Annotated in this window: 97 protein-coding genes and 4 pseudogenes (2 of these 101 running past the window's edge); 71 read left to right on the forward strand and 30 right to left on the reverse strand. The window is 61.6% G+C overall.

Going from position 1 to position 115,343, the window contains the following annotated elements; all coding sequences use genetic code 11:
• Positions 1–1,042, reverse strand: partial view of a GTP pyrophosphokinase gene (locus tag M5C98_RS10760; protein ID WP_272552697.1) — the 5' portion only. Its footprint begins 26 nt before the window's first position; only the first 1,042 of its 1,068 coding nucleotides appear in the window; it begins with the start codon at positions 1,040–1,042; its stop codon lies beyond the left edge, outside the window.
• Positions 1,043–1,174: 132 nt separating this feature from the next.
• The gene (dusA, locus tag M5C98_RS10765; RefSeq protein WP_272552698.1) at positions 1,175–2,152 is read right to left on the reverse strand and encodes a tRNA dihydrouridine(20/20a) synthase DusA; all 978 of its coding nucleotides are present in this window, start codon (positions 2,150–2,152) and stop codon (positions 1,175–1,177) included.
• Positions 2,153–2,358: 206 nt separating this feature from the next.
• Here dusA and M5C98_RS10770 point away from each other — a divergent pair, with 206 nt between their 5' ends.
• Complete coding sequence (locus M5C98_RS10770; protein ID WP_272552700.1) at positions 2,359–2,865, forward strand: hypothetical protein; 507 nt, start codon at positions 2,359–2,361, stop codon at positions 2,863–2,865.
• Positions 2,866–3,055: 190 nt separating this feature from the next.
• Here M5C98_RS10770 and M5C98_RS10775 read toward each other — a convergent pair whose 3' ends face one another.
• Positions 3,056–4,018 (reverse strand): LysR family transcriptional regulator, encoded by a 963-nt coding sequence (locus tag M5C98_RS10775; protein WP_272552701.1) that lies wholly within the window; start codon positions 4,016–4,018, stop codon positions 3,056–3,058.
• A 104-nt stretch (positions 4,019–4,122) separates the two neighbouring features.
• On the opposite strand from M5C98_RS10775, the gene M5C98_RS10780 reads away from it, so the two are divergent.
• From M5C98_RS10780 to M5C98_RS10790, 3 genes are all read left to right on the forward strand, one after another.
• A complete protein-coding gene (locus M5C98_RS10780) occupies positions 4,123–5,226 on the forward strand; it encodes an alkene reductase (protein WP_272553248.1) in 1,104 nt (367 codons plus the stop codon).
• 70 nt (positions 5,227–5,296) lie between these two features.
• Positions 5,297–5,794, forward strand: a complete 498-nt coding sequence (locus M5C98_RS10785; protein ID WP_272552702.1) for a nuclear transport factor 2 family protein — start codon at positions 5,297–5,299, stop codon at positions 5,792–5,794.
• A gap of 404 nt (positions 5,795–6,198) precedes the next feature.
• Complete coding sequence (locus M5C98_RS10790) at positions 6,199–7,218, forward strand: alpha/beta hydrolase (protein ID WP_272552703.1); 1,020 nt, start codon at positions 6,199–6,201, stop codon at positions 7,216–7,218.
• A 66-nt stretch (positions 7,219–7,284) separates the two neighbouring features.
• Here the strand turns inward: M5C98_RS10790 and M5C98_RS10795 are convergent.
• Positions 7,285–7,589, reverse strand: a pseudogene (locus tag M5C98_RS10795) (PIN domain-containing protein); the annotation flags it as partial.
• A 166-nt stretch (positions 7,590–7,755) separates the two neighbouring features.
• On the reverse strand, positions 7,756–8,208 hold the full coding sequence (locus M5C98_RS10800; RefSeq protein ID WP_272552705.1) for an Lrp/AsnC family transcriptional regulator: 453 nt from the start codon (positions 8,206–8,208) through the stop codon (positions 7,756–7,758).
• 156 nt (positions 8,209–8,364) lie between these two features.
• Between M5C98_RS10800 and M5C98_RS10805 the strand changes: the two genes are divergently transcribed.
• Together M5C98_RS10805 and xopAP are read left to right on the forward strand one after the other, a co-directional pair.
• Positions 8,365–9,486, forward strand: a complete 1,122-nt coding sequence (locus M5C98_RS10805) for a saccharopine dehydrogenase family protein (RefSeq protein ID WP_272552707.1) — start codon at positions 8,365–8,367, stop codon at positions 9,484–9,486.
• A 190-nt stretch (positions 9,487–9,676) separates the two neighbouring features.
• Positions 9,677–10,894 carry a XopAP family type III secretion system effector gene (gene xopAP, locus M5C98_RS10810; RefSeq protein ID WP_272552709.1) on the forward strand — a complete coding sequence of 406 codons (1,218 nt, stop codon included), beginning with the start codon at positions 9,677–9,679 and terminating at the stop codon, positions 10,892–10,894.
• A gap of 95 nt (positions 10,895–10,989) precedes the next feature.
• Here the strand turns inward: xopAP and M5C98_RS10815 are convergent, their stop codons facing one another.
• Positions 10,990–13,071, reverse strand: a complete 2,082-nt coding sequence (locus M5C98_RS10815; protein WP_272552710.1) for a sensor domain-containing diguanylate cyclase — start codon at positions 13,069–13,071, stop codon at positions 10,990–10,992.
• A 198-nt stretch (positions 13,072–13,269) separates the two neighbouring features.
• A complete protein-coding gene (locus M5C98_RS10820; protein WP_272552711.1) occupies positions 13,270–13,905 on the reverse strand; it encodes a GntR family transcriptional regulator in 636 nt (211 codons plus the stop codon).
• A 123-nt stretch (positions 13,906–14,028) separates the two neighbouring features.
• On the opposite strand from M5C98_RS10820, the gene scpA reads away from it, so the two are divergent.
• The 8 genes from scpA to bioB all read left to right on the forward strand — a co-directional run bounded on the left by scpA (position 14,029) and on the right by bioB (position 24,189).
• Entirely contained in the window at positions 14,029–16,194 is a 2,166-nt protein-coding gene (gene scpA / locus M5C98_RS10825) for a methylmalonyl-CoA mutase (RefSeq protein ID WP_272552712.1), read from the forward strand.
• 61 nt (positions 16,195–16,255) lie between these two features.
• Positions 16,256–16,720 (forward strand): GNAT family N-acetyltransferase, encoded by a 465-nt coding sequence (locus M5C98_RS10830; protein ID WP_336298498.1) that lies wholly within the window; start codon positions 16,256–16,258, stop codon positions 16,718–16,720.
• A gap of 116 nt (positions 16,721–16,836) precedes the next feature.
• Positions 16,837–17,877: a methylmalonyl Co-A mutase-associated GTPase MeaB gene (gene meaB / locus M5C98_RS10835; RefSeq protein WP_272553250.1), complete on the forward strand. Its 1,041-nt coding sequence runs from the start codon at positions 16,837–16,839 to the stop codon at positions 17,875–17,877.
• A 32-nt stretch (positions 17,878–17,909) separates the two neighbouring features.
• Positions 17,910–19,442 (forward strand): acyl-CoA carboxylase subunit beta, encoded by a 1,533-nt coding sequence (locus tag M5C98_RS10840; RefSeq protein WP_272552714.1) that lies wholly within the window; start codon positions 17,910–17,912, stop codon positions 19,440–19,442.
• On the forward strand, positions 19,412–19,996 hold the full coding sequence (locus M5C98_RS10845) for an NYN domain-containing protein (protein WP_272552715.1): 585 nt from the start codon (positions 19,412–19,414) through the stop codon (positions 19,994–19,996). The genes M5C98_RS10840 and M5C98_RS10845 overlap by 31 nt, the downstream gene beginning before the upstream one ends.
• 74 nt (positions 19,997–20,070) lie before the next feature.
• A complete protein-coding gene (locus M5C98_RS10850; RefSeq protein WP_272552716.1) occupies positions 20,071–22,119 on the forward strand; it encodes an acetyl-CoA carboxylase biotin carboxylase subunit in 2,049 nt (682 codons plus the stop codon).
• A 191-nt stretch (positions 22,120–22,310) separates the two neighbouring features.
• A complete protein-coding gene (locus tag M5C98_RS10855; protein WP_272552717.1) occupies positions 22,311–22,787 on the forward strand; it encodes a VOC family protein in 477 nt (158 codons plus the stop codon).
• 343 nt (positions 22,788–23,130) lie between these two features.
• Positions 23,131–24,189, forward strand: a complete 1,059-nt coding sequence (gene bioB, locus M5C98_RS10860) for a biotin synthase BioB (RefSeq protein ID WP_272552718.1) — start codon at positions 23,131–23,133, stop codon at positions 24,187–24,189.
• A 35-nt stretch (positions 24,190–24,224) separates the two neighbouring features.
• Here bioB and ligD read toward each other — a convergent pair whose 3' ends face one another.
• A complete protein-coding gene (gene ligD, locus M5C98_RS10865; protein ID WP_272552719.1) occupies positions 24,225–26,780 on the reverse strand; it encodes a DNA ligase D in 2,556 nt (851 codons plus the stop codon).
• Positions 26,781–27,183: 403 nt separating this feature from the next.
• Between ligD and M5C98_RS10870 the strand changes: the two genes are divergently transcribed.
• The 4 genes from M5C98_RS10870 (at position 27,184) to M5C98_RS10885 (ending at position 35,449) form a co-directional block, all read left to right on the forward strand.
• On the forward strand, positions 27,184–29,706 hold the full coding sequence (locus M5C98_RS10870; RefSeq protein WP_272552720.1) for a type VI secretion system Vgr family protein: 2,523 nt from the start codon (positions 27,184–27,186) through the stop codon (positions 29,704–29,706).
• A gap of 35 nt (positions 29,707–29,741) precedes the next feature.
• Positions 29,742–30,173 (forward strand): DUF1795 domain-containing protein, encoded by a 432-nt coding sequence (locus tag M5C98_RS10875; RefSeq protein ID WP_272552721.1) that lies wholly within the window; start codon positions 29,742–29,744, stop codon positions 30,171–30,173.
• Positions 30,174–30,238: 65 nt separating this feature from the next.
• Positions 30,239–35,023, forward strand: coding sequence for an RHS repeat-associated core domain-containing protein (locus tag M5C98_RS10880; RefSeq protein ID WP_442867261.1), 4,785 nt, complete (start codon positions 30,239–30,241; stop codon positions 35,021–35,023).
• On the forward strand, positions 35,024–35,449 hold the full coding sequence (locus M5C98_RS10885; RefSeq protein WP_272552723.1) for a VOC family protein: 426 nt from the start codon (positions 35,024–35,026) through the stop codon (positions 35,447–35,449).
• 13 nt (positions 35,450–35,462) lie between these two features.
• Here the strand turns inward: M5C98_RS10885 and M5C98_RS10890 are convergent, their stop codons facing one another.
• The 5 genes from M5C98_RS10890 to M5C98_RS10910 form a co-directional block, all read right to left on the reverse strand.
• Positions 35,463–36,476: a Bug family tripartite tricarboxylate transporter substrate binding protein gene (locus M5C98_RS10890; RefSeq protein ID WP_272552725.1), complete on the reverse strand. Its 1,014-nt coding sequence runs from the start codon at positions 36,474–36,476 to the stop codon at positions 35,463–35,465.
• Between the two features lie 315 nt (positions 36,477–36,791).
• Complete coding sequence (locus tag M5C98_RS10895) at positions 36,792–37,256, reverse strand: nuclear transport factor 2 family protein (protein WP_272552727.1); 465 nt, start codon at positions 37,254–37,256, stop codon at positions 36,792–36,794.
• Between the two features lie 121 nt (positions 37,257–37,377).
• The gene (locus tag M5C98_RS10900) at positions 37,378–37,785 is read right to left on the reverse strand and encodes a sensor histidine kinase (RefSeq protein WP_272552728.1); all 408 of its coding nucleotides are present in this window, start codon (positions 37,783–37,785) and stop codon (positions 37,378–37,380) included.
• Between the two features lie 392 nt (positions 37,786–38,177).
• Positions 38,178–39,527: an IS5 family transposase gene (locus M5C98_RS10905; protein WP_272547823.1), complete on the reverse strand. Its 1,350-nt coding sequence runs from the start codon at positions 39,525–39,527 to the stop codon at positions 38,178–38,180.
• A gap of 186 nt (positions 39,528–39,713) precedes the next feature.
• Positions 39,714–40,166, reverse strand: coding sequence for an HAD domain-containing protein (locus tag M5C98_RS10910; RefSeq protein ID WP_272552729.1), 453 nt, complete (start codon positions 40,164–40,166; stop codon positions 39,714–39,716).
• Positions 40,167–40,269: 103 nt separating this feature from the next.
• Between M5C98_RS10910 and M5C98_RS10915 the strand changes: the two genes are divergently transcribed.
• The gene (locus M5C98_RS10915) at positions 40,270–40,590 is read left to right on the forward strand and encodes a helix-turn-helix domain-containing protein (protein ID WP_272552730.1); all 321 of its coding nucleotides are present in this window, start codon (positions 40,270–40,272) and stop codon (positions 40,588–40,590) included.
• On the opposite strand, the gene M5C98_RS10920 is transcribed toward M5C98_RS10915, so the two are convergent.
• Positions 40,587–40,958 (reverse strand): hypothetical protein, encoded by a 372-nt coding sequence (locus tag M5C98_RS10920; RefSeq protein ID WP_272552731.1) that lies wholly within the window; start codon positions 40,956–40,958, stop codon positions 40,587–40,589. The two genes, M5C98_RS10915 and M5C98_RS10920, sit on opposite strands and share 4 nt — an antisense overlap.
• A 1,005-nt stretch (positions 40,959–41,963) precedes the next feature.
• Between M5C98_RS10920 and M5C98_RS10925 the strand changes: the two are divergent.
• Positions 41,964–42,554: pseudogene (locus M5C98_RS10925) on the forward strand (HAD domain-containing protein).
• Positions 42,555–43,138: 584 nt separating this feature from the next.
• On the opposite strand, the gene M5C98_RS10930 reads toward M5C98_RS10925, so the two are convergent.
• Complete coding sequence (locus M5C98_RS10930) at positions 43,139–44,122, reverse strand: IS5 family transposase (protein WP_272547916.1); 984 nt, start codon at positions 44,120–44,122, stop codon at positions 43,139–43,141.
• Between the two features lie 221 nt (positions 44,123–44,343).
• Between M5C98_RS10930 and M5C98_RS10935 the strand changes: the two genes are divergently transcribed.
• The 10 genes and pseudogenes from M5C98_RS10935 (at position 44,344) to M5C98_RS10970 (ending at position 56,949) form a co-directional block, all read left to right on the forward strand.
• Positions 44,344–44,982 carry a DUF1705 domain-containing protein gene (locus M5C98_RS10935; protein WP_272552732.1) on the forward strand — a complete coding sequence of 213 codons (639 nt, stop codon included), beginning with the start codon at positions 44,344–44,346 and terminating at the stop codon, positions 44,980–44,982.
• Positions 44,948–45,172: pseudogene (locus M5C98_RS24790) on the forward strand (sulfatase-like hydrolase/transferase); the annotation flags it as partial. The gene M5C98_RS10935 and the pseudogene M5C98_RS24790, both read left to right, overlap by 35 nt.
• A gap of 138 nt (positions 45,173–45,310) precedes the next feature.
• A complete protein-coding gene (locus tag M5C98_RS10940) occupies positions 45,311–46,294 on the forward strand; it encodes an IS5 family transposase (RefSeq protein ID WP_272547916.1) in 984 nt (327 codons plus the stop codon).
• Between the two features lie 191 nt (positions 46,295–46,485).
• Positions 46,486–47,172: a phosphoethanolamine transferase gene (locus M5C98_RS10945; RefSeq protein ID WP_272552733.1), complete on the forward strand. Its 687-nt coding sequence runs from the start codon at positions 46,486–46,488 to the stop codon at positions 47,170–47,172.
• Between the two features lie 220 nt (positions 47,173–47,392).
• On the forward strand, positions 47,393–48,184 hold the full coding sequence (locus tag M5C98_RS10950) for a MipA/OmpV family protein (RefSeq protein ID WP_272552734.1): 792 nt from the start codon (positions 47,393–47,395) through the stop codon (positions 48,182–48,184).
• 124 nt (positions 48,185–48,308) lie between these two features.
• Positions 48,309–49,787 (forward strand): efflux transporter outer membrane subunit, encoded by a 1,479-nt coding sequence (locus tag M5C98_RS10955; RefSeq protein WP_272552735.1) that lies wholly within the window; start codon positions 48,309–48,311, stop codon positions 49,785–49,787.
• The gene (locus M5C98_RS10960; RefSeq protein WP_272552736.1) at positions 49,780–50,985 is read left to right on the forward strand and encodes an efflux RND transporter periplasmic adaptor subunit; all 1,206 of its coding nucleotides are present in this window, start codon (positions 49,780–49,782) and stop codon (positions 50,983–50,985) included. The genes M5C98_RS10955 and M5C98_RS10960 overlap by 8 nt, the downstream gene beginning before the upstream one ends.
• Positions 50,982–54,068, forward strand: a complete 3,087-nt coding sequence (locus M5C98_RS10965; RefSeq protein WP_272552737.1) for an efflux RND transporter permease subunit — start codon at positions 50,982–50,984, stop codon at positions 54,066–54,068. Before M5C98_RS10960 ends, M5C98_RS10965 begins: the two co-directional genes overlap by 4 nt.
• Positions 54,069–54,153: 85 nt before the next feature.
• Complete coding sequence (locus tag M5C98_RS24795; protein WP_442867262.1) at positions 54,154–54,756, forward strand: TetR family transcriptional regulator; 603 nt, start codon at positions 54,154–54,156, stop codon at positions 54,754–54,756.
• A gap of 111 nt (positions 54,757–54,867) precedes the next feature.
• Entirely contained in the window at positions 54,868–56,949 is a 2,082-nt protein-coding gene (locus tag M5C98_RS10970) for a DUF4238 domain-containing protein (protein ID WP_272552738.1), read from the forward strand.
• A gap of 112 nt (positions 56,950–57,061) precedes the next feature.
• Here M5C98_RS10970 and M5C98_RS10975 read toward each other — a convergent pair whose 3' ends face one another.
• Positions 57,062–57,220, reverse strand: coding sequence for a hypothetical protein (locus M5C98_RS10975; RefSeq protein WP_272552739.1), 159 nt, complete (start codon positions 57,218–57,220; stop codon positions 57,062–57,064).
• Positions 57,221–57,403: 183 nt separating this feature from the next.
• Here M5C98_RS10975 and M5C98_RS10980 point away from each other — a divergent pair, with 183 nt between their 5' ends.
• The 5 genes from M5C98_RS10980 to M5C98_RS11000 all read left to right on the forward strand — a co-directional run bounded on the left by M5C98_RS10980 (position 57,404) and on the right by M5C98_RS11000 (position 62,168).
• The gene (locus tag M5C98_RS10980; protein ID WP_272552741.1) at positions 57,404–57,916 is read left to right on the forward strand and encodes a TetR/AcrR family transcriptional regulator; all 513 of its coding nucleotides are present in this window, start codon (positions 57,404–57,406) and stop codon (positions 57,914–57,916) included.
• 291 nt (positions 57,917–58,207) lie between these two features.
• Positions 58,208–58,999, forward strand: a complete 792-nt coding sequence (locus M5C98_RS10985) for a MipA/OmpV family protein (RefSeq protein ID WP_272552734.1) — start codon at positions 58,208–58,210, stop codon at positions 58,997–58,999.
• A gap of 55 nt (positions 59,000–59,054) precedes the next feature.
• Entirely contained in the window at positions 59,055–60,026 is a 972-nt protein-coding gene (locus M5C98_RS10990; protein WP_272552742.1) for an aspartyl/asparaginyl beta-hydroxylase domain-containing protein, read from the forward strand.
• A 46-nt stretch (positions 60,027–60,072) separates the two neighbouring features.
• A complete protein-coding gene (locus tag M5C98_RS10995) occupies positions 60,073–60,786 on the forward strand; it encodes a response regulator transcription factor (protein ID WP_272552743.1) in 714 nt (237 codons plus the stop codon).
• Entirely contained in the window at positions 60,783–62,168 is a 1,386-nt protein-coding gene (locus tag M5C98_RS11000) for a sensor histidine kinase (RefSeq protein ID WP_272552745.1), read from the forward strand. Before M5C98_RS10995 ends, M5C98_RS11000 begins: the two co-directional genes overlap by 4 nt.
• Positions 62,169–62,869: 701 nt before the next feature.
• Here the strand turns inward: M5C98_RS11000 and M5C98_RS11005 are convergent.
• Both M5C98_RS11005 and M5C98_RS11010 read right to left on the reverse strand, forming a co-directional pair.
• Positions 62,870–63,598: a nitroreductase family protein gene (locus M5C98_RS11005; protein WP_272552746.1), complete on the reverse strand. Its 729-nt coding sequence runs from the start codon at positions 63,596–63,598 to the stop codon at positions 62,870–62,872.
• 88 nt (positions 63,599–63,686) lie between these two features.
• Positions 63,687–65,180 carry an FAD-dependent oxidoreductase gene (locus tag M5C98_RS11010; protein ID WP_272552747.1) on the reverse strand — a complete coding sequence of 498 codons (1,494 nt, stop codon included), beginning with the start codon at positions 65,178–65,180 and terminating at the stop codon, positions 63,687–63,689.
• A gap of 52 nt (positions 65,181–65,232) precedes the next feature.
• Between M5C98_RS11010 and M5C98_RS11015 the strand changes: the two genes are divergently transcribed.
• From M5C98_RS11015 to M5C98_RS11025, 4 genes are all read left to right on the forward strand, one after another.
• Positions 65,233–65,730, forward strand: a complete 498-nt coding sequence (locus tag M5C98_RS11015) for a MarR family winged helix-turn-helix transcriptional regulator (protein ID WP_272552748.1) — start codon at positions 65,233–65,235, stop codon at positions 65,728–65,730.
• Positions 65,731–66,655: 925 nt separating this feature from the next.
• Positions 66,656–67,081 carry a phosphatase PAP2 family protein gene (locus tag M5C98_RS24800; protein ID WP_442867281.1) on the forward strand — a complete coding sequence of 142 codons (426 nt, stop codon included), beginning with the start codon at positions 66,656–66,658 and terminating at the stop codon, positions 67,079–67,081.
• 967 nt (positions 67,082–68,048) lie between these two features.
• Positions 68,049–68,453, forward strand: a complete 405-nt coding sequence (locus tag M5C98_RS11020; protein ID WP_272552750.1) for a hypothetical protein — start codon at positions 68,049–68,051, stop codon at positions 68,451–68,453.
• A gap of 420 nt (positions 68,454–68,873) precedes the next feature.
• Positions 68,874–70,976 carry a hypothetical protein gene (locus M5C98_RS11025; protein ID WP_272552751.1) on the forward strand — a complete coding sequence of 701 codons (2,103 nt, stop codon included), beginning with the start codon at positions 68,874–68,876 and terminating at the stop codon, positions 70,974–70,976.
• A gap of 366 nt (positions 70,977–71,342) precedes the next feature.
• Here the strand turns inward: M5C98_RS11025 and M5C98_RS11030 are convergent, their stop codons facing one another.
• The 4 genes from M5C98_RS11030 to M5C98_RS11045 form a co-directional block, all read right to left on the reverse strand.
• Positions 71,343–71,981, reverse strand: coding sequence for a DUF2026 family protein (locus M5C98_RS11030; RefSeq protein ID WP_272552753.1), 639 nt, complete (start codon positions 71,979–71,981; stop codon positions 71,343–71,345).
• A 163-nt stretch (positions 71,982–72,144) separates the two neighbouring features.
• Complete coding sequence (locus tag M5C98_RS11035) at positions 72,145–73,896, reverse strand: UvrD-helicase domain-containing protein (protein ID WP_272552754.1); 1,752 nt, start codon at positions 73,894–73,896, stop codon at positions 72,145–72,147.
• Positions 73,893–75,938: an ATP-dependent nuclease gene (locus tag M5C98_RS11040; RefSeq protein WP_272552756.1), complete on the reverse strand. Its 2,046-nt coding sequence runs from the start codon at positions 75,936–75,938 to the stop codon at positions 73,893–73,895. Before M5C98_RS11040 ends, M5C98_RS11035 begins: the two co-directional genes overlap by 4 nt.
• A gap of 559 nt (positions 75,939–76,497) precedes the next feature.
• Positions 76,498–77,553, reverse strand: coding sequence for a site-specific integrase (locus tag M5C98_RS11045; protein ID WP_272552757.1), 1,056 nt, complete (start codon positions 77,551–77,553; stop codon positions 76,498–76,500).
• Positions 77,554–77,711: 158 nt separating this feature from the next.
• On the opposite strand from M5C98_RS11045, the gene M5C98_RS11050 reads away from it, so the two are divergent.
• Positions 77,712–78,668 carry a DNA-binding protein gene (locus M5C98_RS11050; protein WP_272552758.1) on the forward strand — a complete coding sequence of 319 codons (957 nt, stop codon included), beginning with the start codon at positions 77,712–77,714 and terminating at the stop codon, positions 78,666–78,668.
• Positions 78,669–78,700: 32 nt separating this feature from the next.
• Here M5C98_RS11050 and yjjJ read toward each other — a convergent pair whose 3' ends face one another.
• Positions 78,701–80,071: a type II toxin-antitoxin system HipA family toxin YjjJ gene (yjjJ, locus tag M5C98_RS11055; RefSeq protein WP_272552759.1), complete on the reverse strand. Its 1,371-nt coding sequence runs from the start codon at positions 80,069–80,071 to the stop codon at positions 78,701–78,703.
• A gap of 207 nt (positions 80,072–80,278) precedes the next feature.
• On the opposite strand from yjjJ, the gene M5C98_RS11060 reads away from it, so the two are divergent.
• Both M5C98_RS11060 and M5C98_RS11065 read left to right on the forward strand, forming a co-directional pair.
• Positions 80,279–81,262: an IS5 family transposase gene (locus M5C98_RS11060; RefSeq protein WP_272547916.1), complete on the forward strand. Its 984-nt coding sequence runs from the start codon at positions 80,279–80,281 to the stop codon at positions 81,260–81,262.
• A 502-nt stretch (positions 81,263–81,764) separates the two neighbouring features.
• Complete coding sequence (locus tag M5C98_RS11065; protein WP_272552761.1) at positions 81,765–83,036, forward strand: hypothetical protein; 1,272 nt, start codon at positions 81,765–81,767, stop codon at positions 83,034–83,036.
• A gap of 432 nt (positions 83,037–83,468) precedes the next feature.
• Here the strand turns inward: M5C98_RS11065 and mobH are convergent, their stop codons facing one another.
• Positions 83,469–86,060, reverse strand: a complete 2,592-nt coding sequence (gene mobH / locus M5C98_RS11070) for a MobH family relaxase (protein WP_272552762.1) — start codon at positions 86,058–86,060, stop codon at positions 83,469–83,471.
• A gap of 68 nt (positions 86,061–86,128) precedes the next feature.
• Entirely contained in the window at positions 86,129–86,569 is a 441-nt protein-coding gene (locus M5C98_RS11075; protein WP_272552764.1) for a hypothetical protein, read from the reverse strand.
• A 284-nt stretch (positions 86,570–86,853) separates the two neighbouring features.
• Here M5C98_RS11075 and M5C98_RS11080 point away from each other — a divergent pair, with 284 nt between their 5' ends.
• From M5C98_RS11080 to M5C98_RS11210, 27 genes and pseudogenes are all read left to right on the forward strand, one after another.
• Positions 86,854–87,282, forward strand: coding sequence for an XRE family transcriptional regulator (locus M5C98_RS11080; protein WP_272552766.1), 429 nt, complete (start codon positions 86,854–86,856; stop codon positions 87,280–87,282).
• Between the two features lie 37 nt (positions 87,283–87,319).
• Positions 87,320–87,586 (forward strand): hypothetical protein, encoded by a 267-nt coding sequence (locus tag M5C98_RS11085; RefSeq protein ID WP_272552768.1) that lies wholly within the window; start codon positions 87,320–87,322, stop codon positions 87,584–87,586.
• 65 nt (positions 87,587–87,651) lie between these two features.
• Entirely contained in the window at positions 87,652–87,825 is a 174-nt protein-coding gene (locus M5C98_RS11090; RefSeq protein WP_272552769.1) for a hypothetical protein, read from the forward strand.
• A gap of 143 nt (positions 87,826–87,968) precedes the next feature.
• Positions 87,969–88,249, forward strand: a pseudogene (locus tag M5C98_RS11095) (hypothetical protein).
• A gap of 30 nt (positions 88,250–88,279) precedes the next feature.
• Positions 88,280–88,513, forward strand: coding sequence for a hypothetical protein (locus tag M5C98_RS11100; RefSeq protein WP_272552770.1), 234 nt, complete (start codon positions 88,280–88,282; stop codon positions 88,511–88,513).
• An 850-nt stretch (positions 88,514–89,363) separates the two neighbouring features.
• A complete protein-coding gene (gene pilL2 / locus M5C98_RS11105; RefSeq protein WP_272552771.1) occupies positions 89,364–89,906 on the forward strand; it encodes a PFGI-1 class ICE element type IV pilus protein PilL2 in 543 nt (180 codons plus the stop codon).
• Positions 89,890–90,921: a hypothetical protein gene (locus M5C98_RS11110; protein ID WP_272552773.1), complete on the forward strand. Its 1,032-nt coding sequence runs from the start codon at positions 89,890–89,892 to the stop codon at positions 90,919–90,921. Before pilL2 ends, M5C98_RS11110 begins: the two co-directional genes overlap by 17 nt.
• A 20-nt stretch (positions 90,922–90,941) precedes the next feature.
• Positions 90,942–91,490 carry a hypothetical protein gene (locus M5C98_RS11115; RefSeq protein WP_272552775.1) on the forward strand — a complete coding sequence of 183 codons (549 nt, stop codon included), beginning with the start codon at positions 90,942–90,944 and terminating at the stop codon, positions 91,488–91,490.
• Positions 91,490–92,248 carry a transglycosylase SLT domain-containing protein gene (locus M5C98_RS11120; RefSeq protein WP_272552776.1) on the forward strand — a complete coding sequence of 253 codons (759 nt, stop codon included), beginning with the start codon at positions 91,490–91,492 and terminating at the stop codon, positions 92,246–92,248. Before M5C98_RS11115 ends, M5C98_RS11120 begins: the two co-directional genes overlap by 1 nt.
• Positions 92,249–92,273: 25 nt before the next feature.
• Positions 92,274–92,801, forward strand: coding sequence for a PFL_4695 family integrating conjugative element protein (locus tag M5C98_RS11125; RefSeq protein WP_272552778.1), 528 nt, complete (start codon positions 92,274–92,276; stop codon positions 92,799–92,801).
• Complete coding sequence (gene traD / locus M5C98_RS11130; protein WP_272552779.1) at positions 92,798–95,074, forward strand: type IV conjugative transfer system coupling protein TraD; 2,277 nt, start codon at positions 92,798–92,800, stop codon at positions 95,072–95,074. The genes M5C98_RS11125 and traD overlap by 4 nt, the downstream gene beginning before the upstream one ends.
• The gene (locus tag M5C98_RS11135; protein WP_272552781.1) at positions 95,071–95,847 is read left to right on the forward strand and encodes a TIGR03747 family integrating conjugative element membrane protein; all 777 of its coding nucleotides are present in this window, start codon (positions 95,071–95,073) and stop codon (positions 95,845–95,847) included. The genes traD and M5C98_RS11135 overlap by 4 nt, the downstream gene beginning before the upstream one ends.
• 19 nt (positions 95,848–95,866) lie before the next feature.
• Complete coding sequence (locus tag M5C98_RS11140) at positions 95,867–96,205, forward strand: integrative conjugative element protein, RAQPRD family (protein ID WP_272552782.1); 339 nt, start codon at positions 95,867–95,869, stop codon at positions 96,203–96,205.
• Between the two features lie 37 nt (positions 96,206–96,242).
• Positions 96,243–96,473 carry a DUF3262 family protein gene (locus tag M5C98_RS11145; RefSeq protein ID WP_272552784.1) on the forward strand — a complete coding sequence of 77 codons (231 nt, stop codon included), beginning with the start codon at positions 96,243–96,245 and terminating at the stop codon, positions 96,471–96,473.
• A 44-nt stretch (positions 96,474–96,517) separates the two neighbouring features.
• On the forward strand, positions 96,518–96,934 hold the full coding sequence (locus M5C98_RS11150) for a TIGR03745 family integrating conjugative element membrane protein (protein WP_272552785.1): 417 nt from the start codon (positions 96,518–96,520) through the stop codon (positions 96,932–96,934).
• A 21-nt stretch (positions 96,935–96,955) separates the two neighbouring features.
• On the forward strand, positions 96,956–97,453 hold the full coding sequence (locus M5C98_RS11155) for a TIGR03750 family conjugal transfer protein (RefSeq protein WP_272552787.1): 498 nt from the start codon (positions 96,956–96,958) through the stop codon (positions 97,451–97,453).
• Between the two features lie 33 nt (positions 97,454–97,486).
• A complete protein-coding gene (locus tag M5C98_RS11160) occupies positions 97,487–98,323 on the forward strand; it encodes a PFL_4703 family integrating conjugative element protein (protein ID WP_272552788.1) in 837 nt (278 codons plus the stop codon).
• A complete protein-coding gene (locus M5C98_RS11165) occupies positions 98,320–99,402 on the forward strand; it encodes a TIGR03749 family integrating conjugative element protein (RefSeq protein ID WP_272552789.1) in 1,083 nt (360 codons plus the stop codon). Before M5C98_RS11160 ends, M5C98_RS11165 begins: the two co-directional genes overlap by 4 nt.
• Positions 99,403–99,417: 15 nt before the next feature.
• Positions 99,418–100,983, forward strand: coding sequence for a TIGR03752 family integrating conjugative element protein (locus M5C98_RS11170; protein ID WP_272552790.1), 1,566 nt, complete (start codon positions 99,418–99,420; stop codon positions 100,981–100,983).
• A 25-nt stretch (positions 100,984–101,008) separates the two neighbouring features.
• Complete coding sequence (locus M5C98_RS11175; protein ID WP_272552791.1) at positions 101,009–101,482, forward strand: TIGR03751 family conjugal transfer lipoprotein; 474 nt, start codon at positions 101,009–101,011, stop codon at positions 101,480–101,482.
• 33 nt (positions 101,483–101,515) lie between these two features.
• A complete protein-coding gene (locus tag M5C98_RS11180) occupies positions 101,516–104,404 on the forward strand; it encodes a conjugative transfer ATPase (RefSeq protein ID WP_272552792.1) in 2,889 nt (962 codons plus the stop codon).
• On the forward strand, positions 104,401–104,895 hold the full coding sequence (locus M5C98_RS11185; RefSeq protein ID WP_272552793.1) for a TIGR03757 family integrating conjugative element protein: 495 nt from the start codon (positions 104,401–104,403) through the stop codon (positions 104,893–104,895). Before M5C98_RS11180 ends, M5C98_RS11185 begins: the two co-directional genes overlap by 4 nt.
• Before the next feature lie 89 nt (positions 104,896–104,984).
• The gene (locus M5C98_RS11190; RefSeq protein ID WP_272552795.1) at positions 104,985–106,277 is read left to right on the forward strand and encodes a TraU family protein; all 1,293 of its coding nucleotides are present in this window, start codon (positions 104,985–104,987) and stop codon (positions 106,275–106,277) included.
• A 40-nt stretch (positions 106,278–106,317) separates the two neighbouring features.
• Entirely contained in the window at positions 106,318–107,712 is a 1,395-nt protein-coding gene (locus tag M5C98_RS11195; RefSeq protein ID WP_272552797.1) for an integrating conjugative element protein, read from the forward strand.
• On the forward strand, positions 107,709–108,125 hold the full coding sequence (locus M5C98_RS11200) for a hypothetical protein (protein WP_272552799.1): 417 nt from the start codon (positions 107,709–107,711) through the stop codon (positions 108,123–108,125). Before M5C98_RS11195 ends, M5C98_RS11200 begins: the two co-directional genes overlap by 4 nt.
• Before the next feature lie 275 nt (positions 108,126–108,400).
• Positions 108,401–108,649, forward strand: a complete 249-nt coding sequence (locus M5C98_RS11205; RefSeq protein WP_272552801.1) for a hypothetical protein — start codon at positions 108,401–108,403, stop codon at positions 108,647–108,649.
• A 24-nt stretch (positions 108,650–108,673) separates the two neighbouring features.
• Positions 108,674–110,326 carry a conjugal transfer protein TraG N-terminal domain-containing protein gene (locus tag M5C98_RS11210; protein ID WP_272552803.1) on the forward strand — a complete coding sequence of 551 codons (1,653 nt, stop codon included), beginning with the start codon at positions 108,674–108,676 and terminating at the stop codon, positions 110,324–110,326.
• A 2-nt stretch (positions 110,327–110,328) separates the two neighbouring features.
• Here M5C98_RS11210 and M5C98_RS11215 read toward each other — a convergent pair whose 3' ends face one another.
• Entirely contained in the window at positions 110,329–110,739 is a 411-nt protein-coding gene (locus tag M5C98_RS11215; protein ID WP_272552805.1) for a hypothetical protein, read from the reverse strand.
• Positions 110,740–110,861: 122 nt separating this feature from the next.
• Positions 110,862–111,119: a hypothetical protein gene (locus M5C98_RS11220; protein WP_272552807.1), complete on the reverse strand. Its 258-nt coding sequence runs from the start codon at positions 111,117–111,119 to the stop codon at positions 110,862–110,864.
• Positions 111,120–111,200: 81 nt separating this feature from the next.
• On the opposite strand from M5C98_RS11220, the gene M5C98_RS11225 reads away from it, so the two are divergent.
• Entirely contained in the window at positions 111,201–111,980 is a 780-nt protein-coding gene (locus tag M5C98_RS11225; RefSeq protein ID WP_272552808.1) for a SprT-like domain-containing protein, read from the forward strand.
• A gap of 54 nt (positions 111,981–112,034) precedes the next feature.
• Here M5C98_RS11225 and M5C98_RS11230 read toward each other — a convergent pair.
• The 3 genes from M5C98_RS11230 to M5C98_RS11240 form a co-directional block, all read right to left on the reverse strand.
• A protein-coding gene (locus M5C98_RS11230; RefSeq protein ID WP_272552809.1) for an IS5 family transposase occupies positions 112,035–112,837 on the reverse strand; the annotation gives its coding sequence in 2 pieces (ribosomal slippage) (positions 112,035–112,510 and positions 112,510–112,837; 804 coding nt in all).
• 55 nt (positions 112,838–112,892) lie between these two features.
• Positions 112,893–114,266 carry a hypothetical protein gene (locus tag M5C98_RS11235; RefSeq protein WP_272552810.1) on the reverse strand — a complete coding sequence of 458 codons (1,374 nt, stop codon included), beginning with the start codon at positions 114,264–114,266 and terminating at the stop codon, positions 112,893–112,895.
• A gap of 574 nt (positions 114,267–114,840) precedes the next feature.
• Positions 114,841–115,275, reverse strand: a complete 435-nt coding sequence (locus M5C98_RS11240) for a hypothetical protein (RefSeq protein WP_272552812.1) — start codon at positions 115,273–115,275, stop codon at positions 114,841–114,843.
• Positions 115,276–115,325: 50 nt separating this feature from the next.
• On the opposite strand from M5C98_RS11240, the gene M5C98_RS11245 reads away from it, so the two are divergent.
• Positions 115,326–115,343 carry the 5' end (the start) of an IS5 family transposase gene (locus tag M5C98_RS11245; protein ID WP_272552814.1) on the forward strand. The gene runs 1,338 nt beyond the window's last position, so only the first 18 of its 1,356 coding nucleotides appear in the window; the start codon lies at positions 115,326–115,328; its stop codon lies beyond the right edge, outside the window.

The following is a 115,343-nucleotide window of genomic DNA, read 5'->3' on the forward strand; positions in this document are numbered from 1 at the left end:
CGAAGGCCTCGCGCGAACTGTTGCGCAAAGCCCGACGGAAAGTCGCGCGGTCGCCAAGGTAAAGGCAATGGCGGATCACGGTGTAGGCGTTGAAGCTGCCCTGCGGGTTGTGGTCTTCGAAGTGCTGCTTGTAGCGTTTGACGGTGCCGATGGTGGCGCGCATCAAGGTGTTGAAGCGTGCGCGTGTGATCGTCGGCGACCATGCGCGGATGTCGTCCACGAACAAGTCCACCTTGTGCGGCTCGAACTCCTGGTCCTTGAAGAAATGGTTCGCGATCTTGAGGAAGGTGAATGCATTGAGTTCGCTGCCGGGGGCCTGCGCCTGCTCGGCCGGCGTGGATTCCAGGTCGCTCTCTTCGGCTTCGGCGGTTTCGTCGGGTGCCTGCAGCAACTCGGCCTCGGTGGCGTCGCGGATCTGCAGGAACTCGCGGTCGGCCAGCTCGAACAGGGCCGACAGCACGTTGATGCGGCGCTTGAGCTGCCCGGGGATCGATTTCTTGTACTTGATCTTGTGGTCCAGCACGCTCCAGGAGTCCTGGATGATCGTTCGCACCTGCAACTCGAACGGCTGGTTGGCATAGGCCGCGTGTTCGGCCAGGGCCGCCTGCGTCGGCGTCAGCCGCAGGTCGAGGTGCAGGCCCTTGTAGCCGAAGGAATCCTCGGTGCTCTCCACCGCCGTCACCTTGTCGGTCACGTCGATCACCTCGAAATGCGAGCGCACGGCCTGCGCGACTTTTTCCAGTTCGTCTTCGTACAGGCACACCACCCGCACACCGATCAGGTCGGTGATGTAGTGGCGGATCTCGTAAGGGGTGTTGCTTTCTTCCAGCGCCGCGCGGTACTTGCGCGAGAACTTGTTCACGCATTCGCGGCGGTCCTTCACGCGCCCCTCGACCTTGGTGATGTCCAGGTGGGGCGTGCGCGAGAGGATGGCCTGCAGCAGCGCCATATAGGACGCGCAGGCGTACTGCAGCGCAGGCAGTTCCTGGGCGTAGATGGCTTCGAAGGTTTTTTCTTCCTGGGAGAAATCGAGCGAGGGCATGGCAAAAAACGGTGCTGAGGTGCGATGGCCTCCAGGGCGGGCCATCGGCAAGCGCCATCGTAGTCCAACTGCATTGCCATGGCGAAGGCAAGCGGACTGGCCCGGTCAACTTCGCGTGGGTGCCGACGGGACTTACCGTGCGGGCGCCAAATCAGCCGAGGCGGCCATCGGCTCGCCGCGCTGCGGCGCCTGCGCCAGGGCCATGACCTCATGCGCGGGCAGGCCCTTCAAGCGGTGGTCGCTCCACACCTGCCGCCAGCGCCGGGCGCCGGGCAGGCCATGGCGCAGCCCGAGCATGTGCCGAGCGATCGAGTACCAATGCGTGCCGTGCAGTGCCGCCTCGCGGGCCATGTAATCCACCATGGCGGCCTCGATCCCTTCGCGCGTGAGGGCATTGTCGGCAGTGCCGAAGTAAAGCGCATCCCAGCGCGCAAGCCACCAGGGGTTGTGGTACGCCTCGCGCCCCACCATGGCGCCATCGACCCGGCCCAGGGCATCGGCCACGGCCTCGTCGGTGGCGAGGCCACCGTTCAAGGCGATGGTGAGGTGCGGAAAGTCGGCCTTGAGGCGCTGCACCACGTCGTAGCGCAGCGGCGGGACCTCGCGGTTCTCCTTGGGCGACAACCCTTTGAGCCAGGCGTTGCGCGCATGGACGATGAACACGCGGCAGCCCGCATCCGCCACGGTGCCGACGAAGTCGCGCACGAAGCCGTAGTCCTCGCTCTGGTCGATTCCGATGCGGTGCTTGACCGTGACCGGCACGTCCACCACATCGACCATGGCCTTCACGCCATCGGCCACCAGTTGCGGCTCGTTCATCAGGCAGGCGCCGAAGGCACCGCGCTGCACCCGCTCGCTGGGGCAGCCGCAGTTGAGGTTGATCTCGCCATAGCCCCATTGCGCCCCCAGCCGCGCGGCCTGGGCCAGATCGGCCGGCTCGCTGCCGCCCAGTTGCAGGGCCACCGGGTGCTCTTCGGCGTTGAAGCGCAGGTGCCGCTCGACGTCGCCATGGATCAGCGCGCCGGTGGTCACCATCTCGGTGTAGAGCAGCGCGTGGCGGCTCAGCAGGCGGTGCAGGTAGCGGCAGTGGCGATCGGTCCAGTCCATCATGGGAGCCACACTTAACCGCCAAGGTGAAAATTTCGAGCTAAGTTTTTGATTTACTTCAGTTCTCATGCATTCCTTGCTCCCTGCCGTAGTTGCATTCCGGGGCGTTTTTTGGGGGGTTCCAGCTCCCCAAGGTCAACTCTTCGGTGCAACTCACGGGCAAAGTTGCACCACACAAATTCATCCAGTTGCACCGGAGATCACACCCTATGCCATCCATCCAAAAACGCGGCGACAAGTTCCTGGCGCAGGTGCGCATCAAGCAAGGCGGAGTCGTGATTTTCTCAGAGTCGAAGGTCTTCGAAAAAGAAGTGATGGCCAAGACCTGGGGTGACAGGCCCGAAGCGAAAGTGAAGAAGGAAGGCCCCGCCAAGCACGCTGCGAGCAAGATCACGGTCGGCGAGCTGGTGGACAGGCATCTGGCGGCGCAGATCAAGTACCGGCCCCTGCTCGGCCGTTCGACGATCCACAACCACCAGAAGATCGCCGACGCGTTCCGCAAGGTGAAGGTCAGCGACCTGACGAAGGAGTTCGCCCGTCGAAACCAGCACCACCAAACCAGCATCGACATGATCCCCATCTACAGCTTCGCTTTGGCCTGCCCTCGGCGTCTGGGTGAGCTCGGGAAGATGGGGTGGAAGGATATTGATACCAAGCGTCGCACCATCCTTCTTCGTCAGGTCAAGCATCCGAAGAAAAAGGAGTACCACGACTAAGTCATTCCACTGCTGGAGCCAGTGTGGAATCTTCTGGAGACCATCCCAAAACTGGACGCAAGACTGTTCCCGCACAACATGGATAACTGTGCCGCGAGACGACGGTCACTGTGAAATGGCTGCGTCAGGGTCAGGGGGTGTTATGTCTGAAATAGGGGGTTTGCAACAAATCCTCACCAAATCATAACGATTACGCTTTATTGGCATTGAGCATGAAATCAACGAATGCGCGAAGCTTTCCTGGCATGTGCTTGCGATGGGGGTAATACAGATGGAATGCGTCGTCCATAGCGCTGTGCTGCTTGAGAATCTGCCGCAACTCGCCGCTGGCCATCTCTTGCTTTGCGAACTCCTCGATCACGAAGCCGATGCCGAGACCTTGTACCGCCGCGTCCACCACAGACCGCATCTCGTCGAATAGAAGGCGCCCCTGCACGTCGATTTGCACCATTTGGCCATGTGCATCGAACCTCCATTCGTACCACCGGCCTCCCACGGAATAGCGTTGCCGAATGCAGTCGTGCTTCAACAGATCATTGAGGGACCTGGGTTCCTTGCGGTGTTGAAAGTAGTTCGGGGCGGCCACCAGAATTCTTTTCTGCACCGATCCCAGCTGCATGGCAACCATGTCGTTCTGCACCTTCTTGCCCATGCGTATGCCCATGTCAAAGCCGGCGCTCACGATATCGCCGAGCAGGTTGTCCAGGGATATCTCGACATGGATCAGCGGGAAACTCGCTAGAAATGCCTCCAGATGCGGCTCGATCAATATGCGGTACGCAACGTATGACGTGTTGACCCGCACCGTGCCGGACGGCTGATCAGTCGCAAGCAAAGTCTCCGCCAAGGAGTTCTTGATGAGTGCGAGCGCGGGTGCCAATTTTGAATGCAGTGATGCACCCGCTTCGGTCAGGCTGACGCTGCGCGTGGTTCGGTTGAAAAGCCGCACATTCAATTGCGCTTCTACCGCCTTGATGGTGCGGGACACCGCTGTCGGCGTAACGCCCAGTTCGGCCGCCGCCCGGGCAAAGTTCAAATGCCGGGCCGCCGCCTCAAACGTCAAAAGCCCCGGAAGGTGCACCGGTGGCGAGGCGGCTGCCACGCCCTCAAGGCCGGCCTGCATTGCATCTTCAATTGTGAGCTTTTTGTTCATAATCTATCTCTGCTTGTGACTATTTACGTCATTATTGCCGGCCTCCATACTTCCTGCATCACATGAATTCACCACGCAACGTGGTTGCTCAAAAGGAACAAAAAATGGCGTCTGGCAACTCTTGCAGCGATCTTTTCTCGCCCGTGGCGATGGGTGCCCTGGCGCTTGCAAACCGCATCGTCATGGCGCCGCTCACCCGCAGCCGCATGGGTCGCGACGGCGTGCCCAACGAAATGCATGCCCGCTACTACGCACAGCGCGCCAGTGCGGGCCTGATCATCAGCGAAGCCACCAACATCTCTGCCCAGGGGCGCGGCTATGCACTGACGCCTGGCTTCTGGACGGACGATCAGGTTGCCGGCTGGAAGGAGGTGACCGACGCGGTGCACGCAGCCGGGGGCCTGATCGTCTGCCAACTGTGGCATGTGGGCCGCTTCTCGCATGTGGACCTGCAGCCGGACGGGGCCGCGCCGGTGGCACCGTCAGCGGTTCGGGCACAAGGGCAGACCTACACCGAAAAGGGCATGCTGGATGTGTCGATGCCACGGGCACTGGAAACGTCCGAAATTCCCGGCGTCATCGCGCAATACCGGCACGCCGCGGAGTGTGCAAAGCGCGCCGGCTTCGACGGTGTGGAAGTGCATTCCGCCAACAGCTATCTGCTGGATCAGTTCTTGCGCGATTCGACCAACCATCGCAGCGACGCCTACGGCGGCTCTATCGAGAATCGCAGCCGGCTCACCTTGGAAGTCACTGCAGCGGTGGTTGAGGTCTGGGGCCACGACCGCGTTGGCATTCGGCTCTCTCCAGTGACACCGGACGCAGGCAACACGCCTCTGGACAGCCAGGTCATGCAGACGTACGGCTACGTGATCGAGCAGTTGAATCGCTTCCAGCTGGCATACATGCACTTTGTCGAGGGCGCTACGGCCACCTCGCGGACTGTGCCCGAAGGCATAGACCTCGACGCATTGCGCGCACGGTTCAAAGGCCCCTACATCGGCAACAACAACTACGACCTCGCGCTGGCGGTGGATCGCCGCTCTAAAGGCAAGGTCGATGCCGTCGCCTTCGGCCGTCCTTTCATTGCCAATCCCGATCTGGTGCATCGACTGAAGACGGGCGCTGGCCTCGTTGTTGCCCCTCGGGAAACCTACTACGGAAACGGCGCCAAGGGCTACACGGACTGGCCTGCACTGGCGGAATGAGCAGGTGTGTGCAGACCCATCACCCGATGTGAAGCGAAGAGTCATTGCGACTCTCATCAGGAGTAATCGAATGAAAGCGACCTTTCTCAAGACTTTGATTTTCGCGGCGATCGCTGTCGGCATGGGCGCTACCGCCCACGCCGCAGACGCGCCAACCCGACCCCAAGCCAACCAAGGAAAAACCATGAGCAAGCCAACGTACGTGCAGGATTACCAAGCCATATCCGAAGTGCTGAACAAGTACATCGAAGGATGCAAGCAGGCCAAGAGCAGCATCATGAAGTCCGCCTTCAGCCCACAGGCGACGATGTACAGCGTCGGCCCCGATGGCAAGCTGACCGGGGGCGCGATCCCGATCCTGTTCGAGGGTATCGACAAGGACTTCCGCCCGTCCCCTGACGCTGCTGCCGCGATCACCCGCATAGAGATCGTCGGTACGGCGGCCAGCGCCCGCATCGACGCCAACGACATGTCGGGCATCTCGTTCACCGACTTTTTCCATCTGTTGAAGGTCGATGGCCAGTGGACGGTAGTCAGCAAGATATTCCAAGCCCACGCGGCGCCTTGACCAGCTATCTGCACAGCGAATCCGAGGCCCACGACCAAGTCGGCCTGCCGGTTAACTCAGTCCAGTGGGCATGGCGCCCAGGTATCGCCGATCATGGTTCGCACCACGTCGCCGGGCGCCGCTAGAGATCGCCCACGACTGCATGGGATCTGCCCGAAGGACAAGCCGCACAAAGCCCGCTTTCAGCAAGGCAATCATGTTCGGCGTTGGCGCCGAGGCAGGTCTTCAGGCGAGCCGAGCAGAAGCTACTCGGCGGTGTGAGCACAGATTCCTGTCCGTCGCGTGAAGCTCAAAGTGCCATGGTCCGCACCGAGGTCGTCGGCGCCACTGCAAGCACCGCCCACATCGACACCGCCGACATCTCCGGCTAGCGCTTTTCACTTGCTCACTAACCAGAAAATTTCATGAACACCCTCAACTCCGCTCTCGCCGCTTCCGCCCTGACCGTTGCGGTTGGTAGCGTTTCTGCAGCCGACAGGCCCGGCGTCGAACGCAACACTGCAAAATTTCTGCAGTCCCTTGAAGGCGGCAAGACGCTCGACACCATGACGCCGGCCGATGCGCGCGCCGCGCTGGTGGGTGCCCAGGCCGCACCTCTCGTGGCTTTGCCGGTGGCTGACGTCAGCGAGAAGACGATTCACGTCGATGGCAGCGACCTGAAGCTGACCATCGTGCGCCCGGCTGGCAGCAAACAGAAGACCCTGCCCGCGTTCATGTACTTCCATGGCGGTGGCTGGGTGCTGGGCGACTTCGGGACCCACGAGCGGCTGGTGCGTGACCTGGTGACCGGCTCGGGCGCGGTAGCGGTCTTTGTCAACTACACCCTGTCGCCTGAGGCAGGACATGGAGTCGCCATCGAGCAAGCCTATGCCGCGACCAAATGGGTCGCCGAGCATGGCAAGGAGATCAAGGTCGACGGCACGCGCCTCGCCGTGGCTGGCAACAGCGCAGGCGGAAATTTGGCCGCCGTGGTTGCCTTGATGGCGAACGAGAAGGGCGCACCGGCACTGCGTTCGCAAGTATTGCTGTGTCCTGTGACGGATGCCAACTTCGACACGCCATCGTATAAGGAGTTTGCCGACGGCTACTTCCTGACAAAGGACTTGATGGTGTGGTTCTGGGACCATTACACGACCGACGCCGAGGCGCGCAAGCGAATCTACGCTTCGCCGCTGCAGGCGACGACCGAGCAACTCAAGGGCTTGCCGCCGGCGCTGATCCAGACTGCCGAATTCGATGTCCTGCGCGACGAAGCCGAAGCTTACGGACGCAAGCTCGACGCTGCGGGTGTGCATGTCAAGTCGGTACGCTACAACGGCATGATTCACGATTTTGGCCTGTCGAACGGGTTCAGCCATCTGCCGGCGCCCCGCAGCGCGATAGCGCAGGCATCGCAGGAACTCAAGGCCAACTTGAGCAGGTAATTTCAAAGGCCGCGATACTCGTGCGCCGCGAGCAACTCGGAAAGGCCGCGAGGATCCTGCGTCCATGGCCGCGGCGATGGCCGCGATGTAGCCATCGGCCGTGGCAACGGCCAAGCCAGCGCCGCGGGCCTTGGCCATCAGCGCCGCATAGGCCTGGGTGCAGGCCAGGTCAAAAGGCAGCACGCTGCCGGCGAACAAGGGCAACACACGCTTTTCCAAGTTCTCTTGCCGGCCGGCAGTAGCGCGACACCCGCCCGCAATTCCGCCTCCGTGATAGCGGAAAGGAACAAGGTCTCCATCGCCTGGGCGTCGATCCACTCCATCATGGGCGCGACGGACAGGCGCCAGGGGCCGTGGGGTGCGGTGGACATGGGCACGGGGTAGAGAAAAGCGGCGGACGGAAGGGAGAAGAACAGGGGGAAAGCAGGGCTGCGTTATCCCATCGGGCCCTGGAAGACGGATTCGAATGGAAATGCGCCCATGCCGGCGGATTGATTGCCTACGTTGCTATGCAATCAGGAGCAAGCTGCAGGGCCTTCAACCGCCTGCCCCCCGCCGGTCGATCTTGCGGCTGAGCACGATGCTGGTCTGCGTCTGGTGCACGCCTTCCAACTGGCCGATGCGATCGAGCAGCGCATCGAGCTGCTCATGGCTGGTGCAGCGCAGGAACACCAAGTAGTCGAACGCGCCGCTCACGGCCGAGACTTCCTCCACCTCCGGCACCGAGCCGAGCATGCGCAGCACCGCCGGCGAGGCCTTGGGCAGCACGCTCAAGCTGCACCAGGCGCGCACGGCCTGGGCCTCCAGCGGCGCGCCCAGGCGAACGCCGTATCCGGCCACGATGCCCTCGCGCTCCAGCCGGGCGATGCGCGCCACGACCGTGGTGCGGGCCAAGCCCAGGCGGCGCGCCAGCAGCGCGGTGCTTTCGCGCGCGTTGGCCTGCAGCAGGCTGAGCAGGCGGCGATCGGTGGAGTCCATCTCGGTGGCCATGGCGGTCCTCGTTAGCAGTTCGGATCGATGCGTCGGATATTTTCGCCGTATCGACGAACGATGGACGCAAATACGACGTTTTGCACGCTACACATCGACGCAGACCACCCATAGCATGGCTTCATCCTTTCGTAGTCAAACCCTCAGGAGACCGCCATGCCTTCCACCCCCATTTCCCACCGCATCGCCATCCTGGGCGCGGGCCACATCGGCTTCGCCATGGCCGTGCTGCTCCAAGAAGCTGGCGGCTACGAGGTGACCGTGGCCGACCGGGACCCCGAGGCGCTGGCCCGCGCGGGCGCGCTGGGCGTCGGCACCGCGCTGCTGCAGGACGATGGCGCCCTGGAGGCGGCCGTTACCGGCCAATTCGCCGTGTTGAACGCACTGCCGTTCCACCGCGCGGTGCCGGTCGCCACGGCGTGCGTTCGCCAGGGGGTGCACTATTTCGACCTGACGGAGGACGTGCGCAGCACGCAGGCGATCCGCGCCCTGGCGCAGGGCGCCCGCAGCGTGCTGATGCCGCAGTGCGGGCTGGCGCCGGGCTTCATCGGCGTGGTGGGCAACGATCTGGCGCAGCGCTTCGACACGCTGAACGACCTGCGCATGCGTGTCGGGGCATTGCCGCGTTACCCGCTGGGCGCGCTGCGCTACAACCTGACGTGGAGCACCGAAGGCCTCATCAACGAATACTGCAACCCCTGCGAGGCCATCGTGGACGGCCAGCCGACCACCGTGGCGGCGCTGGACGGGCTGGAGACCTTTGCGCTGGACGGGGTGGAATACGAAGCCTTCAACACCTCCGGCGGGCTGGGCACGCTGCCCGAAACCTGGGCCGGCCGCGCCCGCCGCATGGACTACCAGTCGATCCGCTACCCGGGGCACTGCGCCATCCTGAAGCTGCTGCTGAACGACCTGCGCCTGCGCGACCGGCGCGATCTGCTGAAAGACATTTTCGAGGCCGCGATTCCCGCGACCGAGCAGGATGTGATCGTGGTCTTCGCCAGCGCTTCGGGCCTGCGCGGCGGGCGGCTGGTGCAGGACGCCTATTCGGCGCGCATCGTCGGCGCCAAGGTGGGCGGGCATGCGCTGAACGCCATCCAGCTGACCACGGCGGCCAGCATCTGCGCGGCGCTGGATCTGGTGGTGCAGGGCCGGCTGCCGCAGTCGGGCTTCATCCGGCAGGAGCAGATCGCGCTGGCGGATTTCCTGGGCAACCGCTTTGGGCGGGCGTACCGCGATCACGCGCTGGTACAAGCCGAGGGCGCGGCAGCGGCCTGAGCAGGAACCGGGGCGGACCCGCGGAGGAAACCCGAAAGGAGCGCGATGTGTTTCGCGGGCAAGCAGCCTTGTTCGCCCACGGCGAATTCGGACCTTGGTGCGCGCTGTGCAATAGCGGCCTCGTTTCCCATCCCCAACCCATGCGTCGGTGCCTGGGCCTGCTGGCCCAGCATCCGCGTACCGCTGATTGATGAAGACCGCCTTTTTTCGACCTGCCATTCCAGCGACGGCACTGCCGCAATCCGTGGGCCTGCCCGCCCGGCAAGGCCACCCGGCCAACACCCCCGTGCGAATCCCGGTGCGGCACAGCACGGCGGGGCCTTTGCACGGGCTGTCCGCAGCCCGGCCGGTGCGCCCCTCCTTGGGCTCCGAGCCGATGAGGACGCGCCTGGCGGCGCCCCTGGGCGTCGACATGGCCTCGGTCGATATCGCCGATGCCCTTTGTGCGGTCGATCTGCCGCCCGCCGGCGGTGCCTGCGGTGTGCCGGCTAGAACCATGCAGGCGTTGCAGCGGGCCGTTCTGGAGGGCATGCGGGACTTCGCGGGGCAGGCGTACACCGTGGCTTTCGATGAGATCACTGGCCGGGGCGGGATGCGCTTCGCCGCCGACCAATCCAGCGCGGCGACCAAGTGCTGGGAAAACCTGGAGCATCCGCAGGTCCTCGCGATCGTGCTGGGGTTTGCCGGCACGCGCATGGAAGACCCCGACGATCTGATGTGCGATCTCAAGTCCCAGATTCCGCGGCCCCATGCCAACCCGTTGGCCTCGGGCCTGCCCGACCTGGGACGGGTGGGCGGTGGATGGCAGGAGCGGTGGCACGCCGAAGCGCTGGCGCCCCGGGCCGACGGGCTGGATATGGCTGCCTTGCTGATGCGCTACGCCCAGATGGCAGCGGACGGCGGAAAAACGCTTTCTGTCTCGGTGGTGGGCCACAGCCTCGGCGCGGCGGTGGCCACGCTGGCCAGCTTCGACATCGCGCATTTCCTAGACGCCAACGGTGCGCGCGGCAAGGTCAGCACCTATGCCTTCAATCCCCCGCGGTTGGGAATGGAGGCCGTCGCGCGGCGCTACACCGCGCCGAAGGCCGGAGGGGGCATGGCCTTTGCGCTGCGCCAGTTCACGCGGGCCCTGGACCCGATCCAGTCCATGCCGATGCTCATGCACCACCCGGGCTGGGCGGCGTCGCCGCAGCCCGGCAGCTACTGTGCAGCGGGTAATCCCCGGATCGTCACCTACCAGGACCGTTGGGCCGACCGGGTGAACCTGTCCGCCAACCATGAGTTGCCCCGGTGGCAGCCCGTCATCGCAGACGCCATGCATGCCAGTGACCTGGATCGTATTTTCGGCACCCCGGGTCGCGAAAGCGGAGCCTCTCCGGCGGGAAGGCCTGCGCCTTCCGGCACCTAGGGCACCTCTGCACGAACCGGGCGGTATTGGCACCGACGCAGGCGGCCCGAGGCGGCCTGAGGCGTGCGACGCGGTGATTCGTGCAGGTTTCCTGTCTATCGGCCAGACGCTTGCATCGGCATGGATGCAACGGCCAGTGGTGCCTGCACCATCGGCTCGGAGCCAGCGAACCGGCGGCAGTGGTTCTTGCCGTTCTGCTTGGCCTCGTACATGGCGTGGTCGGCCTGGCGCAGCAGCAGATCGGGCGTGTCTCCATCCAGGGGATAGATGCTCAGGCCGATGCTGGCCGAGACGAAGCCCTGGCCGCGCGGCAGCGGCACGGGCTGGTGCACGGCCTGCAGCACGCGCTCGAGCAGGGGCGCGCAGTCGGCGGGAGACTGCAGCCCGCCGAGCAGCAGCACCATCTCGTCTCCGCCCAGGCGCGCCAGCGTGTCCTCGGCACGCAGGTGCGACTGGATGCGGCGCCCCACCTCGATGAGCAGCTGGTCGCCCGCTGCATGGCCATGCTGGTCGTTCACTCGCTTGAAGCCATCGAGATCGAGGTAGCACACTGCCAGCAGTTCGCTATGCCGCTGCGCATGGGCGATGGTCTGCACCAGCCGGTCGGCCAGCAGGCGCCGGTTGGGCAGGCCGGTGAGGCTGTCGTACAGCGCGATGTGTTCCAGCTCCTGCTCGTGCGCCTTGATCTGGGTGATGTCGCTGATGACCACGATGTAGTGGTGCGGATAGCCTTCGTTGCCCAATACCGCCGCGATGGAAACCCGTTGCGGCACGCCACCCTGCGGACTGCGCCCGAGCAGCTCGCCCTGCCAGTAGCCCTGCGCCTGCACGGCATGCCACACGCCGGGAAAGTCGGGGTGGGGCGCGGCGTTGTAGAGCGTTTGCACATGGCGCCCCAGGACCTGCTGTCGCGCCTCGCCGGTCATGCGCTCGAAGGCCGGATTGGCGTCCACGATGAGGCGCTCGGCATCCAGGATGAGTACGGCCTCGTAGCTGTGCGCGAACACGCTGGCGGCGATGCCCAGCCGCATCTCGGCCTCCTTCACGCCGCGCAGGTCGGTGACGAACCCCACGAACATTGGCCCCCCGGGCGCGTCGGCTCGGCCGATGGCCAGCCGCAGCGGAAAGGTGCTGCCGTCGCGGTGCAGCCCCAGCACCTCGCGGCCCGTGCCGATGATGCGCGCCTCGCCGGTGTCCAGGTAGCGTCGCAGGTAGCCATCGTGGGCGGCGCTGTCCGGCTGCGGCATGAGCATGCGGATGTTGCGGCCCAGCACGTCGGCGGCGGCCCAGCCGAAAATGCGCTCGGCCGACCGGTTGTAGTTTTGCACCGTGCCTTCATGGTCGATGGTGATGATGCCGTCCACCGCCGTGTCCACCAGGGCGCGCAGGCGCGATTCGCTGCGGCGCACCTTTCGATACATGTCGCGGTAGCGGATCAGGCCATTGGCGACCCCCGCGAAAATTCCCACGCCGGCGGTCACCAGCGCCACCGTCACTGCGAGCGTCTGCGTCCAGGCGTGGCTGTCGGGCATTTCCGGGTCGGGCTGCCCGACGAAGCGTGCGGCCGCCATGGCGGTGTAGTGCATGCCCGAGATCGCCATGCCCATGATGCTGCCCGACAGCAGGTTGGCCTGCCAGTTGGACATGCGGGTGCGTTGGTGCAGCGTGAAGCGCACCCACAGCGCCAGCACCGCCAGAACGACCGCCACCACGATCGACGCGAGAAACCAGGCCGGGTCGTAGCGCAGGTCCGGCGCCATGCGCAGGGCCTCCATGCCGGCGTAGTGCATGGCGCCGATGCCCGCTCCCACCAGCACGCCGCCCGTGGCCAATTGCCGCCGGGTGACATGCTGGCGTGCCAGCACGGTGAGGGCCACCCACGAGGCGGCCAGGCCCGGTAGCATCGACAGCAGGGTGATGCCCACGTCGTAGTGCACGGCCACGCACAGGGTGAAAGCGAGCATGCCGATGAAGTGCATGGCCCAGATGCCGGCCCCCAGCGCGATGCCGGAGGTGGCCAGCGCCAGGGTGCGGTGCACCGGTTCGTGCGTGAGGCGGGCTTGCCCCGCCAGGTGCAGGGCCAGGGTCGAAGTGGCCGCGGCCACCGCGACCGACAGCAGCACCAGCCACGGATCGTGCTGTGCCACCAGCAGATCGGCAGGGGAATCTCCTGACAAGAAAAACCGCTCCAGCATGCAAGCTCCTCCCGTGTGTCACCGGCCGTGGCCGTGAAGGGATGGCTACCGCTGTCTGGGGCGCCATCGTCTATGGATGGGTGCATCATGAAGGCGATGCCCCGCGGCGGCAAGCACCCGGGGCCGGCAAGGGGTGCGCGGCGGGCTTGGCGCAGCCCAGGCTACGGAGCCGCCAGCCGGTCAGGCGGCGGCTTGCAGCCCGTTGGAGAAGTGTTCGCGCATGGCCGACGCGGCAGCCTGCGCATCGCGCGCCTGCAGGGCGGCCAGCACCTGCCCGTGCTCGCGCAGCGATTCTTCGATGCGGCCTTGCTTGAGCAGCGAGTTGTGGCGGTTGAGCTTCATGACCTTGCGCAGATCGGCCACCATCTGGTTGCGCCAGCGGTTGTCGGCCAACTCCAGCACGCGCATGTGAAAGCGCTCGTTCACCGCGAAGAAGCGCTCGCGGTCGGCCACGCTGGCGGCCAGTTCGCGGTGCAGGCACTCCAACTCGCGCAGTTGCTCCGCCGTGGCACTGGCGGCGACCACGCCGGCCGCGTCGCTCTCCAGCAGCGCCAGCAGGTGATAGACGTCGCGCAGGTCTTTGTCGGACACCTCGGTCACGTAGGCGCCGCGCCGCACCTTCATCGTCACCAGCCCTTCGGCGGCCAACACCTTCAAGGCCTCGCGCAGGGGCGTGCGGCTGATGCCGAACTCCTCGGCGATGCGCAGCTCGTCGATCCAGCTGCCTGGCTCCAGTTCTCGCCGAAAGATGCGCTGGCGCAACTGCTCCGCCACCTCTTCATAGAGGGCGCGGGGGGTGAGTGTGGCGGCTGACATGGCCGGAATGTACCGCAGAAAAACTATAAATTAATAATTACAGAGCGGTTAGAATCGCCTCACTTTGCCAATCCGTTGCAGCGCCGCCGCGCTTTTCTCGCCACCCGTGAAGCCCTTCCAGATATGAGCAGCAACACCCCATCGCCTTCTTTCGCTCCCGCCGACCTCGCCGCCTGGACCCGGGCCGCCGCCAAGTCGGCCCCCGGTGGCGATGTGGCGGCGTTGAACTGGGTGACGCCCGACGGCATCACGGTCAAGCCGCTCTACACGGCCGAGGACACGGCGAACCTGCCTTACGCCAACACGCTGCCGGGTTTCGAGCCCTACCTGCGCGGCCCGCAGGCCACGATGTACGCCGTGCGGCCCTGGACGATCCGCCAATACGCGGGGTTTTCGACCGCGGAAGAATCCAATGCCTTCTACCGAAAGGCGCTGGCCGCCGGCGGGCAGGGGGTGAGCGTGGCGTTCGACCTGGCCACGCACCGTGGCTATGACAGCGACCACCCGCGCGTCACGGGCGACGTGGGCAAGGCGGGCGTGGCGATCGATTCGGTGGAGGACATGAAGATCCTCTTCGACCAGATTCCGCTGGACAAGGTGAGCGTCTCCATGACGATGAACGGCGCCGTGCTGCCGGTGCTGGCCGGCTACGTGGTGGCCGCCGAAGAGCAGGGCGTGCGGCAGGACCAGCTGTCGGGAACCATTCAGAACGATATTCTGAAAGAGTTCATGGTGCGCAACACCTACATCTACCCGCCCAAGCCTTCGATGCGCATCATCGGCGACATCATCGGCTACACCGCGCGGAACATGCCGAAGTTCAATTCCATCTCCATCAGCGGCTACCACATGCAGGAAGCCGGCGCCAACCAGGCGCTGGAGCTGGCCTTCACCCTGGCCGACGGCAAGGAATACGTGAAGACGGCCATCGCCTCGGGGCTGGACGTGGACGAGTTCGCCGGGCGCCTGTCGTTCTTCTGGGCGATCGGCATGAACTTCTACCTGGAAGTGGCCAAGATGCGCGCCGCCCGCCTGCTGTGGTGCCGCATCATGAAGGCCACCGGCGCCAAGAACCCCAAGAGCCTGATGCTGCGCACCCACTGCCAGACCAGCGGCTGGAGCCTGACCGAGCAGGACCCCTACAACAACGTGGTGCGCACCACCATCGAGGCCATGGCGGCGGTGTTCGGCGGTACGCAGAGCCTGCACACCAACGCCCTGGACGAGGCCATCGCGCTGCCCACCGAGTTCTCGGCCCGCATCGCCCGCAACACGCAGCTCATCATCCAGGAAGAGACCCACATCACCAATGTGATCGACCCCTGGGCCGGCAGCTACATGATGGAGAAGCTCACGCAGGACATGGCCGATGCCGCGTGGACCATCATCGAAGAGGTCGAGGCCATGGGCGGCATGACCCAGGCGGTGGACAGCGGCTGGGCCAAGCTCAAGATCGAGGCGGCCGCCGCCGAGAAGCAGGCGCGCATCGACTCGGGCAAGGACGTGATCGTGGGCGTCAACAAGTACAAGCTGCACAAGGAAGACCCGGTCGACATCCTGCAGATCGACAACGTGAAGGTGCGCGACGGGCAGATCGCGCGCCTGAAAGCCATTCGCGACAAGCGCGATGCAGGGCAGGTGCAGCAGGCGCTGGATGCCCTCACGGCCGCGGCGGAAAGCGGCGAAGGCAACCTGCTGGACCTGGCCATCCAGGCCATGCGCCTGCGCGCCACGGTGGGCGAAGTGTCCGATGCGCTGGAAAAAATCTACGGCCGCCACCGTGCCGACACGCAGAAGGTGACGGGCGTGTATGCCGCCGCCTACGACTCGGCCGAGGGCTGGGAGCAGCTCAAGGCCGAGATCAACGATTTCGCCGAAGCCGAAGGCCGCCGCCCCCGCGTGATGATCGCCAAGCTCGGCCAGGACGGCCATGACCGAGGCGCCAAGGTGGTGGCCACGGCCTTCGCCGACCTGGGGTTCGACGTGGACATGGGCCCGCTCTTCCAGACCCCCGAGGAATGCGCGCGCCAGGCCATCGAGAACGACGTGCATGCCGTGGGCGTCTCCACCCTGGCGGCGGGGCACAAGACGCTGGTGCCGGCCATCATCCAGTCGCTCAAGGACCAGGGCGCGGACGACATCATCGTCTTCGTGGGCGGCGTGATCCCGGTGCAGGACTACGACTTCCTCTACGAGGCGGGCGTGAAGGGCGTGTACGGCCCCGGCACGCCGATTCCGGCCAGCGCCAAGGACGTGCTGGAGCAGATCCGCAAGGCCTTTGCCGCATGAAGACCGCGACCGTCGGCCGGGCGACCGTGCGCGCGCCATGGCGCCGCCTGGAGGTGCCGCATTGACCTCTCCTGCGTTCACCTGGCATCCGGTGGCTGAAGCGGACTTCGAGCCCATGCTGGCGCTGCGCACCGCGGCCATGCGCGAAAGCCTGGAGCGCGTGGGCCGCTACACGCCCGAGCGTTCGCGCGAGCGGCTGCGCGCGGCTTTCACCCCCGAACACATGCGGCACCTGGTCGCACCCGACGGGCGGCGCATGGGCTTCGTCACCGTGCTGTCCGAGGGCGACCGGACGCTGCGGCTGCAGCACCTGTACCTGCACCCCGACTGGCAGGGCGCCGGCGTGGGTGCGGCCGTGCTGGCCCAGGTGCAGGACCGGGCGCGCCGCGAAGGGGCCGTGCTGCGCGTGACCGCGCTGCAGCGCAGCGATGCCAACCGCTTCTACCAGCGCCACGGCTTCGTGCAGACCGGCGAGGAAGACGTGGACGTGCACTACGAGTGGCGGCCCGAAGGGCGGGCCGAATGAGCGTGCCGGTGCCTTCGTCCGCTTCTTCGCCGGTGCCTTCGCCCCATCGGCAACCTTCTGCCGGCGGCTGGCTCGACGGCATCCTGCACGGCGCCGAGGCCGTCCAGCGCCGGGCCATGTCCAAGGCGATCACGCTGCTTGAATCGACCCGTGCCGACCACCGTGCGCAGGGCGACGAGCTGCTCACCGCCTTGCTGCCGCACACCGGCCAGTCGTTTCGCCTCGGCATCAGCGGCGTGCCGGGCGTGGGCAAATCCACCTTCATCGAAGTGCTGGGCCTGCACCTGATCGGCCTGGGCCACCGCGTGGCCGTGCTCACCATCGACCCGTCCTCCACCGTGTCGGGCGGCTCCATCCTGGGCGACAAGACCCGCATGGAACACCTGTCCATGCACGAGAAGGCCTATATCCGACCCAGCCCGTCCAGCGGCACCCTGGGCGGCGTGGCCGAGAAGACGCGCGAGGCGATGCTGGTGTGCGAAGCAGCAGGCTACGACATCGTCATGGTCGAAACCGTCGGCGTGGGCCAGAGCGAGATCGCCGTGGCCGGCATGACCGACATGTTCGTGCTGCTGCAGCTGCCCAACGCGGGCGACGACCTGCAGGCCATCAAGAAAGGCGTGATGGAGATCGCCGATCTGGTCGTCATCAACAAGGCCGACATCGACCCGCACGCCGCCACCCGCGCCGAGGCGCAGATCACTTCCAGCCTGCGGCTGCTGAGCCAGCACGGCAACCCCGAGCGCTCGCTGGGCCACCCGCGCCACGCGCCGGCAGCGGGCCACGGCGAAGCGCAGGTTGAAAGTCCAGCCGAACCACTGGCTCCGCCCGACACCGCCCCCTGGCAGCCGAAGGTGCTGCAGATCAGCGCGCTGCAAGGCAAAGGCATCGACGCCTTCTGGGCCGCCGTCAGCCAGTTCCGCCGCCTGCAGACCGCCAACGGCCGGCTTGCCCGCCGCCGCGAAAAGCAATCGCTGGCCTGGATGTGGGAGCGCATCGAGGCGGGCCTTCGGCACGCGTTTCGCCAGCACCCCGAGGTGCGGGCGCTGCTGCCCACGCTGCAGGCGGATGTGGCGGCGGGGCGCATTGCCGCATCCACTGCAGCACGAAATCTGCTCGCAGCACAAGAAAAATCCCGGCATGCTGCTATTAAATAAATAGCAAAAAATCACCACCGAAAGAGCGACCCATGCAAGACATCCTCGAACAACTGGAGCAAAAGCGCCAACTCGCCCGCCAGGGCGGCGGACAAAAGCGCATCGACGCGCAGCACAAGAAGGGCAAGCTCACCGCGCGCGAGCGCATCGAACTGCTGCTGGACGACGGCACGTTCGAGGAATGGGACATGTTCGTGGAGCACCGCTGCACCGACTTCGGCATGGAAGGCCAGAAGATCCCCGGCGACGGCGTGGTGACCGGCTACGGCATGATCAACGGCCGCCTGGTCTTTGTCTTCAGCCAGGACTTCACCGTGTTCGGCGGCGCGCTGTCGGAAACGCATGCCGAGAAGATCTGCAAGGTCATGGACCAGGCCATGAAGGTGGGCGCGCCCGTCATCGGACTCAACGATTCGGGCGGCGCGCGCATCCAGGAGGGCGTGGCATCGCTCGGCGGCTATGCCGACGTGTTCCAGAAGAACGTGCTGGCCAGCGGCGTCATTCCGCAGATCAGCATGATCATGGGCCCCTGCGCCGGCGGCGCCGTGTACTCGCCCGCCATGACCGACTTCATCTTCATGGTCAAGGACAGCAGCTACATGTTCGTGACCGGCCCCGAGGTGGTCAAGACCGTCACGCACGAGGAAGTCACGGCCGAGGAGCTGGGCGGCGCCGGCACCCACACCACCCGCAGCGGCGTGGCCGACATGGCGTTCGAGAACGACGTCGAAGCGCTGATGATGCTGCGCCGCCTGTACAACTACCTGCCGCTCAACAACCGCGAAAAGCCGCCCGTGCGCCCGAGCAACGATCCGGCCGACCGCATGGACATGAGCCTGGACACCCTCGTGCCCGAGAACCCCAACAAGCCCTACGACATGAAGGAGCTGATCGCCAAGGTGGTGGACGACGGCGACTTCTTCGAGCTGCAGCCCGACTATGCGAAGAACATCGTCATCGGCCTGGCGCGCATGGAAGGGCAGACCGTGGGCATCGTCGCCAACCAGCCGCTGGTGCTGGCCGGCTGCCTGGACATCAAGAGCAGCATCAAGGCCGCGCGCTTCGTGCGGTTCTGCGACGCGTTCAACATTCCCGTGGTCACCTTCGTGGACGTGCCCGGCTTCATGCCCGGCACGGCCCAGGAGTACGGCGGCATCATCAAGCACGGCGCCAAGCTGCTGTATGCGTATGCCGAGTGCACCGTGCCCAAGATCACCGTCATCACCCGCAAAGCGTATGGCGGCGCGTATGACGTGATGAGCTCCAAGCACCTGCGCGGCGACGTCAACCTCGCCTGGCCCCACGCCGAGATCGCCGTGATGGGCGCCAAGGGCGCGGTGGAGATCATCTTCCGCGAAGACAAGAACGACCCCGCCAAGCTCGCCGCCCGCGAGGCCGAGTACAAAAAACGTTTTGCCAACCCGTTCGTCGCCAGCGCCCGCGGCTTCATCGACGACGTGATCCTGCCGCACGAGACGCGCAAGCGCATCTGCCGCAGCCTGGTGATGCTGCAGGGCAAGAAACTGGAGAACCCGTGGCGCAAGCACGGGAACATTCCGCTGTGAGCGACGGCAAGCCGATGAAAACCGTCTGGATCGTCGATGGCGCGTACCTGTTCAACTATGGCAAGGGCCGACCCTTCGACTACCTCAAGCTCAAGAACGAGATCACCCGGTTGAACGGCGGGCCGATCCACGAGAGCTACTACCTGAACTCGGCGACCGACCCATCGACGGACGCCCAGAACGCGTTCCACTCCTGGATCAAGACCGCACCGCCCATCGGGCCGAAATTCCGCGTGCAGCTCTACAAGCTAAAGAAGATGCACATGAACTGCCCCAACTGCGGCCATTCGTTCGACCGCTGGGTGCAAAAGGGCGTGGACGTGGGCATTGCCACGCTGATCATCAAGCTGGCGGCGCAGAACGTGTACGACCGGCTGATTCTTTCGGCTGGCGACGGAGATTTCGAAGACGCCATTTCGTATGTGAAGTCCGAGCTGCACAAAGAGGTGTGGGTGTCGGGCTCCACGGCCAACCTGTCGCCCGACCTGCAGTCGTACTCCGACAACGTGCTGTGGATGGAAGACATGAGCCCGGCCATCGATCGCAATTCCTGAGCGCTGAGCCCTGTGCCCTGTGCCGCAGAAGACGCCAGACAACGCCTGTTAGAACACATCCAACCGCCAACACCATGTTCACCAAAATCCTGATCGCCAACCGGGGCGAAATCGCGTGCCGGGTCATCGCCACCGCCAAGAAGATGGGCATCGCCACCGTGGCGGTGTATTCCGATGCCGACAAGGAAGCGCGCCACGTCAAGCTGGCCGACGAGGCCGTGCACATCGGGGCGGCGCCCAGCCGCGAGAGCTACCTGCAGGCCGACCGCATCATCGCGGCCTGCAAGCAGACCGGCGCGCAGGCCGTGCACCCGGGCTACGGTTTTCTGTCGGAGAACGAAGCCTTCGCCAAGCGCGTGGAGGAGGAGGGCATCGTCTTCATCGGCCCCAAGCACCATTCCATCGCGGCCATGGGCGACAAGATCGCCTCCAAGAAACTGGCGAACGAGGCGAAGGTCAGCACTATTCCCGGCTGGAACGACGCCATCGAGTCGGCCGAGCGCGCGGTGGAGATCGCCCGGGACATCGGCTATCCCGTGATGATCAAGGCGTCCGCCGGTGGCGGCGGCAAGGGCCTGCGCGTGGCGTACAACGACAAGGAGGCCCTGGAGGGCTTCACCTCATGCCGCAACGAGGCGCGCAACAGCTTCGGCGACGACCGCATCTTCATCGAGAAGTTCGTGCAGGAGCCGCGCCACATCGAGATCCAGGTGCTGGGCGACAGCCAGGGCAACGTGATCTACCTGAACGAGCGCGAATGCTCCATCCAGCGCCGCCACCAGAAGGTGATCGAGGAGGCGCCATCGCCCTTCATCTCCGACGCGACGCGCAAGGCGATGGGCGAGCAGGCCGTGGCCCTGGCCAAGGCGGTGAACTATCAGAGCGCCGGCACGGTGGAGTTCGTGGTCGGCAAGGACCAGGACTTCTATTTCCTGGAGATGAACACGCGCCTGCAGGTGGAGCATCCGGTGACGGAATGCATCACCGGCCTGGACCTGGTCGAGCTGATGATCCGCGTGGCTGCGGGCGAGCCGTTGCCGCTCACGCAAGCGGATGTCAAACGCGATGGCTGGGCCATCGAGTGCCGCATCAACGCCGAAGACCCGTTCCGCAACTTTCTGCCCTCCACCGGCCGCCTGGTGCGCTTTCAGCCGCCGGAGGAGTCGATGTTCCAGGCCGACACCACGAAAAAGCTGGGCGTTCGGGTGGACACGGGCGTGTACGAGGGCGGCGAGATCCCGATGTACTACGACTCGATGATCGCCAAGCTCATCGTGCACGGCCAGGACCGGGACGATGCCATCCACAAGATGCGTGCGGCGCTCAACGGGTTCGTGATCCGCGGCGTGGGCAGCAACATCCCGTTCCAGGCCGCGCTGCTGGCCCACCCGCGTTTCGTGGCGGGCGATTTCAACACCGGCTTCATCGCCGAGAACTACAGCCAGGGCTTTGCCGCGCAGGACGTGCCGCACGACGATCCGCTCTTTCTCGTGGCGCTGGCGGCCTACATGAACCGGCGCTATCGCGCGCGCGCCTCGGGCATCAGCGGGCAACTGGCCGGCCACCACGTGAAGGTGGGCGAGCAGTTCGTCGTGGTGGTGATGGGCCACGAAGGCCGCAACGAGCACCATGCGGTGTCGGTGACGGACTTTCAAGACAAATCGGGCTCCAGCGCCGTATCGGTGGGCGGCAACAGCTATCAGATCAGTAGCGCCGCCACCCTGGGACAGATCCGCGTGCAGGGACAGTGCAACGGCGCGGGCTTCACCGCACAGGTCGAGCGCGGCACGCCGCGCAGTCCGCTGGCGCTGCGCATCGCGCACAACGGCACGCAGATCGATGCGATCGTGCTGTCCCCGCTGGGCGCGCGCCTGCACCAGTTGATGCCCTACAAGGCGCCGCCGGACCTGAGCAAGTTCCTGCTGTCGCCCATGCCCGGGCTGCTGGTCGATGTGGCGGTGCAACCCGGTCAGGCGGTGCAGGCTGGCGAGAAGCTCGCGGTGATCGAGGCCATGAAGATGGAGAACATCCTGTTCGCCACCCAGGACGGCATCGTGGGCAAGGTGGTCGCCGGCAAGGGCGAATCGCTGGCGGTGGACCAGGTGATCCTGGAATTCCAATGAGCGCCGCGCGCGGTGTCGCGGGCAGGGCGGGCAGGGCGGGCAGGGCGGGCAGGGCCCGACCCGGCCGGCACCGCGTGGCGCATGCCTGGGTGGTGGCGCGCGTTGCAGATCAGGCCATTTTTGGCCTGCGGCGCATATTCCACTAGGGCACACTGCTATAAAAATCATAGTAAACCATTTTTGGAGCCCGCATGGCAAACCCCATCACCGCACGCCCGTTCAAGGTCCTCGGCATCCAGCAAGTCGCCATCGGCGGCACCGACAAGGAGCGCATGAAGGCGCTGTGGGTGGACATGCTGGGCCTGGAGCAAACCGGCACCTTCCGCAGCGAGCGCGAGAACGTCGATGAAGACATCCTGGCCATGGGCCGGGGCGCGCATGCGGTGGAGGTGGACCTGATGCAGCCGCTGGACGAGGACAAGAAGCCAGCCGTGCACACCACGCCGCTCAACCACATCGGCCTGTGGATCGACGATCTGCCCCGGGCGGTGGAATGGCTCGCGGCGCAGGGCGTGCGCTTCGCACCGGGCGGCATTCGCAAGGGCGCGGCGGGGCACGACATCACCTTCCTGCACCCCAAATCCAGCGCGGAGTTTCCGATTGCGGGAGAAGGCGTGCTCATCGAGCTGGTTCAGGCCCCCGCGGACGTGATTGCGGCGCTGGGTTGACGCGTCAAGCCCTTGCCTCGCGGCCGCATTGGCGTTAATTGCACGCAACTCCGGACCTCGCAGACCGGCCCGATGAGGTGTTTTCGGAAAGATAGGCGCTGCTTCGCGACAGAAGGCGACATGGGTTTGGCGGGTGTGAGATCGTGCTGACAACGTCTTGAAACCTCGCTTAAAAATCCCTAACGGTGCTTGGCCGTTGGCTGCAGATAACGGCGCTCCATTCCGGTCGGGTTTGTGGGCCTTTGATCTGGATTTGCATGGCCGGCTCCGCCAGAATCTGCGCCTGCCACGACCGGCCTATTTGCCGGATTGCCGAAACCAGACAAGAAAGGGCCCGCCCACCATGCCGACCACTGCCATTCCTACACCCTCCGCCGCGGCACAGGCCGTGCAACTGCATCGCCGCCCGCCTGCCGCGATCCAGCCCGCAGGCCCCTGGTCCGTCGAGGCCATCCAGGCGCTGCTGGACAAGCCTTTCATGGACCTGATGTTCCAGGCCCAGAGCGTGCACCGCGAGCACTGGCCCGCCGGTGACATCGAGTTGGCCACGCTGCTGTCGGTGAAGACGGGCGGCTGCCCTGAAAACTGCGGCTACTGCCCGCAGTCTGCCGAGTTCGACACGGGGGTGAAAGCCGAAAAGCTGATGAGCGTGCAAGAGGTGACCGCTGCCGCCCAGGCCGCCAAGGATGCCGGTGCCACCCGCTTTTGCATGGGCGCCGCCTGGCGCTCGCCCAAGGACCGCGATATCGAAAAAGTGAGCGAGCTGATCGGTGCCGTCAAAGGGCTGGGCATGCAGACCTGCGCCACGCTGGGCATGCTCGAATCGCACCAGGCGCAGGCGTTGAAAGACGCCGGGCTCGACTACTACAACCACAACCTGGACACCGCGCCCGAGTACTACACCGACGTGGTCAGCACCCGCGCCTACCAGGACCGGCTGGACACCCTGCAGCACGTGCGCGGCGCCGGCATCAGCGTGTGCTGCGGCGGCATCGTGGGCATGGGCGAGGCGCCGGTGCACCGCGCCGGCCTGATCGCGCAACTGGCCAACCTGAATCCCTACCCCGAGTCAGTGCCCATCAACAGCCTGGTGCGCGTGCCCGGCACCCCGCTGGCCGACAGCGAGCCGGTGGACCCGCTCGACTTCGTGCGGGTGATCGCCGTGGCGCGCATCACCATGCCCAAGGCCCGCGTGCGCCTGTCGGCTGGCCGCCAGCAGATGGGCGATGCCGTGCAGGCGCTGTGCTTCATGGCGGGCGCCAATTCGATCTTCTACGGCGACAAGCTGCTGGTGACGGGCAATCCGGAAGGCGAGGCCGATGTGAAACTGCTGGCCAAGCTGGGACTGAAGGGGCACCGCACGAGCCGCGCCGAGGCGGACGAACTGTCATTGCAGGCTTGAACTAACTGCGCCTGCTGCGGCCCCGCGGCCGCTGCTCACGCCTTTGGCGTGTATTGCAGCAGGCGCATGGCGCCCGCGATCGACACCGCAGCGCCCGAATAGTTCTCCCACGGGGTGTTGCCGATGCGCAGCCGCTCGTCCACGTTACGCACCGTCCATTGCGCACTGCTGGCGAGCGCTTCCAGCTCCTTCCAGGCCAGTGGCACCGAAATGCCCAGGCCCGGCCGCGAGCGGGCCGACCAGGCGCTGACCGTGGTGGCGCTCAGCCCGTTGCGCAAATAGTCCACGAACACTTTTCCCACGCGGTTGCGTGGGCCGCTCTTGGCCACGAACAGCGCCGGAATGGTGCGGGCCATGTGCTGCACGATGGCCTGCGAAAACCCCTTGACCGTGTTCCAGTCGTGCCGCCGCTGAATGGGCACCACCACATGCAGGCCCTTGCCGCCGCTGGTCTTGAGGAATGACGGAAGGCCCAGTTCGGTCAGCATCACGCGCATCAGGGTGGCGGCCTCCTGCATGCGTTCCCAATCGAGACCCTCGCCGGGGTCCAGGTCGAACGTCATGCGGTCGGGCCGGTCGATGCGGTCCTTGCGGGCATTCCAGGTGTGGAACTCCACCGTGTTCATCTGCGCGGCGGCCAGCAGGCCTTCGGGCGCCACCACCTCCAATAGCGGCGGGTGATCGGGGTACAGCGATGCCTTGAGCGGCTGCACGCCCTGAAGGTTGCCTTGCTCCTGGTGGCGCTGGAAGAACAGCTCGCCACCGACGCCGGCCGGCGCCCGCACCAGCGAGACGGGCCGCTGGTGCAGGTGCTCCATCATCAGCGGCGCCACCAGCGCGTAATAGCGCACGAGGTCGATCTTGGTGGTGCCCGATTCCGGGTCGATGACCCGGTCGGCATGGGTCACGCGCAGGGTGTCCGCTCGCGCGGTCGATGGCTTGGCGCGGGTGGCGGCCTTGGCCCGTGCCTTGGCGGGAAGAGGGTGCTCGTGCACGATGTCCTTGGCGGGCTTGTCGTCCCGCAGGCCGCGGAACACGGCGTGGCGGATGCGTTCGCTGTGCGTCCAGCTGGCGAAGGCCACCTCCGCCAGCAATAGCGGCCGCACCCAATGCACCTTGGCCGCGCCCCGCGCCGCGTTGGCGAACGGGCTCTTGGAGATCGTCAGTGCCCCCAGGCGCTCGCGCAACTGCGCCAGGCTGCGTTCGTTGAACCCGGTGCCGACATTGCCCACGTAGCGCATGCTCCCGTCATCGTCCTGCACGCCCAGCAACAGCGCGCCGATGCCGGTGCGCGTGCCCCTGGGCTCGGTGTAGCCGCCGATCACGAACTCCTGGCGCTGGCCGCATTTGAGCTTGATCCAGTCCGCCGTGCGGTGCGATACGTAAGGTGCACTCTTGCGTTTGCCGATCACGCCTTCGAACCCGAGCCGGCAGGCCGAGGCGATGAGTTGTCCGGGTGCGGCATCGAAGGCTTCGCTGAAGCGCACCCTCTGCCCCTCGCCATCGGGCACGATGGCGCGAAGGGCCTCGCGGCGGTCCGTGACAGGCAGTGCGCGCAGGTCGGCCCCGTTCAGGAAAGGCAGGTCGAACGCGTAGAACACCAGCCCTGCGGCGGCGCCGGTCTCGAACGCGTTCTGCAGCGCCTGGAAGTCGGGCATACCCCGGCGGTCCATCGCCACGATTTCGCCGTCGATCCATCCGCTGTCGATGGGGAGTTTTTTCAGAGCCTCGGCGAGCTGCGGCATCTTGTGCACCCAGTCGTTGCCGTTGCGGGTGAACAGCTGCACCTGGCCTTGGTCGATGCGTGCAAGCAGGCGGTAGCCGTCGAATTTGAGTTCGAACAACCAGTCTGCAAGGTCGGGTGGCGGGCCCTGAACCAGCGTGGCGAGTTGCGGGCTGAGCTTGGCGGGCAATTCGGATTTGACTGGTTTGGCACGCTGGGGGGCCTTCGGCGCGCGGGCTTTCCGAGGAGCCGGTTTTTCCGACAAGGGCGCCTGGCCAGGTACACCCGGTGGATCGGGCAGGGAGCTCACGCTGTCGGGCATTTCCTCCACCACGTTGAACTCGGCTGCCGGGCGCTCCAGACCGTCATGCTCTTTGATCAGCAGCCACGGCGGCTGCCGCTCTTCCTTTTGGCCGCGTCGGTGCATGCGCACCAGGGTCCAGCGCCCCTGCAGCTTGTGGCCGTGGATCTCGAACTTGAGTTTGCCCGCCTGGTAGCCCTTCACGGGGTCTTCCAGCGGCACCCAATAGCCCTTGTCCCAGATGATGACTTTGCCTGCACCGTATTGCCGCGCCGGAATCTGCCCCTCGAACTGGTTGTAGGCAATGGGGTGGTCCTCGACTTGCACGGCCATGCGCTTGTCGGCCGGATCGAAGCTGGGCCCCTTGGGCACGGCCCAGCTTTTCATGGTGCCCTCCATCTCCAGGCGCAGGTCGTAGTGCAGCCGGGTGGCCCAGTGCTTTTGGATCACGAACCGCAGCGCATCGGCGCGCGCCTCGGAGCCGCCTCGCGGCTCGGGGGTGATCGAGAAGTCGCGCTTTTGTTCGTACAGCGTAAGGGCGGCGGGGGTGGTGGGGGTGCGGGCCATGGCGTTTGGGGATGGGTGGAAACAGGATGGCCATGCGAATCATCTCGCAGAGTCTTGGTCGGTCGGCAAGGTAGCAGTGGCGAAAGGATCTGGGGTGTAGGAAACGAGCGCAACGCGTGTGGCTCGGGCTCGAATAATCATTTCTTCATCCTTTGTCACTGCATTCAATAATCCGTCGATATATTCCTACGTCTGATTAAAGAGAGGAAGATTGTTAAAAATTAACCAATCTAATTAAGGGAAATCGAGTAAGTGATTTCACCTATTGATTTAAATTGATAAATTGCTATTCGAGCGGTTCTAATTACATTTAGAGTCAAATATGGATTAACGATATAAGACGTAAGGGATATCATCAGCCACACCATTCCCGTTACAAATCCGGCATGGCCGGCCACCCTCCATGACACGCCGAGTCACCATCCAGACGCCCCTGGGCGAGCAGTTGCAGTTTCGCCAGCTGCAGGGCAAAGAAGCGCTGAGCGAGCTGTTTTCTTTGGACGTGGACCTGCTGAGCGAGAGCAAATCCATCGACCCCAAGGCCCTGCTGGGTAAGAGCGCCACCATCGTGGTGGAGACCGAAGGGGGCGGCACGCGCTATCTGGACGGCATCGTCACGCGCTTCGGGCTGCAGGGCCAGGACCACCGCTTCTACACCTACAAGGCCCGCCTGAGCCCCTGGCTGTGGCTGGCCACGCGGCAAAGCGACTTCAAGATCTTCCAGAACAAGACCGTGCCCGACATCATCGAAGAGGTGCTGGGCAAATACGGCTACCCGCTGCAGCGCAAGCTCACCCAGAGCTACCGCACCTGGGACTACTGCGTGCAGTACAACGAGACCGACTGCGCCTTCGTCTCGCGCCTCATGGAGCACGAGGGCATCTACTACTTCCACGAGCACAGCGCCGGCCAGCACGTGCTCACCCTGGCCGACGACATCGTCGCCTCGCACAGCCCGCTCGCTGGCGCTGCCGTCATCCCGTTCTACCCGCCCGAGAAGGCCGCCGTCGCCGACAAGGAAAACATCCACGCCTGGCAACTGGCGCAGGAGATCAAGCCCGGGCGGCACTACAACGACGACTACGACTTCAAGAAACCCAAGGCCGACCTGTCCAACATGCGCCAGACCCCGCCGGGGCATGCGCACGACAGCCACGAGATCTACGAATGGCCGGGCGGGTACACCGAGTTCGGCGACGGCGAGGCCTACGCGCGCTCGCGGCTGCAGTCGAGCCTGACCGGGCACAGCACCGTGCGGGGCGAATCGCGCCACCGGGCGCTCGCCCCCGGCTACACCTTCACGCTGGAGAACCACCCTCGCGAGGACCAGAACCAGCAATACCTGCTGACCGGGCTGGAATACCACTTCAAGGAAAACCCCCAGGTCAGCGCCGTGGCGCCCGGCCCCAAGGGCACGCCGCAGGAAGAGGGCTCGTTCCAGAAGTTCACCCTGCAGGCCCAGCCCACCAGCCTGCCCTACACGCCGGCGCGCACCACCCCCAAACCCAAGACCACCGGGCCGCAGACCGCGGTGGTGGTGGGCCCGCCGGGCGAGGAGATCTGGACCGACCAGTACGGGCGGGTGAAGGTGCAGTTCCACTGGGACCGCATCGGGGCGATGGACGAGAACTCCAGCTGCTGGGTGCGGGTGTCGCACCCGTGGGCGGGGCTGAACTACGGCAGCATCCACATCCCGCGCATCGGGCAGGAAGTCATCGTGGACTTTCTGAACGGCGATCCGGACTACCCCATCATCACCGGGCGGGTGTACAACGGCATCCAGATGCCGCCGTGGAAGCTGCCGGACAACAAGACGCAGTCGGGCACGCTCACCAACTGGAGCAAGGGCGGGGGCGGGGCGAGCATGCTGCGCTTTGAGGACAAGAAGGGCATCGAGCACCTGGAGCTGTCCAACACCTACGGCAACACGTACCTGAACATGGGGTACCTGATGCACCAGGGCAGCGGCTCGCAGCGCGGGTACGGGTTCGAGCTGCGCACGGACCTGTGGGGGTCGATCCGGGCGGACAAGGGGCTGCTGATCACCACGTACCCGCAGGACTTCACCTCCAAGGTGGCGAGCAACAATCCGGATGGGTTCGATCAGCTAGGGGCGACGCTTGCCAACACCTCTTCGCTCATGCAGGAGGCCGGGCAGGCCGTGTCGTCGGTGAACGCCACGATCGGCGCATTGGCGGATGTCAAATCTTCGCAGATCGCCAGCATGGGGGCGGGCATCGCGGCCATGACGGGGGGCGCGGCGGGCGGGCTGGCTTCGCTGGCCAAAATGGCAAGTTCGGGCTCGGGTGGCGATGGAGGAGGGGGCGCGGAAACGGCCATGCCCACCAATACCGACCCTGCCATGCCGGATGCGCGTGGCCTGATGGATTTGTCCAAGGACATCACCAAGCCGATCGTGTCCATCGTGAGCCCGGAAGGGCAAAGCATGATCAGTCCCAAGCCCATCGTCGTCAGCTCGGGCCAGAGCACGTCGGTGCACGCCCAGCAGCACGTGACCATCTCCAGTGGCGCGCAACTCACGCAGTTGGCCAAGGCCGGCATGCTCACGCATGTGACTTCGGGCGGGCAAAGCAACATGGTCTCGGGCGGGGACGTGGCCTCCGTGGCCCAAACCGGCAACATGAATCTGGTGGCGGAGCAGAACATATCGCTGTCCTCCACCAGCCTGAACGCCAACGTGCTGGCCAAGGAAAACGTGGTGGTGAACGCGCAGAGCGACACGGTGTTCGTGAACGCTGGCAAGAACATCACGCAAGTGGCAGGAGAGAGCGTGACCCTGGTTTGCGGCGCCGCTTCCATCACTTTGAAGGCCGATGGCACGATCGTGCTCAATGGCGTGAAAGGCGTCTTCAACTTCCAGGACGACCTCGACCAGTTCGGGAAAAAGATCAACCTCAATTGCTGAGGCCTTCCGCCTGCGGCCTCATCCATAAGAAAACCATGCTTTATCACTTCCAAGAAGGCCACATCACGGCACCGCCCCATGTGACGGACCGCACCATGCACCTGTTGGCGCCCGAGCCCGGCTCCGGCGGCATGACCATCGCGATCTCGAAGGACCCGCTGGAGGCGGACGAAACGCCTCCGGAGTTCTTGAAGCGCCAGTTGAACGATCTTTCCCGGCAAGTGAGCAAATTCACCCGCAGCGAGATCGAGCCCGCCTTTTTGGGCGCGGGCCAACAGATCGGCGGATCGAAGTTCTCGGTGAGCTACAAGCAGCAGGGCAAGACCGTGTACCACGTGCAGTCGCTGTTCTTGCTGCCGGACACGCGCCAGGTGCTCAGCCTGACGTTTTCGCTGCCGGTCCCTTTCACCGATGAGCACCACAAGATGGTGAGCGATGTCTTGGGGAGTTTCGTCTTGCGTGAATGACGACGGGGCGACGTCCCGACCGCACGTGCCTGAAGGCACGGCTTGAAAAAAGATGGAGACAAAACATGGGCGGACAGGCGGCGGCGAGGCTGGGAGACGACATAGGGCACGTGTCAGTGTGGTCGAGGCTGGCGCGGGTGGGGTTGAGGCTGGCGTCGGGGATGGTGGAGACGTTGCTGGTGGCGGGAGCGGTGGCGCTGCTGGCGGGGGTGTCGGTGGCGACGATGGGGTGCGGGGCGATCCTGGCGTGCGGGTTGCTGGCCGGGTTCATCGGAGGGGCGACGGGCTGGAGCAGCTACAAGGAAAAGAAGATCCAGGAGATGACCGAGGACATCGGGGAGCTGGAGATCACGGGCAAGCTGGGTGCGCAGGGTGCGGGCACCGTGCTGATTGAAAACCGCCTGGCCATGCGGGCCGTCGCTGACTTCACTGCCTGCACCAAGCACCCCTCGCCCAACCCCAACTTCATCGCCGAGGGCACCGACAGCGTCTTCATCGAAACCTTTCCCGCTGCGCGCAAGGGCGACAAACTCGTGTGCGCCGCGCAGATCGCCACCGGGGCAGACACCGTCTTCTTTGGCGGCAACAAGACCGCCTACCTCAACGTCGCCGACGACAAGCTGTGGTGGGAGACCGCGCTGGAGATCGGCGTCGGCCTGGCCATGGGGCGCGGCAACTTCCTGGGGCGGGTGGGGTGCCTGGCCATGGGCGCCGTCGTCGGCATGGCCGGCGAGTGGCTCGGGCGCGGGTTCCGCTCCCTGATCGGCTACCCCGTGCACCCGGCCACCGGCGGCAAGGTCCTGGACGGCAGCCGCGACACCGACTTCATGCTGCCCGGGCCGCTGCCCATCGAATGGCGGCGCTTTTACAGCAACCACGACCACCGCCGGGACACCGTGCACGGCGAAGGCTGGAGCGTGCCCTACGACATCGAACTGCACGTCGTGCGGCCCGCGCCCGGCAGCGGCGAGGGCGGGCGCCTCATCTACGTCAACCCGCAGGGGCGGCACATCGAACTGCCTCTGGTCGAGCCGGGCAACGCCCTGTACAACACCGGAGAAGGCTTCATCGTCGGGTGCAGCGCCGGAGGGCACTTCGAAGTCAGCGGCCTGGACCACATCCACCAGCAATTCGGCCCCGCGCCCGAGGCGAGCGGCACCCATGTCCTCAAGCTGCTGCGCCTGCGCGACCGCTTCGGGCACTGGATCGCGCTGCGCTACGACCGCGCGCGGCGCCTGGCGGGCCTCACCGACCACCTGGGGCGCGTGCTGCGCCTGGACTACGCCGGCGAGGCCCGCCAGGTGCGCGCCATCCACCTCGTGCAGGCCGCGCCTGGCGAGCAGCTCGGCCTGCTGGCCAGCTACCGCTACGGGCCGGCCGACCCCGCGCCCGGCCAGCTCACCGAAGTGCTGGACCGCACGCGCACGCCCATCCGGCGCTTCGCCTACGCCGAGCGCCTCATGGTCCTGCAGGCCGATGCCGGCGGCTTGGAATGCCACTACGCCTGGGAGGGCGCCGAGCAGGCCAGCGGCCCCGAGCGCCAGGACGGCGCGCTCGGCCCCGACGGGCGGCGCCTGCGCGACCGGCGCGTCGTGCGCCACTGGACGGGCGACGGCGAGGCCTACGACATCGCCTACGCCCTCGCGCCAGATGGCCAAGGAGAGACCCTCGCCACCGACCACCTGGGCCGCCGCCAGCGCTGGCACTGGGACCGCCAGCACAACCTCACCCGTTATCAAAACCCCCTGGGCCACACCTGGCAGCTGCAATGGAGCGAGCGGCGCGAACTGCTCGCCTGCACCCGGCCCAGTGGCGCCACCACCACGTTCCAGTACGACGAGAACGCCCTGCAAAGCGGCATCGTCGATCCGCTGGGGCGCCTCACGCGCACCCTGTGGGACAGCCGCTGGTTCGTGCCCCTGCGCGTGAGCGGCCCGGACGGCGCCACCTGGCGCTGGGAATACGACGACCGGGGCCTGCCCACCACCGAAACCGCCCCGGACGGCCACACCACCGAAACCGCCTGGGACGCCAGCGGCCAGCCCGTGCAGATCACCGACGCCCGCGGTGGGCGCAGCACCCTCGTGTGGAACGAACGCGCGCTGCTCACGCGCCACACCGACTGCTCCGGGCAAAGCACCCACTACGCCTATGACGGCCAGGGCCAGCTGCAAAGCGTCACCGACGCGCTCGGGCAGGTCACCCGCAGCACCTTCGATGCGCGCGGGCGCCTGGTGTCCGTGGCGCTTCCCGACGGCAGCAGCCAGACCTTCGGGCACGACAGCGCCGGGCGCCTCGTGCAGCAATCCGATGCCCTGTCGCGCCTCACGCGCTACGGCTACAACGCGCGGGGCCAGCGGCTGTGGCGCGTGGACGCCGAAGGGCGGCAAAGCGGCGTGCGCTACGACGCGGCGCACCGCATGGCCGAGTTCACGACAGAAAACGGCGCCAGCTACCGCTTCGGCTACGACGCGGGCGACCGGCTCATCGCGGAAGAGCGGCTGGACGGCACGCGCATCGCGCTCGAATACGACGCGGACGGCCAGGTCACCGCCATCACCCACCACGCGGGCGGGGGCGACGACGTGTTAGGGGAGTTGGAAACCCAGGCCGCCGAAGGCACCCTGGCGCAGGGCGGCAAGGCGCGGCGCGCTATGGCGCCGCGGCGCACCGAACTCGTGCGCGACGCCCTGGGGCGCCTCACGGAAAAGCGCTGCAACGGCCAGATCCTGCGCTACCGGCACGACGTGGCGGGGCGGGTCGTGGAGGCCGTGCGCCTGCGCGTGGACGGGACGCTGCAGGAACAACGGCTGCACACCGTGCGCTTCGAATACGACGCCGTGGGCCACCTCATCGCAGAGCATTCCACGGATGCGCTCACCGGGCACACCCACCGCCTGAGGCACACGCACGACGCGCTCGGGCACCGCACGCGCACCGAACTGCCCGCCGTGGCCCGGCCCGGGGGGCGGGTGCTGCAGCGCAGCCTGAACTACCTGCACTACGGCTCGGGGCACCTGCACCGCATCGGGCTGGGCCTGCGCGAATCGGCTGGGGCCGAGGGAGCTGCCGAAGAAACAGACCGCGACGCCGCACCGCAAGCCAGCGAAGCGCACCGGCTGATCGCCGACTTCGAGCGAGACGCGCTGCACCGGGAGGTGCACCGCAGCCAGGGCAGCCTGGGCACGCGCTACTTGCTCGATCCGCTGGGGCGGCGCGTGGGCAGCTGGACGCGCTCGGATGCGGGCCTGCAGACGGCAGGCTGGGAGCGCGAATGGCACCAGCAGCAGGTGGAGCTGGCCGAGCACGGCCCCAGCCACGCCAGCGGCCTGCTCAAGCAATACCGCTACGACGCGGCGGGCGAGCTGCGCGACAGCGTGCACAGCCACAAGGGGCGCAGCAGCTTCCAGTACGACGGCACCGGGCGGGTGCTGCAGGCCGTGCGCCTGGGGCCGGGGGCGGGGCAGGGCGTGCCGAATGCATCGGGCGCATCGGGCGCCGAGCGGATGCAGGAGCGCTTCGACTACGACCCCGCGGGCAACCTGCTCGATCCGCTGGCGGGCAGCGCTTCGGGGGCGGGCGGCGGCGGCCCGGCCGGCGCTCGCTCGCAGGGCTACCTGCGCGACAACCTCGTGCGCGTGTACGAGGACAAGCGCTACGCCTACGACGGCCTGGGCCGCCTGGTCCAGAAAAAGAGCGGGCGGCACACGCTGCAGCACTTCGAGTGGGATGCGGAGGACCAGCTGGTGGCCGTGACCACGGTGCGGCGCCCGGGCACGCCGCAGGAAACCCGCCAGGCCACGCGCTACCGCTACGACGCGCTGGGGCGGCGGGTGGCGAGCGAGGACGCGTTCGGGGTGACGGAGTTCGTGTGGGAGGGGATGCGGCTGATCGAGGAGCGCCGCGGGGCGCGGGTGACGAGCTACGTGTACGAGCCGGGCGGGTACGTGCCGCTGGCGCGCATCGATGCGCAAGGGGGTGGGGCCGCCGAAGCCGTGCAGACGGCGGTGCCAGCCACGGGGCGGGCCAGGGAACAGGCCGTGTCACGGGGGGAGGAGCCGGGCGGCGCGCAGATCTACTACTTCCATGCCGACCCGTCTGGCGTGCCGGAGGAGCTGACCGACCCCGAGGGCCAGGTGCGCTGGCGCGCCAGCTACCGCACCTGGGGCGGGGCGCTCCAGGAGCAGTGGGAGGCGGTGCGCATCGACGGCAGCGCCATCCCCCAGGCGCAGGCGCATGGCCGGGGCGAGGCGATGGAGCAGAACCTGCGGCTGCAGGGCCAGTATCTGGACCGGGACACGGGGCTGCACTACAACACGTTCCGCTTCTACGACCCGGACATCGGGCGCTTCATCAGCGCCGATCCCATCGGGCTGGCGGGCGGCAGCCATCTGCATCTTTATGCGGCCAATCCTCTGCGATGGATCGACCCTTGGGGCCTTGATAAGTACGTCATCATCGGCGAGGGGCAGGGCGCAGTGGAAGCCTATGCAAAGACGATGAGAGAAAACCCCCGACTGGCGGGCCATGAGTTCAGGACAATCAAAAAAGACTGGGCTGGAATTATTCGTTCGAGTGGCGCTTCCACGGAAACCATGAGTTCCTATGAATGGGAGCGCAAGGCGGTGCAGGGCAATATCGACTGGGTCAACGACCGCCATGCAGAGGGTTATAAATTCATCGATATCGGAGCCGATGGGGCAGAAAACCGAAGCTCTTTTTATCTTGCGGAGAAACAGGCCTTGACGGATCTTGGCGTCAAACCGGCACGAGGCAATGCGGCGGCCATTGCTGCCGCGAGAGCGGCCGCCCCTGTCAGTGGTCGGCCGAAATCCAAACTGGGATGTTGAATGAATTCTTCTTTTGCTAACGACCACATCGCCACATGGATTCATGTACCGATACCCCGCCATGGCGAGGCGGTGGCGCGGGAGTTCTATGAGAAAAAAATAGGACTCAAAAGGAGCTACAGCGAGTTTTGGTTGGCAGAAAACGGCTTGGTGCGCCTGCAACTCAAGTTTGTCGAACACGTCGAAAAAATCAACGCGCTCCAGCCGTCGTCTTTGTGCAGCATTTTTCTGGAAGGCGACTTTCTCTCGGTTTGCGAGCGCTGGGTGCAAAAGGGCGTGTCCATCGAATTGCTGCAACTCGATCCTGGCGGTTTCACCGCCGTGGTGCTGGACCCCTTTTTAAATCGCCTTGAGTTTCGTGGCGATGAGGAATCCAGCGATTTATCGATCGACACCAGCGCATGGTCTTTTTTCCGGCGCTTATAGCCCTCTCAAATATTCAACCCATTCCTTCGGGCTTGATTTGTGCGCGTGCAATGACAGGTTTCCACCGCGCCTGCTCTGACTTGATGAAGGCGTCGAACTCCACACTGGTGTTGCCGACCGCCAAGGCCGTTTCTTGAGACAGCTTCTCCTTCACCAAGGCGCTTCTGGCCGCCTTGACCGCCTCGGCTTCCAACTTGGCAAGATGGTCTTTGGACCACTTGCTGGGTGCCAGCAACCCATACCACTGTGTCATTTCAAAGCCCTTGAACCCCTGCTCGGCCACCGTCGGCACATCCGGCAACTGTGGAAGCCGCTGCGCCGTGCCGGTAGCGATGCAACGCAATTTGCCTGCCTTGATGAAAGGCAGCAGGGCAGGGGCACCGACCGAGGCAGCCTGCAGGCGTCCCGCCATCAAGTCGGTGAGCATGGGCCCCGTCCCGCGATAAGGAACATGCAGCATGAACGTGTCCGTCACCATCTTCAAATATTCGAACGCCAGATGTCCGGCGCTGCCATTTCCTGCCGAGCCGTAATTCAGTTGGCCAGGCCGTGCTTTGGCGTAAGCAATGAACTCCGCCAGGCTTTTGATAGGCAAATCCGGATGAACCACGTACAAGCTTGGCACCTTGGACACCAGCGTGATGGGAGCGAAGTCGCGGTTGGCGTCGTATGCCAGCTTGGGAAAGATGTAGGGATTGACTGCCAGCGTACCGATGTGGCCCAGGATCAAAGTGTGTTCATCGGTGCTGTTGGCGACTTCCTGCATGGCGATGTTTCCCGCAGCGCCTGGTTTGTTGTCTACGAACACGTTCTGACCGATGGTCTTGGCCATTTCCGCGGCGACTGCCCGTGCCACGATTTCAGAACTGCCGCCGGGCGCGAATGGAACGACCAATCGAAGCGGTTTGGTCGGCCACGTAGTCTGCGCACTGGCGCTGCGGAATGGCAAACTGGCTACAGCGGCCAAAGAGCCCGAGAGAATCAGGCTGCGGCGGCTGAACATTGCCGTGGGTGAAACGCGTTGCATGGCTTGTCTCCAATTTGTTTTGGGTCGAGCGAACGAGTGGGGGGCACCTTTACAGAAGACCTGTGTCCAGCTTAATGCAAGGCCAGCGGGATGCAATGGCAGTTAAAACGGAGCTGTCCGACTTTTGGGTAACCCTGTATCGTTTAGTTGGCTTGTTTTGCCCCGCCGCTGATGCTTAAGGCGACTCGTTTTACGGGAGTGTCCGGAGATCCCATGGGCGCACCGCGGCGAGGTAGTCTTCCGCTAAGCGGGGCGGCCAATAGGCAGGCATATCGAACAGCGCTTCTTGACCTTCCCGGCCCGGCTGGTCCGGCGTCAGAACATGCCGTTGCCGTGAGCCATCTTATCGGGCACAGGCTGCATCACGTCCCAGTGCTCGACGATCTTGCCATTCTCAACCCGGAAGATGTCCATGATCGCGGTGCCGAGCTCACCCGGCTCGGGCAGCGAATGGACGTGTAGCACCACCAAATCGTCCTGCACGATGACGCGCTTGACGGTCGCCTTGAGGTTGGGGTTCTTCTGCTTGAGGTAGCCGCCGATGAACCCCTTCAGGCCCTCGACACCGTCGGCTGCGCGCGGATTGTGCTGGATGTACTTGGGGCCGATATAGGCGACGGCGGCTTCCACGTCTTTGCGGTTGATGGCGGCCTCGTAGAACGACAGCACGACGTCCTTGTTTGCCTGTTCCTGCGGCGTGAGTGAGGCCTGCGCGGCGGCGCTGCAGAGCGCAACCGCTACGCCCAAGGCAAATGAACGAAGAAGGCGGATCGAAGTCATGAAGAGCTCCTTGTGTTGGTGGAAAAGGAGTTGATTGTTAGGCGCTAATTTGTCGGGCATTTAGCCAATTTGTGTCGTAGCCGACACACGCCGTACGACGAGAGTCGCGTGTGCTGCGCGCTCAGCTGCGCGGCACGACTAGCTCCGCTCGCAGTCCTCCATCAGAGCGGTTGGCCAGCGTGACGCTGGCGCCTTGCCGATGCGCTAGTTCGCGTGCGATGTACAGGCCCAGACCGGCGCCGCCGGTGTTGCGGTTGCGCGAACCCTCTACACGGTAAAACGGCTCGAAAACGGCCTCCAGCTGCGCCGGGTCTATCCCCGGGCCTCGGTCTTCGACCGCGATGCGAATCTCCCTGCGGGTGGCATGCACGGAGACCTGGGCCGCGCCAGCGTAGCGCAGGGCGTTGCTCAGCAAGTTGTCGATGACCCGCCGGAGCGCGTCGGGCTGGGCTCGAACGCGCGCCTGCATCGCATCGCCCTCGGCAACAAGCACCTCGACCGGCTGGCTCTGCTCGACTTGGTCATCCACAAGGGACTGGACTAGCGCTCCTATAGTGTCTTGGCCAACAACTCGCGGACTTTGGGGTCCTGGCAGGGTTTCTTAACTCGCGGAGTTGATGCGCCTTGGAAAGCACAGCGATCCGGTAGCTGTCCGACAAAATAGACCTCGAATCCGCCAAACATTAAATCCTTTAAAAACAATCACTTAGCTAAATATCCAACTCGAAAGATAGGAGTTTCATGACGCAATCTGCGTCACGATTGTCCTCTCGAAATAGGCAGCGTCACAACATGGCTTGCTAACCGCAATCGCCGTCTAATGGCTTTCCATTTGTCGGCGTCACAGGTGCTTGCCACACGGATGCACCGCATCCGAGCCATCTCGTACTTAGTCCGCCCTGAACAATTCTGCTTTCAGCATCAGACGGGTCGGCGGTCATCAGGTGCTGCGACCAGTGCAGAGATGACTGCCTGCATGGACAGCCCGAATCGGACGCAATAAAGCCGCAGCGCGGCCAGGATCAGGCGCAGGTTGTGCCCGGCGCCGCACATCACCGCATGCAGCGCATCGCCCAGCGCACCCTTGAGCGGATTGCGACCCAGCCTGCCGTCCATCTTCATGTGGCCTATCGCTGGCTCGATGGCGCTTCTTCGCTTGATCATGGCCTTGAGCGTCCTCGTGATGCCCCGCTTCTGGCCCGAGCGCAGGATGCGCACGCCTTCGATCTCCACACCCCGGTAGCCCTTGTCCACGATGGCCGTGGCGGGCGGCCTGTCCGTGCCTGTGAGGATGCCCACCTGCTCCAGCGTCTGGGCCAACGTGTGGCCGTCGTAGGGGTTGCCCGGCATGGAGCGCATGCCCACCACCAGGCCTTCCTTGAGCGTGGTGGCGATGCTGACCTTCACGCCGAACTCGTAGGGTGTCCTGGCTTTGCCCTTGCTGATGCACTCCACCTCGGGCGCGTGCAGGGCGTACAGCTTGCTCTTGTCCTTGGGTGCCTGGGTCAGGATGCGACCTGTGCGCTGCAGCAGGTCCAGGACCTTGGCTTTGGCCGCTTCGGGCAGCACGTGCAGTTGGCGCTGCACCTCGCGGTGCACCCGCCCGACACGAGTGCGCAGCGTGCGCACGGCCTTCTTCATGCGCTTGAATTGCCTGGCGTGCGCGTAGCGCCCGATCTGCACGGCCAACCGAGGGGCCACCCGGTTGTAGTTCTGGCGCAGCCGCAGTCCGTTGTCCTCGGCCGCCTTGACCAAGTGCTGGCGACTCTTGTCCAGCAAGCGGCTGTCGGTGGGGTGCGCAATGGCCTTGGGCATCACCGTGGTGTCCACGATCACCTGCTGCGTACTGGCCTTCTGGATCACGCCGCCCTGGCGGGCAGCGTCGATGCTGGCGGCCAGCAGCGTCTCCACGCCTTCTTCGCCGATGCGCTTTCTCCAGCGCGTCAGGCTCGACGGATCGATGGGCGCCTCGGTCTGCAGGTAGGTCTCGCCGCAGAAGAACTGCCAGTACGGGTTCTCCACCCACGTATTGACCACGGCTTCGTCGGAGGCGTCGAACGTGTGCTGCAGGTACAGCAGGCCGGCGACCAAGCGCGGCGGCAAGGCCGGCCGGCCACGCACAGAAGTGAACGACACCGCGAACGTGCGCTCGATCTCGGCCCAGTCGATCAGCGCCGCCAGTCGGACCAGCGGGTGCTGCATGTTGATCAACTCGTCGAGCCGGGAGATGAACAACTCGCCGCTCTGCGGCTGTGAAGGCTTCGGACCCATCGAACTCCTCGGGGCGATTTGCAAGAAAACAGGTACTGGAACAACCATACCTTGCAAATCCTGCGTCCATCAAACCGAAGAACTGCAAGCCAGATCAACAGCTTGGGAATTGTTCAGGACGGACTACTTATGTTGTCGCACCAGTTGCTGACGGCAGACGAGGGTCCGACAAAGAGTTGGTGCGGATTAGATAAGTTGTCGCAGTCGCTTGACCAACTGGGCACCGCTGACTTCGGTGAGTCCTGTGCTTCCGTCCACTAAGAAGAGGGATTTGGTAAACGGGCGATATAGCCACGGTCGATCATCAATTGCTAGCCACGGGTGATGGAGCAAACCATTGCCGGAGAGCCAAGCACGACACTCTGCTTGCCGTTGATATGCGCGTAAGGTGTCTGGCACATCTGTCAGCTCGCCGAATTGTGGAGATACCCCTGCAATTCGAGGCATAACATCGTTGGAGAAATAGGCACACAAATCATCCAGCGACTTTTGCAAGCGCCATGTGCTTGTGATTACAACTTCGTACTCAGGCACTTGGCGCAGCGCGTCTTCCAGTATCGGCAGGCAGCAGAAATGCTTGGATTCATGACAGTGCTCGGGATGCAATACACCGTCGAAGTCCAGAAAGAGTATGGGCATCTCGCTGATGGAACTCCGACTTTAAAAACAAAAAATTTAACAGGCGTCCAATGGGACTAGTTGGTCGTGGTCTTTTTGGTCCTGCTGGGCGGAAATTGGGGGAATGTCTTCCCGAAAGCGAGTTCGTCCCGAAGCCGACTTTGGTCGGGCGCTGCAGCAATTGCGAGCCGCACGGGGCCTCATCCAAGAAGACATGCTCCTCGCAACGAGTCGACGCCACATCAGCCGAATCGAGCAAGGTCATCAGGTGCCGAGCCTTCGCACCATCGAAATGCTAGCGGAGCAGATGCAGATGCATCCTTTGACGCTACTGGCTGCAGCCTACTGTCCGACTTTGGATGAAGCAGTGGTTCGTGAGCTCCTTAAAACCGTGGAAAGCGATATGAAGAGTGTCGCCCCTGCTAAGTCGGTCTTAGGAGGTTAGGCAGGTTGCCTAGCGTCTTGGACGACCACCGCCAACGTCTGCAGTAGGTCTTCGCCTAAGGGCAGGGGATCACGACGCTGGAGCATGCGATTGACGATCTCTCGATCCACAGCGGTGCTTAGTAAACACAGCGCCGCCTGCAGGGTCTCCAGCTCTATGTCGAAGCTTTTGTCAGAGTGTTTGGCACTAGCCTTTGACAGCAGGAGCAGGGTGAGCGGCAAAGCCGCGCTGGCTGGATCCTGATCCCCGCTCCAGGCGATTCCTGAAAGTAGATCTCGGAACTGATCAGATACCAGCAACAGCTGGTTGTCCTCGAGTGCATCCGGCAAAAGGGCTTCCCACCCTCGTGACGTGACAAGGCTCATCATGTCCTGAGCTCCAAAGTTTCCGAGGGACGATTTTTCTAAACGCAACATCATTCGCCATTCAAGTTAATATGAGACCAATTGGTCCCCTTCAGGACCTTGGCGTGCGAAGATAGCGGAACAGGAAAGCCGTTTAGGCCTTCGAAGCTTGCCTGATCTTCAATGGAAAGCTCGGGGTTGTCCGGCCGTCTGCTCGGGCAACCAGTCTGTTGTCTCAATTGGTTGTCCCCTTTGAAGAATCGCCTGGATCTCTCCCGCTTGGCCGAACTTGATAGGCAGTTATGCGAATTCGCGAAACTGCCGCGCCCCGCAACGCCTCGGTGCGGATGGGCGAAGACAATGCGCCTGGCACTGGGAATGAGTTCAATAGCCTTGGGGGCCCGCTTGGGCATGACTGCGCAGGGCGCGCGGAAGCTTGAGCAAGCCGAGGCAAACGGGAGCATCACGCTGAACACCCTCGCGCGCTTGGCCCAAGGTCTCGATTGCGAAATTCACTACACGTTTGTCCCTCGCACGAGCTTGGTTGAGCAAGTGCTCAGGCGCACGCACGAAGCGGCCGGAATTCCGATGCCACAGTGTTCCAAGCTCAGTGAGGTGCTTAAGGAGCCGCAATCGCTCGCGGCCCTCTCCACGGTTCTTGCCCAGGTGAACAAGAGAGGGCTATGGTGATTCAGCGACTCGACCTCCCGAAAGCGCTAGCCCGTCCATGGCTGCGCCCGTGGCCATGTTTGATTAGAGGCTGTAGGAGTGCAGGGTAATGTGCTGCTCACCGCAGCATGGTCCGTGCAAAAAAAGCCCGCAGTGTGACCTGTGCGTGGGTGCACCGTAGGCGAGAAGGCGTGCCTCGCGCTATAGGGGGAGGACGGTGCCTCTCGATGTGCTCGATTCGCCCTTACGCGTCCAGTCCAGCGGATTTGGCTCGACTGAGGCTCTGGGGACTCCTAGTCCGGTAGAGCCCTGTCTTCGTCGCCGCTGATAAATCGCACAAGCAGCATCCCAACGGACGATATGTCTTCTGGCCAGAATTTCCCTTATCTTCCTGCGTCAACTCCACGCAGCGCGGACGTCGTTCTGTACCTCGACCTTGATGGCGTTGTTCACCACGAAAAAGTGCTCTGGCATCCCCGCAAAGGCGTTTACATGAGCCCATATGAGGCCGCTGGACACTCCCTCTTCGAATGGATTCCGATCCTGGAGTCGGTGCTACAAACCTACCCGGGAGTTGCCCTGGTACTGAGCAGCACTTGGTGTATTCGTCCCGGATACAGCGCAACCCTCTAACGCCTTCCCACCGCATTACGCGCCAGGTTTATTGGAGGGACTTACCACACCCGTGTACATGGAGTGGACCCCTGGAACCTATCCATGTTCCGCGCAACTCCCCGGGGTGTGCAGGTTCAAGAAGACTCGCAGCGCCGCAAACCCCGGCAGTGGATCGCTCTCGACGACGATCTTGAGGGTTGGCCTGACTCCTGCCGGCAAAACCTGATCGCATGCAATGGAACTACGGGCTTGTCCGATCCCCAAGTCGAGCACGAACTGAGAGAACAGTTGCGCTGCTGCTATGTGGCTTTGTCAGTGAACCCTCATAGCTGTTAGTGCCGATGCAATCTTGAGAGGCGTCCCACTGGCTTGCTGAGAATTTCAGCAGAGGATTCAAGGCGATCACCAAGGACGTGATTGCCAAGGTCCGGCGCATGACGCCGCGCCACCGACTCTCTCTCAGGGAGATGGCAACGCACATGGGCCTGACGCACAACGAGGTCAAGAAGTAATTGCTCGCCCCAGTAATGTTGTGCCGGATTACGAGCGCGTGAAGCTCGAGGGCAGGCTCACTGAGTTTTAGCCGATCCTGCACCTTCGCGGTGTAGGGACAAGCCGTGCGTCATCTGCCACCTTCGGCAAGTGTCCTGTTTGCCTCCAGCCGGACTGGACGCTCATTAAGCGCCGCTCAACCTAACTGCAGGAGTCATCTGGCCACGGGTCGTCAAACGGGCGTGTTAGCTGTTCTTAATGAATTGCTAAGGAAGGTCTGCAAAACCCCATTCGTCAGCCCGGCACAGCCTGATGTTGAACGGAAGGTCCGCCTGATTCCTGCGCAATCCGCTGCTTAGGCCCGATTGGCACGGTTTACAGGCCCGTTTCAGCCCTTGCGGCGCCACCTCGGCACCCCGCAGACGCACCTATCCCTGCAGCGCCAGGATCCGCTTCCTGGCCATCCACAGATTGCCCAGCGCAAACAGCATCATGAGGCGCGCCGTGTTCTTTTCCAGACCTCGGTAGCGCACCTTGGCGTAGCCGAACTGCTGCTTGATCACGCGGAACGGGTGTTCGACCTTGGCTCGCACGCTGGCCTTCAGGCGCTCGGCTTTGTCCAGCAGCTTGTGAAGTTCCCGCTCGGGATCAAGTGCCTTGCGTTTGCCCGGGCGCATGGCCACGTGCCACTTGATCTTGGCCTTGGCTTTGCTCCCTTGCATCTCCTGGCGCTTGTCCACGCCCTGGTAGCCTGCATCGCCCCAGGCATGCTTTTCTTTGCCATTCAGCAGGCCTGCTGCCTGCGTCACGTCGTTGACGTTGGCGGCTGTGCCGATGACGGTGTGCACCAGTCCCGAGTCGGCATCCACGCCAATGTGCGCCTTCATGCCGAAGTGCCACTGGTTGCCTTTCTTGGTCTGATGCATCTCGGGGTCTCGCTCACCCTCTTTGTTCTTGGTCGAACTGGGCGCTGCAATGATGGTGGCGTCCACGATGGTGCCTGTCTTGAGCATCAGGCCCTGCTGGGCCAGACCGGTGTTGATGGCAGCCAGCACCTGCGGAGCCAGTTGGTGCTTCTCCAACAGATGGCGGAAACGCAAGATGGTGGTCTCATCGGGCATGCGCGCTGCACCATCGAGGCCGGCGAAGCGGCGGTACAGGGGCCGCTCGTGCAGTTCTTCTTCCATGGCCGGATCGCTCAGGTTCCACCACAGCTGCAGGCAGTGGATGCGCAGCATGGTTTCGATGGGGAATGGAGGGCGGCCACCCAGGGCCTGGTGCGCGCCCCGGGCGAACGGAGCAATGAGGGCCACCAGCGTTGCCCAGGGCACAACCTGGTTCATCTCTTCGAGGAAGATCTCCTTGCGGGTCTTCTTGGGCAGTGGGTCCAGGCCCAGGGTGTATTGATCCATGGCGCCATTGTCTTGAATGCTTGGCGCTGGGGGAGGATCAGGCGGGGAGGTTTTGCAGACCTTCCCTAAGACTGCATCTTGAGCATTGGAGCAATGTCTTTACTCATTGCAGCACTCTATGAAGATCAACTGTCTCAGCTTGGACAGGAGGACCCGTCAGCCGCCTCCAGAGGCTCTAGAGCCTCAGCCGCTCACGCCCGACACACTTCGGGGGGCTGCACATGACGATCGCCGCGATGCGGCCGCTGACACTCGTGGCGCTATCTGCGACCTGGATTACTGTCTCTGGTAACACAGCACCCATCGAGAAGCTCGCTGACTTAGGTTTGACTATTGGTTCTTCAGGCTGGCAAGTCCCAATCGTCCTACTGTTGCTTGTTTTTGTAGGAACCATTGGAATCGCGTCACTCGCGGCTTGGCCACGAATACTAAAAATCACGCTAGCTGCCTTGCTTCTGATCACTGCTGGTGCCAGTCATTACATGGGCTCTTATGGTGTCGTCATGGATCCCACTATGCTCACTAATGTCCTGGAGACAGATGTGCGGGAAGCAGGGGCACTCCTAAGCGTACAGGCGGGACTCAAGATATTTTTACTTGGTGTCATCCCCGCAACTCTTGTTTACTCGGTAGCAATTCATTTTGATACTGCTGCAAAACAAGCCATCAAGAATGTAGGTGTAGCGCTACTGGCCGTCATATGCATAACCTGCCTCTTGGCGATTTCCTATAAAGATATGGCTTCATTGATGGGAGGTCCGATATCTTCTGAATCCGCTTGCAAGTATCTATTCCGTTGCTCGTGTGGCAATGAAGCCCTTCGAGATGGAGTCGAATGTCATTCTGCCGGTTGGGAATAATTTGAAATTTCAGCCTTTCGAGGCCGACGGCAAAGAGCCTCTCACATTAATTTTGGTGCTTGGAGAGACTGCGCGCAGTGATAGTTTCAGTCTAAATGGATATGAGCGTCGAACCAACCCAGAACTGGAAGGTAGCGGTGTAGTAAGTTTTCGAAATTCGTGGTCATGTGGTACGAGTACTGCAGAGTCGCTGCCTTGCATGTTCTCCCATTTAGGGCGCGAGGGGTTCAATGATCGAGATTTCAACTATGAAAATCTGCTAGGGAAGGTCTGCAAAACCTCCCCGCCTGATCCTCCCCCAGCGCCAAGCATTCAAGACAATGGCGCCATGGATCAATACACCCTGGGCCTGGACCCACTGCCCAAGAAGACCCGCAAGGAGATCTTCCTCGAAGAGATGAACCAGGTTGTGCCCTGGGCAACGCTGGTGGCCCTCATTGCTCCGTTCGCCCGGGGCGCGCACCAGGCCCTGGGTGGCCGCCCTCCATTCCCCATCGAAACCATGCTGCGCATCCACTGCCTGCAGCTGTGGTGGAACCTGAGCGATCCGGCCATGGAAGAAGAACTGCACGAGCGGCCCCTGTACCGCCGCTTCGCCGGCCTCGATGGTGCAGCGCGCATGCCCGATGAGACCACCATCTTGCGTTTCCGCCATCTGTTGGAGAAGCACCAACTGGCTCCGCAGGTGCTGGCTGCCATCAACACCGGTCTGGCCCAGCAGGGCCTGATGCTCAAGACAGGCACCATCGTGGACGCCACCATCATTGCAGCGCCCAGTTCGACCAAGAACAAAGAGGGTGAGCGAGACCCCGAGATGCATCAGACCAAGAAAGGCAACCAGTGGCACTTCGGCATGAAGGCGCACATTGGCGTGGATGCCGACTCGGGACTGGTGCACACCGTCATCGGCACAGCCGCCAACGTCAACGACGTGACGCAGGCAGCAGGCCTGCTGAATGGCAAAGAAAAGCATGCCTGGGGCGATGCAGGCTACCAGGGCGTGGACAAGCGCCAGGAGATGCAAGGGAGCAAAGCCAAGGCCAAGATCAAGTGGCACGTGGCCATGCGCCCGGGCAAACGCAAGGCACTTGATCCCGAGCGGGAACTTCACAAGCTGCTGGACAAAGCCGAGCGCCTGAAGGCCAGCGTGCGAGCCAAGGTCGAACACCCGTTCCGCGTGATCAAGCAGCAGTTCGGCTACGCCAAGGTGCGCTACCGAGGTCTGGAAAAGAACACGGCGCGCCTCATGATGCTGTTTGCGCTGGGCAATCTGTGGATGGCCAGGAAGCGGATCCTGGCGCTGCAGGGATAGGTGCGTCTGCGGGGTGCCGAGGTGGCGCCGCAAGGGCTGAAACGGGCCTGTAAACCGTGCCAATCGGGCCTAAGCAGCGGATTGCGCAGGAATCAGGCGGACCTTCCGTTCAACATCAGGCTGTGCCGGGCTGACGAATGGGGTTTTGCAGACCTTCCCTAGATGTATTCGCCAAGTCGGGGGTTGCGGTCTTGTGGCTTGATAATCAATCTGGCTGCAAAAAGGAGTGTGCTCGCGTCCCTTTCGTTGATGCGAAGAGCCTTTGCCCTGGCGGGGATTGCTTTGATGAAGTGATGCTGCATGGCTTGTCCGACAGGCTGGCACAGATTGACAATGAGAAGAGGGCGAAGGGCACTGTCATTGTGCTGCATCAGATGGGGAGTCATGGGCCGGCATACTACAGGCGCTCACCCGACAGGCTAAAAGAATTCGTGCCTGAATGCAAAACAAACGTCCTGAAGGACTGCAGCTCAGAAGAGTTGCGTAACGCCTATGACAACCCAATTCGATACACAGACCATTTCCTAGCTAAAACCATCAAATGGCTCGAGGCAAATAGCTCAAACTCTGTTTTGCTGTATGTATCGGATCATGGAGAGTCACTAGGGGAGAGGAATATATATTTGCACGGCCTTCCCTATGCGATTGCACCCGATTACCAGAAGAGAATTCCATGGATCACATGGTTTTCGTCTGAGTTTAAAAGAAGTCGAAAAATATCCACGGCTTGCTTGGATGGTAAGGCTGATGATCTGATAACCCACGACAATTATTTTCACTCAGCGCTTGGGATTGCGGGAGTAGTGGTAGACGAATACGTCCCTGCTTTAGATGTTTATCGCAGTTGTCATGCAGAGCTGGGGGTGAGATTAAATTAATCGATTATTGGCTTGGTTGATAGCGCGATTTCAATTTTTGAGTTATTCCATGATCTATGCACTTGCAGTGAATGTTGATGCGGTGATCTGCACCGACATTCTTGCGACATGCCAGAAGTACGCTGCGTTTGCTCGACTCAAAGGCTGCTGAACCCTGCGGGGTTGGACCGCTTTGAAGTCGAGCACTTCCACATCGCAACCACTCAGTACTTCTGGCGCTATGAACACCACCCGCTCAGTCCTGGCCTGCCTTCTGGCACTGCCAACCCTTGCTGCCGCACAGGCACAGGATCAGTCTTCGCCAACGACCGCCCGCTGGGGCCTCGGCTTGGGCCTTGCCGTATCGGACAGCCCGTATGCAGGCGAGGGCAACAAGACCACGGCACTTCCCCTGCTGCACTATGAGGGCGAACGCTTTTACTTCCGCGGACTGACCGCTGGCGCCCATCTGATCCACAACAAATCCTTCAGCTTGGATGCCATCGCATCGCTGCGCATGGACGGCATCAAGGCCAAGGACTTTGGAACGTCGGAGCTGGCCCGCAACGGCATCAACCGCGATCTGCTGGATGACCGTGACAGCGGCCTGGACCTCGGGTTGGCTGCGTCCTGGCGCGGTGCGCAGGGCAACTTCGAGCTGACCGCCAAGGGCGATGTCACCGGTGCCAGCGAAGGGTTTGAGCTAACTGCCAAGTACGGCTACGACTTTGAAATCGGCCGTGGCCGCCTCACGCCCAGCATCAGCGTGAGCTACCTGTCCAAGGACCTGACCAACTACTACTACGGCACGCTCAAAGACGAAGTGGCCCGTGGAGTTGTGGACTACAAGCCGGGCGCTGCCACGATCCCGGCATTGGGCCTGACCTATATCCACCCAATCGGGCAGCAATGGCGGTTCATCAGTGCCGTGCAATACAAATTCCTGCCCAGCAAGATCACCGACAGCCCACTGCTGAAGTCCAACACCAAGGGTGAGAGCTCGGTCATGCTCGGGTTCTCCCGGAGCTTCTGATGCGCATCGAAATCAAGGTGCCGACCATGAGCGGGTGGCAAGGTGCTTGCATCATGGAGATGGCCTGCACAAGGGTAAAGAGCGCCAGCTGCGGTGCTGGCATACACCGGGATGAGGTGCTCACATGCAGTTGAGTACGCTCTTCTCGCTGCTCATGCCGATCCTGGTAACCGGATGTGCATTGCAGTCTTCATACGCGCCGCCCCCTTTGCAGGCACCTGCATCGTGGTCCACCTCTGGCACGTTCCCCGATGACATGACTCGCGGAGATGCTGTCGCGACAACTGAGACGTGGTGGACTACTTTGAAGGATCCCGCAATCGATGCGCTGATCCCGAAGGCATTGAGCGAGAGTCCCACATTGGCGCAAGCGGTTGCGCGCATTGATGAGGCTCGGGCAATGGTTGGCACCACGTCTGCGCAGCGCCTCCCTGCGATAAGTCTGGAAGCTGGTGGGGGGCGTGATCGTGGTTTGGGAAGCGGCGGTTCAGCAACGGAGATAAGCCGTTCGGCCAACGCAGGGCTGAGAGTGGGGTGGGAGGTCGATCTTTTCGGTCGAATAAGCCAGTCAGTCGACGCGGCGAACAGTCGTCTGGATGCGCGAACAGCAGATGCACGGAGCGCCCGCCTGGCGCTAACTGCTCAGATCGTTCATGGCGTCGCAGGTCTGCGCTCGTGCAAATTTTCCACCCAGGTTCAGATGGAAGACATTGCTTCCCGCGAGAAAGTGCTGGACCTGGTTAGGCAGAGACTTGCCGCAGGAGCCGTGCCCCGAGTGGAGGAGGCACGAGCTGCTGGGAGTCTTGCTAGCGCGAGGACGCGATTCATTTCGCAGCGAGAACAGTGTGAGAAGCAAACGAATGCGCTAACGCGTCTGACGGGAATGAATCGGGACGGCATTAGCGGCCTTCTGGCTGCTTCGCCATCCGTTACACCTCGAATGCTCGGTACCGAAATCTTCATGCCACAAGCGCCGTTGTTGGCCATTGGGCTGCCTGCGGACGTCCTCGCCGCCCACCCTGACATTGTTGCTGCGGATCGTGAGGCGGCTGCGGCTTGGGCCGAGATCGGTGTTGCGCGCGCCAATAGGATGCCCCGCATTGATCTGGCTGGGTTGCTATCGCGCAACTGGCTTTCAGCAGCAGGAACTTCGATGACCTACAGCACGTGGTCACTGGCGGCCTCACTGACGGCTCCACTGTTCGATGGAGGCTTAGGCGTGGCCCAGGTGGATGCATCAATTGCCAGGTACCGGGGAGCAGAGGCAGGCCTACGCGATGCTGTTCTTCTTGCGGCTAGAGACGTGGAGGATGCACTGGCAGGCAGTGCGTCAGCCCAGCAACGAGCAACGACTTCCCGAGATTCCTTAGATGCCGCGGTCGTGACCCTTACAGCCGTTCAAGCCCAGTGGGAAGCGGGTGCTGTGAGCCTGTTCGAACTTGAGGACGCTCGGCGTCAGATGGTCGCTGCAGAGGATGCAGTCATCACAGCCTCGCGAGATGGCGTCCAAGCTTGGGTGGCCATTATTCAAGCGTCTGGAAACACTGCGCTCGTTTCCAAAACCACATCAGAAATTAATGCATCTGCGCTCAGCCATGAATGACAAAGACCTTATGACGCATTTCGGTGGTAAACCGGCTATCAGCAAGCAGTTCAAGCAATCTGCCGCTGTGGCACTCATTGGCCTAACGGCGGTTGGTGCGGCCTGCTGGCTGGCGCTACATCCACTGGTGGCCCATACGTCCGAATCTCACGCAAACGCTTCCGCCGCCATGGCCGTCACCAAGGCGACCGCACGTATCACCGATTGGCCGGTTCAGCTAGAGGCTTCAGGATCTGTGGCTGCATGGCAGGAAACAGTCATCGGGGCGCAGGTCAGTGGTGTCCGCCTCACGGAACTGAGGGTAGGTCCAGGGGACGCGGTTCGCAAGGGCCAGGTCCTCGCGAGATTTGACACGGAAGCGCTGCAGGCAGAAGTTGCCCAACTCCGGGCGTCCCTGCGCCAATCTGAGGCGAAGGCGGCGCAGGCGGTTGCCAATCGAGACCGTTCGCTCAAACTTAAGAGCAGCGGTAGCATGAGCGAGCAAGATTTGCTTCAGGCGACCACGCAGGCGGAGACCACGTTGGCTGAAATTGAGTCGAGCCGGGCGCAACTGACACTACGGCAATTGCAGCTCAAGTACGCGACTGTGGTTGCGCCTGACGATGGCGTGATCAGTGCGCGCAATGCGACAGTGGGCACCGTCGGAGCCGTCGGCCAAGAGCTGTTCAGACTTATTCGCCAAAACAGACTCGAATGGCGAGGCGAGCTCACCGCGGCACAGATTGGCCACGTGGCACGGGGACAGTCGGTCACGCTCCAGCTGCCTGACGGAAAGACGGCCCTCGCCAAGGTGCGGCAGTCTGGTCCCTCCTTGGATGCGCAAACGCGTCTTGGCTTGGTTTACGCAGACATCGATTCCGGCAGCACGGCTCGTGCAGGCATGTATGCCAAAGGTCAGATCGTGGCCGCGCAGCGCAAAGCAGTGGTCGTTCCTGCCGGCAGCGTAGTCATTCGGGATGGCCGCAGCCATGTCTTTCAAGTCAAGGAAGGAGATGGCTTCTCCAAGGCCGCCCTTCAAGCCGTGACTACAGGGCGCCGCCAACTCAATGAAGTGGAAATAGTGGCTGGAGTTGCTGAGGGCGATCATGTGCTCGTTCAGGGCGCAGGCTTTCTCAACGATGGCGACTCCGTACGTGTCTTGCAAGCACCTGCTGTCGTGGTGCCCAAGACGTCGGCGAAGGTGGAGGCACTGCGATGAATTTCGCCACTTGGTCCATACGTAACCCCATACCATCCATCTTGCTTTTTGCGCTGCTCACGCTTGCAGGCATATGGGGCCTGTGGAAACTTCCGATTCAAGATCTTCCCGATGTCGACATGCCAGTGGTACGTGTTGGGCTGGCGCAGCCAGGCGCTGCGCCTGGTCAGCTAGAAACCGAGGTCGCCCGCAAGGTCGAGGACTCGCTGGCGACGCTTGACAGAATCAAACACATCCAGACGCTGATCACAGACGGTAGCGTGAACATTTCAGTCGAGTTTGAGCTGGGAAAGCCCATATCCGACGCACTGCTTGAAACCAAGGATGCGATCGATCGGGTGCGCTCCGATCTGCCCACTGATCTGTTACAGCCCAATGTCAGCGCGGTCCGTGCAAGCAGTGAGGCGATCCAAACATATGCGATCGCCATGCCGACGATGAACGAAGAGGCGCTGTCCTGGTTTGTCGATGACACCGTTGCGAAGGCCATCTTAGGGGTGAAGGGCGTGGGCAAGTTCGAGCGCATCGGAGGCGTGACCCGGGAGGTCCGGGTGACGCTGGAGCCGGCTTTGCTGATCGCGCAATCGGCTACTGTCGGCGAGGTGTCTAGCGCACTTGGTCGTGTGCAGCAACAGAGCTCGGGAGGCCGGGGTAAGCTCGGTGGCGCAGAGCAATCAGTCCGCACTGTCTCGCTGGTGGGACAGGCGTCAGAACTTTCAGCCATGCCGATCTCCTTGGCGGATGGCCGGTCACTGCGGTTGGACCAACTGGCAACAGTCACGGATACCGAGGCCGAGCGTAGCCAGATCGCGTTGCTGGACGGTGAGTCCGTCGTGGGCTTTCGGATTTACCCGGCAAAAGGGCAGGACGTGACACGCATAGCATCTGGCGTGGAAGCCGCGTTAGCGCAGCTGCAACAGAAGCGTCCGGGGTTGCAAACGACTCTGGTTACCAACAGCGTGGACTACACCAAGGAGCAGTTCAAGGGGTCGTTGTACATGCTCTATGAGGGCGCAATCCTTGCGGTACTGGTTGTCTGGCTGTTTCTTCGCGACTGGCGCGCCATGCTGGTCGCCGCCTCCGCACTCCCTCTCTCCATCATGCCGACCTTCGCGGCCATGGCCTGGTTTGGCTTTACGTTGAACACGGTGAGCCTTCTCGCACTCGCTGTGATTGTGGGCATCCTGGTGGACGATGCCATCGTAGAGGTGGAGAACATCGAGCGGCATTCCAGGATGGGTAAGCCAATGGGTCAGGCCACGGCCGATGCCGTCACAGAGATTGCGCTTGCCGTCATTGCGACAACCATGGCACTTGTGGTTGTGTTCTTGCCAACCGCGATGATGGGCGGAGTTCCGGGATTGTTCTTCCGAGAGTTTGGCTGGACGGCCGTCGTGGCCGTAATGGCATCTTTGTTGGTCGCTCGCCTCGTAACACCGGTGATGGCAGTTCATTTCCTGAAGCCACACCCTCCCGGTACACCTCGGAGCGAGGATGCTGCCGATGGCCGTGTGATGCGGAGTTATCTGGCAACGGCTCGCTGGTGCCTGGCCCATCGCAAAACAACGATAGCACTTGCCTTCGCGTTCCTGGCTGGATCACTTGCGCTGGTTCCGTTGCTTCCCAAAGGCCTGATGCCGGCATCGGATCGCGGGTACACGACGGTCAGCATAGAGCTGCCTCCGGGAAGCCCTTTGCAGGACACCCTGACAGCTGCGGAAGCCGCGCGACACCGCCTTGCAACGATTGCCGGCGTACAGCGTGTCCTGTCTACAGTGGGCGCGGCACAAGCCGATAGCGACGATTTGCAGGGCGGCGACGTTCGCCGAGGAGCGCTGGATGTGACACTCCTTCCGCGCGCCGATCGGGCCGATCAAACGTCGATCGAAAATGAAATGCGCTTAGCATTGGCCCAGGTGCCTGGTGCTCGATTCACAGTTGGCAGTGGAAACATCGGCGAGAAGATGGCCATCATCTTGGCCAGTGACGACGCCGTGGCCTTGAAGGCCGCTGCTCTGGCGCTGGAGGCCGAGTTGAAGGGCGTCCAAGGACTTTCCAACATCAGCTCTACCGCAAGCCTCGAGCGTCCTGAGATCACGGTCAGACCCGATCTCGCTCGGGCAGCTGAGCAGGGAGTCAGCACGGCTGCCATCGGCGAAACTGTAAGGATTGCCACCGCTGGCGACACTGATTCCAGCCTCGCTCGGCTGAATCTGGATAACCGACAGGTGTACATCAGAACGCGCATGCCAGAGGGCGTCCAACAAGACGTGCAAGCACTTGGCAATCTGCGAGTGCGCGGGCGAGACGGGGTTGTGCCAATCGCGAGTGTGGCGACCATTGATGTGAGCAGCGGACCTGCGCAGATCGAGCGGTACGACAGGCGGCGATACGTGACGGTTTCAGCAGAACTGGGAGGCACACCATTGGGCCAGGCACTGGCCGATACCTACGCGCTGCCAGCGGTGCAGGCTATGCCCTCAAATGTACAAATGATCGAAGCAGATGACGCTGAACTGATGGAAGAGCTGGGGCGCGGCTTCGGGTTAGCCATCATCATCGGAATCGTGTGCGTCTACTGCGTATTAGTACTCCTCTTCAAGGACTTCCTGCATCCTGTCACTATTCTCTCGGCCATTCCGCTGTCACTCGGCGGAGCATTCATCGGGCTTCTTCTCGCGGGCAGCGAGCTGGATATCCCATCGATGATCGGCTTAGTCATGCTGATGGGGATCGTGACAAAGAACTCGATCCTGCTGGTTGAGTACACGATCTTGACTATGCGTGAACAAGGTATTGCTTTGAACGCTGCGTTGCTGGATGCCTGCCATAAGCGAGCTCGTCCCATCGTGATGACGACGATCGCCATGATTGCCGGCATGCTGCCTATCGGCCTGGGGTTGGGTGCAGATGCGAGCTTCCGTCAGCCCATGGCGATTGCCGTGATCGGCGGGCTGATCACGTCGACCGCTCTCAGCTTATTGGTCGTTCCGGTGGTCTTCTCGTACATGGATGGTGCACAGCGTCGGATTCGCGGTTGGTTCTCACCGCGGCAACCGGCCGTTTCATTGAAAACAGTGTGATAGGGCGCCTGCCCACATAGTGCCGAGCGTTGAATTGACTTCACGCTTGGCGCTACTCACGAGTAAAACGGAGTAGTTGATCGCCATGTCTCGTAAAGCCACCCCTGAGTCAAAAATTACCCAGTCTCAGATACTTGATGCTGCTGAGCAATTGTTTTTTCAAGTCGGTCCCTCCTGCTCCTTGTCAAGAATCGCGAGCGAGGCAGGAGTGACTCGAGGAGCAATCTACTGGCATTTCAGGAATCGTGATGAAGTAATGAGCGGTGTCGCGGATCGAATAGAGGTTGGATGGGAAGACGTGTTTGACGAACACAGGTCAGACCCATCTTCAAACCCTTTGGCTAATCTTCAGAAGCTGGCTGAAAATATGCTGCGCAAGATAAACGAGGAGCCACGGCTTCAGAAGATGGTCCGATGCTCTAACCGACTTGTCGCCTGCAGCCCGGACTTGTTCGCGCGTTACAAAGATCTCATGGATCGCGAGTGGTCACGGGCGGCATATATGGGCTTAGTCCGCAAAGACATGCACTCCGAGTCAGCTACGCTGGGTTTGCTGACGATGACGACTGGACTTGCCAAACACTGGGTGGACTCTCGCCACTCGTTTGAACTTCTACTTGTGGGGCGTCACTCTGTGAATGCGTATTTGTCTGGATGGCTTGATGGCATCCCAGAACGGAAGTGCTAGCTCGATCAGGGGGCATCGCTGAAGAGTGCCTGAAGATTAACGATGGTTCGCGTTAGGCAACGCTAGGCGCTTGGTGGCATTGATGGGATTATTGAGTCCATCGCAGCATTTGTGCTGGCATCCAAGGGGCGCACTTTGGCAGGTAGAAAGCAGCATTACATCCCACAGGCATTGCAAAGAGGGTTTGGCCAGGTCGTGGGAGACGCTACACGGGTGTTTGTATTCAAAAAGGGACAGCAACCCTACCGCTCTTCAACCAAGGGGGTGGCTGCTGAGCGCGATTTCTACTCGGAGCCATCAGAAGAGCCCTCGCTTGATGACAAGATCACAAGCTATGAGAATCTCATCCTGGCGCCGGCGATCGCAGCGCTTCGCGAGTCTCCGGTTGGAATGATCGATGCGAGTGCTGCCGCTGCAGTGGTAGTCCATCTGTCAATCAGGTCTGCATTTGTCAGGGGCAGCCTGTCAGCTGCCGCGACAGAGGTGCTTGGCAACTTCGCCTTCGCCTTGAGTAGCAATGAGAGTGCAAGAGTGTTACTCGAGATTGACTCCCTCGAGTCTGACTCCATGCTCTTTCAGGTCATTTGGGACGGAATCCTGGAGCGCTTCGGTTCTATTCCGGAAAGCGGGAGGACGGCCTTGGGGAAGCTGGCCCATTTCCGGGCTCGGGAGAAATTCCCTCAGATGCTTCCTGACCTGGCACAAGTGGTCCTTCAACAGTTTAGGTTGCTGCTTGATCAGATTCCGGAGCTGATTGTCAGTGGGCACAGTAGAGCGCTGGACAGAGACATGGCGCCATTAATGCGCGTCAAGCGCCTCAAAACGATGAGTTGGCGGATTGTTGCTGCTGAGCCGCCAAACCATTTCGTGCTTCCTGACTGCCTGGCAATAGGGTCAACAAAAGCGGATTTTTCGAGTATGGAGCCTTATTCGCTCCTGAACGACGAGGAATTTACCTGTGTTGTGATGCCTGTCTGCGCGAGCAAGGTGCTAGTCGGGTGTTTTGGGACTACGGAGATAGATCCTTCATTGCTCAATCGTGCGTTCGCGAAGTGCTCTTTGGACTACTTTATTAGCTTACGGGATGATCCATCAACGGCTGAAGTCGCTCAGTTCATTGGCGACTCGGTCTCGCATTTCTTGGATGATCTGGTCAAGACACGCACGTTTGATGCCCCCAAAAAAAATTGCCAGTTTGAAGTGCAACCACCAGATGTCAAGGGCAGTGCGCAAGAACCGTTGAGGACTCCCATCAGGTTCGAGCCCTCGAGCCGCAAGAGCGGTAAGGCACAAGCGGCACTTCGCCGTCTTATGAGCGCTCCTGAGCTACAAACGGGCATGCTTGTCGTCGAAACCATTGTGGTGACCGATAACGTTGCCCGTTCACTACGCGTGCGGGGGCAGGCGTTGAACGAATACACCTCGCAAAGCGTGCGACTGGGTACCTGTCATGTCAGCAGGGGAACTGACCAAGGAATATCTTGCCAGCTATTCTTGACTACGGAATCGGTCAGGAGCGTCGCCTCCGGCCACCCGGATATGCGTACAGCTGCAGCACTCATTCGCCATCAAGCAGGTCGGGCGACGTACTACGCCGCGGTTGCTTCACAGATTCCAACGGAAGTCTTGAGCCGCCAGAGGCCACTGCTAGAGGCCGCAGGCCTGCACATTGCGACCTCTTTCTCTTCTCACTATTTTGGAGGCCGTTTATCCGGTTTGGGAACCATCTCTGCTGAGGAATTCGCAGCCACTGACATTCATTGCTGCGAAGCGCTACTCAGGTGCATTCGGGAACTAGGCAGTGCACGCCTGCATTTCATCGAAAATCGAGATGCCGACGCAGCACTTGGGCACGCCTTTCTCAATGTGGAACAGTTTCTCTGTGCCGCTGCCACGGCTTGCGCCACCGTTGGCGGCAGCATGGAGCGATGGCGCACGAGCAAGAGCATCAAAGAACTCGAAGCTGTGAGCTTGGGCGATTGGTTCGAGCTGTTTGCGCTAGACCTTGGGCGCTTGTTCGAGAAGCGTGCCTCGCTGTCTACGGACAAGGAGCTGGTTCTGCTTGGCAGTCATGTCGAACGAGTTCTGTGGTCCTTTGGCGTGGTAGTGTCTTCGCCGACTCCAGAGCAGATCTGGATGGACGTGCTTGAGGATTCCCAGCTTGAAAGTACGCTAGTGATGCTGCGTTCCTGAGTGCGGTCCGGCCTCGCTCGGGCGAGCGTCGAACATGCCGGTCCAAGCGCTGGCGGGCCGCGATGTTTGGATCGTCGACAACGTCCCGAGCAATGCGCAATGTGCCTAAAAATCAACCAATCAGTCCACCCATCAGGAGCAGCTTTTTTACAAGCGCCCAGAGAAGTAAGCCTCCTCCGATGATGGCGGGCACCACCACCAAGGGGCCCGCCATGCTTTCCCAGATTCGTGGTGCTCCGTATGGTTTGACCTGTTTTTTGTCGTGTGCCATTTCAGTACCTTTGTCTTAATCGAACTTGTTGGTTCGCTTTTGGAGTTTAACATGAGTGTTGTTTAATCGAACTGGCAGGTTTTTTGAGGGGGTAAGTTGCGAGTCAAGACAGAGGCCAAACGAACCGAGCTGGTTGCAGCTGCCGTGCGTGTGTTTACTGAGCGCGGATACGACAGCACGACGATGGAAGACATACGCGTTCTTGCGCGTTGTTCTAAAGGTACGCTCTACAGCTACTTTTCTTCCAAAGAGGATTTGTTCCTTCAGGCACTTCTGACTGCGACGGACCAAGAGGCTGGTGGGCTCGTTTGGTCGCGTGAAGAGGTGCAAGAGCCGATTGACAAGTTGATTTTGCGGTTTGGCGTGTCGTTTCTGAGCACGCTGTACTCGCCGCGCTTCCAGGCTCTCAGACGGTTGGCGTTTTCGGCCTCTGATGGAGATGTCGGCCGTGCCGTATATACCCAGATCGTCAATCCATACGAGGTAAAAGTGGCGGACCTCGTTCGATCTGCGATGGATGAAGGCACCCTTCGTAGAGCGGATCCCCATGTCGCCGCGCAACATCTGTGCGGCCTTCTGGAGTCAGAGTTCTTCCTTGGATTTCTACTGCATGCGATCGACACCCCCTCACAAGAGGCATTAGAGGGCGCCGCGCATCGAGGTGTACAGGTTTTTCTCGCGGCCTATCAGGTGTGATCGACAAGCCTCGATAGTGCAGGTGCACTACCTGCTTGTTCTTTGAAGAGCGAGGTTTACTGCTCCATCTCTTGATCGTCTTTCAGCAATTTAGGGTGAGCGTTGGCTGGTTGCCAAGCCTGTAGTGATGAGCCGATTGCTGAGGTTGAGGGCACCTTCAGCGACGACATTCTTGCGACATGCCAGAAGTACGCTGCGTTTGCTCGACTCAAAGGCTGCTGAACCCTGCGGGGTTGGACCGCTTTGAAGTCGAGCACTTCCACATCGCAACCACTCAGTACTTCTGGCGCTATGAACACCACCCGCTCAGTCCTGGCCTGCCTTCTGGCACTGCCAACCCTTGCTGCCGCACAGGCACAGGATCAGTCTTCGCCAACGACCGCCCGCTGGGGCCTCGGCTTGGGCCTTGCCGTATCGGACAGCCCGTATGCAGGCGAGGGCAACAAGACCACGGCACTTCCCCTGCTGCACTATGAGGGCGAACGCTTTTACTTCCGCGGACTGACCGCTGGCGCCCATCTGATCCACAACAAATCCTTCAGCTTGGATGCCATCGCATCGCTGCGCATGGACGGCATCAAGGCCAAGGACTTTGGAACGTCGGAGCTGGCCCGCAACGGCATCAACCGCGATCTGCTGGATGACCGTGACAGCGGCCTGGACCTCGGGTTGGCTGCGTCCTGGCGCGGTGCGCAGGGCAACTTCGAGCTGACCGCCAAGGGCGATGTCACCGGTGCCAGCGAAGGGTTTGAGCTAACTGCCAAGTACGGCTACGACTTTGAAATCGGCCGTGGCCGCCTCACGCCCAGCATCAGCGTGAGCTACCTGTCCAAGGACCTGACCAACTACTACTACGGCACGCTCAAAGACGAAGTGGCCCGTGGAGTTGTGGACTACAAGCCGGGCGCTGCCACGATCCCGGCATTGGGCCTGACCTATATCCACCCAATCGGGCAGCAATGGCGGTTCATCAGTGCCGTGCAATACAAATTCCTGCCCAGCAAGATCACCGACAGCCCACTGCTGAAGTCCAACACCAAGGGTGAGAGCTCGGTCATGCTCGGGTTCTCCCGGAGCTTCTGATGCATACCGCGTTTGGAACGTTGGCGCTTGATTGTCAACCGCCAGGAGCGCTGCCGTGATTGCCACCTTGCTCATATTGTTGGCTGTAGGCTGGATAGGATCCATGGCTTACGTCTTCAACTATCGTGGCCAAGCGCGGTATGCCAGCCTTAAGCAGTACTTGCGCAAGAGCTGGCCCGTATTTGCCCTTCCAAATACCGTGCTGTATCTCTTCACGCGGCCCTGGGCGCGAGGACCTTTCGTTAAACCTGAGCGATTTTCTAACCTAGACGAATTAGCGTGTCATTGGGAGATCATCCGTGACGAGGCTCTCGCAATGCAGGCCAGAGGCGGTTTTGAAGATCCACGTACTGAAGGAACTCCGGCATCTTTTGACTTGGGTTTCCGGACCTTCTACAAGTACGGTTGGAGTCGCTATTACTTGTCGTGGTATGGATACACGTACCCTTCAGCTTCAGCTGACTGTCCCAAGACACTTGAGATTCTTTCGAGGTTTCCGGATGTCACGGCGGCAATGTTCACGGTACTTCCACCACGGTCGAGGCTTTCTCCTCATGCCGACCCGTTGGCGTGTTCTTTGCGATATCACCTCGGGCTGGAAACCCCGAATTCGACGCGGTGCTTCATTAATGTGGATGGCGTTGAGAAGTCCTGGCAGGATGGGGATGCATTTGTGTTCGATGAAACCTATCTTCACTTTGTGACGAACGACACTGATGCCCCACGATTGATCCTGATGTGCGACATCCGCAGGCCTATGTCGCTTCCTGGTCGGATTTTCAACAAGGCGTACTCCTTACTTGCGCGCACACTCCAAACACCCAACGATGCGCGCGACCAGAGAGGTCTTGTTAGTGCGCTCTTTGCCAATCTGGCGCCTGTTCTTGCCGCAGGCCGGCGCATTAGAGAGCGAAATAGGCCTCTCTACAATGTGCTCAAGTGGGCGGTGAACCTGTCTCTGCTCTGTGCTGTTTTTGGGATGGTTGCCGCAGTTGTGGCTTCTGTCCGCTGGCTGCTGCCGGCTTGATAGTCACGTTGAACGTTCAAGAATTCGCTGAGAGACACCCGATCAAGTGACCACCCGAATTTCGCACCCGATACCTTTGCAAATTCTCATCATTGAGGACAATCGAGCGCTGGCCGCAAACATCTTTGACTACCTGGAAGCTTGTGGCCACATTCCCGATGCGGCACCCGATGGCAGTTCCGGTCTCAATCTTGCAGTTCACAATCGATACGACGCAATCATTCTGGATTGGATGCTCCCAAGGATGGACGGCATGAGCGTCCTACAAAAGCTTCGTGAAGACCATGGATGTGTGACCCCCATCATCATGCTCACTGCCAAGGATCAGCTCGAGGGCAAGCTGTTAGGGTTCGAGAAGGGAGCGGATGACTATTTGGTCAAACCGATAGCTCTGCCCGAGCTGGAGATCCGATTGCGGGTCATGGTTAACCGCGCGCAGGCGAGGGCTACCACGGGACGCACATTGCGTGTAGACGATCTGGCGTTCAACCTCGACAGTCTTGAAGTTGCAAGAGGTCCCCGTCCCATCTCGCTGTCTGGCACGGCGAGGAACATATTGGAGTTGCTGATGCGCGAGTCTCCCAGAACGGTGCGCCGCGACCGCCTCGAACGCCTTATCTGGGGTGATGATCCGCCCGAGGGGGATTTGCTGCGCTCCCACATGCATCTCCTCAGACGCGCAATTGATCAGAACGGGGAGGGTAGGCTTCTCCATACGATCACGGGAACGGGATATCGCTTGGGCAAGTCATCCGAATGAAGTTCCCGTGGCAATTTCGCAGCCTTCAGTGGTTGATCAATGCCAGTCTGCTGATGTTCGGACTGATGCTGGCATTGGCGCTAGTTGTGCATGGCAAATTGAGCCAAGGGTTGATCGAACATCCCATTTGGCATCATGTTCTGCAATCGAGCACGAGAAGCGTGCTGCAGTCTTCCATGGCAGACCTCAGCGACACGCTACCGACAGAGGGGGCGATCAGAGGATGGTTGATTGGAGCGAATGGGAAGCTACCTCCAGATATGCCTGCTTTCCTAGGTACGCTTGAGCCTGGGTACTACCGGGAAGGGGATTTGGACGACCTTGCCGACTCATCGCCTTTGTCCGGGGTGACGTCAATACTTACACCACGATGGGGGCCCTTTTCTGACGGAGCTGACGCGGCCAATCGCGTGCGAAGCTATACGGCCTTGGTCACGGCCATGCCTCAAGGTAGATTGGTGGTTGCGATCGATTTGACTGAACTGGAAGACGAGCAGAACGGCAGCGTCCAGCTCAGCGTGCTGTTCTTGTTGTTCAACATGATGATGATCGGGTTGGTGATTTGGTGGCTGCATGTCAGCCTTGCACGCCCCATCAAGGATCTCGCCCGTCGGATGCGGGCGCTTGATCCCCTGAAGCCCTCTCAGCGGATTTCTGCAAGTTATCTGAAGCGAGAGCTCAATGTCATCGCAGAAGAAACAAATGCCCACCTCGAACGCGTAGAGCTTGCCATCGAGCGCGAGCGCCATCTGCTGGATCAGGCCAGCCACGAATTTCGCACCCCGTTAGCCATCATTTCTGGCGCAGCCGATGTACTGCACAAGCAGCAGTTGCCCGATCGCGCACAGCGCCCCTTGCACCGCATCGACGAAGCCGTGGAAAGCCTCACCCAAATCATGGAGGCTTTGCTGTACTTGTCGCGGGAGCCGGGGCCCGAGGAGCGCCGGCAGGTCACCATCTTGCATGGCCTCATTCCTGACCTGGTGGGGGACCATGCCTACCTCCTCGTTGGAAAACCAGTTCTTTATGTGCTCGATACTATTGAGCCTCTCACCGTTCATGCTCCAGAGTCGATGGTTTGCATTGCCGCAGGGAACCTGCTGAGAAATGCGGCTGAACACACTCATGAAGGCGAGATTCACGTATCTGTCAAGGATGGAAGACTGGTCATCCGTGATTCAGGCTCTGGGTTCGACGCGGCCCAATCGGCATACCGCTTCACTGAATCGCTGAAGCAGTCCGGACGGCGCCCGGGAGGTGCGGGGATGGGACTTTTCCTCACGCAGCGCATCTGTGAACGCTTTGGATGGCATTTAACCCTCGAGTCTTCTCTGTCCGTTGGAACCTCTGCGACGATTGATTTCACGCGCAGTTCTCCTTAGCAGGCGTGAGCTCGGTTGGACATTGGTACGACGATTGTGAGATATCTTTGTGCGGGGACATTTCCAGCGCTTGTTCCAGGAAGGTCCGGGTGAGCACTCGTCCCTGCCGGCCTGCTAACTCCGTCAGCAGTGAGAAATCGATGGGTGCAAGTTCGATTTTTACGCCCCCCTTGATCAACAAGACGCGCCTCGATGTCAATGTTGATATCAAGGAATTTCACAACGCGCCTGGCGAATCCGTCCCCGCGGCGGATGAGAGCTCGCGCGCGAAAGGAACTCTTCTAAAGTAAATGGCTTGGCCAGGTAATCATCCGCGCCCGAGTCGAGTGCGTTGACACGATCGGCGACGCTCAGAGCGTGCAGTCAGCATAATCACTGGGGTCGGGATGGACTGTTTGCACATTCAGTTCAGGAGCTCAAGTCTAGAACCATCAGGTCTGCCTATGTCCAGACCTGCCAGTGCATAGGTCTCAGCTGCCAGTAGCCTTTTTGCACATTCTGTGAGCCGGACCCATTGCGCGGATAAATTGGACGGGTTTAGCGCGTGCTGCAACGCTTTGCCGAGCTCGAGCTCATCCTGCAGCAAATGGATCTGCTGCGAGTTTGCAGGAAGGGTATTCGGCGCCTTCGTTTTGAGTCCGTACGATTCGCCCGGACGCTGAACGTGCTGTTTCTGCAAACGGCATACCAGATGCATATGGTCAGTGCGGAACGACCACGTCCATCATAGACCTGCGCCACCGCTTTTCGATTCGTGCGGTATCTGCGCGGTATCCCAATGCAATCACTAACGGCACGACCGAACCACGTGGAAGATTGAGGATGGCCGCTACCTTTGTTGCTGAGAAACCCTCCATCGGGCACGAATCGATCCCCTTTGCAGCCGCACCGAGCATCAGTGTTTGGGCGGCAAACATCGCATTACGAGCTGCCCAATGCCTGCTGCCGATAGGCCCGATCGGAAGCAGAGAGAGGGTTGGGCGAATCATTGCTGCGATGAAAAGAGCAGGGGACAAAAGCAAAGATCCTCCAATTCCAAGTATTTTTTGGAACTTGCCGATCTGCTTGCGGTGGTACTCCTTCGATTTTGGCTCCATGGAACTGTACGAATCGATATAGGCGAGTTGAGTCAGCGCTGTTTTCTTACCCAGCGCAGGGCTTGCAACTACGACAAGCAATTCGGCCGCCGTACTGGCTGCCCTTTGTCCATTGCAAGCGCGGGCGACAGCTTCCTTTGCCGATGGCGTTCGGACCCAGTGGAACTCGTAGGGTTGAAGGTTGCCGCTCGAGGGGGCGAAAGCGGCTTCCCCAACCAGGTCGTAGATATCTTCGGAAGAGATGCGCGTGGCCTGAAACTCACGAATTGCTCTGCGAGATCGATTGGCCTGCTGAAAGGCTGGCCAAAGGTCTGAATGCGCCGTGGTATTCATAGGTAGAGCTATATTTGATTTCGAGTGGAAGTGAGCACCTGGCGCGCAATATGTTCTGAGGTGAAGCAAAGCGCTGAAGCCAGGGCGATCAATTGACTCCAGCCAATGTGAGATAGGTTTCGAGTACGGCAATGAAGTGACTCGCCACAATGGCACAGACATACCCATCTGGTCGAACAAGAACCCAGTCGCCTTTGCGCACTGAATACCCCTTAAGATATTCAGCGTCATCGTCAACAAGATCGCCATACTCTCCGAACGTGTGGATGTGCAACCCCGTGCGAGGAGTGACTAGGGCGCGTTCGACTTCGTAGCCAATCAATGTCCAGTGCTCCCCCTTGAACAAGTCGAACATCCGTATGGGTTGACCAGCCGCTCCACGCACCAGTCCGTCGGGCGCGCGGTAGCCGGCCCGCAATCCGTATGCTCTTTTGGGCTCTTCGAGCGCAAGTGAAGAGTGGGGATAGCCGATATCGAGTTGACGCACTTCGCGTCCTCTTTGCATTTGGCCTTGTCCTGCCGCATCCAGGAGCTTTGTGGCGAGCCCCAGCATGGACGCAGCCACCGGGCGACGTTCTTCCTCATAAGTGTCGAGAATCTCAGGCGTCGCACCCTTGATTACTGCAGCCAGCTTCCAGCCGAGGTTGTAAGCATCCTGTACGCTTGTGTTCAACCCTTGGCCTCCTGTTGGCGGGTGGATGTGAGCGGCATCACCCACGAGAAAGACCCGCCCTTCACGGTAGCTGTCGGCGAGTCGTGCGTTCATGCTGTACGCGGACGACCAAGACACCGACTGAACAAGGATGTCATCACGTCCAGTACGAGATGCCACCATGGCTTGGAGGCCGGCGGAGGACAAATCTGTCTCTCCCTCCGACGCGATGGGGCCTTGTATCTGAAAACTGTCCGTACCGGGCAGCGGACACAGCAAGATTTGCTTAGACAAGTCACCTTCGCTGAACTTGTGCCACACGTTGCGCTGGAGTCCGGTCAGCTCAACGTCCGCTACGACAGCGCGGACACCGAGCGTCTTGCCAGGGAAGCCGATTCCGAGAGCCTGCCGGATGAAACTTCGCCCACCATCCGCGCCTATGAGCCAGCGAACACGTAGCGACTTATTTCCCTGCACACCCTTAAGACGGACGGATACTCCATCGCTGTCTTGTTCAAACCCTGCGAGTTCGCATCCAAACTCGGTGTGACCGCCCAGTTCCATCAAGCGTTCGCGTAGGACTCTTTCCGTGTGGAACTGCGGAATCATCACTGGATGCTGGTAAGGCTCGGTTGGATTGAGTGCGTGACCCTCGCGATCATCCGTGTCGGTGACACTGCCATCGGCGTTGTAGAGCCGCACTGGTGGATAGGGGCCCCCAACGGCGCAAACTTTGTCAAGGATCCCGAGGTCCTCGAAGACCTCGAGAGTACGCGGCTGGATTCCTTTTCCACGCGACCCCTGGAAGGGAGAATCCATCTTTTCGATCAGGCGGAAGGAAATTCCTCGCCGTGCGAGCTCGATCGCCATCGTCAATCCTGCGGCGCCAGAGCCGCAAATCAGCACTTCTGCCGCAAACTGTTTTTCCATTTCATACCTCTTTTGTGTGTACTATGCACATAATATGAGTCAAGAAAACACCATGTCAACAAAAACCGTGCAAAGTACACGCAAAGACGCTCAACTGCGCCAGCTCCATAGTGCGCTCCTCGAGATCGTTGGCGTTATGAATCGTCCGCAGCGTGACGAGGCCATGATTCGAGAGGCTGGCATCGGCCTTGACCGTGCGTTGTTCCCTTTGCTTGTTCTGATTGAGAAACGTGGGCCAATCGGCGTGGTCGAGCTGGGAGACCGGGTAGGGCGCGACCACACGACAGTCAGTCGGCAGGTAGCCAAGCTTGAAACCTTAGGATTGGTCGACCGTGAAGAAAGCCCAAGAGATCGCCGAGTGCGCGTTGCTGTCGTGACCGCGCGCGGCAAAGAAATGACGACGCGAATTGACGCCGCCAGGAAGCGTATGGCGCAGGCTATTTTTTCGGACTGGAATGAACACGATGTCGAGGAGCTGTCGAGGCTCATGCGTAAATTTGCCGATGCCATTGGGGATACCACTTCAGAAACGGCCGACAAGGTTCCCTGACATGGAGGAGGGCGCTGCGAACATGGCGAGATGCTGATAGGTTGCGGTCATTGCTAAAGATGCATAAATCGAGGCAAGCAGATGTTCTGTCCCGATTGAAGAATGCTCAGCGTACGACCGGTATGTCGTAGCAATGTCGTCTCAAGACCAGGTTACTGTCTCTCGCAGTCTCAAGCGCCAGGGGGCAACCGATTAGTAGATCGCAGACTGTGGATTGGTTGCGTTGTGTTCTCCGCCATGCCGCCTGGCGAAACTTGATGTGAGAACTTAACAAGTCCCGCGACAGCTATTCCCGTCTCTGTAGCAGCCAAGCGAAGCCCTCCGGATATGACCATCCGACATCACACCGGTCCTTCGTGCATGGTGTCCCGGCGATTCAGCGTAACCGACCAAGACTCTTTACGCGCCTCTTTTGCAGGCCGTAGCCGAGTTGCATTCGCAACTACTGAGTGCGCCCGTTTGCGGGAAAGTGGCAACGACATTTCTACGACATGGCCTAGGTACGCTGCGTTTGCTTGACTCAATGGCTTGCCGAACGAGCTAGGTAGTCCACCTCAAGGACCAGCGTCTCAAGCTCGTACCCACTTAGTAGTTTGACGCCATGAAATTCACGTGCTCAGCCATGCTCGGCTTCCCGCGCGGGTCAACCCACGCCGAAGCTGTCCCGAAAGATCCTAAGACAACGCTTGCCCTGGCTTGCCTGCTAGCTGTTCTTTTCCTTGCGCTTGCCACTGCGGCCGAAAACAACGGACCGCTGGACCTCTGGGAAGACCGGGTTCTGTTTGCGCTTCATGCTATGCGCAGCCCCGACTTGACTAGTGCAATGAGCGCAGTCGAGCAACTCCATGGACCGGTCCTTGCTGTATGGGTGGTAGGTGGAACTGCCCTCTGGTGCTGGCGAAGGCGATGGGACCAGTTGGTGCTGATGTACAGCATTGCGCTGGGTGGCGGCATCTTCGCTCGAGTATCCAAACAGCTGATTGAGCGTGACCGACCCGACGTAGAGCGCCTGATTGGTGCCAGCGGCTTCTCATTTCCCAGTGGACATACCGTCGGCGTGACGCTATTAGCTGCGTGGGGTATGTATGTTTTTCTCAATGCCCGGTGTTCCCGATGGGCGCGTTGGATCTGGGCTTTGTCGGGATTTCTTCTGGTTGCTGCTGTGGCGATTAGCCGTGTCTACATGGGAGTCCACTACCCGTCTGACGTAGTCGCTTCTGTGATAGCTGGTACGGCTTGGACCTGCCTTTGCGTTGCCGTGTTTACACAACTGATCCGTCAACGATCTTCACCCACACTCGGACAGGGCCAGGGCAGAGCGTCTTCCCGGCCCACTGAACTTGGGACATGAGCTTTAGCCGTAAAAGCGAGAGGTAAGGAGAGTTTAAAACCACCTCATCGCCCCCGTGACACTTCCAGTGGCGACTCGCAGTGCTGAGGAGGTGTGTTCCCAACGAGCGTGCCTCCTGGTTGCTCGTCCATTCCGTGAGGGGAAGGACCAGGGTCTCTGAGCCGTCATAATGGACCGCCACCAATCGAGAGCAACCTCCTTGATGTCCTTGGCCGAACATCTTTACGGGATCTGGCACCGTTTATAGGGGTGTACCTTGCTCGCAGAGAAGCTTGGAGCGGGAGACATGCGGGAAGGCGTCGGCAATGTCCGTGAGCAGTTCGAGCGTCAGCTCGGCCGGCCGATGAGCCAGGAGGAGTGGATCAAGCTGGAGGCTGACGCTAAGGCACGTGCTGCTGGTTTGTAGAGTACGAGAGGGTATCCATGAGCACTTATGTTGTTCCCGGCACTGAGGGCCAGATCCGCAATACCACGCTACCAAGCGGAGACATGTGCGTGGCGGCCCATCAAGCGGGCCGCTGGAACAGGTGGTCTTTGACGTGCGCCGGTGGGTCGGCGTCAACAACCCTAGCTACGGCGGCTGGATTATCCCTAGGAGCTCGGTCTACCGTGTGAATGCAGAGCTGAATAATCATGGCTGGATGATCGCGGATTGAGCTTGCGTGGCACCCCGGAGGTGCCTGGCATGGAAATGGTCATTGCTCATGCCCACTGAAGGCAAAAATTGGGTGCTCTCGCTTGAAATGTGCGCTCCGGCTGGTACTCTGGATTTCAGAGCAACGCCTACCTCAGTGTGCTGACGGATTGATGAGGGAGAACTATGAGAGAAGTGCAGGGGGCTGCGGGCAAGGTGGGCCGAGAGGCTACGCGAGGGTTGCGCCACATCACGTCGGTCTTTAATGCGTTCCGGATCGCAGAGGGCAGAGAGTTTCACAGTTCCGGGTCAGCGCAATCGTACGACGGAGGCATGAATTTCCTCGGCATATTGGGCGAGCAGCGCAACACGGCGCCGGCGGAGCGTGGTGCAGAATTGGTTTGTAGTTGGGGTGGTGATGTCAGCGACCCTTTGCATTGGGATGTGCCCTACAAGCGTACTCCAGGCACGCTTCTCGACTACAACGGTTCGGGGGATGTCTACCAGAACAATGATCCCCGGTACCTGCTTACTGTCGGATCCGCTGGGCTGATCGTCAATGAGGTAGTGGTCCATGACCAGAAAGACCTCATCGACATGGTGATGGGTGAGGCCGGAGGCCTGAAGCGTCTTTTCTATCGTCTGTTTAGCTCGCGCTTGGAAGGCAAGGCTGTGAATAGACTTCAGGAGCTCAACCGCAGATGCGCGGATGGGCAAGTCACACTCCAAATTTTCTGAGGGGGAAAAAAATGGTGCATGCTGGAGGGCCTTTTACCGCTCCGGCTTCCCAAAGGCTCAGGATGGCATGTGGCGACGCGGTGCGGGCCGCGTTCATCGCCGAGGTGCCAATGAGACCCCATCGCAGCTTCGAGGAGTGAAGTCAAGCGGAAGCCGAGGCCTTTTGCGGGCTGGGCGGCCAAGCAGTCTACGGAGACAAGTGAGCAGTTTCTGTCGTCGTGCATGTCTTGGTGCCGTCACGATTACTGGGAACAGCGAGCAAGGCGAGGAGACTGCGGACTTGCTCCGCAGAACTGCCGAGTACCTCAGGCGTCTTCCTCCTGCGGTTCCCACGATGGCGTTAATTCGCGACATCGAGCGGCATCTAGCATCGCCTACCTTCTCACGGCACACCTGCGTATGCCCTTTGCGAAAACTCGAATGCTGACGACAGCTGATCATATGCACTACATCTCGCTTGACGAATTCCGAGTTCTTGTTGCTCAGACGCCGCCGCTTGTCCCGCACAGTGGTGCGCCGTCAGAACTGTATGAGTATGCGGGCATAGATCCGGATGGCTCATTTCAGTTAAGCCGCGTGCGAGAGGTTCTTAATCGGAAGGTTCAAGATTCGTTCGCCAATGTTGGCGGGACCGCGCGCGCTCACTGTCACGCGCTCAGGACCGATCTGATTAGAGAGCATGTAATCTTAGAGCGGGCGCTGGAGCCGTATTTGGAGATCCTCAATCTCATTCACGGCGCGACCAACTTCGAGCATGTTGACGGCGAAGAGCCAAGAGCTTCTTGGGGCGACGCGGTGCAGGCCGCGCAGGACCTACTTAAGCTCAACCCACCGTCGGGTCTTGATGCCTCTCAATTTCAGCCGCGCGAATTTGTGGTCGCCTGCGCGGCGCGGGCACTGAAGGCACGCGGCTTTGAAATCGAGCTTGGCCCCGGGATTCTCAATTTGACTGATATCGGTGAGGGAGCTGCTGTCGCGAGGCTTGAGGAACTGATCGCACGACTGGGTGGACTCAACCTGCTCAGATCAATGTTCGCGTTTCTGGAAAAGAGCGCTTATTCGACAAAGCAGGAGCGATACCACCTGATCCCAAGGGTAGCCCTCCTGTCCGACACGGCCGGGAAGCGCCAGGTGCCCTGGGGGTATCTTTTCAATCTCGCAGTCAAGCACCTCCACGGGAAACGGCCTCTCGCCAATACGGCCGCCACATGGGCAGAGATTATTGAGCTATCGGCAGACATTGCAGCGGTGATGGATGTTCATCAATACAGCAACATTGTCTTCCACAACGTGTCGGCCGAAAGGCAACTATCGATTATGAGAGAGGCTGCTCTCTACGACACCATGTTCCGACTGCCTCAGCTCAGACCATCTGACGCGCTCAAGCTCTGCCACGGCCTATTGCGCTTTAGAGCATTGGACTTGCCTATGCCCGCGGGGTGGACCTTACAGCAGGCATTCGATGTCGTCGGGGCCATTCTTGACACCCACCCCGAGACCCGCGGCCCAATTATCTTTAGCCTGAAGTCGGTGCAAGGTCAGCTCGCCCACATCCCCCCAAAGCTCGTTAGTACGATTCTTGAGAGTGTCATGAGTCATTCTTCGCTGGCCGTGAATTCGAAATACTCCAGGCCCACAGATATCCCGGGACCAGCCGAGAGGGCGGATGAGGGAATAACCTTTGGTCAGCGCCCATTACTGCGTATGCCTGGGGCGCGGTTTGTTCTTGCGGATAGGTCCGTGTGCGCGCCGGCATTTCTTGAGGCGCTCCTTGCCCAACTCCGCTTGGTCGACCGTGGTTCCGATGACAAAGTTGGGTTGCAGGCAGAAGCTTTTCTGCGTGAGGAGCTGCGCATTAGAAACGTTCCCGTGCACGGCGGTGACTACGACTTTGCGCAAGAACATGGTGAATGCGACGCTGTCGTGGAGACCGACGAGCGGATCGTTTTCATAGAGCAAAAGAAGAAGCCTTTGACGAGGGTTGCAAGGGCGGGCTCTGATGTTCATTTACTGATTGACTTGGCTGGCAGCATGATGGCGGCGCAAGCCCAGGCGGGCTGGCACGAAGTCCGCATTCGCAGCGCGGGGCATCTTGATCTGGAAGGCGAAACTGGAACCTACCGACTTGAGCGCAGAGGCCGCGATATCGAACGAGTAGCTCTCGCGCTTTTGGACTACGGATCCTTTCAAAGTCGTGATTACCTGCTGCAGATGTTGCAGTCCAGCCTGTGGGTCTCATATTCTGTGCAGGACCCTGCACTAAATACTAGGCTTAATGGTCTCAACAAGGCACTGGCGGAAATTAGGCAGCAAGTGACCCATTTGGCGCTGCAAGAAGATAGGCGCAAGCAGCCCTTCTTTCACTGTTGGTTTCTGAGCTTGCCGCAGCTGCTTATTCTTCTCGACGATGTCCACGACACAACTAGCTTCTGGAAGGCGCTGCAGATGACACGACACACGTCGACAGGATCGGCAGACTTTTACTTCGACTTTGAGCGCATCCAGCAGATTCGTGGCGGGTAATCTTTGTTACTGTGACGGGCTTAATAATTCTGAGGATGCTGTCCCCTGTGAAATGGTTGTGCCAGCCAATGGTCAGTCGGGACCATTTGTAAATTTCACCAGAAGGGGCACTATTTTTATCCGAGCATAGAACAGTTTTTGAGGCTCCATTCAGGCGAGGGCATCTTATTCGCCGCTTTAGCTCCTTTGCCTATTTTTTGGATATGATTTCTTTGAGTAGCCAAACGAGCCTTGTCGTGAGTCAAAATTTAATTAACTCCGAAAATCTGGCCTCATTCTCGAATAGCACAGAAGATTGAAAAGGCCAACATCAGTCGCTGAACGCCACCCGTCCAGAACGGCAACTCTGGCAACTCACGGAACAGATCACCACATGCCGGATACCAAGCCGCTTTGCAGTCGGATTCGGGAAATTTTTCCTAAGTCGTTCTGCATATGTAACTGAGAAACAATCGATTTCGGCGGCTTCTTGAACCAATGCAGGCAGATGTTGACCAGATCCCGGCTGGCGGGATTGTGAAAAAACGACTGCAGCAACTCAGAGGTCAACTCAGGATTTGGAACAAAGTGAAAATCGCCCGCGCGATTCAATTGTTCATGACTAGGGGCCATATCTGCCCATCGCTTCTGGAACATATGCCGCTGCACAATGAATGGATACCCTGAGGCCTCACAAGTTTCCGGAAAGAGCGGTGTCATAAAGTCAATCACGTAGCCATTGCAGAGCACCATTGCATGGAATGAAGAAGCTGTGCTCCGAACTTCCCCCTGTTCCAGGCTTGCAAAGCACATGGTATTGCGCTGTTGTTCTTCGAGAAGTAAAAACGCGGCGCCGGCGACTGGAGTCGCATCCTTCTTGTAGAACTCCTGAAGTATGGCAGCCCCCGCTATGCTGAAGAACATGCATGCATGGGCCGTATTGGCATCGACACTGTCGAGCACAGACCTGATGACGTTGTGGATGCGCAAGTAATCCAGCAGGGGGATGAGTGGCTTTGCTTTCATCGGGTCCAGTTCAGATCGAGTGTGCCGATATGGTTAACAATGCTTTCTATTGGGCATAGCTCAAGCCCGAGCCCAAGCCAGCTTATGCAACAAAGCATCCACTGTTGACGCACAAATAACTGGCGTCCTTTCCATTCAGATGTTCGTGGGCTATATTCCGCTGTCAGGGACGAAATGCATGGACCGACCCGTCACCAAACCAAGTATGCAAGGTCGCGATTCCTTGATCCGTAAGCTCTTGAGTGAAAAGCAATGCTAGGCGCGTGGTGGGGCGCGAGCAGGCGACATAGAGAAGGTTGCGATATCGTTCGAACGCATCCTGCTTATCTGCGGGGATCTGGCCTGTTTTGGCCCAGTCAAGGTACTGCCCGAAGTTGTACACGTTCCAGCCGCGGCCTAAGACCACTAAGACGTTCTCGAACTGGTCGCCCTTAACACTATGCTTTGTAGCAAATGGCGTGTGGCCATTGATAAATTTGTCGAGCGCAATAACCTCGCTGTAAAAGATGTTCCGCAGCTTCCTTGTTAGCTCGATTCGGCTCGGGACGCTCTCACCATCTAAAGGTACGAACTCTTTTGCCTCCTTCTCACGCATGAGAATTTTTTCAGGCAAACGGATAGAACCTCCGGCGTCGATATGAGCGATGACGTCACCAACTGTTCCTGTTCCCCTTAGCGCCGCAAGTTCGGCCATTGACGCTGACCATTTCAACTTTGCATTGTGCGACTCAAAGCGTGGTGCGGTGCTTCCCAGTAGTTCGAACATCTCACCGTAACGTCTTCGCGAGAACGCATCGCAAGCCGGCTCAAGCTTTTCGACGAAGAACGCGATGTAGTCGTCTTGCTTCTTGATGTACAGATCGGTATATGGGAAAACTTTTGCGAGGTTGGAGTAGCCCTGCTCATTCGCAAGCACGTTGTGCGTCAGCATCAGAATCTTGGTTTTGTCCGCAGCGAAGTCCCAGCCTTCGTTAGCCAGTTTGGCCACCATTGCCTCAAGGAATCGATGGGCCTCCTCAGCGGGGAGATCGCCCTTCCAATGGCCTCCTCCAGTTCCCGGACGACGCTGACCTACCCAGCCGTTAGTGTGAAACGCAACTGCCGAGCCAATGAATTTCACATCGTCCACGGCTTGAGGAAGCGCTGGCCGCATAGCGTTGAGCACGTCGACGATTGCCGTCGCAGACCGGAAGTTCGCTTTTTTACCGATCTCCTTCAGGTCGGGGTCGGCAACGTGACCACAAGTATCTTCGTAGATGCGTTGCCAATGATCACCAAAAAGCCCGACCAAAGGTCCTCCAGGCCGGCCAATGAGGTTCTCCTTGATGGCATCCATGACAGCTTGGTTAGTGTCTTGGTACTCGTCGATGAGTAAATATGGGAATCGATCCGCGAGCACTGCCTGAAACTTCGGTCGAATAAGCAATTTCGCAGCAAGCGACAGAACGTCGTCATGATGAAGCGAGATCGTCGTGTCATTAATTCGTCGATAGCCCAACTCGTATTCCACGCGCTGGCTCGCTACCGCAATCTGGGATTCAGCTATGCGCTCTGGCCAATTGTCCAACGTCGGCACGAGCTGCTTCAGCACACCCTGAAATTGCTTAATGAGCGACCAGCAGAAAGCATGGATGGTGTCCGTTAGGACGATTGGGTTGCCATCAATCCGGCTATTGATCACCGCGGTAGCCGCATTGGTGTAAGTAATGCATGCAATCCGTTGTCCGCGCAGTCGCAGCTTTGCTTCATGCGAGGCGATCAACCCCTTGAGGGTCTCGACTAAGGAATAGGTTTTGCCGGCTCCCGCCCCCGCCTCAAGCAAAAAACTTTCGCCGCCTGCAATGCAGGCAGCGACTTGGGCGTCAGCAGCCTGCGCGGCCAGAAGCGCGGCACTAGGGTTCTGCCCCTCAGTCATGGCGTTTCTCCGGCTGTAACTGCTCCGGTGCCTGACGGCAGTGGTGCCTCGTCCTTAGCAAGCCAGATCAACCCCTCAGAGATGTACCGCGGAATCTTCCAAGTATCCTCGGCCAAAGCGTGTTCCAGTGCAAAATCCGACTTCTTGACTTTGCCTGCAGCTTCCCAGGCCTGTGTCTCCCTTTCCGCATCGCCAGGACCAGCGAGAGGGAATAGCGCTGTATTTGCCAGCATGAAAGCATCTTCAAAACTGCGCCCACACGGCCCACTGGCCACTTCAGCTTGCTGGAAAGCCACCCGGGTCTTGGCGTTAATCTTTGACTCGTCGGTCGCGGCCAGTAGTTCTGCGGTCGTAATGTCGGGCTTGAACCATGCTTTCAAGCAGGCGTTGCTGGTCCGCTCGCCGTGGCGAACTTCGCACTTTACATATTTTCCCGCGCCATTTGACTTGACTGCGTCGATGTCTGTTATGACAAGAGTCCGGATCTCCAAGAACTTCAGAAGGTCGAAGAATATGTGCGCGTACGCGCCGCCGATCTCAATCACGGATAGATACTGGCTCCCCAGTTTCTTCCCATGGGTTATGCCCGCATCGAGCGTCTTGATCATGCGTGGCAACAGCAGCCTTTCCGTGGTCCCTTCGATCAACACAGCCTTATCTGCAAAAAACAGGTCGCACCGAGTCAGTGTCATGTACTGATGCAGGAAGCTGCGATCAGGCTCCTTCTTGCCGGCCAGTCCCTTTCGAAGGTCCCTGATCACTGTCTGAGACGGTTGACCATCCGCTCCATGCGAGGCGAGGAAGTACCGGATCGATTCAAAGTGGGCCTCATTCGCGAGGTGAGAAGAGTGAGTCGACACAACGAACTGAACGGGCCACTGGCTACCCAGCTCTGCGCTAAACGTCGCCGCGATCTCCGCCAGTTTACGGATGAAGACCTCCTGCATCTGAGGATGGAGGTGTACCTCCGGCTCCTCGATAAAAATGACCTGAGTGCCGGGGCGTGGTTCGGCTGCGGCATAAACCTTGAAGAACTCGCGGAGCTGCAGCAATATGAGGATCAGATTGCGGGTTCCTAGACCGTTGTAGCCCTCTGGGAGATTAACTCCATTCACGCCGGTGTACCGGACCTTGGTGTGATTGGTCAGCAGGCGGCTAACGTCTAGAGTAGTCTCCGTCCTGAGCTTCTGCTGATCACCAAGACTGGGATATCCAAACAACGAGAGAGCCGGCAGCAACTCGTCGAGCTTGACGTTGAAGTCCTCGCCAATTTTTTCCTGAATACCTGCGACAGCGAGCTCAAGGTCTCCGGCGATGCCATTCCCAGCATCGGAAGCATTGCTTTTAGCAGTCGTAAACAGGTTCTCCAAAACCTTGCCAATGACCGCACGATCCTTCTGACTGACATCGTCAAGACCACGCTGCGCGCCGATGAAGCCGCTGCCGCAGAGTCTGCGAAGCGCCGCGCCCTCCATGGTCTTGTTGTTTTCGGGGTCGTTGGGGTCAACGGCAGCGAAGGTAATCGCAAAAAGCTCGGGGATGCGATCGCGTAAGGCTCTGAAGCAAGCAACCTTGGCAGCCTTAACTTGCTCCTCAGTCGCAGAGTGGTCGGGTACGTCAAGTCCGGCGAACAGCTCCTTCACCTTGCCATCTTTAAGTCCGTAGCTTGCAACTAACAAGGCTTCTGTGCATTGGGGGTCAAGGTCGACGATAAACTCGCTGAGTGTTCCAAGCGCCTCTTCAACCTTGTACTCAAAGGTTAGCCGGATCTCGATGGTCGGCAGGGCCCGCCGAACGACATCATCGTCAATTCCTTGCAAGGACGACTTTAACGCCTCCCAGAATGCCTGATGCGTGCCAAACGAGAAGTCCTCGAGACGGAATGTCGGGCTGCCATCCTCCAGGAGGCGCCGCATCACCTCCGTGAGCGATGTCTTTCCACAATTGTTTCGCCCAACAACCACCGTTGTCCTATCCTCCAGCACTAGCCCGGCATCCTGTAATAGACGAAAATTCTGGACAACGATGTTCTTCAAGCGCATCTGGGGCTCCTCTGTTGCAAGCGAGTCTCTTACGAACGGCCTTGCTTGATAAATTCCGACTCGATCGGTAATAGATTATTTGTTTCTGCTGTTGCATCAGAGGACATTTGTCACTTAAGACGCAGCAGATCCTCAGGCTGTATTGCAATTAGCGCGTTATCAAGGTGCGGGTTGCAGTCGACTTCTTGAGCAATGGCTTGCGAATGACGCACCTCACTTACCGCCACCAACGTAGTGGGTGCCTTTGCTAAACCGCCCAATATCTTCCATCCGCTTACTGCCCTTGCGATTGCCCACTTCAAACGCAATCGACGAGGCTCAGCCGCTCATGAATAGAGTGTTGCTAGCTCTGACGTTACCGACCATCGCTGCAGACGCAGCGGCGCTGGTGGCAAGGAAACATGCTTCGATGAGGACAGATTTCATGTGGTCTCCATGGGAGTTGTAGCCAAATGTTACAGAATTATGCTTACTTGCAGCTTGCACAAGGGCGCGAGACACCTGCACTCGGAAGAACTGCCTTTCGCAAGACAATAGGTGGCAACCCACAAGGCAGGGCCTACCCTAAAAGCTTGGCCGCCTTATTACCTGCAGTTGCGCGGAAGTAGCCCAAAACGCTTGCCACGCTCCTGTGCCCAGTCATGGCCATGGTGTCGCTAAGGGGCACTCCTTGGATGGCGGCTTCCGTCACGAAGCCTGACCGCAGGGAGTGAGCCGAGAACTGCTCGGGCAAGCCAGCCATGCGTGCACGATCGCGAACAATGTCACGAACCGAGGCGGGGGAGAGTGGGGCGCCCAGATGCCCCCCCTTGCGAACTTGCCTAAAAATCGCGCCTTCTGAAATCCCTGACACCCTGAGCCAGGTTTCCAACGCTTGAGCCGCTTGACCTTCAATGGGCTTTTGGTTCTCCGGACGATCCGCAGCATTCTGGTTGGTCTTGGAGTGAGCGAGGGTGTAGATAAGCGAATCTGGGCCGGTCCGCCGCAGGCACTTCATGTCAGCACTGGTCACTTCGGAACGCCGACGGCCTCCAGTCGCCCATGCAAACAGGAGGAGGGCGCGGTCACGCCGACCACGCAATGAGTCGTCACAGGTCTCCAACATGGCCACCAGTGGCTCTCGAGTGATTGCGTCTTGCTTGTGAGCGATGTCGCCACGCTTGCCATAAGCCCTCCGCGTCTTGGCCAGTAACTCACGCACTTTTGGATCCTGGCAAGGATTTTTGAAGTCGTGTAGTTGGTGTGACTTTGACAGCACAGCGATGCGATGCACAAGCGTGTTGAGAGCCATTGGACCTGGCTTGCCCTTGAATCTCTCCTTCACAAGAAGATCGTCAATGGCCTTTGGTAACTCATGCCTCAGGCCCGCCGCGGTAGTCCGCTCCGCATGGTCCACGATGAACTGGACAACCGCACTGGCAGGCAAAGGCAGCGAAATGTTGACCCCGTATCGCAGCACAAACCAAGCAGCCCAATATCGCAACGCGCTGCGATAGCTGGCGATCGTGTTTGCCGATTCGCCTTCCCTGAGGAGTTCGTTGACTGCGTCTTCGGTGGCGGACGACAACTCAGCAGGGTTGAGCGCTGGGCAGTCGTTCAGAGCAGGCAAACGCATGATGCACTCACAGCAGTTGATAAAATCATATGTACAACGTATTGTTTACTAGCCATCTTCGAAATAGGTCGCGATAACAATCACTTATCGTTGGTAATTTTAATGCAAGGGTAGGGTGGTTGCACATGAAAAGTTTGAGAGGTCCGCGCGGAGTTCAGATGGAAGAAGTTTGGGCCGCCGCCGACGCGGTGCTCAGCCTCGGCGAGCGGCCGACGATCGAACGAGTACGACAGCATTTGGGACGCGGCTCTCCCAACACAGTGGGGCCTATGCTTGATGGCTGGTACGGTTCGTTGGCTAAGCGACTGCATCAGCACGCAGCGGATGACGAGCGTGACGCTTCGGGGGCGGCCCTTCTTCTTCCCGCCGCTGTCGCTAGAGCCGCGAAAACCATGTGGGGGAGAGCTCTACAGCACGCGGAAGACCAAGCAGCTGCTAATTTGGTGGAATCTCGCGAAGAGTTGGAAGTGCAAGCCGTGGCCCTGCGGGAAGCACGGGATCACTTGGCAAAGGAGACGCAGCGCCAGGTGGACCGCAGCGCGGCATACGAGTTGGCGATGCAGGTCAAAGACGCTCAGATTGCAGATCTTGGTCGCTCAATCGAGGACCTGAAGCAGCAATTACTGAGCAGTCAGCAGGGGATTGACACCCTGCGAACTGAGTACGTGCAATTACGGCGAGTCGCAGATGCTGATCGCCGCAGCCGGGAGGCCCGGGAGCTGGAGCACCAAACGGAGCGCTCTCGGCTTGAAGATCGCGCCCAGGCTCAGGAACGGAGACTCAACGGAGAAGTGGACCGGGCACGTCAGGAAGCAAAGCGACTTTCGGTCCTGATGGAAAGCGACCAAAAGAGAGCTACCAAGTCCCTGGCAGATGCGACAGACAGGGCTCGCGAGTTCGAGACCAAAATCGGCGCCCTGCTGCTGGATAAAGCTGGTTTGTCCCAAGACCTGCAATCGGCTCTTGAACAGATCAAAGGTCTTCAAGCAAGATTGGATGGGCGAAGCAATGACATGTTTGCTGTTCTTCACGAACTTCGAGATCGTTTGCCTCCAAACTTGACTGAAGAATCAACCCCGCCGGTGAAAGTTCGAAAGAGCAAGATCAAACGCTAGAGCTTTCGATATCAAAAATTCTAGTGCGGTGACTAAAGGGTGTTGCATGCACCGGACTGACTGTCCACTAATGTCTGAATGCGAGCGCCATGGCCCGACGTTTCCGCAGAGAGGCGTTCGATTCTCTCTTGCGCCAGCCCGACATAGCCCGAGAGCATGGCGAGGCAGGATTCAAATTCGCCGCAGAACCCTGGGCTGGTCCGCAATCGACGCACAAACTCCGTGGCGAGCGGCAACGCCTTCAGCCAAGCGAGCTCCGGCACCTGGGTTCCCACGTTTGGCTCCAGATTCCGAATGGGTAAGTCTCCCCCGGCGGAGGGCGCAAACACCATGGGCGTCATGTCGTACGCTGGTGCCAGTTTGTACTGCTGGCCATCTTCGGAGAGAAACGACAGGTTGCCGTTGTGCATGTCGGTGTTGCCGATTAGGGTACCGAAAGCCCAGAGCAGCTCGGTGATTGGCAGCGCGTCAGGGGCCACTACCTTGCGGCACAACAGCGACCGCACAATCTGAGGCCAGCTCCCACCGGTCCCTGCGAACCGCGCATCGAGCGCGGTAAGGGAGTGCAGGCCACATCGACCACGCGCCTCGATGCGGTCAAAGCGCTCGACCTCCAGGAAGCGTTGCTGACCGTGGTCGACGAGACGAGAGCGCGCCGCAGGGATACCCGCGTCTAGTAGGACCGCCAGCGCCAAGTGCTCGGCCAGCAGCAAATCGCGCCAGCGCGCGCTGACGGGGCTGACCACGGCAGAGGAGAACTTCACGAGCACGTGCTTGGCGCTGCCGTCCTCCCTCTGAACATAGGCTGTGAATTTGGCCTGCTCCCCGGCGGCTGCGAACCCATGCAAATGTCCCCGGGCAGCAGCCTGTGCCAGATCGGCATAGGCCTGGGGGATGTCGGCATGCGCGATCGGCGCCAGCGGCGTGCCGTTGAGGACTTGCTCGCGGGCCGCGCGCCCGATGAGGAGGTTTCCGGGCAAGTCGCCACCCGCAATCAATAGCGCGCGCATTATCTGGAAGTCACCCCAGTCGCTTAACCGCTCAGGCCAACCAAGCTGCGCGCCGTGGCGTAGGTTAAAAGAGCGTCCGAGGTAGCCCTGGGGCCGCAGGTCTATCAGCCACCATGGCAAGCCGGAGCGGTGCCCACAGCCGGTGTTCATGTCAGCGTGGGGAGCGGAGGCCCCAATCAACTGAAAGTCTTCTGGGCAGACCGGCACGAGAGTGCCCAGTTCTTGCAGCACGCCTGCCGACGTGATACGGAACACGTCGGCCTCCCCGTCAGCACGGGCGGGGTCGCGCAGTGCGTACTTAACGGATCGGGCTGCACCTACTTTGATCACCTGGTCGCCCAGCGCCTGCAGTGTTCGGCGCAGAGTGGACCTGCTCACATTGAGCGCGGCCATAAGTTGACGTGTGGTGCGCGGGCCAAGCCGCAGCTGCTTACGGGCGAGGCTAGCGAGTGGAGGCATGGGCTTTTGGCGGGCCATTAATCGCAAACTAAAAATCAGTAGCGCAATCTCTGAAGAAGGTGGTGCGCCCTCCTAGGGAAGGTCTGCAAAACCTCCCCGCCTGATCCTCCCCCAGCGCCAAGCATTCAAGACAATGGCGCCATGGATCAATACACCCTGGGCCTGGACCCACTGCCCAAGAAGACCCGCAAGGAGATCTTCCTCGAAGAGATGAACCAGGTTGTGCCCTGGGCAACGCTGGTGGCCCTCATTGCTCCGTTCGCCCGGGGCGCGCACCAGGCCCTGGGTGGCCGCCCTCCATTCCCCATCGAAACCATGCTGCGCATCCACTGCCTGCAGCTGTGGTGGAACCTGAGCGATCCGGCCATGGAAGAAGAACTGCACGAGCGGCCCCTGTACCGCCGCTTCGCCGGCCTCGATGGTGCAGCGCGCATGCCCGATGAGACCACCATCTTGCGTTTCCGCCATCTGTTGGAGAAGCACCAACTGGCTCCGCAGGTGCTGGCTGCCATCAACACCGGTCTGGCCCAGCAGGGCCTGATGCTCAAGACAGGCACCATCGTGGACGCCACCATCATTGCAGCGCCCAGTTCGACCAAGAACAAAGAGGGTGAGCGAGACCCCGAGATGCATCAGACCAAGAAAGGCAACCAGTGGCACTTCGGCATGAAGGCGCACATTGGCGTGGATGCCGACTCGGGACTGGTGCACACCGTCATCGGCACAGCCGCCAACGTCAACGACGTGACGCAGGCAGCAGGCCTGCTGAATGGCAAAGAAAAGCATGCCTGGGGCGATGCAGGCTACCAGGGCGTGGACAAGCGCCAGGAGATGCAAGGGAGCAAAGCCAAGGCCAAGATCAAGTGGCACGTGGCCATGCGCCCGGGCAAACGCAAGGCACTTGATCCCGAGCGGGAACTTCACAAGCTGCTGGACAAAGCCGAGCGCCTGAAGGCCAGCGTGCGAGCCAAGGTCGAACACCCGTTCCGCGTGATCAAGCAGCAGTTCGGCTACGCCAAGGTGCGCTACCGAGGTCTGGAAAAGAACACGGCGCGCCTCATGATGCTGTTTGCGCTGGGCAATCTGTGGATGGCCAGGAAGCGGATCCTGGCGCTGCAGGGATAGGTGCGTCTGCGGGGTGCCGAGGTGGCGCCGCAAGGGCTGAAACGGGCCTGTAAACCGTGCCAATCGGGCCTAAGCAGCGGATTGCGCAGGAATCAGGCGGACCTTCCGTTCAACATCAGGCTGTGCCGGGCTGACGAATGGGGTTTTGCAGACCTTCCCTAGCCAATTCCACTCAGTTAAGCCTTCGCCCCGTACTACTGCTCTGGCCGGTGGATTGGTCCGCGCCTGACGTCGCATGGGCGCATTTCACGTTTCGATGTCTTAATTTAGACATTACAGCAGCGCAAGAACTAGCCAAAGCCTTGAAGGGGCTGGACTATGATCGACCCGAGAGCTACGCAGAATGGATGGAGGTTGTGGGGCTCTGGGACCACAGATTTGGCTCGCAGAGTCGTCCATGGCCAGATGGACTAAGCACAATGTGCGTTCCAAATATACCTGGAGGCCCTGGCACTGTATACCTTATCTCGGCCCCTTCGGCTGTTTTTAAACGAGATATCCAATGAACACAGCACCCCAAGTCGGAATATTCTCAATCGCTACATTGGAACGGTTTAACGCACCTCCTGAGCTTGATGGAAAGCATGGCCGCAACCGCCTAAATCACGGGATCAAATCAATTCTCGCAGATAACGACGTTGACGCAATTAAAGAGTGGCTTTTGACCCATGACCACCTAGCACATGCGACGGTAGGGGTGTACCGCAATGCAGCTGAAAAAGTGCTGAACTGGTCCTGCTTTGTCCAGGGAAAAGCACTTTCATCGCTGGATGATATGGATATAAACTTCTTCTGGGAATTTCTTGCAGCGCCCACACCCTCGCTGGATTGGATCGACAGAACTGCAGGGGCGAGGAGTGCACCGGAATGGCGGCCCTTTAGAGGCCCGTTATCACTCGCGTCTGTAAGGCAAGTGATGTTCGCATTGTCTTCACTATTCAATTGGATGGGCAGGGTTGGCTATGCCGCAATGCCTCAAATTGCAGAAAATCGTGCGGTAAGGGCGGGAACAGCTAGGCATGGAATCGCCGCAAACATTTCCGCAGTAACCATGAGGCAAACCCTTAGTATCAAAGCTTGGGATCGGATCTCAGAGGTGCTGACGTCAGGAGTAGATTTTCGCGCCCGCCTCGCGGTGGAATTAATTTACTTCGGAAATCTGAAGGTGGTAGAGATCAGAAAACTGAAAATAGCTGATTTTGTTGCACCATCTATTGAATGTATAGCGTGGCGGTGTCAGGTCGATTCTATGCGTAACTTCCTCCGATGCATTTATCTGCTTCCACCTCTTGGCCGATCTCTATCACAGCTATTTGAGACGCGCCTTGAATCTCCCAGCGTTTTGTTGACACCGCGTGACGTCAGACTAGGGTCTGAGTTGCTCTTTAAAGATGCCGATTGGCCAGCAGGGTGCATAAAAAAAATAGTGCGTCTGGCTGCGAGTCTGGCTGATGAGCAGCGAGACGCTCAATGTGCAAATGAGTTGCGATCCGCTAATTTGACTAGTTTTAGAGGAGCGTTTGAAAGTCACGCGGGTGGTGATCGAGCTTTCATCTTGGGTTTTATAGCTCATGCATTTGGCAGCGGCAGCCTGATAGCCGAATACACGCGAGTCATAGTTTTGAACAACGACTCCATTGCCTCTGGTTGGAAAAGACTAGACCCTCACTGGAGTTCTTACAGCAAGTGTCTGGCGCTGGTCTCAAATGTCGGTGTACTGCCTGAGGCCGAATCCAAAACAGTGGACCAGCACAAGCCTGATGGGAAGGCTTAACTTGACGCGGAACAGTGCGTCAACAATGTCCTTCTAAACGGTGATTCTTTGACGTTAGGAAGGTTGTGTCGCGGAAACGAAGGTTTGAGGGGGTGTTTGCTGTCGGACAGCTCCGGTGGATCAAGGTGTTGCGTGCCATCGGGCCTGGCTTCCCTTTGAATCCCGCAAACGGGTTCAGAACTCACGTATTTTATATTTTACATAATATACATCGTATCTAGTCTGTGGATATTAAAAAATGGGATCAATATCCCGACAGATAGATGCAGATAAAAGCGGTTGCGACTTCCCTTCGCTGAATCGCACGGGTTGGACTGTAGGTGCATCCACTACTCGTGTCAATTGTTCAACAATCGTTTATGTGTCAATCCGATTCTTTTCTGACTTCAACCTTACTCGATGAGTTGCGGGGCCTACAGCGTGATCGGCGACTCATTCCAGCTTGAGTACCGGGTTGGCTGGCGGCACCGGCACCACCCAGCGGTCGGGCTCGGCCAGAACGACCGCAGCGAGCCGCCCGACGCTGGCGCCGCCTCGGCCCACGACTTGGTAGCGCAGGATGTTCACGCGGCCCTTGCCCTGGCCCGAGGTCATGCGGTGCCAGCCGGCCTTGATGACCTCGCGCTGCACTTGTAGGCCGGTGGCATCCGCTTGGGTCGCTGGACCCGTTTCGCGGGCGTAGAGCTTGAAGATCAGCGGCGACACGAGCGCCATGCCTTCTTCCACGAAATGCACGGCAGCGCCGGTCTCGTTGTGCTTGATCTCGCGGCTGGCCAGGCCGTTTTGCAGCCAGCGCATGAAGGCGATGGCGACCTCGCTGGGCTCGGCCTTGCGGGCGGCCGCTTCATGAGGAAGTTCGGGCAGGTGCGGCGCCATGACCACGGGAGTGGGCGTCGTGCGCGCGGAAGTTTCAGGTGCCGAAGAGAACAGCGGGCGCACGAAGCCTGTCTCGGGCGTTTGCGCTTGCGCTGCTGGAGCTGGCGACTGCACCGGCGCTGGCGCTGGCGCTGCCGAGGGCGCCTTCGGCTTCGCTGCGACCTTGGCCTGCGCTGGTGCCGGCGCAGACGGTGTCGGCCGGGCACTTGGAGCTGGTGCAGTCCTGGGCTGCACGACAGGGGGCCTGGATGGTGGGCTCGGTGTGCGAGGCGGCACTGGCGCGGATGCGGCAGCGCGAACGTCATCGTCTTGGTCCAGCCATCCATCGTCGGCATCGAAACCATCGTCGTTGCCCCCGATGCGGATCACGTCGTCCAGTGGCGGGAACGTGGGCTCAATGCGTTGGGGTACCTTCGCCTGTGCAGGCGGTTTGGCCGGTACGGCAGCGGCGGGCGCTGATGCCTGGGCCGGGGCGGCTGATCCTGGCGCAGCTGTCTGTGTGACCGCTGCAGGAGTTGCCGCAGTCTCCTGCGCATTGCCGTTCGATCCTGCCGCAGGCTTGGGCTTGGGCCGGTTGAACGCGGGGGCCTTGAGTTGGTTCTCGTTGGGCTTTGGCGAAGTTGCCGCAGCCTTGGGCTTGTTGGGCTTTGCTCCAGCTTCCGGCGTGTGGGTTGCCGCAGGTTGGGGCGCTGGCGCGAGATCTGCCGCATCGTTGTCTGATTGCCCCAATGCACTCACTTCATCAGCGCGTTCGGCACCCTGCTGCACCGATACATGCCCTGCCCCATCCTCCGGCGCAGCATCGCCTGCTTCATCCTTGCGTTTTTCTCGCACTACGATGCGGCCAGCCATCGCTTGCGGGTACTGGCTCGGATCGTCATAGAGCTTGGCCAGCGGAAACCTCAGCATGGTCAGCGAGTGGCTGTAGCCTGTTGCAGCCGAGTCCTGATGCGTTGCGGCAGTTTCCTGCGGGCTTGCTGCACTGTCGGTACTGCTTGCAGCATCCTGGGCCTGGGCCTGGGCCTGGGCCTGGCCCTGCACCGTCACGTACCAGATCGCCTGGCCGCTGTGCGGATTGACCTCGATGCAGCCATACTCCTGCCAGGTGTCGAACAGTCGGTCGTTCTTGGCCTCGCCCGGCACAGCCTCCTCGGGGGCATGGTCCTTGATCCAGTTGCGTACGCCATCGGCCAGGCGCTTGGCCACGAACCACATCGAGCCGTCATGCACCCAGCCCGCCGCGCCCGAGCGGTTCAGCGGCAGCGCGGTGCCCGCGCGCAGCATGGCCTTCACCGCATTCATCAGCAGGTCGATGAGCGGGATCGCATTGCTGGTGGTGAACCGCGCCCGGCTGCCGTGCAGCAAAGCCCGCTGGGTCGATGCCTGATCGGCGCGGCCGACGATGCTCGCCACCAGCCCATCCTTCGTGCCCGAGAGGAAGCGGGTCAGCGCCTCTAGCGTCTGCGGCCGGCGAGCAAGAAACGTTACCGCCGTGGCCGGCGCGATCTGGCCCAGCAGCGTGACCGCCAGGCGCGAATGCGCGCCATAGTCTCTTGCGGATTTCGGAGCGAACTCGACCAGGTATTCCGCCGCCCTGCCCCGCTCAATCCTCGTCATCGGTCCCCCGATCGGATTCCACCGGGTGCGCTCCGTTGCTCCAGGTGTGCGCCACGTGACGCGCAGATCCGTCATCGGCTTGGCGATGTCGTGCAGCAGCGCGGAGAAGAACACCACGTAGGTCCACTCGTCGCGCTCCGCGTCGATCTGCTCGATGGGCGCGCCCTCGGGCAGGAAGTGCCCGTTGCGCCAGGTCATGGCTGCCAGGAGCATTTCCAGGGTGTGGGCCAGCAGCCCGCCCACATGCGCGTGGTGATGGGCCTCGGACGCCGGCATCAACTGCACCATCTCGGCGTAGCGGTGGATCGCGGGCAGCAGATCGCGCTGCCATACGCTTTGCGCCAGGCGCGACTGGCGCCACATGTCCTGCATCGCCTTGTCCGCGTTCACGCACGCCAGCAACTCGTCGGCGGGCAACAGACGCAGCCACCCCTGCTCCGAGCCCTCCACGGCGATGCGCCGCGGCGTGGTGGGTGTGGACGACCTGGCAACGGTAGGCGCCGTGGCGGGAATGGAGGCACGAGCAGGCATGCCCTGCCCCGCAAGCATTCGGCCTGCTGCATCGACCCATCGACTGCGAAGCCATTCGAGCGATCGCTTCATGCTGGCAGCACCAGCAGGTAGCGGGACAGTTGCTGCAGCCATGGCCTCGACGCCGGGCGGCTGTCATCGACGCAAAGCCAGTCCTCGTCCCCATGCGGCATCTCGATGAAGTCCAGCCAGCACTGCTCCAGCGGACTCCAGAAGCAAGCGGATGCCTCGGGCCGGTGCTCATTGCCCCACCAGGCGCGCACACGCACCAGGTCCAGGGTTAGCAGATCCTGCACGATGGCAAGCCGGCGGGCGTGGGCCACCCGAAAATCCAGGGTTGCGGCAGCTTCACCGGGGATGCGGCAGACATGCCTGAGCAACACGTCACGCACGCAGATGTTGGGCGCTTGCCAGTCCTCCAGGTGGCGCTCCAGCCCATCGTAGCGGCCCAGCCATTGCAGCAGCCTCGATGTCCAGCTGGCCAGGCCCAGCGTGGATAGGTGCTGCACGATCGAATAGACCGCGTGAGCGTGGTCCAGTGCATCGCGGCCAGAATGTGGCCATCCCGCGTTCGGTGCGGGGTTGCTGTGCTGCGCCCTCAGCCGCGGTTGCTGCGGAGGAGTGGGTGGCGAGAATTCAGAGTCCAGTGCATCTTCCATGATGGCGAGGCACTGTAGAGACGATCTGTTGGGCGCGCTAGCGAGAACCGTTCGCGACATGGCGGAGGGTTTACGCTTGCTTGGCCGGCCCGGTTCTGCTACGCATGCGATGAAACAAGAAAGAAAGGGAATGAATGCAGACCATGAAACAATCGCCTGACATGAAGCAGCAGTTCGCTCAAACACTGCGACAGGCTATGGAAAACGCTGGCTATGCGGCCAAGCCCGCCGTGCTACAGCGCGAGTTCAACAGCCGACACCCGGCCGAAAAGCCCATCACGCTGCATGGCGTGCGCCGCTGGTTGATGGGAGAGACCATTCCCAGCTATCCCAAGCTGCAGGTGCTATCCGATTGGCTGGGGGTGCCTGTCCACGACCTTATGCACGGCACAACCGTCCCTTCAGGCAGGCCGACGAAAACGCCCAATCCGTCTCGGCCCATGGGTTATGAAGACCGGCAGGTAGTCGAGGCGTTTCTCAAGTTGCCCGCTGCACCACGTCGCATCGCGCGGGATGTGATACTTGCCATCGCCCGTGCGGATGAGGTCGGCAGATCTTCGTGATCGTGCGGGTTTCATCGACTAAAAAAGGGAGTTTCTTATGAGATTGAATCGTCTGGATCTGGCGGGCTTGGTTGGGGGTGCGATGCGTCCTGGGGCCGACATCGGTCCCGCAGACGTGCAGTCGGAGGGCAGTTACCGACGTGGCTACCAGCAAGCCATCGCCGAGGTGGCCGCGCAATTGCGCGCCGACCAGCCCGTGACCCCTGAACTGCTGGATGCCTGGGTGGAAGGCATCGGCATGCAGTGGCGGCATGGCAGCCCCCTCGACCGAAAGATTGTTGCGCCGGCACTGGTCGAGACTTGAAATGGGATGCCGCAGAAAGGCCGTATCGATATACTGGTGTTTCATACAGCTTTTTGGAGAGCGCCATGAATGCCATCGAGACCCGATACACCGTTGCCCTGCGCGACTGCCCTAGCCTTTCCGCGAGCGAGCGCATTGCGGCCGAGGCCGCCTACGCTCGCTCCCTGGAGCGCCTGCTCGGAGGGCCGGGGTGCATCGTGGAAACCCTCGCATCCGTGCAGCGCATTCAGGAGCAGTAGGACGATGACGCCTCGCCCGAAGCCCGCGCGCGGGCCCTGGCGACGATCAACCGCTGGGCGAAGGCCGCTGCGGTAGCGCGCCAAGCTGGCCTGGGCGAGTTGCAAGGCGAGGCCGAGGACGGCTACTTCGAGGTCCGGCTGGACTGACCACCGTGGACCAGATCGCCATCGCCATTCTGGGCGCTGCGGCAGCCTGGCTCTCGCAGTCCCGTGTCCAGCGCAAGCGCGGTGGGCCTGCATCTTCGGGATGCTGGGTCAGCCCTTCTGGTTCTATGCCGCCTGGAAAGCCGACCAATGGGGCATCTTCGTGGTGTGCGTGCTGTACGCGATCGCCTGGATGCGGGGACTGTGGGTGCACTGGCTCTCGCCTCGGCGAGTAACGGGCGTGGGGACGATTCAGATTGCTCCAGGTCGGGAGCGTTGATCTTGAGTTGTTGGGGAGTAAACTGGCAACATGGAACTGGAAATCTATCGCGCACTGGTGAAGATCAATGTGTCCCCCGAGGATGCGCAAGCCGTGGCCGAATCGATCAACAAGGAGATCGACAAGCGCTACACCTTGCATGCAGCTCAACTATTCACTAAAGCTGATGGTGGGGAATTGAAAGCGGACGTCATCAAATGGTGCGTCGGCACCATGTTTGCTGCTGTGGGCCTCTTTGCCGCGATCACCAAACTCTGGCACTGATTCAAGTTACTCCACGCCTTCGGGCCCGCCTTGTGCGGGCTTTTTTCTGCCCGCTGCGCCAGTGTGGTTGGCCAGAACTGGGGCAGGTGCTGACAGGGCAAGAGCGGCATTCTTGCGTGGAAACGCTTGCCACTGGATCTACTCGACGTTGCCCCATCGGCCGCCGATAGGCTGATTCACCCCTCCAGCATCACCTGCTGCACGCTCTTTTTGTTGTATGTTGTATTGAAATACAACATACAACATACAACATATAACATATAACAAATACAGGTTGGAATTCGTCGCGGCGGTAGGGCTGCCCCCTTTCATCATCGACCTCCGAGCGCTGCCGGGCTTTGGCCTTGCAGCCTCGGGTGCTGCATGGCCTTTCGGGATCATGGGCCGGCGCCCCGCCGCCGGCCCATGACTCATCTCCCGTAAAAGCCCTTTCCCCTGTCCCCGTAGGCCCTTTCGTGCGTCCGACGATTTAGGAGGACGCACGCCCTTTGGATAGGCCCCTTGCGCCCGTAGAAAGCCCCTTGCCCGTAGGCCCCCCGCCCTGGGGGGCGCCTTTCTCGTGCATGCGTCTTTCACCTATGGCATTTCGCAGAATTCCGCAATTTTTCATGCCTACCACTGTGCGGAACGATCGTCAAGCGTAAACCGTCCGCCACGTGGCGGAGGGTTTCGGCTTGAGGCCACCACCTACAAAAAAGACACTGCCGGCCATTGGCGACGTTTCCCGGATGGGTGACGTCTTTGGCCCGCAGTCTCTCGGCTTGCGGGCGTTTTCTCTACAGGTGGTGGATTCATGGGGCAGGCGCACGCAAGGGCGGCAGGTGCAGCGGCAATAGCAACTGCAGTAGGAGTGCTTGGCTGGCTGGCGATGCCGGCAAAGGCGCAGGCGGTAGGAGATGGCTCGGTGCGCATCGGCCGCTACAGCACGCAGCAGGCGGTGCCGGTAGCGAGCGCGAGCGATCCGCTCGCCGTCTTCGCCACCATCACCTTCCCGCGCCAGCAGGTGAGGACCGTGGGGGACGCCGTGCGCCATACGCTCCTGCGCACCGGCTGGCAGCTGGTCGATGTCGCCGCTCTCTCGCCCGAAGCCTCTCGCTTCCTGGCACTGCCGCTCCCCGAGTCGCAACGCATGTTAGGTCCCTACCGAGTGCAGGACATCCTGGACTTGCTGCTGGGGACCACCTGGCAGTGGCACCGCGATCCGGTGCAAAGGCGTCTCTGGTTCACCGTGACGCCTGCCTATGCCCAGTTGACGCAGACCCACGCTGCCGAGGCTTCGGCCAGTGCGTCCACGCAAGCCGTGGCCGACCGGGATGCTCGGTCTTCACCGGGCGTGCCGCTGGACGCCGCACCCGCCGATGCCAAGGAGGCCGACGATGCAGCAGCACGTTGAGCGCGACACGGCGCACGAGCCCGGCCCGCAAACGCACCAGGATCACGAGATCGACCTCCTGCTGGACCACCAGGACGACGTGCATCGCCAGGACGGCCAGAGAATCGAAGGCCAGGATGCTGCCCGGGCATGGCACCCCGACACCGCCGCGATGCCGCTGGCGGATGACCCGGAATCGGCATCGGCTGTGGATACAGGTACGCGCTCGCGCCGGCCATTCGGCAAGGCTACGACCCTCATCCTGGTCTTGCTGCTAGCGAGCATCGCCTGGGTGGCCTATGGCCGACTGACGCGCTCTGCAGCCGCCTTGGCGCCAGAGCCTGCAGCACTTGCCCAACCGGCCGAACCTTCGGTCACTGCCGATCCCGCCAAGGCCGATCCTGTCTCAGCTGGGGTGAGCCCTGCGGCCAGCCTTACCACGGCGGCAGCGTCATCGCCGGCATCGCAATCGGCGGTGACCTCAAGCGTCGCCACGCCGCAGGCCTTGCCGGAGCCGACGTACCCGGATCTGCCCGCCATTGACGCCGCCCCTGAGTCGGCCAGCACGCCGAGACCGGGCACCGTTGAACCCGGCGCGGCTTCACTGGGCACAGTGGCAATCACCGGCGTCCAGGACCAGCGGCTGGAGCGGCTGGAGTCCCAGCTCGCTCGCATCGAAACGCTGCTGACGCAGCGCCCGCCAAGCCAGGCGGCTCCCGCAGTGCCTGCTGCCAACGCCGCCGTGTCGGCCACCCGCCCCCAGGTCCGGCCTCGCGTTCCAGCCGCCAAGCCTGCCGCAGCGGTCAAGCCGGAAGAGCCAAAAATCGCCGGCCAACTGCTGTCCGTTGACCTCTGGGACGGCCGCCCTTCCATCGTCGTGGGCACCGGCGAGACCGCGGACCAGCGCGTGCGGGTGCTGCAACAGGGCGACTCCTACAACGGCATCACCCTCAAATCCATTGACGTGGCCGCGCGCCGCGCCACGTTCGACGTGGGCCAGGGCCGTCTGGTCCAGCTGTCGGTGGAGGGCCAATGACCATGCAAGGGATGCACTCGATGGCGACCATCGCTCACTGGTCCGTGGCTTGTCTGATCGCACTCGGCGCCACCACAACCTCGCTGGCCCAGCCAAAGACCCAGCAGCAGCGCACGCAGGAGGTGACGAGCCAGCGAGGCGGCGCCGACCGTGCGGGCACGGTGCTGGACGAGAGCGACCAGCTCATCGCCTCCATCTGGGGCCTCTCTTCCGAAGAGATGCTGCGCGCCAAGGTCCTGCTACAGGGGCCGCGCAAGTCGTTCTCCGTGGAGAACCTCTCGCCCGTCGAGGCGCTTGGCATCCACGCCCGCAGCGATGCGGAGCGCCGCAAGTACGCCGAGATGTTCGCGCGCACCTTCCACGCGGATGTGGAGCGCTCGCTCGCCTGGAATGCCGCCTTCACGGAGGCGATGGCCCGGATGTATCCCAATGAGCCTGTCATGGACTTCAGCGGCCAGGCCAAGGTGGCCGCGCCCATCGGCACGGCGGACGTGCTCAATGTGCCTCGCTCCCTGGTGGTCGATACCGCGCCAGGCGCCAGCGCACCGAAAGCGGCAAAGGTCCGCTGATGCAGACGATGCTGCCACGCCGATCCATGGTGCTGGGTTTGCTGGCGGGCATGCCCGCTTGTGTCATGTGTGCAGAGCCCAACGGCCCATGGTTGCCCTACCGGCTCGAGGATGTGAAGCGGATCGAGCCGACAGGCGCGCAGATCTCGCGCACGCCGACCGCTGCGATGCGCCGCATCGAACCCGTAGTACAGGACATGCTCTCCGCATCCATGGTGCAGAGTCACCCACCGAAGGCCTACGCGGTCACCGCAGGGCGCATGGGCGTCCCGCCCTGGCTGCTCTTCGGCGTCGCCCTGCAGGAATCCAAGCTCAAGTTCGGCGAGCGCACCCTGCCCTACCCGTGGACGCTGTGCGTGCGTGGACAGGGACTGCGCTACGCCGACTACCCCGAGACGCTGGCCGCACTCAAGGGCTTCATCGCCCGCCGCGTGACCAACATCGACATCGGCGCGATGCAGGTCAACTGGCACTGGCATGGCGACAAGCTCAAGCAGCCCGAGCGCGCCCTCGATCCTTATCCCAACCTCGCCGTGGGAGCGCAGATCCTGCGCGGGCATTTCGAGGCGGGCGGCAACTGGCGCCGCGCCATCGCGCTCTATCACACGGGCTCGGACAACACCCACGAGACCCTCTCGCGCGGCGCGCGCTATGCCGATCAGGTGCTCCAGCGACTGGGGCGCATGGGCGTGCCCGTGTCTGCGCTGCTGCACAGCGTGCCGCGCCCATCTTCGGAGGCCTCGCGTGCACAGGCTTGATTCAGTGGTCCTGGCTTGTGCCCTGATGTGGACTGCTGCTGCGAACGCCGGCCAGCCTGCACTGCAACAGATCCATGGCAGCGATGCCACCGTGCCAGTGGCTCCCTACCTGGCCGCGCTCGTGGGCGGCGAGGACCAAGAAGGCGTGATGCAGGGCGTGGCATTCCCGCTTCGCACCCAGCTGCGCCAGGGCGTGCTGACCGCCGAGGGAGTGGCCGTTTTCAACGCCCGCTGGATGACCCAACCCATCGTCGTGATGGGCACCGACTGGGCATCGCTGCAGTGGCTGCAACTGCACCAGGACCGTCTGCGTGGCCTTGGTGCCGCGGTGATCGTCGTCGCCGCCGACAGCGAGGACGAGTTCAAGACGCTGCAGCGCGCCGCAGCCGGTGTGCCGGTTGCGCCCGCGCAGAGTCCATGGCTGGAGTCCCGCATGCGTGCGGCCGGCGTTGCCATCTACCCCATCCTCATCGACCTCGATGGCCGGGCGCGCCAGGTCCTCTTCGACGGTGCCGAGGACGATCTCGGGAAAATCGGGAAAGGCACGCCATGAAGAACCACGCGGTCCTGGAGGCGCTGCTGCGCCCGCCCATTGAGTTGTGGAGCGTGGCCATGGCCTGGGGCGTGGCCCTGGTGGCGGTCGTCGCGCCGTGGGCGCTCATGATGCCGCCCCTGCTGGGCTGGGTGGCGGCAGTGATCGCCTTCGCGTTCGGCTACCAGCGCCTGCGCCAGGCGCTGCAGATCCTGCGCTACCAGCACTACATGAAGTATTACAAGGTCACGCGCATCTCGCCGTCCAAGATCCCGGTAGGCAAGGATGAGTATTACCTGGGAGAAGGCTTCGAGTGGACGCAACTGCACACCCAGCGCAAGCGGGATGCCACGCGCACGGAAGCCGAGCCGTTCGTGAAGCCCAGCGCCACAGAGGTCGCCATGCGCCGCTGGGGCACGAAGCTCAACGAGGACATGCAGGCGAAGCTGCGCAGGAATCCCTCCGAGCCCACCTTGCTCGTGCGCGCCCTCGCGGGCGCCCTGGCCAGCGAAGCCTGGTTCAATCCCCTGCGCTCCTATCCTGACCTGGGCGGCTCGCCCATCCTGCACGGCGTGGGTGCGCTGCAGGAAGGCCCCGTCAAGATGCGCCAGTCTTCGCGCTCCGGCCACATGATCGTCATGGGCACCACGCGTGTGGGCAAGACGCGCATGCTGGAGATGTTCGCCACCCAGGACATCCACGCCGGCCACGTGACCATCGTGATCGATCCCAAGGGTGACGCGGAATTGATGCTGCGTCTGTACGCGGAAGCCGCCCGCGCAGGTCGGCTGGACCAGTTCTACCTGTTCCATTTGGGCTACCCCGAGATTTCCGCGCGATACAACGGCATCGGCAATTTCGCGCGCATCACCGAGGTGGCCACGCGCGCGACCAATGCCCTGCCGTCCTCTGGCAACTCGGCCGCGTTCAAGGAGTTCTCCTGGCGCTTCACCAACATCGTGGCGCAGGCCCAGGTGGCGCTCGGGCGCGTGCCGACCTACGAGACGCTGCTCAAAGACGTGACCGGCATCGACGGGCTGTTCATGGACTACGCCCGGATGATCTTCACGCGCCTGGCACAACAAGGTCAACACACCGAATGGGAGAAGCGGGTCGCCGCCCTCGAAGCGGTCGTGGGCACCAAGGGTGGGCCAGCCGTGCCGCGCAGCCTGGCCGACCGCACGCCCGATTTGGTGGCGATGTTCCTCTGGATCAGGGACTCCAAGGTCGAGGACACGGTGTTGCGAGGCCTGGCCGCCGCGTTCAGCTACGAGCGATCGTTCTACGAGAAGATCATCGCCAGCCTCGGGCCGTTCCTCGAAAAGCTCACCACCGGCGCCGTGGGCAAGCTGATCTCCCCGGACTACTTCGATGCCAGCGACAAACGGCCGGTCTTCGACTGGATGACCGTGATGCGCCAGGGCGGCATCGTCTATGTGGGCCTGGATGCCCTGTCCGACTCGGTGGTGTCCTCGGCCGTGGGCAATTCCATGCTGGCCGACCTCGTGAGCGTGGGCGGCAAGCTCTACAAGACCGGGCTTGATCCGCACCACCCGGATGGCAAGCTGCAACTGCCCACCGTGTGCTGCCACTTCGATGAGGTCAATGAGATCGCAGGCCCCGAATTCGTGCCCATGGTCAACAAGCTGGGCGGGTCGGGCTTTCGGATCACGGCCTACACGCAGTCGATGTTCGACATTGAGGCGCGCGTGGGCGACAAGGCCAAGGCCGGGCAGATCCTGGACAACTTCAATCACCTGGTGATGCTGCGGGTGCGTTCGGTCACCACGGCCAACCTGCTGGCCGAGCAGGTGCCGCAAGTGGAGGTCGTGCACCTCACGCCCATGTCCGGCGTCACCGACACGGCGGCGCAGGGCACGGGCGTGGACTTCACGTCCCGCAACGACGACATCGTGACCACCACCAAGGTGGCGATGATCGAGGCGGCCGACCTTCTCAGCCTGCCGCAGGGCCAGGCGTTCGCGCTGCTGGAGGGAAACCGACGCTTCAAGATTCGCATCCCGCTGGCGGACTCCACCAACGATCCGTTCGTTCCCGAGTCGCTCAAGAAGGTGGCCAGCGACATGCGCAACCGCTACCGCACCAGCGAGCAATGGGCCAAGGAGACGGACTGGATGGGCGACTGGATGTCCGCGCAGCCGTTGGGCGCTGCGGCCGCGGACCTGATCGCCACCGACCTGGCGCAGGAGGACGCGGGTGCACATGAAACCGCTGTGAATGAGGCCGTGATGACCAGCACCGCCCTGGGTCAGATCATGAGGCACGGATCATGAGCGGCGCTCCTCCCAAGGGACCGGTGCGCCCTCGCACGCGCGGCCCCGTCGAACTCGCGCTGGAGATCGGCATCGGCCTGACCTTCGTGGCGCTGTTCTCCTGGTTCGTGGGCATCCTCATCGAGATCGGCGGGATGTACTGGCTCTGGAAAGACGAGGGTGCGGGCCATGCGCGCACGCTGGTGGAGCAGGACCTGGGCTACATCGCCGCGGCACCGCGCAGCCTCCTGGTGCCGGACACGGTGGCGTTTTCCCGGCAAATCGTGCGATGGGTGGAGATGCCCTACGAGCGCCTCGGCGTGCTGCGCTGGTACGACCGCTTCAACGGTCCGCAGGCGGCAGCAGAGCCCAACCCCTCCAGCGCCAACGCAGCCGGGGGAAATCCGTTGTCCAAAGGCATGGGGCGGGCCAGCCGCTCCATGGGCAAGCTCCTGTCGCAATGGGCGCTGGTCTCGATGTACGTCGCGCAGGACGTGCTGCTGCGCATGTCGGTGGCGCTCTTCGCCCTGCCCGCCTTCGTCCTCGCCTGCCTGGTGGGGGCCGTCGATGGCCTGGTGCGCCGCGATCTGCGCCGCTGGGGCGGCGGGCGTGAAAGCTCCTTCGTCTATCACCACGCCAAGCGCTACACCGCCTGGTCGCTCACCGGCGGCTTCGGCCTCTATCTCACCTGGCCCTTCGGCGGCTTCAACCCCGCCTACATGGTCCTTGTCTTCACCGTCCTAGTCGCCGCCACCCTCTCGACCACCGTGGCGGCATTCAAGAAATATGTCTGAACTCATCAGGAGAACAATGATGCAATCCCCGCCCTCCCACGAAACTGGCCAACGCTGCCGCAGTGCCTGGCTGATCGCCCTGCTGCTGGCGGCGGGCGCGGCCGCAACCGCTCCCGCGCATGCCGGCGACGAGGACACCGAGCGCGAGCACCTGGCGCGCATCGCGCACGAGATCGAGCGCGTGCAGGCCATGGTGGCCACCGCCGCGCAGGATGCGCCCACCGGCCAGCGCGTCAAGTTCCGCTACGACTGGCTGTCCAGTGACTTGCAGATGCTCCGCGAGGGCATCGAGCGGCACACCGACACCCCGCGCCAGCCACGGCCCGTGGCACCGCTGCGCGGCGACTACCGCCAGTGATCCCTGCTTGCCGCACACCAACTGCACGGACACCCCCATGAACCAGACCATGCGCGAGGCCTTCCGCACCGGCTCGGGCGCCGATCCCGCGGCCTTCAAGACCACGCTCACGCTCATCGTGAGCGCCGTGGTCCTGACCTTCTTCGCCTGGATCGTGCTGCAACTCATGGATGCCTACCGCCACGAGCGCATCACCGCGGTGGAGGCCACCGTCGCCGGCGTCAAGGCCATGGTGCTGCTCTCGCTCGTCTTCTACGTCGTGGTCTAGCCGCGACCGTTTTCCATCCCACTTTCATTGAAGGACCCATTCACATGCCATCGTCCCGACTTCAACGCCTCCAGGCGCTCGCCCGCAACACCTTCGCCCTCGCCCGGGATCGCGCAGCCCGCGCGCTGCTCGCGCCATCGGTCGCCCTGCTCTGCACCCCGGCCCTGGCCGCCTTGCCCAACGTGCATAAGCCGACCGAGGCGATCGGCGGCGGCACGGTCGCCGAAGGCGATTGGCTCGGGTATTTCGGAGGGTATTTCAAGGCGGGCCTGACCGTGCTGGGCCTGGTGCTTGCGGCCGTCGGGCTGGTCTACGTGGTGGCCGGTGCGCTTGCCAAATGGCGTGCTTATTCCGCTGGCAAGGCCGACATATCCGACCTGAAGGAATACTTCATCATGGGCGCGATCTTCGCGGTCATGCTGGTCATGCTGGTGACCCAGGCGCTGGAAGTGCTGAAGTGATCGGGCCGGGACCACGACACCATGCCACGCAGATCCATCGGCACCGCGGACGCTCCGTCAGCCACGCCGCACACCTTGCAGTCGCCAGCGCGCGGTGCCCCGGTCACGGACCGTGTGAACGTGGAGCCGGCCATCCTGAACGGCATCACCGTGACGGAGGCCAAGGTCATCGGCCTGCTGGCGCTCGCCGTCTTCCTGCTCCTTGGCTCCATCGTCGCCGCGTTCACGGGCCTGTGGCAGGTTCTGGGCATGCTCGCGCTCTTCGGGCCGATGGCGGTGCTGTGGTTCTCCTCGACCTGGCTGGCGCGCATCAAGCGCGGTCGGCCCGATGGTTACTACACCCAGTACCTGCACCTCTGGGCCGCTCGCCAGGGATGGGTCCGGTGCCGCTTCATCGGGCACGAGGGCTGGTGGGACCTGGGCCGCTCCTTCGAGGGCTCTCTTGCCTCACCCTTGCAGCCACCGAGGGAAGTGCCAAAGGACTCGCCCAGCCGCACAGGGGCCGGCAAAGGCACCTGATCCGACCGTTCGACTGAGCCTACCGACATCCCCATGAATCCTTACCTCGACGCCCTGGCCTCGGCCCGGGCACAGAACGCCACGCTGCGCCACGCGATCCTCATCGTCGCCGCCATGGGCGCCCTGGGCATGTACTACGCCCACTCCATGCCCAAGAACCTGGACCTGCACCTGGCGCCCAACGTCAAGGCCGGCGACAGCGTGCACGTGGAGAGCGGCAACGCGCCCGTGCCCGACACCAACGTCTATGGCTTCGCCTACTACATCTGGCAGCAGGTCAACCGCTGGCAGGCCGATGGCGCCAAGGACTATGGCTCGCAGATCTTCGCCCTGCAAGCCTTCGTGACGCCGGCCTGCCGGGCCCAGCTCGAAGCGGACATGCAGTCGCGCTACAACAGCGGCGAGTTGCGCTCGCGCACGCGGCAGATGACCGAGATTCCCGGCTTCGGTTACTCCGGCGCGCGCGTGGTCGCGGACGGCCCGGATGCCTGGACCGTGCTGCTGGACATGCAGCTCATGGAGAGTTTCCGGGGCCAGCCCGTCAAGGATGCGTTCATCCGCTACCCGCTGCGCATCGTCCGCTACGACGTGGACCGCGAGAAGAATCCCTGGCGCATGGCCATCGACTGCTACGGCGCCAACCGTCCGGCGCGCCTGGAGATGAGCGAGGTGCAGGCGGTGCGCAGCGGCCAGGCCGCGCCCAAGCTGCCCACCACCCTCACGCCCGCTGCCCTACCGCGCACGGCCGACCAGCGTGTGGACCCCAACAGTCCCCAAGCCACTCCCCTGCAGGCCCAGGGCGCCTCGGCGTCCGCACCCGCCGGTGCCGCTGCCAACACATCCACTCCTCCGTCCAGCCCTTCGCAATGACTGCTCACCGCACCATGCACCGCTTCACCTACCGACTCTCCGCGCTGGCCGCGGCCGCCTCGATGCTGCCCTGCCTGCCGCAGGCGCAGGAGGTCCGCCAACTCTCCCTGGCCAACGTCCCGCCGGACATGATCGACGCGGGGCCGCAAGCCGGCAAACCGGCCACGAACGACATCGACCTGGGACAGGATCTGTCTCCATCGGGTGCCAATCCGCAGCCTGGCTCATTCGGAGCCGACTCGCCCGCGAGGGCGGCCGCCCAGGCGGCGCGTGCTGGTAGCTCCTCGGCTGCCCGCACCCGCCGCCCGCCTGCCACGGGCGCCGCCGCTCGCGGTGGGGTGGAGCGCACGGTCTTCGAGCGGGCGCCCATCGCCGTGCCGCTGCCCGTGGGCCGTGAGCGGCTGATCACGCTGCCGGCGCCCGCTGCACTGCATGTTCCCCGAGACATGGAATCGGTGGCCCGCCTGGAGGTGATCGACCGCACCCTGTATGCCACGGCCCTTGTCCCCTTCACCACGCTGCGCATCGTCGCGGAACTGGTGGACAGCGGTCAGCAGATCCCGATGGACCTCGTAGCCGGCGAGAGCACTTCCGCGGCCACGTCCGAGCTGGAGGTGTTCGTGGTCGAGCCGGGCAAGGCTTCCGGCGCTGCGGTGTCCGTCGCCTCTGCCGCCGCTGCAGGGGCCGGCGCGAAGGAGGCAGAGCCCGAGCAGCCTGCGGCCGACATGGTGCAACTCACCCGCTATGCGGCGCGGATGCTCTACGCGCCGCGGCGCCTTGCCTACGACCTGCCTGGCGTGCGTCAGGTGGAGGTAGGCACGCAGCCCGTCTCCGGCCTGCTGCGTGGCGCGCAGGTGGAGGCCGCGCCCCTGGGCCAATGGCGCTCGGGCAACCTGTACGTGACGGCCGTGCGCGTGACCAACCGCGCCAGGACGCCCCTGGAGTTGCCGCTGGAGGACATCCGTGGGCGTTGGATCTCCGCGACCGCGCAGCACGGGCGCATCGGCCCGGCCGGCAGCGACTGGGACACCACCGCCCTGTACCTGGTATGCGAGCGCGCCTTCGAGGCCTGCCTGTAACAGGAGAGCGAGCCCATGGCCACCACCAGCAACAAACTCATCCCCCTCCTGGGCACCTTCGGTGCCGTCGTGATCGTCGGCGTGCTGTATCAGCAGTTCTCCGGTCCGTCCCAGCCCAAAGCCGACGCGCCGATGAAGTCCGTGCCCGATCCCGCCAAGGCCAAAGCCGGCCTGCCCAAGGCGGCCGGCGCCGACAACGACACGCCGGCCGAGACGCTCGCCACCGTGGTGGCCAGCAACACGCAGCTGCGCCAGGACGTGGCCAAGATCATCGAGACGAACAACCGCCTGACCGAGGAGAACCGGCGCCTGGGTGGTACTGGTGGCCCGGGCACCCAGGGACCGGCCAACAACCCGAGTGCCGCGTCCGTGCCGGCACCGCAGGCCGCCGCCATCGATCCCCCCGCCGCCGACAAGTCCATCCTGGGGAACGCGATCGACACCGCCGCCGAGGCCGCGGACACGCTCATGAAGGGCCTGCCTGGTCCACCTGGTGTGGCGCCCGGTTCACCGACCACGCGCGGCCCGTCCACGGGGTCGCAGACCGCGACATCCTCGCGCGCCGGCGCCTCGGGCTGGTCGGATGCCGGTGCCGCCGCGCAGGCTGATTCGCACGCCGGGGTGGTCCAGTACAAGCTCATGACGCCCATGGGCTACGTCGCGCATGTGGACCCGGCGCGGGGATCGGGCGCCGTGGCCACGACGCGGTTCGTGCGAACCACGCAGGCGAGCGGCGACGCCGGCGCCGCAGGCACTGCAGGGCCTGCCACGCAGGCCGCAAGAGCCGCCGCGCAGAAGGCCGAAGACACGCCGTTCTTCACCCTTCCAGAGAACTCCACGCTCGCTGGCGTCACCGCGATGACCAGCCTCATCGGTCGGGTGCCCATCGATGGCCGGGTGACGGACCCCATGCAGTTCAAGGCCATGGTCGGGCGCGACAACCTCGCTGCCAGCGGCTGGGAGTTGCCGCCCGACATCGCCGGCATGATCGTGACTGGAGTTGCCATCGGGGACATGGCGCTGTCGTGTTCCGAGGGCAAGGTGCGCTCGATCACCTTCGTCTTCAACGATGGCACGGTGCGCACCGTGTCTTCCCGCAACCGGGGCGGCGGGATTTCCACGGGGAGCGGATCGGGCGGTTCATCTGGCGGCGACATCGGCTTCATCTCGGACCTGCACGGCAACCCGTGCATCCCGGGCAAGTTCGTGACCAACGCGGCGAGCTACCTCACCGACATCAGCATGCTGCGCGGCCTCGGTGTGGCCGGCCAGGCCTTTGCCGACGCGCAGCGCACGCAGCGCAACAACAACGACGGATCGACGTCCTCCTCGATCACGGGTGACCGGGGGCGCTTTGCCATGGGCCAGGCCGTCAGCGGCGCCACCGACGAAGTGACGCAGTGGATGCTCCAGCGCCTTCGCAACAGCTTCGATGCCGTGATCGTGCCGTCCGGCAAGCAACTCGTCATCCACCTGGACCAGGAAATCCGCCTGGACAAAGCCGTCAACGCCCGCCGCCTGGTGCATCGCCAGCAGGGGGGCACCCAAATCGCACGAGGAGAACGCCATGGTCTCGAATGACCTCATCCCAACGACATCACGTCTGATGCCTGCAGCCTGTTTGTCCCTGGTCCTGCTGGGCACCGGCTGCTCGGTCACAGGAAACCGGGAATCGCCCATCAACGAGGTCACCCGTGGCAGCCCGACCGTGCTGGACATCTACCGCGGCAAGGCCTCGCCCAAGGATGACGAGGGGGCCCAAACCGCCCGCACCCGTACCGCGCAGGACCGCCTGCGCGAGGCGTCGTCCGCCAGGCCCATCGCCGCTGGCGATGCCGACACCCAGCGCTACTGGTCCGCCCTGGAGCCCATGCGCCAGCGCTTCGCCCGCGTGCCCAACCCCGATCTCGTCATGGTGGTCTATCCGCATCTGGCGCGCGGCACCTACCCGGTGCCGGGTTATGTGACCACGTTCCCGATGTACGAGCAGACCTTCTACGCGCTGCCGGGAGAGGTCGAGCAGGACCTGCGGGCCGTTAGCGCTGTGCAAGGTAAAGCCGGCACCCGTCCCTCTCGCTGACATCACGCCTTTAGCCCACGACAACCACGCACGATGCTCCTTGACTTCATCCGACCCAAGCGCACTCCAGGCCCACCTGCCAGCGGCGCAGCCGCCACCACCCCATCCAACGGCCAAACGGTGGGGCAACGCCGGCGCATGGCCCTGCGCCCGCCCTCCTTCACCGACATGCTGCCCTACGTCGCCTACCAGGGCGAGGACAAGGTGTTCGTACTCAAGGATGGCGCCACCCTCGGCGCGATGTTCGAGCTGTCGGCCATCCCCACGGAGGCGCAGGCCGCGGAGTTCCTGGCCGAGCATGCCCTCAAGGTGCAGGAGGCCCTGCAGGCGCTGCCCGAATCGGACGCATCGCCCTGGATCGTGCAGTTCTTCGCCAACGACGATCGCAACCTGGGACCGCTGGCGGGCGCATTGAGCGACTACATCGCCGAACAGCACAAGGACTACCCCGAGCGATGCCGTGCGATCCTGGACTCGCGCTTCACCCAGTCGGTCCTGGCCGAGATGTCCAGGCACCTGGATCTGGTCTCGCGCCCGCAGGGCCTGTTCACCGACACGCTGGTCACGGGCCAGGTCTGGCGCGGCCAGGTGCGGCGCGTGCGCTGCTGCATCTACAAGCGCTTCGCCGGGCTGGCCGACGACCCGGCGCCGCCCACCGCGCAGATCGAGTCGGTGGCGATCACCCTGATGTCCACCTTCAGCGAGGCGGGTGTCGCCGCGCGCCGCTGCACCGGCCGCGACCTCTACGAATGGCTGCTGCCGTTCTTCAACCGCGCCGTGCCCTGGGCTAGCACGCCCACCGACCTTTTGCGCCAGGCGCCCTACCCCACCGATGCGGGCACGGGGTGGCCCCAAGCGCCCCTGTTCGGCTGCGACCTGTCGGACCTGCTCAACCTCTCGCCCCCGAAGTCCGACCTGGCGGCCGGCACCTTCGAGTTCGATGGCTTGCCCGTCAAGGCACTGGCTCTGCAGAGCATGCGCAGTCAGCCGCAGATCGGCCACTTCTCGGCCGAACTGCAAAGCGGCAAGGAGAGCTTCGCGCGCCTGGACCGCCTGCCCGCCGGCGCCATGCTTTCCATCTCTCTCACCGTGCAGCCGCAGCACCAGCTGGAGCGCCACATCGAGCGCATCCGCGATGCCTCTCGCGCCAAGTCCGCTGCTGCCATGGAGACGCACCGCGAGTGCGAGCAGGTCCTTGCCCGGATGGTGCAAGGGGACAAGCTCTACCCCATGATGATGACGCTCTACGTGAGCGGACACGACACCGCCGACCTGGAGCAGCAGATCTCCCAGGTCAATGCGCTGCTCGTGCCCTCGGGCCTGCGGTTCATCGATTCCAAGCACGACCTGGTGCCCCTGGACACCTTCATGCGTGGGCTGCCCTTCAACTTCGATCCGGCATTCGACAACCGTTCACTGCGCCGCTCACGCCTGACCTTCGCCTCCCACGCCGCCGCGCTGCTGCCCGTGTATGGACGGGCGCGCGGGACTCCCCACCCGGGCATGTGGTTCTGGAACCGCGGCGGCGAGCCGCTCTGGGTCGATCCGCTGAACCGGCGGGACCGCAAGAAGAACGCGCACATGCTCGTGCTGGGCCCTACGGGCGCGGGCAAGTCGGCCACGCTGAACTACCTGGCCATGATGACCATGGCCATCCACAAGCCGCGCCTTGTGATCGTGGACGCGGGCCGCTCCTTCGAGCTGCTGCTCGCGTACTTCAAGGGCATGGGCCTCTCCACCCACCATGTGACGCTCACGAGCGAAGCGGACGTATCGCTGCCGCCCTTCGTGCATGCCCTGCGGCTGCTGGACGATCCCGATGTCATGTCCTCCTACAACGCGGCCGAGCAGCAGGCCCGGGTCAACGCAGGCGTGCCGGACGACGAGGGCATCGACATCCTGATCGGCGAACTGGATGAGGAGCCCTCGGGCACCCAGGCCGCAACGGCCACGCCTGGACAAGACCAAGATGACGAAGGGACGGAGCGGCGCGATCTCCTGGGCGAGATGCTGATCGCCGCCATCATGATGATCACCGGCGGAGAAAAACAGGAGGTCGCACGCATGGGCCGTGCCGACCGCTACCTCGTCTCGCGGGCGATCATCCGCGCGTCCGTGCGCTGCCGAAAGGAAGGCCGCACGCACCCGCTGACCCAGGACGTGGCCATCGAACTCATGGGCATGCACCGCGACGAGACGCTCTCCGGCCCGCGCCAGATGCGCGCGGAAGAAATGGGCCAGTCCATGATGACCTTCACGCAGGCGCTGCGCGGCAAGCTCTTCAATCGCGAGGGCCAGGACTGGCCAGACGCGGACGTGACCCTCATCGAGATGGGCACGCTGACGCAAGACGGCTATGGCGACGCCCTGGCGGTGGCCTACACCAGTCTCATCGACTCGGTGCAGTCGCGCGGCGAGCGCACGCAGGCCGAGGGCCGCCCCATCGTCTTCCTGACCGACGAAGGCCACTTGATCACCACCAACGAGCTGCTGGGCCCGAAGATCGCCAAGGGCACCAAGATGTGGCGCAAGCTGAACATCTGGTTCTGGCTGGCGACGCAGAATTTGCAGGATTTCCCGGACTCGATGGAGCGGGTGCTGTCCATGTGCGAATACTGGATGCTGCTCACCATGGACCGATCGGAGATCGCCGAGGTCGCGCGGTTTCGCAGCCTCACGCCCGAGCAGCGCCATCTGATGGAGTCCGCCCGCAAGGAGCCGCCCAAGTACACCGAGGGCGTCATCATCTCTGCGCTCGGCCAGATGCTGTTTCGCAACGTGCCGCCTGCGCTGCCGATCGCCCTGGCCATGACCGAAGGCCATGAGAAGGCGCACCGGCGCCGGCTCATGGACCAACACGGCTGCACCGAACTGGAGGCGGCCATGCTTGTGGCCGAGGAACTCGTGAAGGCACGCGGATGAGCGCCGTGCATCGGATCTGCTCGAAATTCCAGCCGTGGGCACTGGCATTGCCGGCGTTCATGATGGCCTCCCTTGCCCAAGCTCAGGTCATCCTGGGCGATGACCTGTACCGGGGCATCACGCAAGTGGAGGTCTTCGCCAACTCGGCCATGCTCGTCACGCCCCAGCGCTCGGATCGATACAAGCTCGACATCTACCGGCTGGACGCCATGTCCCGGGTGGAGCAGTCCATCAACCAAGCGCTGCCGCAAAACGAGGCCGATGCCCGCGCCTGGCTCGCGGCGAACGAGGCACGCATCCGCCGACAGGTGCAGCCCGTGGTGGCGAATGCCGCCAATGGCATCACCCTGGCGATGCACTACCGCATCGACCGGCTGCCGGCCATCGTCGTCAACCGGCAGACCGTGGTGTTCGGGATGACCGACGTGAATGCCGCGCTGGCGGCCTTCCAGCGCGCTCGACCAGCCTCTGGACCGAGGGGCGCGCAATGACGAGAACTTCGTCTTTCGGCCGCGTAACGAGCACCCTGGCAGCGCTGCGATCCGGCTCCATCGCTCTGGCCGTGGCTGGCACATTTGCCATGGCGCCAGGTGCCTTGCTTGCGCAGACCACCAACACCGTGGCGATCCTGACCGCCACCTTGCAATCTTTCCCCAGTTGCCTGTCCTACCAGGTCAAGGGGATGTGCTTCTTCCTGCGCTGCACGATCAAGGGCTGCGCCATCCTCTCCTCGATCCGCGTGAGCCATTACGTGCCCGATGCGATCGTGAGTACCTACAACGACCCGCTGATGCATCCCTGGCTGGAGGTGGGCAAGCCGATCGCCGCCACCATGGCCGTTGTCGGTTCTGCTATGGCCGGCATGCCGCTGGATTCTGCGGCCGATACGGCGCGCGATGACACCGAGATCACCACCTTCAAGGGAGCGGACGCCATCGGCAATCCCGTGGGCATGGTGGCGAGCGTCCTGTCCAGCGGCACTCTGCCGAACGTCCCCTCGGTGTTCGGCATACCCGGCCTCACGGAGTTGATGGACTTCCCCTCCGAAGAGTTGCCCAACATTCAGCGCGAATGGATGTCCGTTCCCATGGATGCCGCCAACTCGGTCCTGCAGGGAGCCGCCAGCCTGGCCAAGGCGCCGATGGACATCATCGGGAAAATCTCCAGCCTTCCCGGGCGCCTGTCGCAGCTGCAGTCGGCGGCCGGCAACGTCGGCAGCTTCCTGGGCTCCACCAGCGGGCTGGCGACCCTGGGCATGAATGGCGCGGCTCTCGCGGGCATCGACCTGGGGCCCCTGCAGCAGGTCGTCTCCATCGCCTCGCTGGCTGGCGGCAGCACCGACCTCGGTGTGGGCAGTCTGTTCTGTCCGGGCGGCGCTTCCGCATTCGGCTTGCATTACCAATCCGAACTGGATGCGCTCTTTTGGCGCGGCATCCTGCCGGTGGAGATGCTGTACCCATCTGCCTGGGTGCCCACACGCAAGGAGGTGAGCCATTCGGCAATAGCCAGTACCTGGGGCAGCATCTACCCGCGCACGGGAGAGGTGGTCCAGCAGCATCCGGTCAAGGCCTCGGCCGTGCTTGCGGAACGCGTGGCCAGCATCATCAAGAAGCGCGCGCAACCCCACATCTACAAGCGCCTGGAGACCAGTGGCGGCTACAAGTATTTCTCATCCATTGAGGACTCCGACACCCGCTGGTCGATGGTGTATCCCCGAACCGATACCAGTTGCGTGCGGTTCGGGGAAAACGACTCGCTATCACTGCTTTCCTTCGGCGATGGCCGCACCAGTGCCAACGGCTACGTCTGGAACCTTTGGAACAAATACGACTGCTGCCAAAACCGCGGCATCTACCTGTTCTCGGTCCCATGACCGCCCGAAACCTGCCTCAAGCACCCGTCCCTGCTCTCCAATGACCGCCAAACCTTCCACCCATCCCACCCCTCGGCGCACCGCCATCGCGGCGGCAATCGTCTGCGTATTCGCCTTGGTCAGCACGCCCGCTGTCCATGCACAGCCCGTCTCCAACTCCACGCTCTACTACCGCATGGGCGGCGGCACGCCGGGCGGCGCCGCCAACAACCGCGGGCAGACCTCCCAGGCCCTGGGCCTGCAGGCCAACCTGCGCCTGAACTACTCCTGCGGCAAGTTCGATGTGGGCATGTCCTGGGGCAACATCATGAACAACATCTCGCGGCTGGGTCAGCAGGTGACCAATGCCCTGCAGGCGGGCATCGCCTCGCTGCCGCTGTACGTCCTGCAGCGTGCCCAGCCGGGCCTGTACCAGCTCTTCCAGAACTACAGCCAGAAGGCGGATCTGCTGGTCGCCTCTTCTCTCAAGACCTGTGAGGAAACCGAGGCCATGATCCGGGCCGGCCAGAATCCCTACGAGGACTGGATCAAGATGGCCAAGGGCGATGCCTGGAAGGTCAAGGCCAATACGTCCGGCGACATCGTGCAGGCCAAGATCGACATCAACAAGAACGAGGAAGCGCAGCGCACGGGCGTCAACTGGGTGTTCGGCCAGAAGGCGGGCGGCATCAACTCGCTCCCCCTTCGTCCCATCCGGGATCTCTCGGTGGCTGGCTACAACGCCACGCTGAACAAGTCCGTCACCGCCTCCTCCAGCACCAGCTATGCCGGCTCGACCGACAAGTCCACGCGCCTGGTGCAGGCCTTCGCATCGCCGGACGACCTGGCCAAGTTCACCACCGAGGTGCTGGGCGACAAGCGCGTCTATACCTGCTCGCAAAGCGCGGATTGCCCCACCGCGACGGCGGTGACCACGGCGTCGGGCCTGGGCCCGAAGTACGAAGCGGAGGTGGACCAGGTGCTGCCGAAGCTGCAGGCGATGGCAGGCGCCCCCTCGGGCAGTCCCTACGCCGATCTGAACACGATCGCCGCGCCCGGCATGGCCATCAGCCCGCAGCTGCTGGACGCGCTGCGCAAGCTGCCTCCCGACACGCGCGGCATCGCTGTGACCCGGCTCGGGCAGGAGTTGGCGATGCACCGGGTGATCGACAAGGCGCTGGTGGCGCGCGCCGTGCTGCTCACGGGCCTGAGCCTACCCGAGGTGACGGCCGCGGGCGACGCCATGCGGGACACGCAGTCGCAGATCGACCGGCTGACGCAATTCATCAACGACCTGATGTTCGAGGCCCGGATTCGGAAGGAACTGACCTCCGACACGGCCCTGGCCATCATGGGCAGCCAGTTCCAGGCCGACTCGCGCTCGATGCGCGTGCCCGATGGGCGGGCAGCCGATCCCCAGCCGATGGAAAACGGTCGCGTGAAGGTGACGCCATGAGCACGCAGCCTCTCGATCCGCAAGAGCCTGCAGATGAAGCGAAAGCGCCACGGCGCCAGCTGCTTCGCCTGGCGTTCATCGGCCTGGCCTGGCTGGCCGGCGCCAGCGCGATGGGGTTCGTCCTGGTCGCGCTGCTGTCGCACCTGCAGGTGCGGCCAGAGACCCTGGCCACGCTCCAGATCTGGGCGACCGACATTCGGCACTACGGTGCGCTGGTGCAGTGCATCGCGGTGGCCGGCATCGGCATCTGGTGGCACGCCATCGTGGCCTGGGGTGCACGCCGCGGCATCGTGCGGCCGCAGGAGCATGCACAGGTGATTGCGCTGCGGCCGAAGGTGATGGCGTTCTGCATCGCCTACCTGTTGCTCATTCCGATCGGACCCACCACCTTGCTGCGCTGGCTGCAGGCATGACAGGCGTGCCGGCGCCGCTCGATCTCACTGCGCAGATTTGCGCAGTGAGATGTTGGGACCACTCAAGCCATTGATTTCATTGAAAAATCTCACTTCTTCAAATGGAGCAGTGAGATTCAAAGGCCCAAACACCAAGAAAAACGATGTCGAAAACCTGCCCCGAACCGCCCTTGTTACAGCACCGTCCCCCTGAATCTGGTGCCGAGGCACCGACCAATCTCACAGCCGAGATTTCGGCTGTGAGATTTTTGAAGCACTGAACCACAAAGAAATCGATGTCGAAGATCTGTCTCAAATCGGCCTTGCTTGCGCCGAAGCCACGCTCTGCAGCCACGTCCTGCGTGTGCCCAACAACTCTGGAGCAATGCAATGTCCACCGCCTGCTCGTCGGGCTCTTGCACGCCCTGCAGGAGCCTGATCGCCAGGCCCTGCCCGCCGCGCTCCTGGCCACGCTGGAGGAGTTCGCTGCGCCCTCTTACGACGAGCCTGGCCAATTGGTCGGCACGCCCCGCCGATTGCACTGATCCAACGTCACCCTCCGCACCACCATGCAGCTCGACAGCTACCTCGAAATCTTCACCACCATGTACGGGTGGGCCTTCGCCAACATCATCGGCGAGGTGATCACCGGCACTGGCCTGGTGATCGTGCCCTTCGCGGTCATCCTCTTCAACGCCTGGCGCGACGCCAAGGAGCAAGGCCTGGAGAGCGCTGGCGTGCTGCCGCTGCTGGAGAGCGTGGGCACGAAGATCATCGTCGCCCTGTTCGTGATGTCGCTGTGCTTCGCCACGACGCCCATCACGTCGCTCAGCTCCGTCAACCTGAGCTACTTGCCCGACGCGACCCCCCAGGAGCCCAACCCCACCATGGTCTCGCGCAACGGCGGCACGGGCTCGGGCTACGACGCGGCGATGAAGGATGCGTCGGACGGCACCATGAGCACGGCAGGCAACCTCTCCCAGGTGCCGGCCTGGTGGTTCTCCACCATGGCCATCTCCTCGGGCATCAACCGCGCCGTGCGCGCCGGCATTCGATCAGGCGACCGGCAGATCCGCATGGTCGAGGACATGGCCCGCAACGCGACCATCCAGGACCCGCGCGTGCTCAACGCCATCCAGCGCTTCTACAGCGAGTGCTTCATCCCGGCCCGAAGCCGCTACCTGGCCGCCGCCAGCGGCGCCCTGTCGCCGACGGGGCAAAGCATCGTGGCGGTGGACAACAAGGAGTACGGCCCCACGGACGTGGACTGGATCGGCAGCCAGCTGTTTCGCACGGAGCCGGGCTACTACGCCGACATGCGTTCCTACAACCCGGTGCCGGATTTCCCGGTGGATTTCTCCCGGGACATCGACTACTACAACCCGGCCAGCGGCATCGCCCCACCCCACTCCGGTGTGGTCAACCCCGAGTGGGGTCGGCCGACGTGCAAGCAGTGGTGGGAGGACGGCTCGCACGGGGTGCGCGAGAAGATGGTGGGCCACGCCGGCAGCTTCGGCAAACTCGTGGAGGTGGCAGGCACTGCCATGAACTGGAGCAGCATGGACCAGGCCAAGGATGCTTTTGCGCGCTTGGCGCAGAAGCGGGCCAACCCCCAGTTCGTGGACCCCGATCGCATCATGGGCACCGACTACGATACGGTGACCTCGTTCAGCCGGACCGTCGTGGGCGCGGCCACGGTACTCGGCGTGGGCTGGGAAGCCACCCTGGCCAGCCTGTCGATGCAGCCGCTCATCACGGGCCTGCCGATGATCCAGGCACTGGTGCTGATGGCAATCTACATGTTCCTGCCGCTGATCACCTTCCTGAGTGGCTACGACCTGCGCGTGCTGTTCTATGGGGCGGTGGCGATCTTCACCGTGAAACTCTGGGCCACCATGTGGTTCATCGCCCAGTGGATCGACGCCAGGCTCATCGACGCGATGTACCCCGGAGCGCAGGGCAACATCTTCGTGCAGGAAATCTCACAGCTTGCCGGGTCCATGGCCTCATCGGGTTACAAGCGGATGATCCTGAATATCCTGATGATTTGCCTTTTTGTAGGTTTGCCCATGGTCTGGACAATCATGATGGGATGGGTGGGAATAAATATTGGCACCCAGCTGAATGAAATGATGAAGAGTTCGGAAGGACTGGCTAAAAGTAGCGCAGGCAGCACTGCTGGCCCTGTTAAGGCAGTAGGAAAAACAATTACAAAACTATGAAATCACTTCCGCGGGCCGTAATATAACGGCCAGTCGGTATGTGCTGTATTCGTTATATCTGGCGTTCCAAAGCTATCAATGCAACCATCTGGTATGGAATCCTCTTTCCTTTCATCGAAATCCGGCGCAGTCGAAAGTATGAACAGGAAAATCTTTCCAATTACTGCCAAGGCGCCAAAAAGGAAAGCGCCGATCTTGAAGGCGTTCTTTGGCCGGGTGCTGGCCCTGAAGCTTCCTGCAGCAGCGGCTTCACGGGCCTGCGACTCCACTGAGCGAAGGAGCGGTTTGAATACCCGGAGAAACTCGACCAACGAGTCACGTACCCAAAGGGCCAGGATGACCGAAACGCGCAGCAGGAATTTGCCGCCATGAAAGAGCAGTCGCCAGAAATAGTGGTTCGTTTTTGTTTGCATGGCCTGAAGGCTCCCTTGTTATTTGTGCCAGCGATCATCGACAGGCGCTGTTGGCGTGTCAATGCTTTGCGAGCGCACGGCTTGTAACTTTCTGCTGAAACCCACATCCGTGCCGGTCTCAGCTAATGGGCGATCAGCGGCACGTCGATGCCGGAGGCAGTCACCAGGAATCCGGCCGCCGTCGCTTCGACGGCAATGGCAACTCCCAGAATCCCGTCGACCGGCCGCACGGCAATGCCCAGTTCCCTGCAACCGGCGGCATGCTCGGCCAGCAATTGCCGCATCTGCACTGGATTCAGGACCAACCGGACAGGCGGTGATTGCCCTGCCCGGGTTTGCCGGTAGATGGCGCTGACGATGGTTTCGAACAGGTAACCCATTCATTCTTTCTCCCATATTGCGATTGTGATCCATTGTCTTTGTATTGCACAATACAAATCAAGATCCGACTTCTCCAAGCCATGAGCCAGCCCTCCAACACGACGCCCACACAGCAGACTTACACGGAGTTGCAGCAGGCGTACAACCACTTCAACGAGACGCTCTTCGGCGGCACCCTGCCAGGCTGTCTCATTACGCTGCAGCGCGAAAAGCGCACGTGCGGGTACTTCTCGGCCCAGCGCTTCGCCAACCTGGACGGAGGCATGACGGACGAGATCGCCATGAATCCTGCCTATTTCGCCGTGGTGCCGGTGGTGGAGACGATGCAGACCCTCGTCCATGAGATGTGCCACCTGTGGCAATCGCACTTCGGAAAGCCAGGGCGTGGCCGATACCACAACGAGGAGTGGGCATCGAAGATGGAAGCCATCGGACTGATGCCCTCCTCCACCGGCCAGCCCGGTGGCAAGCGCACGGGCGACATGATGGCGGACTACGCCATCGAGGGCGGGCCGTTTCTCAAGGCCTGCGCCGAGTTACTCACCCGCTCATTCCGGATCAGTTGGTATGACCGCTTCCCTGCGCCCGAACACGTGCGCGCGGGTCAGGGCAGCATGGGCATGCACCTGGCCGCATCGGTGGGCGGCGGCAGCGTGCCGGCGCAGTCCATCGCCGTGATGGCCAGCTTGGTCAATCCAGCGGCCATTCCGGGCGAAGATGGTGAGTGGAATCCCAAGCCCGCAGCGAACAAATCGAACCGTGCCAAGTACGTTTGCCCGTGTGAGAAACAGGTGTGGGGCAAGCCTGGGTTGCTGCTAATTTGTGGCAGTTGCAGGAAAGATTTTGAAGCGCAGCGCTGACGGAGATTCAGCGGTTGGGTTCGTCAGACTGTGCAGCTATTGTCTTTAGAGTGGCTAACAAAACCTCTCGACGAAGCGCAGGCAGATAATGGAGCAGGCGAGCTTGAGCAAGGCCAGATGGGTGTCCAGCTGTCGTTCGAAACGGATGCGCAATTTGCCAAAGCCTGCAATCCAGGCATGCGTGCGCTCGACCACCAAGCGATGGCGCCCGAGCCGCTCACTGCTCTGGACGCCACGTCGTGCAATGCGCACTTGGATGCCACGCTCGCGTAGCGCCTTGCGGCACTTGTCGTAGTCGTAGCCCTTGTCTGCGTGCAGCTTGTCCGGTCGTCTCCTTGGCCTGCCTTGCAAACCTCCTACAGGTCGCACGGCGTCGATCACACTATCGAAGAACATCGAGTCGTGCCTATTGGCTGCGCTCACCAATATCGCCAGCGGCACGCCGCGAGCATCGGTCAGGACATGACGCTTGCTGCCGAGCTTGCCCCGGTCGGTCGGGTTGGGACCGGTCGCTTCGCCCCCCGGGGGCTTGCAACGCTCGCGCCATCGATGCTTGCGCGGCTCCAGTCGATTTGGTCGTACTGGCGCAGGCGATGGAGCAGCGCCTGATGCAGTCGATCCCAGACGCCTTCGTGTTGCCACTGCCGCAGACGTCGCCAGCAGGTCATGCCACTGCCCAAGCCGAGTTCTTTCGGCAGGTCTTCCCATGGGATGCCAGTCATCAGGACGAAGAGGATGCCGTTGAAGGCGGCGCGGTAGTCGCTCCGCGGCCGGCCTCCCTTGGGCGAGGGTTTCGGCTGTGGTACCAGTGGCTCGCATTCTTGCCAGAGTTTTTGGCTGATCAAGGCTCGTTCCATTTGCACGGTGACGCTGCTCAGTCTTGCAAGTTCCCGGTTTTGTTAACGACTCTTATCAATGAGGTAGCAAACCAAGCAAAGTCTTGGAGTCTAAAAGCGTAGCTGCCTCATACGATATGAATTGGGCGTGAGGGCAATGGGTTTCGATCCATGATCTGACTCGCGCCTCGTCTGCTTTAGGTGCTGATATTGCCACCACATTTTCCAAAGGAACGATTGGACCCACTGTAATGCCTTCGTTGCCAGGATTTCTATATGATCGCTCCACCTTATTATGTACGTTGTATTCCTTTTGTTTTGTCTGGCTAATTCCGAATGTAACTGGGAACTCGTCAAACCAACGTTGCATTGTGTAGCTTTGTGAGCTTAGTCCTTCCTCACTCGTATAAACGTTCCCCAAACCGGAATTACCTCCACTGACTGAAGTCTCCCCGTCATGTGAAGATATGTAACTTGCAAATTCTCCTGTCGCGACTTTGTCTCCTTTGCTGATTGCCAATGATGCAGACCAAATTGCTTGATTCTTTGCAAAGTTATCAATTGCCGCAGAGCCTGTTCCATGTACAAAGAGATCGTCTTTTTCCCAGTATCCATTGTTGATTAACTCGCGGGCTTCCTCGATCACCTCCCTGGTCACTAATGCTTGAGGAAATTTCAACCAATTTCTAGGACCATTGTAGATGGGTTGAGTATTATCATTATCCGCTCCCCAGCGGGAGGTCCGCTGGAGCATCGGTGGTAATGATTGGCGGCAAAAATATTCAATCTGAGAAATAAGATCTGATTGGGATTTCTTGCTTGCTTGGGGGCAAAAATGCGCCACGAAAGAATCAAAGCTGCGAGCTTTTTTAACCCACGAAGGGGCTTGCTCATCTTGGCTGTGCAGAAAGATGTTGTAAAGGTTTTCAACCAATGGGGTATATTCTCCATAAGACCGCCAGTTAGAATTCTTGGTTTTTTCAAAAAAATCATCGAGCCGATCTTGAAAATGTTTTTCAAGCTCATCGGTCGAAACGCCAGACTCGCTTGCAATCTGTTTGATTGATTTTTTTTCGACAATTTTCCTAGTATCTGGAGCGGTATCGAATGACCCGCTCAAGGCGTCTGCACGAGCTTTGTTTTTTCTCTCCAACGAAAGCAAGCGGTTTTTTTGAAAAATATTTTGAGCACGCTCAGTCTTCGATTCGGAGCCCTTGATGCAAGAAGAAAAGAGATCAATTATTTTTGAATTATGGTTATTGATCTGATTTGACTTCCTTAAAGATGCGCCATTGGAAGGTTTTTTATGCGTCAACCCTGAAGGGGGGTGGTTTGACTTGGATTTTGAAGGTGTTTTTGTGCCGACCACGTCTTGCGCATCGCGGCCGCTCGGATCGGAATCATGTCTAGGACTGGAAAAGCAAAAAAACTTGGAAACTACATTTTTCATGATAGGCAAATGAAGCGGTTCGAGGTGCGGCTTGCGAAGCGGGTAATAATTTGCTGCCGAATTTTTTGAGGGCGATTTTATTCTTCGACGCTGAAAAATTTTCGAGGGATGCTCGGATCCACCCAACATGAACGCGAAGACGTTTGCAAATATCCGAAGCAAATGGGAGTCTCTCAAAACCCCGATTCCAGCCAAACGACGCTCTTGTAAAACAACGAGCCAAGACGCTAAAACTTGCGTATTCGGAGGTTTTGAGAGGGCGGTCTCCTGCGATTCGCTGGTTGCGCTTGCTCTGGCAATTGCTCAAAGGCGGGCCCGGCCAGGCCTGCTGCATCGCATCCACGGAACCAAGCGCTCAGCATCTGGCTACTTGGCGTATCGCGCTAAGAGTCGCTAACAAAACCGGGAACTTGCAAGGCTGAGCAGCGTCACCGTGTAAATGAAACGAGCCTTGATCAGCCAAAAACTCAGACAAGAATATCTGCTTGCGCTTCGTCGAGAGGTTTTGTTAGCCACTCTCAATGGCTGCCAAGTTCAACATCAAAAAATCACTGTTTGCATAGCCGATCTTGGTTCAATCACTCGATTCCATGGAGTTCTTCCATCTGGTATAAAAATCAGTGTAGACGTCAGTATGTCCTGAATTTCGAGCGACAGCATAATAGTCTTCGAATGACTGATAGCTGGGACTTGGAACGCCTGTATATGCGTCGCTCGCCATATACCAAAGTGAAGGATTTCCGTAGCCCGCAGCCTCGATCTCAGGGCGTGCTTCGCTGTAATATCTGGACATCTCTTCAATGGTCCCATATTCAACACGCTCTTTATTATGCGCAGCCCTTGCAACACCTATTTTCCCTTGAGCAAATTCGACGTTGACTTGTTGAAAATCAGTCGCTCTGCCCAAATTGGTGAGTTCAATCAAGAGAGTATTTAGTCCGCCCTGAACAACCCGCAAGCCGTTGATCTGGTTCGCATTTTTTCTGATTGATGGGCGCGGGATTTGCAAGGTATGGTTTTGCCAGTACCTGTTTTCTTGCAAATTCCTCCGGAGATTCCATGGCCCCGAAGCCTTCG

The organism is Acidovorax sp. NCPPB 3576, from assembly GCF_028473605.1.
In the GTDB taxonomy this organism is placed as follows: Bacteria; Pseudomonadota; Gammaproteobacteria; order Burkholderiales; family Burkholderiaceae_C; genus Paracidovorax.

What these genes read in the sequence shown, in the direction of transcription:
- traD (WP_272552779.1), top strand. Translation starts at nt 92,798, where the DNA reads ATGAAGAACCACGCGGTCCTGGAGGCGCTGCTGCGCCCGCCCATTGAG.
- M5C98_RS11005 (WP_272552746.1), bottom strand. Translation starts at nt 63,598, where the DNA reads ATGAATACCACGGCGCATTCAGACCTTTGGCCAGCCTTTCAGCAGGCC.
- M5C98_RS10895 (WP_272552727.1), bottom strand. Translation starts at nt 37,256, where the DNA reads ATGACTTCGATCCGCCTTCTTCGTTCATTTGCCTTGGGCGTAGCGGTT.
- M5C98_RS11110 (WP_272552773.1), top strand. Translation starts at nt 89,890, where the DNA reads ATGCAGCAGCACGTTGAGCGCGACACGGCGCACGAGCCCGGCCCGCAA.
- M5C98_RS11145 (WP_272552784.1), top strand. Translation starts at nt 96,243, where the DNA reads ATGAACCAGACCATGCGCGAGGCCTTCCGCACCGGCTCGGGCGCCGAT.
- M5C98_RS10800 (WP_272552705.1), bottom strand. Translation starts at nt 8,208, where the DNA reads ATGGCCACCGAGATGGACTCCACCGATCGCCGCCTGCTCAGCCTGCTG.
- M5C98_RS11125 (WP_272552778.1), top strand. Translation starts at nt 92,274, where the DNA reads ATGTGGACTGCTGCTGCGAACGCCGGCCAGCCTGCACTGCAACAGATC.
- M5C98_RS10785 (WP_272552702.1), top strand. Translation starts at nt 5,297, where the DNA reads ATGAAAGCGACCTTTCTCAAGACTTTGATTTTCGCGGCGATCGCTGTC.
- M5C98_RS10940 (WP_272547916.1), top strand. Translation starts at nt 45,311, where the DNA reads ATGGATCAATACACCCTGGGCCTGGACCCACTGCCCAAGAAGACCCGC.
- M5C98_RS10885 (WP_272552723.1), top strand. Translation starts at nt 35,024, where the DNA reads ATGAATTCTTCTTTTGCTAACGACCACATCGCCACATGGATTCATGTA.
- M5C98_RS11170 (WP_272552790.1), top strand. Translation starts at nt 99,418, where the DNA reads ATGGCCACCACCAGCAACAAACTCATCCCCCTCCTGGGCACCTTCGGT.
- M5C98_RS11050 (WP_272552758.1), top strand. Translation starts at nt 77,712, where the DNA reads ATGGAAGAAGTTTGGGCCGCCGCCGACGCGGTGCTCAGCCTCGGCGAG.
- M5C98_RS10955 (WP_272552735.1), top strand. Translation starts at nt 48,309, where the DNA reads ATGCAGTTGAGTACGCTCTTCTCGCTGCTCATGCCGATCCTGGTAACC.
- M5C98_RS11195 (WP_272552797.1), top strand. Translation starts at nt 106,318, where the DNA reads ATGACCGCCAAACCTTCCACCCATCCCACCCCTCGGCGCACCGCCATC.
- M5C98_RS11115 (WP_272552775.1), top strand. Translation starts at nt 90,942, where the DNA reads ATGGCGACCATCGCTCACTGGTCCGTGGCTTGTCTGATCGCACTCGGC.
- M5C98_RS24795 (WP_442867262.1), top strand. Translation starts at nt 54,154, where the DNA reads ATGTCTCGTAAAGCCACCCCTGAGTCAAAAATTACCCAGTCTCAGATA.
- M5C98_RS24800 (WP_442867281.1), top strand. Translation starts at nt 66,656, where the DNA reads ATGTACAGCATTGCGCTGGGTGGCGGCATCTTCGCTCGAGTATCCAAA.
- M5C98_RS10790 (WP_272552703.1), top strand. Translation starts at nt 6,199, where the DNA reads ATGAACACCCTCAACTCCGCTCTCGCCGCTTCCGCCCTGACCGTTGCG.
- M5C98_RS11180 (WP_272552792.1), top strand. Translation starts at nt 101,516, where the DNA reads ATGCTCCTTGACTTCATCCGACCCAAGCGCACTCCAGGCCCACCTGCC.
- xopAP (WP_272552709.1), top strand. Translation starts at nt 9,677, where the DNA reads ATGAAGACCGCCTTTTTTCGACCTGCCATTCCAGCGACGGCACTGCCG.
- M5C98_RS10890 (WP_272552725.1), bottom strand. Translation starts at nt 36,476, where the DNA reads ATGCAACGCGTTTCACCCACGGCAATGTTCAGCCGCCGCAGCCTGATT.
- M5C98_RS11120 (WP_272552776.1), top strand. Translation starts at nt 91,490, where the DNA reads ATGCAGACGATGCTGCCACGCCGATCCATGGTGCTGGGTTTGCTGGCG.
- M5C98_RS11065 (WP_272552761.1), top strand. Translation starts at nt 81,765, where the DNA reads ATGAACACAGCACCCCAAGTCGGAATATTCTCAATCGCTACATTGGAA.
- M5C98_RS10910 (WP_272552729.1), bottom strand. Translation starts at nt 40,166, where the DNA reads ATGCCCATACTCTTTCTGGACTTCGACGGTGTATTGCATCCCGAGCAC.
- M5C98_RS11175 (WP_272552791.1), top strand. Translation starts at nt 101,009, where the DNA reads ATGCCTGCAGCCTGTTTGTCCCTGGTCCTGCTGGGCACCGGCTGCTCG.
- M5C98_RS10915 (WP_272552730.1), top strand. Translation starts at nt 40,270, where the DNA reads ATGTCTTCCCGAAAGCGAGTTCGTCCCGAAGCCGACTTTGGTCGGGCG.
- M5C98_RS10840 (WP_272552714.1), top strand. Translation starts at nt 17,910, where the DNA reads ATGCAAGACATCCTCGAACAACTGGAGCAAAAGCGCCAACTCGCCCGC.
- M5C98_RS11140 (WP_272552782.1), top strand. Translation starts at nt 95,867, where the DNA reads ATGCAATCCCCGCCCTCCCACGAAACTGGCCAACGCTGCCGCAGTGCC.
- M5C98_RS11185 (WP_272552793.1), top strand. Translation starts at nt 104,401, where the DNA reads ATGAGCGCCGTGCATCGGATCTGCTCGAAATTCCAGCCGTGGGCACTG.
- mobH (WP_272552762.1), bottom strand. Translation starts at nt 86,060, where the DNA reads ATGCCTGCTCGTGCCTCCATTCCCGCCACGGCGCCTACCGTTGCCAGG.
- M5C98_RS11000 (WP_272552745.1), top strand. Translation starts at nt 60,783, where the DNA reads ATGAAGTTCCCGTGGCAATTTCGCAGCCTTCAGTGGTTGATCAATGCC.
- scpA (WP_272552712.1), top strand. Translation starts at nt 14,029, where the DNA reads ATGAGCAGCAACACCCCATCGCCTTCTTTCGCTCCCGCCGACCTCGCC.
- M5C98_RS11085 (WP_272552768.1), top strand. Translation starts at nt 87,320, where the DNA reads ATGAGATTGAATCGTCTGGATCTGGCGGGCTTGGTTGGGGGTGCGATG.
- M5C98_RS11080 (WP_272552766.1), top strand. Translation starts at nt 86,854, where the DNA reads ATGCAGACCATGAAACAATCGCCTGACATGAAGCAGCAGTTCGCTCAA.
- M5C98_RS11220 (WP_272552807.1), bottom strand. Translation starts at nt 111,119, where the DNA reads ATGGGTTACCTGTTCGAAACCATCGTCAGCGCCATCTACCGGCAAACC.
- M5C98_RS11215 (WP_272552805.1), bottom strand. Translation starts at nt 110,739, where the DNA reads ATGCAAACAAAAACGAACCACTATTTCTGGCGACTGCTCTTTCATGGC.
- M5C98_RS10780 (WP_272553248.1), top strand. Translation starts at nt 4,123, where the DNA reads ATGGCGTCTGGCAACTCTTGCAGCGATCTTTTCTCGCCCGTGGCGATG.
- dusA (WP_272552698.1), bottom strand. Translation starts at nt 2,152, where the DNA reads ATGATGGACTGGACCGATCGCCACTGCCGCTACCTGCACCGCCTGCTG.
- M5C98_RS11030 (WP_272552753.1), bottom strand. Translation starts at nt 71,981, where the DNA reads ATGAAAGCAAAGCCACTCATCCCCCTGCTGGATTACTTGCGCATCCAC.
- M5C98_RS11150 (WP_272552785.1), top strand. Translation starts at nt 96,518, where the DNA reads ATGCCATCGTCCCGACTTCAACGCCTCCAGGCGCTCGCCCGCAACACC.
- M5C98_RS10850 (WP_272552716.1), top strand. Translation starts at nt 20,071, where the DNA reads ATGTTCACCAAAATCCTGATCGCCAACCGGGGCGAAATCGCGTGCCGG.
- M5C98_RS11040 (WP_272552756.1), bottom strand. Translation starts at nt 75,938, where the DNA reads ATGCGCTTGAAGAACATCGTTGTCCAGAATTTTCGTCTATTACAGGAT.
- M5C98_RS10805 (WP_272552707.1), top strand. Translation starts at nt 8,365, where the DNA reads ATGCCTTCCACCCCCATTTCCCACCGCATCGCCATCCTGGGCGCGGGC.
- meaB (WP_272553250.1), top strand. Translation starts at nt 16,837, where the DNA reads ATGTCCAAGGCGATCACGCTGCTTGAATCGACCCGTGCCGACCACCGT.
- M5C98_RS11100 (WP_272552770.1), top strand. Translation starts at nt 88,280, where the DNA reads ATGGAACTGGAAATCTATCGCGCACTGGTGAAGATCAATGTGTCCCCC.
- M5C98_RS10770 (WP_272552700.1), top strand. Translation starts at nt 2,359, where the DNA reads ATGCCATCCATCCAAAAACGCGGCGACAAGTTCCTGGCGCAGGTGCGC.
- M5C98_RS10935 (WP_272552732.1), top strand. Translation starts at nt 44,344, where the DNA reads ATGACGATCGCCGCGATGCGGCCGCTGACACTCGTGGCGCTATCTGCG.
- M5C98_RS10775 (WP_272552701.1), bottom strand. Translation starts at nt 4,018, where the DNA reads ATGAACAAAAAGCTCACAATTGAAGATGCAATGCAGGCCGGCCTTGAG.
- ligD (WP_272552719.1), bottom strand. Translation starts at nt 26,780, where the DNA reads ATGGCCCGCACCCCCACCACCCCCGCCGCCCTTACGCTGTACGAACAA.
- M5C98_RS10855 (WP_272552717.1), top strand. Translation starts at nt 22,311, where the DNA reads ATGGCAAACCCCATCACCGCACGCCCGTTCAAGGTCCTCGGCATCCAG.
- M5C98_RS10975 (WP_272552739.1), bottom strand. Translation starts at nt 57,220, where the DNA reads ATGGCACACGACAAAAAACAGGTCAAACCATACGGAGCACCACGAATC.
- M5C98_RS11155 (WP_272552787.1), top strand. Translation starts at nt 96,956, where the DNA reads ATGCCACGCAGATCCATCGGCACCGCGGACGCTCCGTCAGCCACGCCG.
- M5C98_RS11045 (WP_272552757.1), bottom strand. Translation starts at nt 77,553, where the DNA reads ATGCGTTTGCCTGCTCTGAACGACTGCCCAGCGCTCAACCCTGCTGAG.
- M5C98_RS11025 (WP_272552751.1), top strand. Translation starts at nt 68,874, where the DNA reads ATGCTGACGACAGCTGATCATATGCACTACATCTCGCTTGACGAATTC.
- M5C98_RS11135 (WP_272552781.1), top strand. Translation starts at nt 95,071, where the DNA reads ATGAGCGGCGCTCCTCCCAAGGGACCGGTGCGCCCTCGCACGCGCGGC.
- M5C98_RS11235 (WP_272552810.1), bottom strand. Translation starts at nt 114,266, where the DNA reads ATGAAAAATGTAGTTTCCAAGTTTTTTTGCTTTTCCAGTCCTAGACAT.
- yjjJ (WP_272552759.1), bottom strand. Translation starts at nt 80,071, where the DNA reads ATGGCCGCGCTCAATGTGAGCAGGTCCACTCTGCGCCGAACACTGCAG.
- M5C98_RS11210 (WP_272552803.1), top strand. Translation starts at nt 108,674, where the DNA reads ATGCAGCTCGACAGCTACCTCGAAATCTTCACCACCATGTACGGGTGG.
- M5C98_RS10930 (WP_272547916.1), bottom strand. Translation starts at nt 44,122, where the DNA reads ATGGATCAATACACCCTGGGCCTGGACCCACTGCCCAAGAAGACCCGC.
- M5C98_RS11060 (WP_272547916.1), top strand. Translation starts at nt 80,279, where the DNA reads ATGGATCAATACACCCTGGGCCTGGACCCACTGCCCAAGAAGACCCGC.
- M5C98_RS10820 (WP_272552711.1), bottom strand. Translation starts at nt 13,905, where the DNA reads ATGTCAGCCGCCACACTCACCCCCCGCGCCCTCTATGAAGAGGTGGCG.
- M5C98_RS11225 (WP_272552808.1), top strand. Translation starts at nt 111,201, where the DNA reads ATGAGCCAGCCCTCCAACACGACGCCCACACAGCAGACTTACACGGAG.
- M5C98_RS10880 (WP_442867261.1), top strand. Translation starts at nt 30,239, where the DNA reads ATGGGCGGACAGGCGGCGGCGAGGCTGGGAGACGACATAGGGCACGTG.
- M5C98_RS11035 (WP_272552754.1), bottom strand. Translation starts at nt 73,896, where the DNA reads ATGACTGAGGGGCAGAACCCTAGTGCCGCGCTTCTGGCCGCGCAGGCT.
- M5C98_RS10960 (WP_272552736.1), top strand. Translation starts at nt 49,780, where the DNA reads ATGAATGACAAAGACCTTATGACGCATTTCGGTGGTAAACCGGCTATC.
- M5C98_RS10980 (WP_272552741.1), top strand. Translation starts at nt 57,404, where the DNA reads ATGGAAGACATACGCGTTCTTGCGCGTTGTTCTAAAGGTACGCTCTAC.
- M5C98_RS11015 (WP_272552748.1), top strand. Translation starts at nt 65,233, where the DNA reads ATGTCAACAAAAACCGTGCAAAGTACACGCAAAGACGCTCAACTGCGC.
- M5C98_RS10870 (WP_272552720.1), top strand. Translation starts at nt 27,184, where the DNA reads ATGACACGCCGAGTCACCATCCAGACGCCCCTGGGCGAGCAGTTGCAG.
- M5C98_RS10920 (WP_272552731.1), bottom strand. Translation starts at nt 40,958, where the DNA reads ATGATGAGCCTTGTCACGTCACGAGGGTGGGAAGCCCTTTTGCCGGAT.
- M5C98_RS10905 (WP_272547823.1), bottom strand. Translation starts at nt 39,527, where the DNA reads ATGGGTCCGAAGCCTTCACAGCCGCAGAGCGGCGAGTTGTTCATCTCC.
- M5C98_RS11200 (WP_272552799.1), top strand. Translation starts at nt 107,709, where the DNA reads ATGAGCACGCAGCCTCTCGATCCGCAAGAGCCTGCAGATGAAGCGAAA.
- M5C98_RS11020 (WP_272552750.1), top strand. Translation starts at nt 68,049, where the DNA reads ATGAATTTCCTCGGCATATTGGGCGAGCAGCGCAACACGGCGCCGGCG.
- bioB (WP_272552718.1), top strand. Translation starts at nt 23,131, where the DNA reads ATGCCGACCACTGCCATTCCTACACCCTCCGCCGCGGCACAGGCCGTG.
- M5C98_RS11160 (WP_272552788.1), top strand. Translation starts at nt 97,487, where the DNA reads ATGAATCCTTACCTCGACGCCCTGGCCTCGGCCCGGGCACAGAACGCC.
- M5C98_RS11190 (WP_272552795.1), top strand. Translation starts at nt 104,985, where the DNA reads ATGGCGCCAGGTGCCTTGCTTGCGCAGACCACCAACACCGTGGCGATC.
- M5C98_RS10985 (WP_272552734.1), top strand. Translation starts at nt 58,208, where the DNA reads ATGAACACCACCCGCTCAGTCCTGGCCTGCCTTCTGGCACTGCCAACC.
- M5C98_RS10875 (WP_272552721.1), top strand. Translation starts at nt 29,742, where the DNA reads ATGCTTTATCACTTCCAAGAAGGCCACATCACGGCACCGCCCCATGTG.
- M5C98_RS11090 (WP_272552769.1), top strand. Translation starts at nt 87,652, where the DNA reads ATGAATGCCATCGAGACCCGATACACCGTTGCCCTGCGCGACTGCCCT.
- M5C98_RS10950 (WP_272552734.1), top strand. Translation starts at nt 47,393, where the DNA reads ATGAACACCACCCGCTCAGTCCTGGCCTGCCTTCTGGCACTGCCAACC.
- M5C98_RS11010 (WP_272552747.1), bottom strand. Translation starts at nt 65,180, where the DNA reads ATGGAAAAACAGTTTGCGGCAGAAGTGCTGATTTGCGGCTCTGGCGCC.
- M5C98_RS11165 (WP_272552789.1), top strand. Translation starts at nt 98,320, where the DNA reads ATGACTGCTCACCGCACCATGCACCGCTTCACCTACCGACTCTCCGCG.
- M5C98_RS10965 (WP_272552737.1), top strand. Translation starts at nt 50,982, where the DNA reads ATGAATTTCGCCACTTGGTCCATACGTAACCCCATACCATCCATCTTG.
- M5C98_RS11205 (WP_272552801.1), top strand. Translation starts at nt 108,401, where the DNA reads ATGTCGAAGATCTGTCTCAAATCGGCCTTGCTTGCGCCGAAGCCACGC.